The 92,957-nt window shown below is 68.8% G+C and carries 72 protein-coding genes, 1 other RNA gene and 1 pseudogene (1 of these 74 cut by a window edge); 33 read left to right on the forward strand and 41 right to left on the reverse strand.

Features of this window, described 5'->3' with window-relative positions; translation table 11 throughout:
* The 3 genes in view from GGR64_RS14275 to GGR64_RS14285 are tightly spaced (at most 36 nt apart) and all read left to right on the forward strand, a layout consistent with a single transcriptional unit that may run on beyond the window.
* A protein-coding gene (locus tag GGR64_RS14275; protein WP_184646648.1) for a multidrug efflux RND transporter permease subunit crosses the window boundary here: on the forward strand, window positions 1-1,630 show its 3' portion. 1,541 nt of this gene lie to the left of the window's left edge; 1,630 of the gene's 3,171 nt are visible here — the last part of the coding sequence; its start codon lies beyond the left edge, outside the window; its stop codon occupies window positions 1,628-1,630.
* 36 nt (window positions 1,631-1,666) lie between these two features.
* Window positions 1,667-2,401, forward strand: coding sequence for an SDR family oxidoreductase (locus tag GGR64_RS14280; RefSeq protein ID WP_184646650.1), 735 nt, complete (start codon window positions 1,667-1,669; stop codon window positions 2,399-2,401).
* Window positions 2,395-3,855: an efflux transporter outer membrane subunit gene (locus GGR64_RS14285; RefSeq protein ID WP_184646652.1), complete on the forward strand. Its 1,461-nt coding sequence runs from the start codon at window positions 2,395-2,397 to the stop codon at window positions 3,853-3,855. The genes GGR64_RS14280 and GGR64_RS14285 overlap by 7 nt, the downstream gene beginning before the upstream one ends.
* Before the next feature lie 279 nt (window positions 3,856-4,134).
* Here GGR64_RS14285 and GGR64_RS14290 read toward each other — a convergent pair whose 3' ends face one another.
* From GGR64_RS14290 to GGR64_RS14310, 5 genes are all read right to left on the reverse strand, one after another.
* Window positions 4,135-5,127 (reverse strand): GGDEF domain-containing protein, encoded by a 993-nt coding sequence (locus GGR64_RS14290; RefSeq protein WP_160969405.1) that lies wholly within the window; start codon window positions 5,125-5,127, stop codon window positions 4,135-4,137.
* 516 nt (window positions 5,128-5,643) lie between these two features.
* Window positions 5,644-5,817, reverse strand: coding sequence for a hypothetical protein (locus tag GGR64_RS14295; RefSeq protein ID WP_184646654.1), 174 nt, complete (start codon window positions 5,815-5,817; stop codon window positions 5,644-5,646).
* A gap of 544 nt (window positions 5,818-6,361) precedes the next feature.
* The gene (locus GGR64_RS14300) at window positions 6,362-6,745 is read right to left on the reverse strand and encodes a VOC family protein (RefSeq protein WP_184646734.1); all 384 of its coding nucleotides are present in this window, start codon (window positions 6,743-6,745) and stop codon (window positions 6,362-6,364) included.
* Window positions 6,746-7,189: 444 nt separating this feature from the next.
* Complete coding sequence (locus GGR64_RS14305; RefSeq protein ID WP_160969401.1) at window positions 7,190-8,083, reverse strand: SDR family oxidoreductase; 894 nt, start codon at window positions 8,081-8,083, stop codon at window positions 7,190-7,192.
* Window positions 8,080-9,933 (reverse strand): glycoside hydrolase family 15 protein, encoded by a 1,854-nt coding sequence (locus GGR64_RS14310; RefSeq protein WP_184646656.1) that lies wholly within the window; start codon window positions 9,931-9,933, stop codon window positions 8,080-8,082. The genes GGR64_RS14305 and GGR64_RS14310 overlap by 4 nt, the downstream gene beginning before the upstream one ends.
* A 219-nt stretch (window positions 9,934-10,152) precedes the next feature.
* On the opposite strand from GGR64_RS14310, the gene GGR64_RS14315 reads away from it, so the two are divergent.
* From GGR64_RS14315 to GGR64_RS14325, 3 genes are read left to right on the forward strand one after another with little or no spacing between them, the layout of a single operon-like run.
* The gene (locus GGR64_RS14315; RefSeq protein WP_184646658.1) at window positions 10,153-11,511 is read left to right on the forward strand and encodes an alpha/beta fold hydrolase; all 1,359 of its coding nucleotides are present in this window, start codon (window positions 10,153-10,155) and stop codon (window positions 11,509-11,511) included.
* The gene (locus GGR64_RS14320) at window positions 11,508-13,031 is read left to right on the forward strand and encodes a GMC family oxidoreductase (RefSeq protein WP_184646660.1); all 1,524 of its coding nucleotides are present in this window, start codon (window positions 11,508-11,510) and stop codon (window positions 13,029-13,031) included. Before GGR64_RS14315 ends, GGR64_RS14320 begins: the two co-directional genes overlap by 4 nt.
* Before the next feature lie 36 nt (window positions 13,032-13,067).
* Complete coding sequence (locus GGR64_RS14325; RefSeq protein WP_184646662.1) at window positions 13,068-13,871, forward strand: SDR family oxidoreductase; 804 nt, start codon at window positions 13,068-13,070, stop codon at window positions 13,869-13,871.
* Window positions 13,872-14,084: 213 nt separating this feature from the next.
* Here the strand turns inward: GGR64_RS14325 and GGR64_RS20730 are convergent, their stop codons facing one another.
* Both GGR64_RS20730 and ssrA read right to left on the reverse strand, forming a co-directional pair.
* A complete protein-coding gene (locus GGR64_RS20730) occupies window positions 14,085-14,594 on the reverse strand; it encodes an SHOCT domain-containing protein (RefSeq protein ID WP_221236219.1) in 510 nt (169 codons plus the stop codon).
* A gap of 229 nt (window positions 14,595-14,823) precedes the next feature.
* Window positions 14,824-15,175, reverse strand: a transfer-messenger RNA (tmRNA) gene (gene ssrA / locus GGR64_RS14335).
* 561 nt (window positions 15,176-15,736) lie between these two features.
* Here ssrA and GGR64_RS14340 point away from each other — a divergent pair.
* The gene (locus GGR64_RS14340; RefSeq protein ID WP_184646738.1) at window positions 15,737-17,986 is read left to right on the forward strand and encodes a S8 family peptidase; all 2,250 of its coding nucleotides are present in this window, start codon (window positions 15,737-15,739) and stop codon (window positions 17,984-17,986) included.
* A gap of 288 nt (window positions 17,987-18,274) precedes the next feature.
* On the opposite strand, the gene smpB is transcribed toward GGR64_RS14340, so the two are convergent.
* Window positions 18,275-18,778, reverse strand: a complete 504-nt coding sequence (gene smpB / locus GGR64_RS14345; RefSeq protein ID WP_160970445.1) for an SsrA-binding protein SmpB — start codon at window positions 18,776-18,778, stop codon at window positions 18,275-18,277.
* A 59-nt stretch (window positions 18,779-18,837) separates the two neighbouring features.
* Between smpB and GGR64_RS14350 the strand changes: the two genes are divergently transcribed.
* A complete protein-coding gene (locus tag GGR64_RS14350; protein WP_160970447.1) occupies window positions 18,838-19,269 on the forward strand; it encodes an SRPBCC family protein in 432 nt (143 codons plus the stop codon).
* Between the two features lie 5 nt (window positions 19,270-19,274).
* Window positions 19,275-19,529, forward strand: coding sequence for an RnfH family protein (locus GGR64_RS14355; RefSeq protein ID WP_184447716.1), 255 nt, complete (start codon window positions 19,275-19,277; stop codon window positions 19,527-19,529).
* A 27-nt stretch (window positions 19,530-19,556) separates the two neighbouring features.
* Here the strand turns inward: GGR64_RS14355 and bamE are convergent, their stop codons facing one another.
* Window positions 19,557-19,955 (reverse strand): outer membrane protein assembly factor BamE, encoded by a 399-nt coding sequence (gene bamE, locus GGR64_RS14360; RefSeq protein ID WP_160970451.1) that lies wholly within the window; start codon window positions 19,953-19,955, stop codon window positions 19,557-19,559.
* Window positions 19,956-20,058: 103 nt separating this feature from the next.
* Between bamE and fur the strand changes: the two genes are divergently transcribed.
* A complete protein-coding gene (fur, locus tag GGR64_RS14365; protein WP_160970453.1) occupies window positions 20,059-20,481 on the forward strand; it encodes a ferric iron uptake transcriptional regulator in 423 nt (140 codons plus the stop codon).
* 707 nt (window positions 20,482-21,188) lie between these two features.
* Here fur and recN read toward each other — a convergent pair.
* Window positions 21,189-22,850, reverse strand: a complete 1,662-nt coding sequence (gene recN, locus GGR64_RS14370) for a DNA repair protein RecN (protein WP_160970455.1) — start codon at window positions 22,848-22,850, stop codon at window positions 21,189-21,191.
* 111 nt (window positions 22,851-22,961) lie between these two features.
* Here recN and hrcA point away from each other — a divergent pair, with 111 nt between their 5' ends.
* From hrcA to GGR64_RS14400, 6 genes are all read left to right on the forward strand, one after another.
* Window positions 22,962-24,020, forward strand: coding sequence for a heat-inducible transcriptional repressor HrcA (gene hrcA, locus GGR64_RS14375; RefSeq protein ID WP_160970457.1), 1,059 nt, complete (start codon window positions 22,962-22,964; stop codon window positions 24,018-24,020).
* 163 nt (window positions 24,021-24,183) lie between these two features.
* On the forward strand, window positions 24,184-24,705 hold the full coding sequence (gene grpE / locus GGR64_RS14380; RefSeq protein ID WP_184646664.1) for a nucleotide exchange factor GrpE: 522 nt from the start codon (window positions 24,184-24,186) through the stop codon (window positions 24,703-24,705).
* A gap of 144 nt (window positions 24,706-24,849) precedes the next feature.
* On the forward strand, window positions 24,850-26,775 hold the full coding sequence (gene dnaK, locus GGR64_RS14385; RefSeq protein WP_184646666.1) for a molecular chaperone DnaK: 1,926 nt from the start codon (window positions 24,850-24,852) through the stop codon (window positions 26,773-26,775).
* A gap of 160 nt (window positions 26,776-26,935) precedes the next feature.
* Entirely contained in the window at window positions 26,936-28,069 is a 1,134-nt protein-coding gene (gene dnaJ / locus GGR64_RS14390; protein WP_184447719.1) for a molecular chaperone DnaJ, read from the forward strand.
* A gap of 389 nt (window positions 28,070-28,458) precedes the next feature.
* Window positions 28,459-29,379 (forward strand): pyridoxal kinase, encoded by a 921-nt coding sequence (gene pdxY / locus GGR64_RS14395; protein ID WP_184646668.1) that lies wholly within the window; start codon window positions 28,459-28,461, stop codon window positions 29,377-29,379.
* Window positions 29,376-30,488 carry a prephenate dehydrogenase gene (locus tag GGR64_RS14400; protein ID WP_160970465.1) on the forward strand — a complete coding sequence of 371 codons (1,113 nt, stop codon included), beginning with the start codon at window positions 29,376-29,378 and terminating at the stop codon, window positions 30,486-30,488. The genes pdxY and GGR64_RS14400 overlap by 4 nt, the downstream gene beginning before the upstream one ends.
* 335 nt (window positions 30,489-30,823) lie before the next feature.
* Here the strand turns inward: GGR64_RS14400 and GGR64_RS14405 are convergent, their stop codons facing one another.
* From GGR64_RS14405 to GGR64_RS14425, 5 genes are all read right to left on the reverse strand, one after another.
* Window positions 30,824-31,036 carry a hypothetical protein gene (locus GGR64_RS14405; RefSeq protein WP_010344257.1) on the reverse strand — a complete coding sequence of 71 codons (213 nt, stop codon included), beginning with the start codon at window positions 31,034-31,036 and terminating at the stop codon, window positions 30,824-30,826.
* A 118-nt stretch (window positions 31,037-31,154) separates the two neighbouring features.
* A complete protein-coding gene (locus GGR64_RS14410; RefSeq protein WP_184646670.1) occupies window positions 31,155-32,921 on the reverse strand; it encodes an ABC transporter transmembrane domain-containing protein in 1,767 nt (588 codons plus the stop codon).
* Entirely contained in the window at window positions 32,918-33,511 is a 594-nt protein-coding gene (locus tag GGR64_RS14415) for a YigZ family protein (protein ID WP_053069767.1), read from the reverse strand. Before GGR64_RS14415 ends, GGR64_RS14410 begins: the two co-directional genes overlap by 4 nt.
* Before the next feature lie 61 nt (window positions 33,512-33,572).
* Window positions 33,573-34,724, reverse strand: coding sequence for a hypothetical protein (locus tag GGR64_RS14420; protein WP_184646672.1), 1,152 nt, complete (start codon window positions 34,722-34,724; stop codon window positions 33,573-33,575).
* Complete coding sequence (locus GGR64_RS14425) at window positions 34,721-35,275, reverse strand: RNA polymerase sigma factor (RefSeq protein ID WP_048491386.1); 555 nt, start codon at window positions 35,273-35,275, stop codon at window positions 34,721-34,723. The genes GGR64_RS14420 and GGR64_RS14425 overlap by 4 nt, the downstream gene beginning before the upstream one ends.
* Window positions 35,276-35,491: 216 nt before the next feature.
* Between GGR64_RS14425 and GGR64_RS14430 the strand changes: the two genes are divergently transcribed.
* A complete protein-coding gene (locus tag GGR64_RS14430) occupies window positions 35,492-38,377 on the forward strand; it encodes an EAL domain-containing protein (protein WP_160970473.1) in 2,886 nt (961 codons plus the stop codon).
* A gap of 542 nt (window positions 38,378-38,919) precedes the next feature.
* Here the strand turns inward: GGR64_RS14430 and GGR64_RS14435 are convergent.
* The 9 genes from GGR64_RS14435 to GGR64_RS14475 form a co-directional block, all read right to left on the reverse strand.
* Window positions 38,920-39,513 (reverse strand): TIGR00730 family Rossman fold protein, encoded by a 594-nt coding sequence (locus GGR64_RS14435; RefSeq protein WP_184447725.1) that lies wholly within the window; start codon window positions 39,511-39,513, stop codon window positions 38,920-38,922.
* A gap of 217 nt (window positions 39,514-39,730) precedes the next feature.
* The gene (gene lpdA / locus GGR64_RS14440) at window positions 39,731-41,188 is read right to left on the reverse strand and encodes a dihydrolipoyl dehydrogenase (protein WP_184646674.1); all 1,458 of its coding nucleotides are present in this window, start codon (window positions 41,186-41,188) and stop codon (window positions 39,731-39,733) included.
* Window positions 41,189-41,299: 111 nt separating this feature from the next.
* Window positions 41,300-42,514: a dihydrolipoyllysine-residue succinyltransferase gene (sucB, locus tag GGR64_RS14445; RefSeq protein ID WP_184646676.1), complete on the reverse strand. Its 1,215-nt coding sequence runs from the start codon at window positions 42,512-42,514 to the stop codon at window positions 41,300-41,302.
* Window positions 42,515-42,559: 45 nt separating this feature from the next.
* Window positions 42,560-45,385 (reverse strand): 2-oxoglutarate dehydrogenase E1 component, encoded by a 2,826-nt coding sequence (locus tag GGR64_RS14450; protein ID WP_160970481.1) that lies wholly within the window; start codon window positions 45,383-45,385, stop codon window positions 42,560-42,562.
* Window positions 45,386-45,569: 184 nt separating this feature from the next.
* Window positions 45,570-46,469 carry a GNAT family N-acetyltransferase gene (locus GGR64_RS14455; RefSeq protein WP_184646678.1) on the reverse strand — a complete coding sequence of 300 codons (900 nt, stop codon included), beginning with the start codon at window positions 46,467-46,469 and terminating at the stop codon, window positions 45,570-45,572.
* A gap of 7 nt (window positions 46,470-46,476) precedes the next feature.
* On the reverse strand, window positions 46,477-47,718 hold the full coding sequence (locus GGR64_RS14460; protein ID WP_184646680.1) for a cupin domain-containing protein: 1,242 nt from the start codon (window positions 47,716-47,718) through the stop codon (window positions 46,477-46,479).
* A 285-nt stretch (window positions 47,719-48,003) separates the two neighbouring features.
* Window positions 48,004-48,609 (reverse strand): DUF3060 domain-containing protein, encoded by a 606-nt coding sequence (locus GGR64_RS14465; protein ID WP_184646682.1) that lies wholly within the window; start codon window positions 48,607-48,609, stop codon window positions 48,004-48,006.
* A 122-nt stretch (window positions 48,610-48,731) separates the two neighbouring features.
* Window positions 48,732-50,099: an adenylosuccinate lyase gene (purB, locus tag GGR64_RS14470; protein WP_184646684.1), complete on the reverse strand. Its 1,368-nt coding sequence runs from the start codon at window positions 50,097-50,099 to the stop codon at window positions 48,732-48,734.
* 37 nt (window positions 50,100-50,136) lie between these two features.
* The gene (locus GGR64_RS14475) at window positions 50,137-51,456 is read right to left on the reverse strand and encodes a hemolysin family protein (RefSeq protein ID WP_184447732.1); all 1,320 of its coding nucleotides are present in this window, start codon (window positions 51,454-51,456) and stop codon (window positions 50,137-50,139) included.
* Window positions 51,457-51,854: 398 nt separating this feature from the next.
* Between GGR64_RS14475 and GGR64_RS14480 the strand changes: the two genes are divergently transcribed.
* Together GGR64_RS14480 and GGR64_RS14485 are read left to right on the forward strand one after the other, a co-directional pair.
* Complete coding sequence (locus tag GGR64_RS14480; RefSeq protein WP_184646686.1) at window positions 51,855-52,859, forward strand: YiiG family protein; 1,005 nt, start codon at window positions 51,855-51,857, stop codon at window positions 52,857-52,859.
* A gap of 390 nt (window positions 52,860-53,249) precedes the next feature.
* Window positions 53,250-54,683 carry a class II fumarate hydratase gene (locus tag GGR64_RS14485; protein WP_184646688.1) on the forward strand — a complete coding sequence of 478 codons (1,434 nt, stop codon included), beginning with the start codon at window positions 53,250-53,252 and terminating at the stop codon, window positions 54,681-54,683.
* A gap of 261 nt (window positions 54,684-54,944) precedes the next feature.
* On the opposite strand, the gene GGR64_RS14490 is transcribed toward GGR64_RS14485, so the two are convergent.
* Window positions 54,945-55,385: a hypothetical protein gene (locus GGR64_RS14490; protein ID WP_160967945.1), complete on the reverse strand. Its 441-nt coding sequence runs from the start codon at window positions 55,383-55,385 to the stop codon at window positions 54,945-54,947.
* 77 nt (window positions 55,386-55,462) lie between these two features.
* Window positions 55,463-56,830 carry a PLP-dependent aminotransferase family protein gene (locus GGR64_RS14495; RefSeq protein WP_184646690.1) on the reverse strand — a complete coding sequence of 456 codons (1,368 nt, stop codon included), beginning with the start codon at window positions 56,828-56,830 and terminating at the stop codon, window positions 55,463-55,465.
* 161 nt (window positions 56,831-56,991) lie between these two features.
* On the opposite strand from GGR64_RS14495, the gene GGR64_RS14500 reads away from it, so the two are divergent.
* Complete coding sequence (locus GGR64_RS14500; RefSeq protein WP_184646692.1) at window positions 56,992-57,855, forward strand: DMT family transporter; 864 nt, start codon at window positions 56,992-56,994, stop codon at window positions 57,853-57,855.
* Between the two features lie 99 nt (window positions 57,856-57,954).
* On the opposite strand, the gene GGR64_RS14505 is transcribed toward GGR64_RS14500, so the two are convergent.
* The 6 genes from GGR64_RS14505 to GGR64_RS14530 are packed head-to-tail and all read right to left on the reverse strand — an operon-like array spanning window position 57,955 to window position 61,893.
* Window positions 57,955-58,509: a DUF2884 family protein gene (locus GGR64_RS14505; protein WP_160967941.1), complete on the reverse strand. Its 555-nt coding sequence runs from the start codon at window positions 58,507-58,509 to the stop codon at window positions 57,955-57,957.
* A 41-nt stretch (window positions 58,510-58,550) separates the two neighbouring features.
* Window positions 58,551-59,375: a DUF2807 domain-containing protein gene (locus GGR64_RS14510; protein WP_167087758.1), complete on the reverse strand. Its 825-nt coding sequence runs from the start codon at window positions 59,373-59,375 to the stop codon at window positions 58,551-58,553.
* Window positions 59,376-59,418: 43 nt separating this feature from the next.
* The gene (locus GGR64_RS14515) at window positions 59,419-60,411 is read right to left on the reverse strand and encodes an ABC transporter permease (RefSeq protein WP_184646694.1); all 993 of its coding nucleotides are present in this window, start codon (window positions 60,409-60,411) and stop codon (window positions 59,419-59,421) included.
* A complete protein-coding gene (locus tag GGR64_RS14520; RefSeq protein WP_184646696.1) occupies window positions 60,408-61,289 on the reverse strand; it encodes an ABC transporter ATP-binding protein in 882 nt (293 codons plus the stop codon). Before GGR64_RS14520 ends, GGR64_RS14515 begins: the two co-directional genes overlap by 4 nt.
* Entirely contained in the window at window positions 61,286-61,648 is a 363-nt protein-coding gene (locus GGR64_RS14525) for a GntR family transcriptional regulator (RefSeq protein ID WP_160963726.1), read from the reverse strand. The genes GGR64_RS14520 and GGR64_RS14525 overlap by 4 nt, the downstream gene beginning before the upstream one ends.
* Before the next feature lie 2 nt (window positions 61,649-61,650).
* Window positions 61,651-61,893 (reverse strand): hypothetical protein, encoded by a 243-nt coding sequence (locus GGR64_RS14530; RefSeq protein ID WP_160967933.1) that lies wholly within the window; start codon window positions 61,891-61,893, stop codon window positions 61,651-61,653.
* Window positions 61,894-62,021: 128 nt separating this feature from the next.
* On the opposite strand from GGR64_RS14530, the gene GGR64_RS14535 reads away from it, so the two are divergent.
* The 7 genes from GGR64_RS14535 to GGR64_RS14565 all read left to right on the forward strand — a co-directional run bounded on the left by GGR64_RS14535 (window position 62,022) and on the right by GGR64_RS14565 (window position 69,001).
* On the forward strand, window positions 62,022-62,588 hold the full coding sequence (locus GGR64_RS14535) for a glutathione peroxidase (protein WP_048492503.1): 567 nt from the start codon (window positions 62,022-62,024) through the stop codon (window positions 62,586-62,588).
* 100 nt (window positions 62,589-62,688) lie between these two features.
* On the forward strand, window positions 62,689-63,639 hold the full coding sequence (locus GGR64_RS14540) for an FKBP-type peptidyl-prolyl cis-trans isomerase (protein ID WP_184646698.1): 951 nt from the start codon (window positions 62,689-62,691) through the stop codon (window positions 63,637-63,639).
* A 15-nt stretch (window positions 63,640-63,654) separates the two neighbouring features.
* Window positions 63,655-65,001, forward strand: a complete 1,347-nt coding sequence (locus GGR64_RS14545; protein ID WP_184646699.1) for a UDP-glucose/GDP-mannose dehydrogenase family protein — start codon at window positions 63,655-63,657, stop codon at window positions 64,999-65,001.
* Window positions 64,991-65,227: a SlyX family protein gene (locus GGR64_RS14550; RefSeq protein WP_017908102.1), complete on the forward strand. Its 237-nt coding sequence runs from the start codon at window positions 64,991-64,993 to the stop codon at window positions 65,225-65,227. The genes GGR64_RS14545 and GGR64_RS14550 overlap by 11 nt, the downstream gene beginning before the upstream one ends.
* 27 nt (window positions 65,228-65,254) lie before the next feature.
* On the forward strand, window positions 65,255-65,956 hold the full coding sequence (locus GGR64_RS14555) for a DUF2058 family protein (protein ID WP_184646701.1): 702 nt from the start codon (window positions 65,255-65,257) through the stop codon (window positions 65,954-65,956).
* 2 nt (window positions 65,957-65,958) lie between these two features.
* Window positions 65,959-68,103 carry an acyltransferase family protein gene (locus tag GGR64_RS14560; RefSeq protein WP_326520341.1) on the forward strand — a complete coding sequence of 715 codons (2,145 nt, stop codon included), beginning with the start codon at window positions 65,959-65,961 and terminating at the stop codon, window positions 68,101-68,103.
* Window positions 68,104-68,143: 40 nt separating this feature from the next.
* Window positions 68,144-69,001: a transporter gene (locus GGR64_RS14565; protein ID WP_260303026.1), complete on the forward strand. Its 858-nt coding sequence runs from the start codon at window positions 68,144-68,146 to the stop codon at window positions 68,999-69,001.
* Window positions 69,002-69,248: 247 nt separating this feature from the next.
* Here the strand turns inward: GGR64_RS14565 and GGR64_RS14570 are convergent, their stop codons facing one another.
* The 4 genes from GGR64_RS14570 to GGR64_RS14585 form a co-directional block, all read right to left on the reverse strand.
* Complete coding sequence (locus tag GGR64_RS14570) at window positions 69,249-70,160, reverse strand: NAD(P)-dependent oxidoreductase (protein WP_260303027.1); 912 nt, start codon at window positions 70,158-70,160, stop codon at window positions 69,249-69,251.
* A 77-nt stretch (window positions 70,161-70,237) separates the two neighbouring features.
* Window positions 70,238-73,000 carry a methionine synthase gene (gene metH / locus GGR64_RS14575; protein WP_184646703.1) on the reverse strand — a complete coding sequence of 921 codons (2,763 nt, stop codon included), beginning with the start codon at window positions 72,998-73,000 and terminating at the stop codon, window positions 70,238-70,240.
* A 103-nt stretch (window positions 73,001-73,103) separates the two neighbouring features.
* The gene (locus GGR64_RS14580; RefSeq protein WP_184646705.1) at window positions 73,104-74,246 is read right to left on the reverse strand and encodes a homocysteine S-methyltransferase family protein; all 1,143 of its coding nucleotides are present in this window, start codon (window positions 74,244-74,246) and stop codon (window positions 73,104-73,106) included.
* Window positions 74,243-75,232, reverse strand: coding sequence for a metalloregulator ArsR/SmtB family transcription factor (locus tag GGR64_RS14585; RefSeq protein ID WP_160967919.1), 990 nt, complete (start codon window positions 75,230-75,232; stop codon window positions 74,243-74,245). The genes GGR64_RS14580 and GGR64_RS14585 overlap by 4 nt, the downstream gene beginning before the upstream one ends.
* A 126-nt stretch (window positions 75,233-75,358) precedes the next feature.
* Between GGR64_RS14585 and GGR64_RS14590 the strand changes: the two genes are divergently transcribed.
* Window positions 75,359-76,507 carry an acyl-CoA dehydrogenase family protein gene (locus GGR64_RS14590; RefSeq protein ID WP_184447747.1) on the forward strand — a complete coding sequence of 383 codons (1,149 nt, stop codon included), beginning with the start codon at window positions 75,359-75,361 and terminating at the stop codon, window positions 76,505-76,507.
* Between the two features lie 467 nt (window positions 76,508-76,974).
* On the opposite strand, the gene GGR64_RS14595 is transcribed toward GGR64_RS14590, so the two are convergent.
* From GGR64_RS14595 to GGR64_RS14605, 3 genes are read right to left on the reverse strand one after another with little or no spacing between them, the layout of a single operon-like run.
* Window positions 76,975-80,148, reverse strand: a complete 3,174-nt coding sequence (locus GGR64_RS14595) for a multidrug efflux RND transporter permease subunit (RefSeq protein ID WP_184447748.1) — start codon at window positions 80,146-80,148, stop codon at window positions 76,975-76,977.
* Window positions 80,149-80,160: 12 nt separating this feature from the next.
* Window positions 80,161-81,444 (reverse strand): efflux RND transporter periplasmic adaptor subunit, encoded by a 1,284-nt coding sequence (locus GGR64_RS14600; protein WP_160967913.1) that lies wholly within the window; start codon window positions 81,442-81,444, stop codon window positions 80,161-80,163.
* Complete coding sequence (locus tag GGR64_RS14605) at window positions 81,441-82,094, reverse strand: TetR/AcrR family transcriptional regulator (protein ID WP_184646707.1); 654 nt, start codon at window positions 82,092-82,094, stop codon at window positions 81,441-81,443. The genes GGR64_RS14600 and GGR64_RS14605 overlap by 4 nt, the downstream gene beginning before the upstream one ends.
* 241 nt (window positions 82,095-82,335) lie before the next feature.
* Here GGR64_RS14605 and GGR64_RS14610 point away from each other — a divergent pair, with 241 nt between their 5' ends.
* The 5 genes from GGR64_RS14610 to GGR64_RS14630 all read left to right on the forward strand — a co-directional run bounded on the left by GGR64_RS14610 (window position 82,336) and on the right by GGR64_RS14630 (window position 91,824).
* Window positions 82,336-87,453, forward strand: a complete 5,118-nt coding sequence (locus tag GGR64_RS14610) for an NAD-glutamate dehydrogenase domain-containing protein (RefSeq protein ID WP_184646709.1) — start codon at window positions 82,336-82,338, stop codon at window positions 87,451-87,453.
* A gap of 281 nt (window positions 87,454-87,734) precedes the next feature.
* Window positions 87,735-88,505 (forward strand): NAD kinase, encoded by a 771-nt coding sequence (locus tag GGR64_RS14615; RefSeq protein WP_184646711.1) that lies wholly within the window; start codon window positions 87,735-87,737, stop codon window positions 88,503-88,505.
* A 133-nt stretch (window positions 88,506-88,638) separates the two neighbouring features.
* The gene (locus tag GGR64_RS14620) at window positions 88,639-89,604 is read left to right on the forward strand and encodes a 5'-nucleotidase (RefSeq protein ID WP_184646713.1); all 966 of its coding nucleotides are present in this window, start codon (window positions 88,639-88,641) and stop codon (window positions 89,602-89,604) included.
* A complete protein-coding gene (locus GGR64_RS14625; protein WP_184646715.1) occupies window positions 89,601-90,413 on the forward strand; it encodes a fused MFS/spermidine synthase in 813 nt (270 codons plus the stop codon). The genes GGR64_RS14620 and GGR64_RS14625 overlap by 4 nt, the downstream gene beginning before the upstream one ends.
* 478 nt (window positions 90,414-90,891) lie before the next feature.
* Window positions 90,892-91,824: a hypothetical protein gene (locus GGR64_RS14630; RefSeq protein WP_221236221.1), complete on the forward strand. Its 933-nt coding sequence runs from the start codon at window positions 90,892-90,894 to the stop codon at window positions 91,822-91,824.
* Between the two features lie 397 nt (window positions 91,825-92,221).
* On the opposite strand, the gene GGR64_RS14635 is transcribed toward GGR64_RS14630, so the two are convergent.
* Complete coding sequence (locus tag GGR64_RS14635; RefSeq protein WP_184447756.1) at window positions 92,222-92,758, reverse strand: DUF2939 domain-containing protein; 537 nt, start codon at window positions 92,756-92,758, stop codon at window positions 92,222-92,224.
* A 49-nt stretch (window positions 92,759-92,807) separates the two neighbouring features.
* Window positions 92,808-92,957 (reverse strand): annotated as a pseudogene (locus tag GGR64_RS20915) (IS110 family transposase); the annotation flags it as partial.

A 92,957-nucleotide genomic window follows, 5' to 3' on the forward strand; every position in this document is an offset into this window, starting at 1 on the left:
GCTGTTCGGCGGCTGGCTGTTCCGCCCCTTCAACCGTTTCTTCAACCGCAGCTCCGACCGCTACCAGGGCGCGGTGTCGCGCATCCTCGGCCGCCGCGGCGCGGTGTTCGCGGTGTACGTGGCGCTGCTGCTGGTCACCGGGCTGATGTTCAAGGCGGTGCCGGGCGGCTTCATCCCGACCCAGGACAAGATGTACCTGATCGCCGGCGTCAAGCTGCCGGAAGGCGCCTCGATCGAGCGCACCGACGCGATGCTGCGCAAGGTCGCCACCATCGCCATGCAGACCGACGGCGTGGCCCATGCGATCTCGTTCCCCGGCCTCAACGCGCTGCAGTTCACCAACACGCCCAACACCGGCGTGGTGTTCCTGCCGCTGAAGCCGTTCGCCGAGCGCCACCGCAGCGCGCTGGAGATCAATGCCGAGATCAACCAGCGCATCTCGCAGCTGGGCGAGGGCATGTCGTTCGCCTTCATGCCGCCGCCGATCCTCGGCCTGGGCAACGGCAACGGCTACCAGCTGTTCATCGAGGACCGCGCCAACCTCGGCTACGGCGCGCTGCAGAACGCGGTCAGCGCCATGCAGGGCGCGGTGGCGCAGACCCCGGGCATGAGCTTCCCGATCGGCACCTACCAGGCCAACGTGCCGCAGCTCGATGCCGAGGTCGACCGGGTCAAGGCCAAGGCCCAGGGCGTGGCCCTGACCGATCTGTTCGACACCTTGCAGACCTACCTGGGCTCGACCTACGTCAACGACTTCAACCAGTTCGGCCGCACCTGGCAGGTGATCGCCCAGGCCGATGCGCCGTTCCGCGAGAGCGTGGAGGACATCGCCCGGCTGCGCACCCGCAACGCCCAGGGCGAGATGGTGCCGATCGGCTCGATGGTGACGATCAAGCAGACCTACGGCCCGGATCCGGTGCTGCGCTACAACGGCTATCCGGCCGCCGACCTGGCCGGCGAAGCGGATGCGCGATCGCTGTCCTCGGCCGAGGCGATGGCCAAGATCACCCAGATCGCCAAGCAGGTGCTGCCCAACGGCATGGAGATCGAGTGGACCGACCTGAGCTACCAGCAGGCCACCCAGGGCAATGCGGCGCTGGTGGTGTTCCCGCTGGCGGTGCTGCTGGCGTTCCTGGTGCTGGCCGCGCTGTACGAGAGCTGGACGCTGCCGCTGGCGGTGATCCTGATCGTACCGATGACGCTGCTGTCGGCGCTGTTCGGGGTGTGGCTGAGCGGCGGCGACAACAACGTGTTCGTGCAGGTCGGTCTGGTGGTGCTGATGGGCCTGGCGTGCAAGAACGCGATCCTGATCGTCGAGTTCGCCCGCGAACTGGAACTGCAGGGCAAGGGCATCGTCGAGTCGGCGCTGCAGGCCTGCCGCCTGCGCCTGCGTCCGATCGTGATGACCTCCATCGCCTTCATCGCCGGCACGGTGCCGCTGGTGTTCTCGCATGGTGCGGGCGCGGAAGTGCGCTCTGCCACCGGCATCACCGTGTTCGCCGGCATGCTGGGCGTGACCCTGTTCGGTCTGTTCCTCACCCCCGTGTTCTATGTCGCCCTGCGCAAGCTGGCCGGGCGGCCGCTGGTCTCGCATGCGCCGGCCCACGCCGACGCGCCCGCGCACCGCTGATTCCTACCTTTCCTCACCCTACTCAGGAGTTTCGCAATGAACGCAGCACACAAGATCGCCCTGGTCACCGGCGCCACCCGCGGCATCGGCCTGCACACCGTGCGGCAACTGGCCGAGGCCGGCGTGCACACCCTGCTGGCCGGGCGCGATGCCACCCGTGCTAGCGCCGCGGCGCTGGAACTGCAGGGCGAAGGCCTGCCGGTCGAGCCGCTGACCCTGGACGTCACCGACGCCGCCAGCATCGCCGCCGCGGTGGAGACGGTGCGCGCCCGCCATGGGCGGCTGGACATCCTGGTCAACAACGCCGGCATCCTGCGCGACGACCTGCGCCTGAGCGTGTCGCAGCAGCCCCTGGAGACCTGGCGCGAGACCTTCGACACCAACCTGTTCGGCCTGATCGCGGTCACCCAGGCCTTCCTGCCGCTGCTGCGCGAAGCGCCGGCCGCGCGCATCGTCAACGTCTCCAGCCTGCTCGGCTCGCTCGCGCTGCACAGCCAGCCGGGCTCGCCGATCTACGACTTCAAGGTGCCGGCCTACAACGTCTCCAAGAGCGCCGTGAATGCCTGGACCATCCAGTTGGCCTACGAACTGCGCGAGACCCCGATCAAGGTCAACACCATCCACCCCGGCTACGTGAAGACCGACATGAACTCGGGCGAGGGCGAACTGGAAGTGGCCGACGGCGCGCGCAGCAGCGTGATGATGGCGCTGCTCGACGCCGACGGCCCCACTGGCAGCTACACCCATGTCGGACAGGTGCTGCCATGGTGATCCGTCCCGTATTGGGCGCGCTGGCGCTGGCGCTGCTCAGCGCCTGCGCCAGCGTCGGCCCCAATTACCGCGCACCGGCGCAGCCGCCGGTGACGCTGCAGGGCGCGGCGTCGCCGGTGTTCGCGACCGACTCGCCGGTTGCGTCCTGGTGGGCGCAGTTCGACGATCCGGTGCTGGAACAACTGGTGCACGACGGCCTGGTCGCCAACCTGGACCTGCGCATCGCCCTGGCGCGCGTGCACGAGGCGCGCGCGGTCTTCGCCGAGCAGCGCCTGGACCAGGCGCCGCACGTCACCGCCGGCGGCGACTACACCCGTGGCAAGGCGCCGGACGCGGACGCCGGCGGCGCGCGCGTGCTCAGCGAGAGCTACCGGCTCGGCTTCGATGCCGGCTGGGAGCTGGACCTGTTCGGACGCCAGCGCCGTGCCAGCGAAGCGGCACGCGCGAACCTGGAGGCCGAACAGGCCGGCCTGGCCGATGCCCAGGTCACCGTGGCCGCGGAGGTGGCACGCAACTACTTCGCCCTGCGTGGTGCGCAGAAGCGCATCGCACTGGCGCGCACCACGCTGGACAACCTGCGTGACACCCAGCGCCTGACCGAGACCCGTTGGCGGCTGGGCGCGGGCAGCGAACTGGACGTGCAGAGCAGCCGCGCGCGGCTGAAGGCGATCGAGGCCGATATCCCGTTGCTGGAAGTCGACGCCGCGCAGGCGCGGCACCGGCTGGCGGTGCTGCTGGGCAAGCCGCCGGGCACGCTCGACGCACTCCTGGCGCCGCAGCCGACCCCGGCCTATGCGCGGGCCTTGCCGTTGGGCGACACCACGCAGTTGCTGCGCCGGCGTCCCGACGTGCGTATCGCCGAACGCAACCTGGCGGCGGCGACCGCGCGGGTCGGCGTGGCCACCGCCGACCTGTTCCCGCGGATCAGCCTGTCCGGCTTCGTCGGCTTCCTGTCCGGCGACGCCGGCGCCTTGTTGCACGGCCGCAGCAAGGCCTGGTCGTTGACCCCGTCGATCCAGTGGGCGGCGTTCGACTTAGGCAGCGTGCGGGCACGCCTGCGCGCGAGCGAGGCGCAGGCCGACGGCGCCGCCGCCGACTACGAGAAGGCCGTGCTCGGTGCGCTGGAAGACACCGAGAACGCCCTGACCGCCTATGCGCATGAGCAGGCGCGGCTGGCGATCGTGGCCGAACAGACGCAGGCGGCGCAGCGTGCAGCGGCGCTGGCGCAGATCCGTTACCGCGAAGGCTCGGAGGATTTTCTGACCCTGCTCGATGCGCAGCGCACGCAATTGACCGCCGAGGCCACCCTGGCCGACGCCGAAGCGGCGGTGAACATCGGCGTGGTGCGGGTGTACAAGGCGCTCGGCGGCTGGGGCCAGGATGCGGGCACGGACGCGGGCAGCAAGGATGTCGCAACCACGGCCGTGGCGGCATCTGCGGTGCGGGCGCGCTGAGCAGGGCGCCGCAAGCCGCGGTGCGGGCCGACCGCCCGTACCGCCGCGCCCGTCGCCTGGCGGGGCAGCCTTGGTTACCCGCGTTCGCCACCATCAAGCCGCATGCAGGGCTGCGGCGTCAGCCGCGACGGGCGTTGCCGAGGAAACTCGTCGCGGCTGAGCGGCTCCCACAGGATGCTTCTTGCCTTATTCAGAGCCGCCCTGGTGACGGCTGCCGAACCGAAGGCCAGCCCGGCGACGCGGCGGATCGCGTCGCGTCTGCCGGCGGCTGCCGGCCGCTCAGTCCTGCGCCACGTCCTCGGCGATCACGTAGCGGTCGCGTCCGCTGTTCTTGGCCTGGTACAGCGCGGTGTCGGCGCGCGAAAACCAGTCGTGCCACTGCACCTCGTCGCACAGCATCGCCGCGCCCAGCGAGACGGTGATCGTGCCGTTGGGACCGCGCAGCGCCGTGCGCGCGGCATCGTGCAGACGCCTTGCGAAGGCGGACAGCTCGGTCGCGGACTGCAGCCGCGCCACCACCACGAACTCCTCGCCGCCGAACCGGAACACCTCGTCCGGCGCGCGCACCTGCGCGCGCAGCAGCGCGGCCAGCTCCGTCAGCACCCGATCGCCCTCGGCATGGCCATAGAGGTCGTTGACCTCCTTGAAGTGATCGATGTCGAGCACGATCAGCCCATGCCGGCGGGTCGCGCGGCGCGGATCGGCTACCCGTTGCGACAGGCTGCGCTCGAGCATGCGCCGGTTCGGCAGGCCGGTGAGCGAGTCGTGCGACGCCAGTTGCTCCAGTTGCACGCGATCGCCTTCCACCCGCAACGCCAGCATGTAGCCCAGCCCGGTGATCAGCAGCGAGACCGCCAGCAGCGAGAAGAAGTGCTCGGCGCCCAGGGTGCTCGGCGTGACCACCAGCAGCACCGCGATCAGGGTGGCGTTGCAGGCCAAGGCGACATGGCGCGTCACCACGAAGAAGTTGCTCATCATCACCAGATACAGCCACGGCACCGCGGCATGGCGCAGTGCATGGCAGGCCAGGGCGCTGCCGAGCAGCCAGCTCAGCGACAGCAAGGGATCCATGCGGCCGTCGCCGCGGTGTAGCGCCAGCCAGGTCGCCAGCGTGGCCAGGCCGGCCAGCGCCGCGCCGGCCAGTGCGGTCCACGGCGCACCGATCGCCATCTGGTAGATGGCGAACAGCAGCAGCACCCCTGCCGTGGACGGGCCGAGCGCCTTGATGATGCCGAGCCGGAAATGCCGGCGCAGGGTCAAGCCCGCGCTCACGGACAAGAACTCCGGAACGGCACACGGTCATTGCGGGCGGGCTGGCGAGGGCGGGCGACGAACATGGCGACGGCAGGATGGCGAAGAGGCGTTCCGGTGTCATCTGCAATTTCCATGCCTGGAACTCTTTTGTGGTCGATATCCCGAACCTGACTGAGCGCACCGGGATTGCCGGCACGCAGCGCGCCACGACGACGTCGCATTGGCGCAGGGATCGGAGTCGCACCTTTCTCCCCGCGCCACGCGGCGGAGGTTGTCTAGCGGCGAGTCGGGCAGAGCTGATGCGAGGACGCTCGCGCCTGATCCTTCTCCGGGGGGAGAACGTGGGGCCCAGCGCCGGATGAGGGGAGCGCCGGATGAGGGGACGGGTGAAGCAGGGCGTCAGCCAAACAAGCCCAAGCTGTACGGTGGCCGCGTGGGACGGCGCTGCGCGCAGCGCCGACCTGACGGGCTATGTCTGCGCCGCTAACGTCACCGGCGTGATGGGATGAGCAGATGCACCGGCCAGAGGTACGGCTACGCTTCGCTGCCGTCGATGACCTTCAGCCCCTTCTGGCTCAGCGCCAGATCGCCGTCCTCGCCCTGAGCCGCATAGTTCTCGCGCACCGCCCAGCTGGCGTCTGCTTCGCTGACCGGCTTGGTGGCGTGGATGTCCTGCAGGATGCGCAGTTGTTCCTGGGTCAATGGCATGGCGGAGGGCCCGAGTCGTGGAGGGTATTCCCACCGTACAGACAGGCGGTGACGGGTATGTCGGCGCCTGACCGCGATGTCCAGATCGCCCAACGTCCGTGTCACGCGATCATGGCAACGGCGAGATCGACAAGCACCGCCTCATCGCACGGCCACGACGCCGCCGACATCATTTCGCAACGCGTCGAGGACGCCGGCGTAACGGGCGTCCACGCATGATGCGCATACCAGCTGTGCGGCCGGGGCGATGCCTGGGGCTGCTTCAAGGATGCAGGCATCCGCGGCTGGACCACCTTCTTCGCGCACCGGCAGGTATCCGCCTGCCGGTGCGTTTGCTTGTCCGTGTAGTGCTTTGGCAGTGCACGACACGTTGCCGCCCTGCACGCCGCTACGTTGTCATTGCAGATCGGCTGCCCGCTGCGGCGCCGGCCAAGCCCGTTGCCGCTGACCCGTTGTCGCTGACTTTTGCGACAGCACCTCGGAGCCAACCGTCTGCGAGCCGATCTGCGCGGGGTGATCGGCCCGAATTCACTACGCTGCGGATCTAGGTCGCCAGTGGATTGAGGACGGCCTCGATGCGGTGCCCATCCGGGTCGACGACGAACGCGGCGTAGTAGGCGTCCCCATAGTCGGGGCGCAGGCCGGGCGCGCCATTGTCGCAACCGCCGGCCTGCAGTGCGGCGCGGTGGAATGCGTCCACCTGCAACTGCGTTGCCGCCGCGAACGCCAGATGGAAGCCGGGCCCTGGCGCCGTGGCGGCTTCGTGCAGTTTCAGGCAGAACAGATCGTCGGCGCCCTCGGTGATGCCATACCCGATCGCGGTCTGGTCTTCGAACACGCGGAGGTAGCCCAACGGGCGCAGCACGGCATCGTAGAACGCGCCTGCCACGGCAAGATCGCGAACGCCAAACGAAACATGATGGAGCATCCGGCTACCTGCAAGAAGAATGGCGACTGTCGGCACGCCGGCGGGGTGCGATGGCACGCAGCGCACCGGAGAGCAACGGGTTCGCTGCTGGCCGGTCCGCCCGGCGCCGTTCGGCAGGCGGCGGTTGGAATGGACGGCAGCTGTCCAGATGCATGGACGATTTTCCCAAGCGCCTGGACGCCGATTATGAGCTTCGCCCGGCAGTATTGCCGATTGTGTCGCATGCCCCCGGGGAGCGCTCGCTGCGGAGTGCAGGAGCGCAGCAGCATGGAGTGCGTCAAGACGTCTACATGCAGCGTCGTTGCGTGGAGCATTGCAGAGGCACACGCACCGTTGATGTCGCCCGCCCGCGGCGACACAAATGAGACATGAAGTGGTGGCCATGCAAGCAAATGCGCGCCTCGGCGCGCACCTGCCTGGATCGTGCACCTGTCCCGCTACGCGTCAGGCAACGCCGGCGCCACCCGTCGCGCCGAACACTTCGCCGGTCAGGTAGCTGCCTTCCTGGCTGGCAAGCAGCACGTACAGCGGCGCAATTTCCACCGGCTGGCCCGGACGCTTGAAGTGCGTCTTCGAACCGAACTGGGTGACCGCGTCCATCGGTTGACCGCCGGAGGACTGCAGCGCGGTCCAGAACGGGCCCGGGGCCACCACGTTCGCCCTCACGCCCTTGTCGCTCAACTGCGCCGCCAGCGCCTTGGTGTAGGCGACGATGCCGGCCTTGGTGGTCGCGTAGTCGAGCAGGATCGCCGAGGGATCGTAGGCCTGGATGGAGGCGGTGGTGATCACCGCGGCGCCCGGCGGGAGGTGGGGGACCGCGGCGCGGCAGATCCAGTGCATCGCGTAGAGATTGGTCTTCAGCGTCTTGTCGAAATCCTCGTCGCTGACGTCCCCAATCTCTTCCCGATATTGCTGCCGGCCCGCGTTGATCACCAGGATGTCCAGGCCGCCCAGGCCGGCCACGGCTTTCTCGACGAGCTCCGCGCACCATTGCCGATCGGTGATGTCGCCGGGCAGACTGATCGCCTTGCGTCCTTCGGCCTCGATGAGGGCGATTACCTCCTGTGCGTCCGACGCTTCCTCGTCCAGGAAGGAGATCGCCACATCGGCGCCTTCGCGCGCGAACGCGATGGCCGCGGCGCGGCCGATGCCGCTGTCGCCGCCGGTGACCAGGGCGCGGCGGCCGGTCAGCTTGCCCGCGCCGCGATAGCTCGTCTCACCGTGGTCGGGAACCGGGTCCATGTCCGAGGCTTTCCCCGGAACCGGCTGCGGCTGCCGCGGAAACGGCGGCTTGGGATATTGTTCGCGCGGGTCCTGCATCTTCAGTCGATCGTTCATCGTGTCTTCCTCTTCTTGGCGTGTGGACGGAGTTTTACCGGATTGGTTGTCGTGTTCTCGATGGTCGACATCGCCATGATCTGGGCGAGATGGCTCAGTCCTTGCGGGAAATTCCCCAGGAAAGCGCCGCTGTGCGGATCGACCATCTCGCTCAACAGGCCATTGCAGCGATCGAGCGCGGCATTGAGTTGGGCCAGCCGTTTCCTGGCCTTGGCTTTCTGTCCCAGGCGGGCATAGGCTTCGGCGATCCAGTAGGAGCAGGCGACGAAGCAACCTTCTTCCTGCGGCATGCCGGAGTAGCGGTAATGGAACGCGCCGGCCCCCAGCGCGCGGTCGATCGCGTCGAGCGTGGCCAACAAGCGATCCTTGCCGTCGAAACGGAAGCGCGCGGCCAACGCCACCGACGCATCCAGCTTGTCGCTGCCCGGATACATCACGAACGCCTGTTGCGCGTCCGACCAGCAGTGGACTTCGATCCAGGTCTTGATCCTGTCGCGCTCCCGTTCCCAGCGATCGCGACACGTGGTCGGCAGTTGGCCCTGGTCGGCCAATTCCACGGCTCTGGCCAGTGCCTGCCAGCAACTCACCTTGGACATGGTGTAGTGCTGCAACTCGGGCAATTCCCAGATCCCCGAGTCGGCCTTGCGCCAGTGATCGGCGCATTGGTCGGCAAGGCGCGACAGCAGTTCGGCGCTGGACGCGTCCAGGATGTTGCCGCGGCTCACGAAGCAATAGGCGGTCTCGAAAATGTCGCCGTAGATGCCGTGCTGGTGTTGCCCGCCGGCGAGATTGCCTTTCACCACCGGCACCGTGTTGCGGTAGCCGGCGGCCTCCAGTTCGGTGACGTCGGGAACCAAGCCGCCGTCCAGGGTGAACACGACTTTCGGGCCGTGCTGTCGCAGTTGCCGGATCAGCCAGGTGAACGCCGCCTTCGATTCCGCTTCCAGGCCCGCGGCCAGAAACGCCTGGATGGTATAGCCGGCATCGCGAACCCAGGCGTAGCGATAGTCGAAGTTCTTGTCGCCGCCGATCCGTTCCGGCAGCGACGTCGTCGCGGCCGCGGCGATGGCGCCCGAGGGCGAGTACAGCAGCAACTTGAGCGCAAGCGCGCTGCGCACGAAAAAGTCCCGGCCGTCGCGGGGGAACGTCACGTTCTTCGCCCACGCCCGCCATTCCTTGTCGGTCAGATCGATGCGGCTGTCGATTTCCTCGATGGTGGGAGCGACCAGCGGCTCGTCTTCGCCGACGACCAGGGCGATCGTCGCGCGTTGCCCCTTCGCCACGGTGATGTCGCCGCGCGCGCCGTGGTCCGACCACGCGCACCTCAGCCTGTCGTCATGGATCATGACGCCGAGCAGGCGGTCGACATGGAACACCGTGTGCGGGCCGATCACCGCGCAGTAGGGGCTGGCGTTCTGCGCCCGCAAACTGAACTTCAATTCCAGGCGGAAGCGCATTTTCCCGCGCTGGCACTCGATCCGCCGTGCAAGTTCGCACCACGGCAGTCGCCCCGCATGCCCGCTGTTGAGCGACTCGGTCAGCGTGGCCTGTCCGGATGCGGTGGTGAACGTGGTGACCAGGACATTGCTGTCTTGCCGATAGTGTCGCTCGGTGCTGAACGGCTGGTCCGGGGCGAGGACGAAGTAGCCGCCTTCCTCGGCGTCCACCAGCCGGTCGAACAGTGGCGCACTGTCCATGTTGGGGGCGCACCACCAATCGATGGAGCCGTCCGCGCCGGTCAGCGCGACCGAACGTCCTTCTCCAAGCGCGCCGTACTGCTCGATGGGCAACACGCCATCGGTGCGGTCGGCGCTGTCGGTCGCGCGGCGTCGCCGGGCTGTGCTGGGCACGCGCTCAGTCCCTGCGCCGACACGCGCAGTGACAGCGCTGGCGCGTCGTCGATTCCAGGCTGACGTGTCGATGGAACATGGAGAAGGCGCGAAGGGGAGGGCAGCCCGACGGTAGAGGCCTGTGTGCCGACACGCGGTGAAGACGGCATGCGCTTGCTGGCCTGCACGTGGCGTGGACGAGTGCTGGTCCATCGTGCGTGACCGTCATCGAGGTGCGCCATGGGTAAGCCGGTCCTGTACTTCCTGCACGCCCTCGGCTCGAGCGGTCGTGAGTGGTCTTCGGTGATCGAGATTCTGCAAACGCGCTTCGACTGCATCGCATTGGATATTCCCGGCTTCGGCAATGCGCCGGCGTTGCAACGTTCCGATGTGGAGGCGCTGGTCGATTGGTTCGCAGGCGAGGTTGCGCGGGATGCGCCCCACTGCTGGTATGTCGTGGGCCACAGCATGGGCGGGAAGATCGCCACCCTGGCCGCCGCGCGCGCGCGCGACGGCATGGCAGGCCTCGCTGGCCTGGCCGGAGTGGTCCTGGTGGCCGCATCGCCGCCCGCGCCCGAGCCGATGGACGAATCCCGGCGACAGACCATGTTGTCCTGGTTCGACGCCGCTGGTCCCACACGGCAACAGGCCGAGCAGTTCATCGACGACAATTGCGTGGCGCCATTGCCGACACCGCCGCGCGACGGTGCCGTCGACGACGTCCTGCGTAGCACCGCGCGGGCATGGAATGCCTGGCTCACGCATGGCAGTCGCGAGGATTGCGCCGCGCAAGCCGGCTGCATCGCGGTGCCCGCCCTGGTGGTGGCGGGCAGCGAGGATGGCGATCTCGACGAGGCGGCGCAGCGGCGCTGGAACCTGCCGCATTATCGCGACGCCCGCCTCACGGTGGTGGCGCAGGCGGCGCACCTGATTCCCTACGAGCGACCGCAGGCGCTTGCGGCTTTGATCGCCGCGCATGTCGACGGCACCGCGGCACGCCGTCTGCCCGACGACTTCGTGGCGTTGCTCAACGCGGAGCGTGTCGCGCCCCAGATCAGGAAGACGCTGCTGCATCGCCACGCCGGGCCATCCAGCGCGGAAGCAGGGGTGTTGAGCGAGCGGCAGTCGACCACACTGGCCGCGCTGGTCGAGCGCGTCCTCGACGGTGCGGGCGACGCCAAGGACATTGCGCGCCGCATCGACGTCGATCTCGCGAAGGCTGTGGGAGACGGGTGGCGGTTCGCCGACCTTCCGCCCGATCGTCTCGCCTGGCCGTTGGGGCTCGATGTGCTGGACACGCTGGCGGGCGGGTTCGCCGCCTTGCATGCACAGGAGCAGGATCGCTGGCTGCACGCCATCGCCCTGCGCGACGCGGGCGATTGTGCCGATTGCGGATGGAGCGCGGCGCAGCTTGCCTCCTGGTTCGAAGACGTGCGCGCCGAGACGGTGCGGATCTGGACCAGCCTTCCGGTCACCATGGCGGCGTTGGGCTACGACGGCTTCGCCGTGGGCGGATTGGGCGCGGGCAGCCCTGGCTATCAGGAGACGGCCGCCGACCGGCGCGAGGCCTGGCAACTGCGGCCCAAGGCGCAACCATGAGCGGCGCATCGCCTGCCGCGGTGGATGCCGTGGTGGTCGGCAGCGGCGCCGGCGGCGGTCCGCTTGCCGCGCGATTGGCCCAGGCCGGCGTCTCGGTGGTGGTGCTGGAGGCCGGCGCCGCATTTGGTCCGGACGCGCACCGCGCGGACGAGCTGGCGACGGATATCTACTGGATGGAAGAGCGCCTCAGCGGCGGGCGGACGCCGACGGCGTTCGGCCCGAACAATTCCGGTACGGGGCTCGGTGGATCCACGTTGCACTGGGGCGCATTCTGTCCGCGCCCGGACCCGCGCGATCTGCAACTGCGGACGCAGACCGGCCAGGGCGAAGACTGGCCGATCCCGCACCAAGAACTGCAGTCCTACATCGAGCGCGTCGAACGCGTCATCGGCGTGTCCGGGCCGGCCGTCTATCCGTGGGATGGCGCGCGTTGCTATGCCTTTCCGCCCGCCCAGCGCAACGCGCCTGCCGAAGCGATGGAGCGCGGCTGCCGTGCCCTTGGCATCACTGCCGCCGATGCACCGGCGGCGCTGGTCACCCGGACGCACGAGCAGCCGCACTGGGGCACGCGGGTCGCCTGCAACAATTGCGGTGCGTGTCATCAGGGCTGCAGCAACGGCGCCAAGGTCAGCGTGGACACGACCTGGTTGCCGCTGGCGCGGGCGCACGGTGCCGATCTGCGCACCGATTGCCGCGTCATCGGCATCGAGCGCGATGGTCGTGGCGCGGTCACCGGCGTGGTCTACCGACAAGGCGAGCGCGAGCTGCGCCAACGTTGCGCGGCCTTGTTCCTGTGCGCAGGCGGCGTGGAAACCCCGCGCTTGCTGCTGAACCTGGGGCTGGCCAACTCCAGCGGCCAGGTCGGGCGCAATTTCATGGCGCATGTCGCCACCCAGGTCTGGGGCACGTTCGACATGGACATGCGCATGAACCGCGGCTACCCGTCGTCGCTGATGAGCGAGGACATGCTGCGCCCCGCGCACGCCGGGTTTGCCGGGGGTTATCTGATCCAGAGCCTGGGCGTGCAGCCGGTGACGCTCGCCAACACGCTGGCGCGCGGCGCCGGACGCTGGGGCGCCGCGCTGGTGCGGACCATGATGCGCTACAACCGCCTGGCCGGCATCGGCATCAATGGCGAATGCCTGCCGCAGGACGCCAATCGCCTGACGCTCGCCGACGAGCGCGACGCCTTCGGCCTGCGCAAGGCGCGCATCGACTTCAGCTACGGTCCCAACGAACAGGCGCTCGATGCCCACGCCAGGCGCGCGCTGCAGGCGATCTGGGAGGCGGCCGGCGCGCAGGACGTCTTCGCCGCCGCGCGGTCGGCGCACACGCTCGGTACCTGCCGGATGGGCCGCGATCCCGCGCAGGCCGTGGTCGATCCGGATGGCCGTTCGTTCGACATCGGCAATCTCTACGTCTGCGACAACTCCGTGTTCCCCAGTGCGCTGGCGGCCAATCCGGGCTTGACGCAGATGGCGCTCGGCCTGCGCACGGCGGAGCGCTTTCTCGCGCACTAGGCGCTTGCTTCCCCTTTATCCAACGAGGAAATCGACATGGACCTTGGAATCAACCAGCGCATCGCCCTGATCAGCGGCGCCGACTCGGGCATGGGCAAGGAAACCGCGCGGCAGCTATTGCAGGCCGGCGTCCGTGTGGCCATCACCGACCGTGCTGACGGCACGCTCGATGAGGCCCTATCCGAACTGTCGAGCCTGGGCGAAGTGATCGCCGTGGCAGGCGATGTGACGCGTGCGCAGGACGTGGCGAACATCTGGGCGCAGGTCCGGGCGCAGTTTGGCGACCCGGATATCTACGTCAACGCGGCCGGCGTCACCGGCGCGACCGGCGACTTCCTGGACGTGAGCGATGCGGGGTGGCTCGAAACGCTGGACATCAACCTGATGGGCGCGGTGCGGATGTGTCGCGAAGCGATTCCCGCGATGCGCCGAAACGGCTGGGGGCGCATCGTGCTGTTCGCGTCCGAGGACGCCGTGCAGCCCTACGTGGACGAGCTGGCCTATTGCGCTTCGAAAGCCGGGATCCTGAGCCTCGCCAAGGGCCTGTCCAAGGCCTACGGCGGCGACAACGTGCTGGTCAATACGGTGTCGCCCGCGTTCATCCATACCCCGATGACCGACGCGATGATGCACAAGCGCGCGAAGGAGAAGGGGGTGACCTTCGATGAAGCGGTGTCCTCGTTCCTGGACGAGGAACGCCCCGGCATGGTCCTCAAGCGGCGCGGTCGGCCGGAAGAGGTGGCGGCGGCGGTCGCGTTCCTCTGCTCCGAGCGTGCCAGCTTCATCAATGGTGCCGGCATCCGGGTCGATTCGGGGTCTGTGCAGACCATCGCGGGCTGAGTCGGAACTGACATCGGGACGGCGGCGATGCTCCTGTGCGTTGCGCAGGAGCCGATGGTCGACGCTAAAGGTGTTTTCGGCTGCTGCTCCAAATGCTGTCGGTTCCCACGCCAGCAAGCGTGATGGGGTACGGCGCGTTTGGTTCTCTGGCAACGTGACGGTCGTCAGGGCCGTTTACGAAGAACAACTGCGTGAGTGCTGCTTTCGACGCGGCTAGCGCGACAACAGCTTGGCTTTCTGCGCCTGGAACTCGGCATCGGTGAGCAGACCTTTCTTCCGTAGGTCGTCGAGCTTCAGCAGTTCGGTGTATAGATCAAGCTGCGCGCCGAATGCGTGCGGAGCGTCGCCGGTTGCGGCCGGCGATTTCGCGCTCGCATTTATCTCGATTTGCATGTCGGCTCGCGGCTGCAACCCGACGGTCTCATCGGAACCTTGCGGAACTAGACGGAACTGATACTCGACGTACGGCCACTGGCCAGGTCCGCTCGCGTCCACCGCTTCCATTGCCACCGGTACCGCCTGCATGTTCTTGGCGGAGGCGAACGCGTTAGCGGCGAGAAGCGCTTTGCGCTTGGTCGTCGCAGCGCTCGCGAAGATGCCGGCGTGGTTCTTGACCGTCACCATCCACACGCCGGGTGACACCTGCGCAAACTCTGGTTCACCGGCCTGCGCGGTGCCGGCCAGTGCCATCCATAGCATGGACACGAAAAGAATGCGTTTCATGGTTCTTCCTCAGCGAGTGGCCGCGGCACCTGGTAACGCTGCTGGGCCGTTGGCGTCCCCGCTCATCATGGCATGCGACCGCGTGACCGACCGAGCCAAGGTTGGCGAACGCGGCGCTTTGCGCAGGGTCCATCCCGCGTGTCGCCGGCCAGCATCAGGCACAAAAAAAGCCGGAAACCTCGATGCGATCGGGATTCCAGCTTTGTTTGCACGTCCATGGACGTTTGGATGGTGGAGGTGGGCGGAATCGAACCGCCGTCCGAAGGCACTCCATCCCCGGCACTACATGCTTAGCTCATCGTTGGATCTCGCCCCGGAACAGCACGATGTGCGAAGCGCATCCCGGGACCAGCCTGCTTGATTTAGCCAATGGCTGACAGGCAGCCACCACCGGCGATTCCGTGATAATGACCCTACGTCGCGAGCACGGACACAAGCGATTTCGGGGCTAGGCCTTAAGCGGCCAGTGCGTAGTTGTCGTCGTTGGCAACTATAAGTTTGCGGCTGGATTTACGAGGAAAGCTGCCCCCTCGGCATGCGCCAAGCGATTTTGCAACCCCCGTCGAAACCAGTGCACCCCCGGGGACAACGTCAAACGCTGACCTGCACAGTGTAGGGATCGGGGAGGCCAGTCACAAGTCTTGAGACAGGCCACGCTTAAGCTGGCTTCACTCCGGTGCTGCCCCTGCGGCGCCGCGGTTCCCCCAGCATGGAGCAGCGCTATGGCAAGCAGACAGCCGCGTGGCCGCAGCAGCGGGCGCGCGCGGAAAGCACCGGTCACGTCCTCCGCGTCCACGCCCGGCAAGGCGCCGGTCAAGGCATCGGCAAAATCCGCCGCCAAGCCGACAGCAACGCCGCGCAAGACGACAGCGGGCAGCGCCCGTGCTGCCAAGGCGGCGAAGACGCCGGCACCGGCAGCCACATCGACGAAGGCAACTGCATCGGCACGTGCCGATGCACTGCGCAGGTCACACGTCACGACTCCCGGCGCGAGCGGACGCGCCACCGCGACATCCGCCGCCACGGCACCGGCCGGCACCGCACCGCGGCCCAAGGCCACGGGGGAAGGCTCGCTGGCGCAAGGGCGCGCACGTACGGTCGTCTACATCCATGGCATCGGCAACAAGCCGCCGGCCGAGGTGTTGCGCTGCCAGTGGGACCGCGCCCTGTTCGGCCGCGCGATGGGCGAGCGCACGCGCATGGCCTACTGGGTCAATCGCGAACGCTATCCGTCGCCGGAACCGGGCGACTGCCAGGATCAGGACCGCGGCCCGGTGTTGAACCAGGCCGAGCAGCGCGTGCTCAGCGCGCTCGGCGTGGTGCCGCAATTGGCCGATCTGCGCCAGCTCGCCGACACGCTGGCCGCCAGCGACGCCGAGCGCGCAAGGCTGCAGCAACTGCTGGACGAGGTGGAGACGGCCGCGCCTGCACCGGCTGCCGCGGCCGCCGAGGTGCATGCGCAGGGCGTGATCGACGTGGTCAACCGCGCGCTGCTCAAGCTGATCTCCGCGGCGCTGCTGCAGGACGTGCACGACTTCTTCTTCGTGCCGGCGCGGCACACGCAGATGCGCGAGAGCCTGCTGCAGCGTATCCGCGCCGGCGGCGGCCCGTTCGTGGTGATCGCGCACAGCCAGGGCTCGCTGATCGCCTACGACGTGCTGCGCGAGTTGCAGCCGCAGGACTGCGAGGTCTCCCTACTGCTCACGCTCGGCTCGCCACTGGGGCTGCCGGTGGTGCGCAGCATGTTCAAGGAGTGGACCGGTACGCCGAAGCTGCCGTTTCCGCCCTGCGTGGCGCGCTGGGTCAACGTCGCCGAGCGGCGCGACCCGGTGGCGCTGGACGACGATCTCAGCGACGACATCGCCGATGCCGGGGGGCGCTTCCAGAACATCGCCGGGTCGAAGATCAACCCGGATTGGCAGCACAACCCACATTCGGCGGCCGGCTACCTGTCCATCCCCGACGTGCGGGCCGCGGTGCGGCGCGCGGTGGGCGTGGGCTTCGATCAGCCGATCGCGCATCCGGTACTGATCAAGGACCTGTCCGACCAGTTGGAGGCGCGCGCGCCGGATTATCGTCACGAGGTGCTGATCGAACTCGAGAAGCTGTCCGATGCCGGCGATTCGGCGCAGCGCAAGCATGACCTGATCGCCGCGTTGCGTACGCTCGCCCAGGCGTCCACCGGCCTGCACGGCGAGGCGCTGGATGCGCAGATCGAACTGGAGGACACCATGCAGCGCTACGTGTCGGCGCGGCTGACCCGGTTCGAGATCGAAAGCCTGCGCGAGCGCTATCGCGACCTCAACCTCAAGCGCCTGTGGCGCGATGCCGGCAAGCGCGCGCTGATCTACCAGTCGCGCAGCACGATCCAGGTGGACGCGGCGCAGGTGGCCTATCGCGCGCTCGGCGCCGGCATCGGCTGGGCGGTGCTGGACAGCGGCATCGCCGCGGCGCATCCGCACTTCCACAGCACCGGGCAGCCGTCGACCGTGCTTGCCCAGTGGGACTGCACCCAGCGCGGACGCCCGCGCGCGTTGCGTCCGGGCGAAGCCGGCTTCGACACGCTCGACGGCAACGGCCACGGCACGCATGTGGCCGGCATCATCGCCGGGCAGTGCGAGGCGCCGCTGCCGGGCGCGCCGACCTCAGCGCCGCTGCAGTTCGCCGGCATGGCGCCGCTGGCGCGGCTGTACGGGCTGAAGGTGCTGGACGACGACGGCAACGGCCGCGATTCCTGGATCATCAAGGGCGTACAACAGGTGGCCGAACTCAACGAGCGTGCCGGGGAACTGGTGGTGCACGGGGTCAACCTGAGCCTGGGCGGCTACTTCGACGCCGAGAGCTACGGCTGCGGCTTCACCCCGCTGTGCAACGAACTGCGCCGTCTCTGGCGGCAGGGCGTGGTGGTGGTGATCGCGGCCGGCAACGATGGCCTGGCCTGGCTGATGCAGGGCGATGGCGAGGCCTATCCGCTGAACCTGGACCTGAGCATCGGCGACCCGGCCAACCTGGAGGAATCGCTGGCGGTGGGCTCGGTGCACAAGAGCAGCCCGCACAGCTACGGCATTTCGTATTTTTCGTCGCGCGGCCCCACGGCCGATGGCCGCTACAAGCCCGACCTGGTCGCGCCGGGCGAAAAGATCCTGTCGGCGCACCATGGTTATGTGGTCGAGGATCCAGGCACCTGGATGGTGGAAATGAGTGGCACCAGCATGGCCGCGGCGCATGTCTCGGGGCTGATCGCCGCGTTCCTGTCGGTGCGCCGCGAGTTCATCGGCACCCCGGACCGGGTCAAGCAACTGACGCTGGCGCAGTGCCTGGACCTGCAGCGCGATCGCTACATGCAGGGCGCCGGCCTGCCCAGCTTGATGCGGATGCTTGGCGGGACGTGAGTGGGGGGCGGGGATTGGGGATTGGGGATTCGGGAATGGGGATTCGCAACGACGGCTCCCCGGTTGCTTGCCCGTCTGCGGGTGTCGGCTTTAGCCGCCAGACGCTGAGATTGGAGTTAGAAGGTTCGGGATTTGGAATTCGCAACGGCGATTCCCTGTGCAGCGCGGCCTGCCGTGTGGGAGCGGCTTCAGCCGCGGCGCGATGCGGCTGGGGTTGGTGATTCGGGATTGGCGGGCAGGGCGCCCGCCGTTGCGAATCCCCAATCCCCAATCCCCAATCCCGGCCCCTCAGGCATTCTTGTTGTGCCGGCGCATGATCCGCTGCTTGTCGCGAGCCCAGTCGCGGTCCTTGGCCGCGTTGCGCTTGTCGTGGTCCTGCTTGCCCTTGGCCAGCGCGATCTCGAGCTTGATCTTGTTCTTGCTCCAGTACATCGCGGTGGGTACGAGGGTGTAGCCGTCGCGTTCGACGCGGCCGATCAGCTTGTCGATCTCGTTCCGGTGCAGCAGCAGCTTGCGCGTGCGCCGGTCGTCGGCGACCACGTGGGTGGAGGCCTGGATCAACGGGGTGATCTGCGCGCCGAACAGGAACAGCTCGCCCTGGCGCACGAACGCATAACTCTCGCCGATGTTGGCGCGGCCTGCGCGGATCGACTTCACCTCCCAGCCTTGCAGGGCCAGGCCCGCCTCGTAGCGGTCCTCCAGGTGGTACTCGTGGCGCGCGCGCTTGTTCAGGGCGATGGTCTTGTTGGCCGCCGCGCCGTTTGCTTTATCCTTGACGGGTTTCTTGCTCATCTTGCTATTGTCTCCGATTCGGGGCCTCCCGAACGTCTTGGTCCCACTTCCCGTCCCGAATGCCTATCATCCGCCGCAGCGCTCTGGTCGAACACGCCGCAACGCGCATGTTCGATCTGGTCAACGACGTCGCCGCCTATCCGCGCCGGTTCGCCTGGTGCGACGCGGCCCATATTCTCGAGCAGAGCGACCGCTTCCTGGTGGCGCGGCTGGACCTGGGGCTGGGCTCGTTCCGCACCTGGTTCACCACCGAGAACAGCCTTGAGCGCCCGGATCGCATCGATATGCAGCTGCGCGACGGTCCGTTCAAGCGCCTGCAGGGGCAGTGGACCTTCCAGGGCTTCAACGAGCACGCCAGCAAGGTCAGCCTGATGCTCGACTTCGAGCCCGCCTCGCGCCTGCTGGGGCCCGCGCTGGCGCTGGGTTTCCAGAGCCTGGCCGACCGCATGGTCAACGACTTCGTGCGCGTGGCCGACCGGGAACAGGCCTAGCCGCCATGCAGGTCGAGGTGGTGCTGGCCTGGCCGGAGCGCTTCGTGTCGCAGCGGCTGGAGCTGCCGGAGGGCGCGACGGTGGCCGATGCGCTGGCCGCTGCCGCGATGCCCGAGGCGACGCCGGGCATGCCGTGCGCGGTCTATGGCGAAGTCGCCGCACCGACGCGGCTGCTGCAGGACGGCGACCGGGTGGAACTGCTCAGGCCGTTGCTGATCGACCCCAAGGACGCCAGGCGGCGCCGCGCCAAGCCGCGCTGAGCGGCGGGGCGCGACGCGGCCGCCGGGTCATTCGCCGCGGCGCTGCTTCTTCTTGTCCTTGGCCAGGTTGCGGCCGAACTGGCGCACGCTGTTCTTGGCCAGCTCTTCGTCCTGATCCGGGAAGTAGTCGCCTTCCCAGCGGGTGACCATGTCGTTGTCGAAGAACACGACGAAGTTCTTGATCTCGGTATGGCCCACGCGATCGACACGCTCGGTGGAGGTGTAGTCCCAGCGCTGCGCGTGGAACGGATCCGGGATCGAGGGGCTGCCCAGCAGCGCGCTGACCTGCTGCTTGCTTTGTCCGACCTTGAGCTGGTCCACGGCCGACGGCTTGATCAGGTTGCCCTGGTAGATGGGCTGCTTGTAAATGATGCCGCAGCCAGCGGTGGACAGGGCAACAGCGGCGACCAGCAGGAGATTGCGCATCGGGGACAGGGCTGAATGAAATCGCGTCGATGATACACTCCCAGGGACCGCCGCGACCCATTCCCAGGCAGCTGGCGATAAACCAGCTATGAACGGAGACGCCATGGAATCCCACGATCTGCGCAAAGTCGGCCTGAAGGTCACGCATCCGCGGATGCGCATCCTCGAGCTGCTGGAGCAGAAATCGGCGCGGCACCACATGACCGCCGAGGAGATCTATCGGCAGTTGCTGGACCACGGCGACGAGATCGGCCTGGCCACGGTGTACCGGGTGCTGACCCAGTTCGAGGCGGCCGGCTTGGTGCTCAAGCACAATTTCGAGGGCGGCCAGGCAGTGTACGAACTGGACCGTGGTGGCCACCACGACCACATGGTGGACGTGGATACCGGCAAGATCATCGAGTTCGAAAGCGCGGAAATCGAGGAATTGCAGCGCAAGATCGCCGCCGATCACGGCTACGAGCTGGAAGAGCATTCTCTGGTGCTGTACGTGCGCAGCAAGCGGCCGAGCGGCAGGAAGGGGTAAGTGTTGGCGCCGGTGAAGTCGGCCGGTGTTGTCCTTTCCTGTGCTGGCGATGCGCGGGGCTTCGCCGACGTACCCTCACCCCAACCCCTCTCCCGGTGGGAGAGGGGCTAGCGCCTGTTCCCTTCTCCCACCGGGAGACACTGCCCCGAAGGGACGGATGAGGGTCCGGGTGTAGCCGCGTGGATCACGTCGGTGGGTCGCTCCGCGCCGGACCCTCACCCCAACCCCTCTCCCGGCGGGAGAGGGGCTAGCGGCTGTTCCCTTCTCCCACCGGGAGACGCTGCCCCGAAGGGACGGATGAGGGTCCGGGTGTAGCCGCGTGGATCACGTCGGCGGGTCGCTCCGCGCCGAACCCTCACCCCAACCCTTCTCCCGGTGGGAGAGGGGCTAGCGGCTGTTCCCTTCTCCCACCGGGAGAGGTGCCCAGAAGGGGCGGATGAGTGTCCGTGTGTAGTTGCGTGGATCACGTCGGCGGGTCGCTCCGCGCCCGACCCTCACCCCAACCCCTCTCCCGGTGGGAGAGGGGCTTCAGTTTCCTGTGCTTAACTTCCGTCGCGGCTGGTGCGGGCCAGGGCGCCGGCCCTTGCGCATTCGCACAGGCGCCTAACGCCGGAGCTTAGCCAACCTGTGATCGGGCGTCGGCCGCCTGTATCGAGCAGGGCGGTACGCGCAAGGGTCGGCGCACCCTGGACCCCGCGACCGGCCAGTCAGCCCGCGCTGAGCAGCAGCCGCTTGGCGGCCGCGCGGGCTTCCTTGCTGACCTCGACACCGCCCAGCATCCGCGCCAGTTCTTCCTCGCGCTGGCGCGGCGCCAGCAGTTCCACCGAGCTCTGGGTCATGCCTTCGACCGGTGCCTTGCTGACCCGGTAGTGGGCGTGGCCCTGCGCGGCGACCTGCGGCAGGTGGGTCACGCACAGTACCTGGCGCTGCTCGCCGAGCGCGCGCAGCTTCTTGCCGACGATGTCGGCGACGGCGCCGCCGATGCCCGAGTCCACTTCGTCGAAGACCATGGTTGGGACGGCGTCCAGGCCCAGCGCGGCGACCTCGATCGCCAGCGAGATGCGCGACAGTTCGCCGCCGGAGGCGACCTTGCGCAGGGCGCGCGGCGGCTGCCCGGCGTTGGCGGCGACCAGGAACTCGACCCGCTCGGCGCCGGCCGGGTCCGGCCGTTCGGTGTCGTGCGGCTCGAGCTGGATCAGGAAGCGGCCGCCGCCCATGCCCAGTTCACCGATCAGGGCGGTGGTGTCGTGCGACAGCGCCTGTGCGCCGCGGTCGCGGGTGGCGGTCAGGGCGGCCGCGGCGTCGCGCCAGGCCTGGGTGGCCTGGGCGATCTCGGCGTCGAGCACGTCCAGCCGCTCGCCGGCGCCGCGCAGGCTCTCCACTTCGGCGAGCAGGGCGTCGCGGTGTTCGGCCAGCGCGTCCACGCCGATGCGGTGCTTGCGCGCCAGGTCGTGCAGGCGGCCGAGCTTGCGTTCCATCTCATCGAACTGCGCCGGGTCGGCGTCTAGGTCGTCGCGGACCCGGTCGATCAGCGCCAGCGCTTCCTCCAACTGGATGCCGGCGCTGTCGATCAGCGCCTGCACTTCGGCCAGGCGCGGGTCGTACTCGCCGACCTTGCCGAGTTCGTGGCGGGTCTGCTGCAACAGGTCCAGCACGGCCGGCGCCTCGTCGCCGTTGAGCCGCTGCGCCGCGCCCTCGCAGGCGCCGATCAGCGCGGCGGCGTGGGCCTGGCGACGGTGGTTGGCATCCAGGGCGGCGATCGCCGCCGGGTCCAGGTCCTCGCGCTGCAGTTCGGCCAGCTGGTGCTGCAGGAAACCGATGCGGTCGCTGACATCGCCCTGCGCCAGCAAGGTCTCGCGCTCGCTGAGCAGGCCCTGCCAGCGGGCGGCGGCGGCGCGCACCGCGGCGCGTTCGGCGTCGTTGCGGGCGTAGGCGTCGAGCAGGCCGAGCTGGCTGCCGCGCGAGAGCAGGGCCTGGTGTTCGTGCTGGCCGTGGATCTCGACCAGGTGGCCAGCCAGCTCCGCCAGTTGCGACAGGGTCACCGGGCGCCCGTTGATCCAGGCGCGGGAGCCGCCATCGGCGCGGATCACCCGGCGCAGTTGGCAGTGCTCCTCGTCGTCGAGTTCGTTCTCGCGCAGCCAGGCGCGGGCCGGGGCCGGGGCGACGAACTCGGCCGACAACTCGGCGCGGTCGGCGCCGTGGCGGACCACGCCGCTGTCGGCGCGCAGCCCGGACAGGAAGCCGAGCGCGTCCACCATCAGCGACTTGCCGGCGCCGGTTTCGCCGGACACCACGGTCATGCCTGGGCCGAATTCCAGTTCGGTGCCGCGTACGACGGCGAAATCCTTGATCGAGAGATGTCTGAGCATGGGGTCTGCTTCCGGGGCCGCGCAACGCTAGCATGCGCGGGTAGGTGGGCCAATGACTTGCCAAGCCGGCGTGCAGCCATTATCTAAGGGCCAGTCTCACGGGTTGATTCCATGCGCGCTTCCCCGGTCCATTCCAGCCTCGATCCGCGTGCCCGGCAGCTGCTGCGGACGCTGATCTCGCGCTATATCCGTGACGGCGAGCCGGTCGGCTCGCAGACCCTGGCCCGGCACGCCGGCCTGGACGTGAGTCCGGCGACGATCCGCAACATCCTCGCCGACCTGGAGGACGCCGGCCTGCTCAGCTCGCCGCACACCTCGGCCGGGCGCGTGCCCACCGCCACCGGCTACCGGGTGTTCGTCGACAGCCTGGTGCAGATGCGTCCGCCGGCCGAAGGCGAGGTGGCGCGGCTGCGCGCGGAGATGGCCAATGCCGCCGGCACCCAGGCGCTGCTGGGCAGTGCCTCGGAACTGCTGTCGGCGATGACCCACTTCGTCGGCGTGGTCAGCGCGCCCAAGCGCGAGCAGTTCGCCTTCCGGCACATCGACTTCGTGCCGCTGGACGCGCGGCGGGTGCTGGCGATCCTGGTGTTCGCCGACAACGAGGTGCAGAACCGGGTCATCGAGCCGCGCAAGGCCTACGAGCCGGCCGAGCTGGAGCAGGTGGCCAATTATCTGAACCGCCATTTCGCCGGGCGCGCGCTGGCCGACATCCGCGCCAGCCTGCTGCGCGACCTGCGCCATGCGCGCGACGAGATGGAGCAGTTGCTGGCGCACAGCGTCGAGCTGGCCGAGCAGGCGCTGGCGCCGGCCGGCGACGACATGGTGCTGGCCGGGCAGACCAAGCTGATGGGCGTGCAGGACCTGTCGGACCTGGAGCGGCTGCGCGAACTGTTCGAGGTCTTCGCCAGCAAGCGCGAGATCCTGCAACTGCTCGAACGCACCATCCGCGCACCCGGCGTGCGCATCTTCATCGGCGAGGAGACCGGCATGGTGCCGCTGGAGAGCGTGTCGCTGGTGACCGCCCCATACATGGCCGGCGGCCAGGTACTGGGCGTACTCGGCGTGATCGGCCCCAAGCGCATGGACTACGACCGGGTCATCCCCCTGGTCCAGACCGCCGCCGACGTCCTCGGCGCCCGCCTGGACCCGTCCCCGCAAGGCGACCGCTGAGCCAGCGCGCAGGGCACCGCGGCGCCGTCCGCCAGCCGGCGTTTCCGCCGGGCTCGCGCAACCCCCAATCCCGACTCCCCAATCCCGGATTCCCTTGAATCCGCCGGCACCGCCCACATAGGTGGTCCGGTAAGGCGGGACGCACCCCGCCAGGGACCCGGACATGACGCAAGAACACCCCGAATTCGATTCCGAACACCTGACCGAGGCGCAGCAGCCCTCGACCGATCCGCTGCAGGCGGAAGTGGAGACGCTGCGCAGTGAGCTGGCCCTGGTCAAGGCCGACGCCCTGCGCGAGCGGGCCGACCTGGAGAACCAGCGCAAGCGCATCGCCCGCGACGTGGAGCAGGCGCGCAAGTTCGCCAACGAGCGCCTGCTCGGCGATCTGCTGCCGGTGTTCGACAGTCTGGATGCGGGCCTGACCGCCGCCGGCAGCGAGCCCAGCCCGCTGCGCGACGGCCTGGAGCTGACCTACAAGCAGCTGCTCAAGGTCGCCGCCGACAACGGCCTGACCCTGCTCGACCCGACCGGCGAGCCGTTCAACCCGGAGCATCACCAGGCGATCAGCCAGGCCGAGGCCGAGGGCGTCGCCCCGGGCCACGTGATCCAGGTGTTCCAGAAGGGCTACCTGCTCAACGACCGCCTGCTGCGGCCCGCCCTGGTGGTGGTGGCCAAGCACGACTGAGTTCGCGGCCGCCCGCGCCTGAACCCGGTGCGGCGGCAGTGGAACGCTAATTTGCGGCGATGGCTTGAATGACTGGCGGCCATCCCTATATCCGAACCAGATCCCGGCACTGGCCGGCTACACGACCTTTCAGGAGTCATTGCAATGGGCAAGATCATCGGCATCGACCTGGGCACGACCAACTCGTGCGTGGCGATCATGGACGGCGGCAAGGCCCGCGTCATCGAGAATTCCGAGGGTGACCGCACCACGCCTTCGATCGTCGCCTACACCAAGGACGGCGAAGTGTTGGTGGGCGCCTCGGCCAAGCGCCAGGCCGTCACCAACCCCAAGAACACCTTCTATGCAGTCAAGCGCCTGATCGGCCGCAAGTTCACCGACGCCGAGGTGCAGAAGGACATCGGCCTGGTCCCGTACGGCATCGTCCAGCACGACAACGGCGACGCCTGGGTGGCCACCGCCGACGGCCGCAAGCTGGCCTCGCAGGAAATCTCCGCGCAGGTGCTGGAGAAGATGAAGAAGACCGCCGAGGCGTTCCTGGGCGAGACCGTCACCGAGGCGGTCATCACCGTGCCGGCGTACTTCAACGACAGCCAGCGCCAGGCGACCAAGGACGCCGGCCGCATCGCCGGCCTGGACGTCAAGCGCATCATCAACGAGCCGACCGCCGCGGCGCTGGCCTACGGCCTGGACAAGGGCCAGGGCGGCGACCGCAAGATCGCGGTGTACGACCTGGGCGGCGGCACCTTCGACGTGTCGATCATCGAGATCGCCAACGTCGACGGCGAGAAGCAGTTCGAAGTGCTGGCCACCAACGGCGACACCTTCCTGGGCGGCGAAGACTTCGACAAACGCGTCATCGACTACCTGGTGGAAGAGTTCAACAAGGATCAGGGCATCGACCTGCGCAAGGATCCGCTGGCGCTGCAGCGCCTGAAGGACGCCGCCGAGCGCGCCAAGATCGAGCTGTCGTCCTCGCAGCAGACCGAAGTCAACCTGCCGTACGTCACCGCCGACGCGTCGGGCCCGAAGCACCTCAACATCAAGCTGACCCGGGCCAAGCTCGAGGCGCTGGTGGAGGACCTGGTCAAGCGCACCATCGACCCGTGCCGCACCGCGCTGAACGACGCCGGCCTGCGCGCCAGCGACATCACCGAGGTGATCCTGGTCGGTGGGCAGACCCGCATGCCGAAGGTGCAGCAGGCGGTGGCCGAGTTCTTCGGCAAGGAGCCGCGCAAGGACGTCAACCCCGACGAGGCCGTGGCGCTGGGCGCCGCGATCCAGGGCGGCGTGCTGGCCGGCGACGTCAAGGACGTGCTGCTGCTCGACGTGACCCCGCTGAGCCTGGGCATCGAGACCCTGGGCGGCGTGTTCACCAAGATCATCGAGAAGAACACCACCATCCCGACCAAGGCCTCGCAGGTGTTCTCCACCGCCGAGGACAACCAGTCGGCGGTGACCGTGCACGTGCTGCAGGGCGAGCGCGAACAGGCCCGCTACAACAAGTCGCTGGCCAAGTTCGACCTGTCCGGCATCGAGCCGGCGCCGCGCGGCCTGCCGCAGGTGGAGGTGTCCTTCGACATCGACGCCAACGGCATCCTGCACGTGTCGGCCAAGGACAAGAAGACCAACAAGGAACAGAAGGTCGAGATCAAGGCCGGTTCCGGTCTGTCGGACGACGAGATCCAGCGGATGGTCGCCGACGCGGAAGCCAACCGCGAGGAAGACAAGAAGTTCCACGAGCTGGTGCAGGCGCGCAACCAGGCCGACGGCCTGATCCACGCCACCCGCAGCGCGATCACCGAGCACGGCAGCAAGGTCGGCGGCGACCTGATCGGCAAGGTCGAGTCGGCGCTGGCGGACCTGGAAACCGCGATGAAGGGCGACGACAAGGGCCAGATCGAGGCCAAGACCAAGGCGCTGGAAGAGGCCGGTCAGTCGCTGTACGCGGCCGCGGCGGCGGGCGAGCAGCAGCCGGGCGGCAACGCCGGCGGCGCGCATGCGTCCTCGGCCCAGTCCGACGACGTGGTCGACGCCGAGTTCACCGAGGTCAAGGACGACAAGAAGTAAGGCCGGGATCGGGGATTGGGGATTGGGGATGCGCAAGGCGTCGCCTTGCGGTCTCCGCTCCCGTTCCCTGTCCATGCAGTGCTTGCAGAAGCGGAAGAGCCGAGGCTCTCCGCTTTTGCGTTGAACGAATCCCGACTCCCGAATCTCGAATCCCCGCCCCATGAGCAAACGCGACTATTACGAAGTGCTGGGTGTGGCCCGCACCGCCAGCGACGACGAGCTGAAGAAGGCCTATCGCCGTTGCGCGATGAAGTTCCACCCGGACCGCAATCCCGGCGACCACGCCGCCGAGGCCGCGTTCAAGGAATGCAAGGAAGCCTATGAGGTGCTGTCCGATGGCAACCGCCGGCGCATGTACGACGCGCACGGCCACGCCGCGTTCGAGCACGGCATGGGCGGGATGGGCGGCGGCCCTGGCGGCCCGGACATGGGCGACATCTTCGGCGACATCTTCGGCAACATCTTCGGTGGCGCCGGTGGTGGTGGCGGGCGTGCGCCGCGGCGTGGCGCCGACATCGGCTACGTGCTGGAGCTGGACCTGGAAGAAGCGGTGGCCGGCATCGAGCGCCGCATCGAGATTCCGACCCTGAGCGAATGCGAGCACTGCCACGGCAGCGGCTCGGAGGACGGCAAGGTCGAGACCTGCGTGACCTGCCACGGGCGCGGCCAGGTCCGTATCCAGCGCGGCATCTTCGCCATGCAGCAGACCTGCCCGCATTGTGCCGGCCGCGGCCAGACCGTGCAGAACCCGTGCGGCGTGTGCCATGGCGCCGGGCGCGTGGAAGAGACCAAGGTGCTGTCGGTGAAGATCCCCGCCGGCGTCGACAATGGCGACCGCATCCGCCTGTCGGGCGAGGGCGAAGCGGGTCCGGCCGGCACTCCGCCAGGCGATCTGTACGTGGAAGTGCGGGTGCGTGAGCATCCGATCTTCCAGCGCGACGGCGACGACCTGCACTGCGAGGTGCCGATCCGCATCTCGCAGGCGGCCCTGGGCGACACCGTGCGCGTGGCCACCCTCGGCGGCGAGGCGGAGATCCGCATTCCGGCCGAGACCCAGACCGGCAAGCTGTTCCGCCTGCGCGGCAAGGGCGTGCGTTCGGTGCGCAGCCGCAGCGAAGGCGACCTGTACTGCCGGGTGGTGGTGGAGACGCCGGTCAACCTCACTGCCGACCAGCGCAAGCTGCTGGAGCAGTTCGAGGCCACCTTCACCGGCGAGGACGCGCGCAAGCATTCGCCCAAGTCGGCGACCTTCATCGATGGGGTGAAGGGGTTCTGGGATCGGATGACGTCGTAAGGCTGGGATTCGGGATTGGTGATTCGGGATTCGGGATGGCCAGCCTGCGGCTATTGAAAGCCGGGGTCTTGGATGTTCCCGGTGTTGTTCCGCGTCGCAGTGTTTTTTTGTGGAAGGGGCTTCAGCCCCGATGCGTTATCGCCAAAGCGTCGCGGCTGAAGCCGCTCCTACGCTGGAATGTTCTGCTCGCTGAGCAGAGCGGAAATGGAAACTTTAGATTCCGGATGCGTGGGCTTTTTCCCGCATCCTGGCCCCCGTTGTAGAAGCGGCTTCAGCCGCGACGCTTTCTCGTCGGAGCGTCGCAGCTGAGGCCGTTGTTGCTGAAAGCCTCGCAACGCCACGGATGCGCGCGCCGCTGGGCGTCATTGCGCCGGCGCTACACTACGGCGATGAACACTCCCGCCGACAGTTCCGCCGCCAGTCATCTCATCCATGGTCGCCGCCAGCGACCCGACGGGCCGGTGCCGGTCGACGTCATTTCCGTGCAGTCGCAACTCGTCTACGGCCACGCCGGCAACAGCGCGGCAGTGCCGCCGTTGCGCGCGCTGGGCCTGCGCGTGGCGGAGATTCCGACCACGCTGCTGAGCAATGCGCCGTTCTACGCGACCTTGCGCGGCAAGGTGCTGCCGTCGGACTGGTTCGCCGACCTGCTGCTCGGCGCCAGCGAACGCGGCCTGCCGCAACGCGCGCGCATGCTGGTGTCCGGCTACTTCGGCAGCGTCGGCAATGGCGCCGCCTTCGCCGACTGGCTCGACGCCACGCTGCCGCAGTGCCCGACGCTGCGCTACTGCCTGGACCCGGTGATCGGCGATACGCATACCGGTCCCTACGTGGAACCGGGACTGGAAGCGATCTTCGCCGAGCGCCTGTTGCCGCATGCGTGGCTGGTGACGCCGAATGCATTCGAACTCGGCCGCCTGACCGGCATGCCGGCGCTGGCCCAGGACGAGGCGATCGCCGCGGCGCGGGTGTTGCTGGCGCGTGGCCCGCAGTGGGTGCTCGCCCACAGCGTCGGCGGCGATGCCGGGCAGTTGGTGACGCTGGCGGTGAGCCGCGAGTCGGTCTATCGCTGGTGCTCGCCGCTGCTGCCGGTGGACGTGGCCGGCACCGGCGATGTGCTGATGGCGCTGCTGGTGGCGTTCCTGCTGCGCGGCGACAGCTTCGAGGCGGCGATCGGCCGCGCCATCGCCGGTGTGCATGCGGCGCTGGAGGCGACCCTGGCCGCGGATGTGGAAGAACTGGACGTGCTGGCAGCGGCGCCGGCCGCGTTGGCGACGCCGCTGCGCTTCGTCGCCGAGCGCCTGGCGTGAGCCTGCGCCCGGTCGTCGGCATCGTCGGCAGTGCCGGCGCCTATGGCCGCTGGCTGAGCCGCTTCTTCCGCGAGCGCATGCAGTTGGAGGTGATCGGCCACGATCCGGCCGATCCGCAGTCGCTGGCACCGGAGGCGCTGCTGCAACAGGCGCAGGTACTGATCTTCTCCGCCCCGATCCGGCACACGCCGGCGCTGATCGGCGAGTACGTGCAGCGCGCCGGCGGCCGCGAACGCGGCCAGCTGTGGCTGGACGTCACCTCGGTCAAGGCCGCGCCGGTGGCGGCGATGCTGGCCTCGCAGGCGGAAGTGGCCGGGCTGCATCCCATGACGGCGCCGCCGAAGTCGCCCACGCTCAAGGGCCGCGTGCTGGTGGTCTGCGAGGCGCGGGTGGCGCAGTGGCAGCCCTGGCTGCAGCGCATGTGCACGGCGCTGGAAGGCGAGTGCGTGCGCACCACGCCCGAGCACCACGACCGGGTGATGGCGCTGGTGCAGGCGATGGTCCATGCCACGCACCTGGCCCAGGCCGGCGTGCTGCGCGAGCATGCGCCAGCGTTGGGGCCGTTGCAGGCCTTGCTGCCATACCGCTCGGCCTCGTTCGAACTGGACACCGCGATCATCGCGCGCATCCTGGCGCTGAATCCGGCCATCTACGAAGACATCCAGTTCGGCAATCCGCATGTCGGCAGCGTGCTCGATGGACTGATCGCGCAGCTGTCGCGGCTGCGCGACCAGGTCGGCCGCGGCGACGATGCGGCACGTGCGCAGTTCCGCGCGGAGTTCCTCGACGCCAACCGCCAGGCGCTGGGTGAGGCGGCGATCGCCCAGGGCAACTACAGCTACGAGCGGGTGGGATACCTGCTGGCCGATCTGACCGAGCAGATGACGCTCAGCGTGTATCTGCCCGAGGACCGCGCCGGCTCGCTGCGCGCGCTGTTGCACGTGTTCGAACGCCATGGCGTCAACCTGGCCTCGATCCATTCTTCGCGCACGCAGGCGGGCGAACTGCATTTCCGGCTCGGCTTCGATCCGGGCAGCGACGCTGCGGCAGTACGTGCCGCTGCGGCGGAAATCGATGCCAGCGGGATTGGGCGGGTGCTGGTGGGTTGAGTTGCGCGGTGATTGTCGATTGCGCGATTTCTCGGGTTCATGGTCGCGGCTGAAGCCGCTCCTACAAGGACCCAACGACCTCTACGCTGCCGTAGGAGCGGCTTCAGCCGCGACCGTGCAGCCTGAACCACGTGGGATCACCCGACGGACGACCCCACCCCGAAATCCATCCACAGCGCATGTGGATGGTCACGGCGCAAACATGTGGATAACTGTCGGCGCGCCTTGCGTAGCGGGCCTGTCAAGTCACCTGGCGAAAAAATGACCAGCGCATCGCCAGCGCCCCGAACGCCAGAGGCGATGACGGGGCGCGACCACAGCGCGAGGCCGTAACGCTAGACTGCAGTCAAGGTCAGTTCGCCGCCGGTGGTGACGAACTGCTGGCCGCGGCGGATCAGCTTGCGGCCATCGGCCAATTCGTAGCGCAGTCCGCTGTCGGCGTGCGGGTCGTGCTGCGCCTGCTGCTGGCGCGGCGCATCGTCCTGGAACTCAGTGATCAGATAGGCCTCGCCGTCGGGACCGAGGGCAGGCAATTGGCGAAAGGACATCGGGAGCCTCCTGTCGAACGCTGCATCGAATGCGGGACGCTGCAGCGGTGGCCGCGACACGCGCGGACCGCAGCAGACGCGGCTCGACCGTAGTCCCGCCGCCGTTAGCGCGGCGTGCTCAGTCGATGAACTGCAGGCGAGCGAGTTCCGCGTATAGCCCGTCCTGCGCCAGCAGCTCGGCGTGGGTGCCCTGGGCGACGATGCGGCCGTGATCCATCACTACGATGCGGTCGGCCTTGAGCACGGTGGCCAGGCGGTGCGCGATCACCAGGGTGGTGCGTCCGGCCATCAGCCGCTCCAGCGCATGCTGCACGGCATTTTCGCTCTGCGCGTCCAGGGCGCTGGTGGCTTCGTCCAGCAGCAGGATCGGCGCGTCCTTGAGCAGGGCGCGGGCGATGGCGATGCGCTGCTGCTGGCCGCCGGACAGGCGTGCGCCGCGCTCGCCCAGTTCGCTGGCGTAGCCGTCGGGCAACTGTCGCAGGAACGCATCGGCTTCGGCCGCACGCGCCGCAGCCTCGACCTCGGCCTCGCTGGCCTCGAGCCGGCCGTAGCGGATGTTGTCGGCGGCACTGGCGGCGAACAGGGTCGGGTGCTGCGGCACCAGCCCGATCGCCTCGCGCAGCTGCAATGGATCCAATGTGCGCAGGTCGCGGCCGTCCACCTGCACGCTGCCCGATTGCGGATCGTGGAAGCGCATCAGCAGTGCCAGCACCGTGCTCTTGCCGGCGCCGGAGGGGCCGACCAGCGCCACGCTCTCGCCGGGCCGCACGTGCAGATCGAAGCCGTCCAGCGCCGGGTGGTCTGGGCGCTGCGGATAGCGGAAGCTGACGTTGTCGAAGCGCACCTCGCCGCGCAGCGGCTGCGGCAGCGCAAGCGGCTGCGCCGGCGCGACGATTTCGGGGCGTTCCTGAAACAGTTCGGCGATGCGGCCCATGCCGCCGGCCGCGCGCTGCAGGTCGTTCCAGACTTCGGCCAGCGAGGCGACCGAGCCGCCGCCGAACATGGCGTACAGCACGAACTGGCCGAGCGCGCCGGCGCTGAGTTCGCCGGCGGCCACTTCGTGCGCGCCCGACCACAGCACCAGCACGATGGCGCCGAAGATCAGCACGATCGCGGCGGCGGTGATCAGTGCCTGCGCGCCGACCCGGCGTCGCGCCACCGCCACGGTCTGCGCCAGCGCCTCGCCGAAGCGGCCGCGTTCGTACCTTTCGCGCGCATACGCCTGCACCGTGCGCACCGCGCCCAGGGTCTCGGCGGCCAGGGTGTTGGCGTCGGCGACGCGGTCCTGGCTGGCGCGCGAGATCTTCTGCAGCCGCCGCGCGCCGAGCACGATCGGCAGGACCGCCAGCGGGATGCCGAGCAGGGTATAGGCGGCCAGATGCGGGCTGGTGACGCACAGCATCACCACGCTGCCGATCGCCGTGACCGTGCTGCGCAACGCCACCGACATGGTGCTGCCGATCACCCCGCGCAGCAGTTCGCTGTCGGCGGACAGGCGCGAGACCAGTTCGCCGCTGCGGTTGCGGTCGTGGAAGCCGGCATGCAGGCCGATCAGATGCGTGTACAGGCGTTCGCGCAGATCGGCGACCACCTTCTCGCCGAGCAGCGACACGAAGTAGAAGCGCGTGGCGGTGGCCACCGCCAGCACCAGCGCGACCGCGAACAGCAGGGCGAAGGATTGATTGATGCGGCTGCTGTCGCTGAAGCCGTGGTCGATCATCTGTCGCACCGCCACCGGCAGGCTCAGCGTGGCGCTGGAGGAGATCGCCAGCGCCACCAGCCAGGCGACGAGCAGGCCGCGCCGACGACGCACGAACGGCCACAGGGTGCGCAGGCTGCCGAGTCTGCGCAGCGACTTGGCCTGGTCGGCCGACGGGGTGTTCATGCGGGGGCGGGTTCCGAACAGCGGACACGATTGCGAGTGGCGTCGCGCAGGCGGGTTTTCAAGGCGTCCACGCGATCGCTGGGCAGGCGCAGGCGCAGTTCGGCGCCGCCGGCATCGAAGCGTTCATCGAGTTTCTCCGCGGCGCAGGCGCTGAGCGCGGCATGCACCGCGCCCAGGTCGTCGAAGCCGCAGTGCAGGGTGAGCAGGCTCAAGGCCAGCAGCGGTTGTCGCGGCGCCAGCCGCAGGCATTCTGCGGCGCTGCCGCCGTAGGCGCGGACCAGGCCGCCGGCACCGAGCTTGATGCCGCCGTACCAGCGTGTGACCACCACCACCACACGGTCGAAGCCCTGGCCGTCGATCGCCGCCAGGATCGGGCGGCCGGCGGTACCGGCGGGCTCGCCGTCGTCGCTGGAGCGGTACTCGTCGCCATGGCGGTAGGCCCAGCAATTGTGGGTGGCGTCGGCCACCGTCACCTGTTGCAGGAACGCCAGGGCCGCACCGGCGTCGGCGATCGGTGCGGCGTGGGCCAGGAAGCGACTGTGCTTGATCTCCACGCTGTGGCTGACGGGGTGCGGGAGCGTATCGGGCATCGGCGGCATTGTAGACGAGACGCGACGCCGGCCTGCTGCGCAGGCGCCGGCACCACGCCGCTCAGTCCTGCAACAGCCTGCGCAGGTCGGCGGGCACCGCGCGGTGCGGGTGTGTGCGCTGGAAGCGCAGCAGGCTGGCACGGGCGGCGTCCAGTTCGCCGCTGTCGCGGCGCTCGCGGATCCGCTGCAGCCAGCGGCGTGGCGACAGCTGCGCGTCTGCCTCCACTGCCACCTCCACTGCGGCTGCGGCGGGCAGGGGCTGCGGCAACGCGGCAGCGGGCGCAGCAGGCGACGTCGATGGGCGCAGCGAGAGGGCATCTGACGATTCGGCCGCACTGGCCTGCGTGCGCGCGGAGTTCGCCAGCTTGGCCTGGCGGGCGTTGTCGCTGGGTGCGCTGCGGGTCAAGCTGTCCTGCGCCGTTGTCGCGCGCGCCGGTGCGCGCAAGGTCTTCGCGGCAGGGACGGCTTGCTGTTCGGTAGCCGGTTCCGGAGACGACTCGCTGCTGTCGGCCGCGATGGCCGGCGGCGGTGGGGCCGGGGTCGGCGGTGCCGCGGGCGTCACCACGGCCGCTGGTGCGGGAGGCGTCATGCTCTGCGCGGGCGTCGGCTTGTGCGCCTGCGGTGCACGCTCCGGTAGTGGTGCGGCAGGTGCCTCCGTGGCCATACGCGCCGAGGCCGCAGGGGCGGGAACTGCTGTCTCGGAGGCCGCCGCCGCGTCGGTGGCCTGCGCCTGCTGCTCTGAGGAAGGTGCCGGCGATGCGACGGGCGCAGGCCTGGCGTCGGTGGTGGGAGCGGCTGCCGGCGCAGGCGCAGGCACCGCTGCCGGTGCGGGGGCCGGCACGGAGGGCGCCGGCGGGCGCCCGCGCCAGGCGATGCCCGCCACCAGCACCAGCGAGGCGGCCAGGCCGAGCCAGGTCGGCCAGCGCGAGCGCGCTGCGGCGCGCGGCGCGGGGGGCGGCGCTGTGGGGAGAGAGGTCGTTGCCGACGCTGGTGCCGGTATCGGCGTGGGCGTCGCCGCGGCGGTCTGCGCCCGAGCCCTTTCCGCAGCGCTGCTGGGATATTCCGCGATCTCGTTGGCACCCGGCGCGACCGCCGCGCGCGCGGCGGCCAGGATCGCCGCATCCAGCGCCGGCGGCGGCAGCGCCTGCCGGCCCAGGCGCAAGTGTTCGGCGAGCGCGCGCTCTTCCGGGGTCAGCGGTTCGTCGGCGCTCATCCGCCCAACCTCGCGCGCAGTTTGTCCATCGCATAACGCAGCCGCGACTTGACCGTCTCGCGGCCGACACCGGTGATCTGCCCGATCTCGTCCAGGCTCAATTCCTGCTCCAGGCGCAGCAGCAGCACGTCGCGTTGCTCCTCGGGAAGCGCATCCAGGGCCAGTTGCAGTTGGCGCCGTTGTTCGAAGGCCGACAATTGCCGCTCCGGGGTGTCGGGGTCCTGCACGCGGGCCGTGCGCAGGTCGGCGTCGGCCGGTGCCGGCGGACGATGCCTGGCCGCGCGCCAATGGTCGCCGAGCCGATTGTGGGCGATGCGCAGCAGCCAGGTGGTGAACGCGGCCTGCGGCTGCCAGTCCAGGCGTGCGGCGATCACCCGCTGCCACACGTCCTGGAACAGTTCTTCGGCCAGCGCACGGTCGCGCAGCTGCCGCAGCAGGTATTGGTACAGGCGGCCGCGGTGACGCAGGTACAAGGTCTCGAACGCACGCGCGTCGCCGGCCGCGTAGGCCAGCATCAGGGCTTCGTCGCTCGCTTCGACCGGGGCGTCCACGGCGGCAAGCCTAAGCGTTCCCCGGGCCGGCGCATAGTCGGGAGGCGGGAGTCGCGACGCGGGCGGCGATGGCGGAAGTTCGGGCAACATCTGTAGACAAACGCCCATCTCGCCACTTCGGGGTCGAGCGGGCGTCGATCGGCGCATGCAACGGGTATGCTGATGTGAAGGGCGAGCGTGGAGCAGTTCCGGGGGGCCCTGCAGGAGTTGTCGTCGATGCTGTTCAATTCGTCCACCACCGTCCGTGAAGACCCCTCTGGCGGCCATGCTCCCGCCCGCACGGCGCAGGCCTTGTGCGGCCTGTTGCCGCCGGGCAGCGCCGTGGCGATCGGCTGCGGCGACGGCGTGGTCGGCCGCCTGCACGGGGCAAGCGCGGATGCGCCGGGGTGGTTGCAGGCGCTGGTCGCGGAGGCGCTGGCCGATACCGCGCCGCTGCCGTCGACGGTGCCGGCCGTGCTGCACGTGCATCGCACCGCCGAGGGCGCCTGCGTGGCCATCGGCGCGGAACTGGCGCACCCCCTGGATGAGGCCCAACGCGCGGCCTGGTGCGATGCCGCGGTCGCCTTCGGCCTGAATCTGCTCGACACCGAGCGCATGCGCGCGCGCATCGAGGGCCTGGAAAAATCCAAGCAGCTGCAGCAGGCGCTGTACGAGATCGCCGACCTGGCCGGCGCCGATCTGGAGATGAGCCAGATGCTGCAGCGCGTGCACGCCGTGCTGGAATCGCTGATGTATGCGGAGAACTGCTACATCGTCGAGTACGACGAAGACCAGCAGAGCATGCGCTTCCTGTACTTCTCCGACCGCCACGACGACTTCGTCGCCGATCCGGAGCAGACCTACTTCCTGCGCGACATGCCGTACAGCCTCACTTTCGCCCTGCTGCGCCACGGCCGCGCGGTGCGCGGTCCGTCGGAACAGGTGCGCGAACGCCTGCAGTTGGGCGACAACATCGGCCACGGTCCGGAGAGCCGCGACTGGCTCGGCGTGCCGATGCTGCGCGAAGGCCGCGTGTGCGGCGCCATCGTGGTGCAGAACTACGACTACGCGTTGCGCTACACCGATGCCGACCGCGCGTTGCTGGCCTATGTGGCGCAGCACGTGCAGACCGCAATGGACCGGCGCCACGCGCAGGTGCAGTTGGAGCGGCGGGTGGACCTGCGCACACAGGAACTGCAGCGGGCCAACTGCGATCTGCAGGACGAGATCCAGGAGCGCAAGCGCGCCGAGATGTTGCAGTTGGCGCTGTTCCGCATCGCCGAGCTGGCGATCCGGTCGGAGAGCCTGCAGCAGTTCTACACCGAGGTGCATGCCATCATCGGTGGGCTGATCGACGCACGCAATCTGTACATCGCCCTGCTGTCCGACGACGACACCATGCTGGAGTTCGTGTATTCGGTGGACGAGTTCACCCCGTACCGGCCGCAACGGCGCCGCGGCCGCGGCCTGACCGAATACGTTATGCGGGTGCGGCGCCCGCAACTGCTCGAACTGTCCGACATCGATGCCTTGCTGGCGCAGGGCGAGGTGCAGGAATACGGCCAGCGTCCCTACAGCTGGCTGGGCGCGCCGCTGTTCGACGAGGGCGAGGTGATCGGCGCGATCGTGGTGCAGAGCTACGTCGCCAAGGTGCGCTTCACCGAGCACGACCAGCGCCTGCTGACCTTCGTCGCGCACAACGTCGGCAGCGGCCTGGCGCGGCAGCGCGCGCAGGAGCGGTTGCGGCTGGCGCATGCGGAGCTGGAGCAGCGCGTGGACGAGCGCACCCGCGAACTGGCCGAGGTCAACGAGCAGTTGCTGGCGCAGATCGCCGAACGCTGGCGCGCCGAGCAGCGCCTGACCCATCAGGCGCTGCACGATGCGCTGACCGGCTTGCCGAACCGCTCGCATCTGCTGGACCGGCTCAGCGAGGCGATCTCGCGTGCCCGCGGCGGCGGCAGGACCTTTGCCGTGCTGTTCCTGGACCTGGACCGGTTCAAGCTGGTCAACGACAGCATCGGCCACGCTGCCGGCGACGAGATGCTGGTGCAGGTGGCCAAGCGCATCGTGTCCACGATCCGCGGCCAGGACGTGGTGGCGCGCCTGGGCGGCGACGAGTTCGCGGTGCTGACGCCCTGCGAGCACGGCCTGGATGGTGCGCGCGAGCTGGCGCGACGCCTGCTGCACGTGCTCGGCCAACCGATGTGGGTGGCCGGCCGCGAACTGTTTCCGTCCGGCAGCCTGGGCATCGCCGCCTGGCATCCGCGCTACCACAACGGCGAGGAGATGCTGCGCGATGCGGACGCGGCCATGTACCGGGCCAAAGCGCAGAGCCAGGACCGCTGCGTGGTGTTCGACGAGGCCATGCGCGAGGCGGCGCTGCGCAGCCTCGACCTGGAGGCGGACCTGCGTCGTGCGATCAACAACCGCGACTTCGAGCCGTTCTACCAGCCGATCGTGCGCCTGCACGATGGCGAGGTGATCGGCCACGAAGCCCTGTTGCGCTGGCGTCACGAGAGCCGCGGGCTGCTGGTGCCGAGCCAGTTCATCGACCTGGGCGAGGAGAGTGGCCTGATCGAGCAGGTCGACTGGCTGCTGTACGCGCAGGTGATCCGGCGCCTGGCGCAGAGCGAGGGCGGCTACGTTTCGGTCAACGTCTCGCCGCGGCACTTCCGCTCGCCGGATTTCACCGAGCGGCTGTTCGGGCTGATCGACACCGCCGGCGCCGATCCGCGTCGCCTGCGCGTGGAAATCACCGAGGTGGCGCTGCTCGACGACGCGCCGCGCACCCTGACCATCCTGCAGGCCTTGCGCGAGCGCGGCGTGCTGGCGCAGCTGGACGACTTCGGTACCGGCTTCTCGGCGCTGTCGTACCTGCACCGCTTCCCGATCTCGGTGCTGAAGATCGACCAGAGCTTCGTCGCCGGCCTGCAGGACGAGGGGAGCACCGGCAGCCACGCACTGGTGCGCGGCATTCTCGCCCTGGCCAGCACGCTGGGCATCGAGACGGTGGGCGAGGGCATCGAGACCGAACAACAACTGGCGACCCTGCGCGAACTGGGCTGCGATTATGGGCAGGGCTATCTGCTCGGGCGCCCGGCCGCCGCGCCGCAACAGCTCTGAGGCGATCGCATGCGGAGCGCGTCGCCATGCGCGTGGTGCTCGCTGTCGGCACGCGCGCATTGGCCGCAGCTCGCTGTATTGCGGCGCGTTTGTTCGATTCGCGCCTCCGTCATCCCGGACGCTGGAGTGAACGACGGTTTCGCCATCGCCGCTTGTCGCGTAGGAGCGGCTTCAGCCGCGACGGGCGTTCCCGGTAAAGCCCGGTCGCGGCTAAGCCGCTCCTACAGGGCGCTTCCTGTCGTCATGTGAGGTGCCCTAAGCGCGACACCGAGGGCCCTGCGCTCGCCGCCGACACGCTGCCTTGGGTTTCAATGCAACGCGTTGCGGTGCTTTTCGTCGAGCCGCGCCGCGCCACGGGAGTAGTGAGGCGCCGGAATCTATAACGCGTCGCCACGCGCCAGTCGCTAACCGCTGATCCGATGCTCTCAACGCAGCCCGTTGCGGCGCTTCTCGTCGAGCCGCGCCGCGCAACGGGAGTAGTGAGACGCCGAAATTCGTAACGCGTCGCCACGCGCCAATCGCTTACCGCCGATCGGTTGCTCTTAGCGCAGCGCGTTGCGGCGCTTTTCGTCAATCCATTTCGACGCCTGCGCCGGCGTGTACTCCCGCATCCAGCCCAGCATCGTCTCGATGTCGCTGCCGTACCACAGGTCGGCGCGCTGGTCCGGGTGCAGGAAGCGTTCCTCCACCATGCGATCGATCATGCCGATCAGCGGGGCGTAGAAGCCTTCCACGTCGAGGAAGGCACAGGGCTTGTTGCCGATGCCGAGCTGGCGCCAGGTCAGCATCTCGAAGATTTCTTCCATGGTGCCGAAGCCGCCGGGCAGCGCGACGAAGGCATCGGACAGGTCGAACATGCGCGACTTGCGTTCGTGCATCGAGCCGACGATCTCCAGCTCGGTGAGGCCGCGGTGCGCCACTTCCCAGTCGGCCAGTTGCTTGGGAATCACGCCGGTGACCTCGCCGCCGGCGGCGAGCACCGCATTGGCCACGGTGCCCATCAGGCCGACATTGCCGCCGCCATAGACCAGGCGCAGCCCCTGCTCGGCGATGCGTGTGCCCAGCGCGGTGGCGCGTTCGACGTAGGCGGGCTTGTTGCCGGCATTGGAGCCGCAGTAGACGCAGATGCTTTTCATGGGATTGGAGAGTCGGGATTGGGGATTCGTAAAAGCGGTGGGTTTGTCGGGGCGCTGATGCTGCCGGAGCGGGCGCGGGTCATCGCTTGATCGCTTCACGCGTGCGGCGATCCGCAAAGCACAACGCCGGGCATGTGCCCGGCGTTGTGCGGCTGCCGGGCGGGGCAGGAGAGGGGCGCTGTTGCGAATCCCCACTCCCAAATCCCCAATCCCAGCCTCAATTGGCCTTGTGGATCGCCCGCTTGCTCACCGCCATGGCCGCGTCGTGAATCGCTTCGGACAGGGTGGGGTGGGCGTGGCAGATGCGCGCCAGGTCGTCGGCCGAGCCGTTGAACTCCATGGTCAGCACGCCTTCGTGGACCAGTTCGGAGACGCCGACGCCGACCAGGTGCATGCCCAGGACGCGGTCGGTCTCGGCGTGGGCGATGACCTTGACGAAGCCCGCCGGCTCGCCCATCGCCACCGCACGGCCGATCGCCGCGAACGGGAAGCTGCCGGCCTTGTACGGCACGCCCTCGGCCTTGAGCTGCTGCTCGGTCTTGCCGACCCAGGCGATTTCCGGCTCGGTGTAGATGACCCACGGAATGGTGTCGAAGTTGACGTGGCCGGGCAGGCCGGCGATCAGTTCGGCGACCGCGATGCCTTCCTCGAAGCCCTTATGCGCCAGCATCGGCCCGCGCACGCAGTCGCCGATCGCCCACACGCCGTCGACGCCGGTGTGGCAGTGCGCATCGACCTCGATCTGGCCACGCTCGTTGACCTTGACGCCGGTGCCGTCGGCCAGCAGCCCCTTGGTGGCGGCGCGGCGGCCGACGGCCACCAGCAGCTTGTCCACGGTCAGGGTCTTCTCGCCTTCGCCATCGGCGTAGGTGACGACCACTTCCTGCTTCTTGCCCTTGCCGGTGATCTCGGTCTTGGAGACCTTGGCGCCGAGCTTGATGTCCAGGCCCTGCTTCTTGAATTCCTTCAGCGCGGTCTTGGCCACTTCGGCATCGGCCAGGGCCAGGAAGTCCGGCAGCGCTTCGAGGATGGTGACCTCGGCGCCCAGGCGCTTCCACACGCTGCCCAGTTCCAGGCCGATCACGCCAGCGCCGATCACTGCCAGGCGCTTGGGCACCTCGGTGAAGTCCAGCGCGCCGACGTTGTCGACGATGGTCTCGCCGTCGAACTTGGCGAACGGCAGTTCGATCGAATCCGAACCGGCGGCCAGGATCACGTTGGTGCCCTTCAGCTCGACTTCGCTACCGTCGTGCTGCTTGACCTTGACCACGTTGCCCGGCTGCCCCGCGTTTGCTTGGAGCTCGCCGAAGCCGTAGTACGGGGTGATCTTGTTCGCCTTGAACAGCATCGCGATGCCGCCGGTGAACTGCTTGACGATCTTGTCCTTGCGGCCGACCATCGCCGCGACGTCGATCTTGGCATCCTTGAAGCTGATGCCGTGCTCGCCGAACAGGTGGCCCATGTTCCAGAACTGGCGCGAGGAATCCAGCAGCGCCTTGGACGGGATGCAGCCCACGCGCAGGCAGGTACCGCCCAGCGCCGGCTTGCCGTCCTTGCCCAGCGCCGCGTCGATGCACGCGGTCTTCAGGCCCAGCTGCGCGGCGCGGATGGCCGCGTGATAGCCGGCAGGACCGGCACCGATGACGACGACGTCGAATTGTTCTTGTTCGCTCATTCTTCGCTCACGAGATTAGGAATTGGGGATTGGGGATTCGCAAGAGCGGGCACCGGGGAACGGGAGCGCTTGCGCCAATCCCGAATCCCCAATCCCCAATCCCGGCTTTCATCACAGACCGAACAGCATCCGGCCCGGGTTTTCCAGCTGGTTCTTGATGTCGACCAGGAACTGCACCGAGTCCTTGCCGTCGATGATGCGGTGGTCGTAGGACAGCGCCAGGTACATCATCGGCGCGATCACGACCTGGCCGTTCTCGGCGATCGGACGCTCCTTGATCGCGTGCATGCCCAGGATCGCACTCTGCGGCGGGTTGATGATCGGGGTCGACAGCAGCGAGCCGAAGGTGCCGCCGTTGGTCACGGTGAAGGTGCCGCCCTGAAGTTCTTCCAGGCTCAGCTTGCCGTCGCGCGCCTTCTTGGCATAGTCGGCGATGCCCTGTTCGATGTCGGCGAAGGACTGCCGCTCGACGTTGCGCAGCACCGGCGTGACCAGGCCCTTGTCGGTGGACACGGCGATGGAGATGTCGCTGTAGCCGTGATAGATAATGTCGTCGCCGTCGATCGAGGCGTTGACCAGCGGGAAGCGCTGCAGCGCGTTGGCCGCGGCCTTGACGAAGAAGCTCATGAAGCCGAGCTTGATGCCGTGGGCCTTCTGGAACTCGTCCTGCAGTTCCTTGCGCGCGGCCGAGACCTTGGCGAGGTTGACCTCGTTGAAGGTGGTCAGCATCGCGGTCGAGTTCTTCGACTGCATCAGGCGTTCGGCGATGCGCTTGCGCACGCGGGTCATCGGCACGCGCTCTTCCGGACGTGCGCCGCTGGCCTTGCCGGCACCGCCGTTCTTGGCGTAGTTGAGGATGTCTTCCTTGGTCACCGCGCCGCGGCGGCCGGTGCCTTCGACCTGCGACGGATCCACGCCCTCGGTGATGGCGCTGAAACGCGCGCCCGGCGGCAGGCTGGAGACGTCGCCAGCGGCCTTCGGCGCGTCGGCCTTGGCGGCCTTCGGCGCTTCCGCGGCCGCCGCCTTGGGCGCCTCGGCCTTCGGCGCCTCGGCGACCTTGGCTTCGGCCGGAGCCGCAGCGGCGGTGGCGCCTTCCTCGATGATCGCCAGCAACTGCGAGCTGGTCACGGTGGCGCCGGCTTCGAACTTGATCTCCTTCAGCACGCCATCGACGGGCGAGGGCACTTCCAGCACGACCTTGTCGGTCTCCAGATCCACCAGGTTCTCGTCGCGCTTGACCGCGTCGCCGGCCTTCTTGTGCCAGCTGGCGATGGTGGCGTCGGATACGGATTCGGGCAGTACCGGAACTTTGACTTCGGTGGCCATTGCAGGGGGCGTCCTAGTGGTGTCTTTTTTGAATGTGAAAGGAGGTTATTCAGCGACTTGGTCGTTGAACGGATTCAATAGCGCATCGGCGACCAGCTTCAGCTGCTCTTCCACGTGCTCGGCGAAATGGCCGGCGGCGGGAGACGGCGAACGGGCGCGGCCGGCGTAGTGCAGGCTCTGTCCGTCGGCCAGGCAGGCCTGCAGGTGGTGCTTGATCTGGTACCAGGCGCCCTGGTTCTGCGGCTCTTCCTGGCACCAGACCAGGTCGGTGGCATTGCCGTAGCGCTTCAGTTCGGCCGACAGCAGCTCGCGCGGGAACGGGTACAGCTGCTCCACGCGCAGGATGGCGACGTCGTCCTGGCCGCGCTTGGTCTGGTCCTCGAGCAGGTCGTAGTAGACCTTGCCCGAGCAGGCGACCACGCGCTTGACCTTCTTCGGGTCGGCCTTGGCGTCCGGGATCAGGTGCTGGAACTCGCCGTCGGCCAGTTCTTCCAGGGTCGACACCGCCAGCTTGTGGCGCAGCAGCGACTTGGGCGTCATCACCACCAGCGGCTTGCGCGTGGACATGCGCATCTGCCGGCGGATCATGTGGAACGCCTGCGCCGGGGTGGTCGGCACGCAGACCAGCATGTTCTCCAGCGCGCACAGCTGCAGGAAGCGCTCCAGACGCGCGGAGCTGTGCTCCGGGCCCTGGCCTTCGTAGCCGTGCGGCAGGAACAGGGCCAGACCGGTGATGCGGCCCCACTTGGCTTCGCCGGCGGCGATGAACTGGTCGATCACCACCTGCGCGCCGTTGGCGAAGTCGCCGAACTGCGCTTCCCAGATGCACAGCGCATTGGGATCGGTGGTGGAGTAGCCGTACTCGAAGCCCATCACCGCTTCCTCGCTGAGCAGCGAGTCGATCACGGTGGCGTCTTCCGGGTTCTCCACCAGCTGGCGCAGCGGCAGGTAGTAGCTGTCGGTCTTCTGGTCGTGCAGGATCGCGTGGCGGTGGAAGAACGTGCCGCGGCCCGCGTCCTGGCCGACCAGGCGCAGCTTGTGGCCTTCGCCGAGCAGGGTGGCGTAGGCCAGGTTCTCGGCGAAGCCCCAGTCGCCCGGCAGTTCGCCGGCGGCCATCTTCACCCGGTCTTCGTAGATCTTGGCCACGCGCGGGTGCAGCTCGACGCCGCCCGGGATGGTGGTGATGAGCTTGGCCAGCTGGTCCAGGGTCTTGCGCTTGACCGTGGTGTCGACCTTGTCCGTCAGCTTGCCCGACAGGTACTTGGACCAATCGATGGCGAATTCGTCCGGCTTGCGGGTCGCCAGCTCGGTGGTGTATTCGCCCGAGTCGAGCTTGTTGCGGTAGCTGTCGACCAGCGCCTGGGCCTCGCCGGCCTGCAGCACGCCCTCGCTTTCCAGCTGGGCGGCGTACAGCTCGCGGGTGGTCTTGTGCTTGCGGATGGTCTGGTACATCACCGGCTGGGTGGCCGCCGGCTCGTCGGCCTCGTTGTGGCCCCAGCGGCGGTAGCAGACCAGGTCGATGACCACGTCCTTGTTGAACTGCTGGCGGAAGTCGTAGGCCAGGTTGGCCACGAACGCCACCGCGTCCGGATCGTCGCCGTTCACATGGAACACCGGCGCGCCGATCATCTTCGCCACGTCCGTGCAGTACAGCGTGGAGCGGGCGTCGTCGCGGGCGCTGGTGGTGAAGCCGATCTGGTTGTTGACCACGATGTGCACGGTGCCGCCGACCGCGAAGCCGCGCGCCTGCGACATCTGGAACAGCTCCATGACCACGCCCTGGCCGGCGAACGCGGCATCGCCATGGATGATCACCGGCAGCACCGACTTGCGCGCGGCGTCGCCGTAGCGCTCCTGGCGCGAACGCACGCTGCCGACCACGACCGGATCGACGATTTCAAGGTGCGAGGGGTTGAACGCCAGCGCCAGGTGCACCGACTTGCCGTCGGCCACCGCCACGTCGGCGGAGAAGCCCATGTGGTACTTCACGTCGCCGGTGTGGGCGCGGTCGTCGTGGGCGTGCTCGAACTTGCCTTCGAACTCGTCGAACAGCTTGCGCGGGTTCTTGCCCAGGGTGTTGACCAGCACGTTGAGGCGGCCGCGGTGGGCCATGCCGACCACGATGTCCTTGACCGCGTCGTTGCCGGCGCGCTGCACCAGCACGTCCATCATCGGGATCAGCGAGTCGCCGCCTTCCAGCGAGAAGCGCTTCTGGCCGACGTACTTGGTGTGCAGGTAGCGCTCCAGGCCCTCGGCGGCGGTAATCCGCTCCAGGGTGCGGCGGCGGCTGGCGGCGTCGCCGGCGATGTTGCCGCCCGCGTTCTCCAGGCGCTGGTAGATCCACTGGCGCTGTTCGAACTCGGAGATGTGCATGAACTCGCTGCCGATCGACCCGGTGTAGGTCGCCTTCAGCCGCGACAGCAGATCGCGCAGTTTCATCCGCGGCTGGCCGCCGAGGCCGCCGGTGCTGAACTCGCTGCCCAGATCGCTTTCCGACAGGCTGTGGAACGGCAGGCCCAGGTCCGGCGGGTTCACCGGCGGGGTCAGGCCCAGCGGATCCAGGCGCGCGCCGAGGTGGCCGCGCGAACGGTAGGCGGTGATCAGGCGGCCGACATGGCGCTCGCGCTCGTCGCCGCTCGGGCCGGTGCCGCTGTTGGCGGCCTGGCGCGCGGCGCTGGCGATGTGGGCGATGACCGCAGAGTGGGGGACGTCACCAGCATCGCGGCCCTGGAAGCCGTCGAAGTAGGTTTTCCACTTGGGATCGATGCTGTCGGGAGAGACCAGATACTGTTCGTACAGGTCTTCGATATAGGCGGCATTGCCGCCGGCGAGTTGCGATGACTGCGCAAACTGCTTGAGTAGATTGTCCACGATGGTGGGGTCGGGTCGCTTTGTTGGAGTGGCTTGCGGTAGGAACCGGCGGACGCGTGGGCCGCGCGGGCGTAATCAAGCGCAAAAATTATACCCCCATGAACCAGCCGGGGTGTGCATTCGGCGTGGTCAAGGCCGATCCCGGTTCATCCGCGGCGCGCATGGCGGCGCCGGTCCGGCCGCCTCACCAACCCAGGGCGCGCAGTTCGCTGCAGGGGCGTGCGCGCTCCCATATCCGTTCGAAAGAGGTGCGCAACTGCCGCGCGCGGCCACCGCCGAGCAGGTCGGTCTCGCCGTCGTAACGGTGACCGAGACCACGGAAGTAGTAGCCGCCGCCCTCGTTCGCCAGAGAGGCGGTGGCGTCGCTGCGGTCCACCGGATCGCTGACCTCGCGGAACTGGAACACGCTGGGCAAGCGCTGTGCCAGGGCCAGCAGGGGCGCGCCGGCGCGCTGCGGCGCGGCCGCGTCGTGCAGCAGTATCCACACTTGCTTGGCGTGCGCGGCGACCGCGAAGCGCCGCACCTGCTCCAGCACCCGCGCATCGTCGAACAGACCCGGATCCAGCGCGCGGCTATGGATCAGCACCTGGCGGCGGGCCTGCGCCAGCACCGCGATGCTGGCGGCGATCGCCATCGCCGCGTCCTCCACCGCCACGGCGCCGTCGAAGCGCCGGCGCAGCGGCACGGCCTCCGCGGTGGCGGCCATGCCGCCCGGCGGCGGCAGGAAGCCGTGGCGGGCACAGAACGCCAGGGCGGCAGCGGGCGCATGCAACTCCAGTTGCGGCCAGCGCCGGCGTTGCGCTTCCTCGATCAGGCTGCGCAGCAGCGCGCTGCCGACGCCGCGCCCGCGCCAGTCCGGCCGCACGGTCAGGGCGGCGATCCGCCGATCCGCGCCGAGCCGGGCCGCGCCCACCGCCTGGCCGTCGTCGCTGCGCGCGACCAGGTGGTCGCCCAGCGTGTCCAGCGCCGACGCCGCGGCGTCGGCCGGGTCCGCGGCGGTGCCGGCCGCGGCACGCAGCGCGCGCAGTTCGGCGCCGTCGTGGACGGGATCCAGCGCAGCGATGCGGAAACCGGGGCCGGGCATGGTCGGATCAGGCCGGGTCGGCGTCCGCGTCGGTCGCGTCCTCGTCCTCCAGCGGCTGGTAGAAGCCGCCTTCGATCAGCTCCAGCAGGGCCTGCTTGCCGGCCGCCGACAGCGCCGCGTAGTCCGTGCCGTCGATGTGCTCGGCCGCGGCCAGGCGCTTGGCGTCCTTGACCGGCAGCGCGAACTCCTGGCCGCTGCAGAACAGCATGGCGCCGCGGCTGGTCCGCCGCCAGGCCGGCCGCGCCCAGGGATGCCGCTGCAGGACCAGGCCCTGTTCCAGCGCGGCGGCGATCTCCTCCGCGGGGGGCAGGCCGGTCGGCGGCAGGATCTCGCCGGCGGCGCGGTAGGTGGTGATGAAGCGGCCGAACCAGGCACCCAGCTTGTCCGGGTCGTTCATGCGCAGCGCGTTCAGCGCCTCGACCACGCGGCCCATCGCCGCCGCATCGATCTCGTAGGGGTCGGCCGGCGCCTGCAGGTCTTCGTCGTGGTAGCGCAGCGCCTCGTCGGCGCCGTCGATCAGGGTGTCCAGGTAATCGGCGATCAGCTCGGCCGAGGACGGCGCGCGCATGCCCACCGAGAAGGTCAGGCAGGCGTCCTCGGCGACGCCGTGGTGCGGCACCAGCGGCGGCAGGTACAGCATGTCGCCCGGCCCCAGCACCCAGTCGTGGGTCGGGTCGAACTGGCGCAGCAGCTTCAGCTCCACGTCGTCGCGGAAGTCGGTCGGCGGCGCCGGCCGGCCCAGCGCGACGCTGGCGTCGATCTGCCAGCGGCGATGGCCGTGGGCCTGCAGCAGGAACACGTCGTAGTGGTCCACGTGCGCGCCGACCGAGCCGCCGCGCGCGGCGAAGCTGACCATCACGTCGTCCACCCGCCAGCGCGGCAGGAAGCGGAACTGCTCGAGCAGGGCGCGGATGTCCGGGTCCCACTTGTCCACGTCCTGCACCAGCAGGGTCCAGTCGTGGTCGGGCATGCCGGGAAACTCCTGCTCCTGGAACGGGCCGCTGCGCACGCGCCAGCGATCGTTGGCGCGGTCGTGCTCGATCAGCCGCGACAGCGCCGCCTCCTCACAGGCCAGGCCGGCCAGGTCGCCCGGCTCGATCGGCGAGACGAAGCCGGGGAAGGCATTGCGGATCAGCAGCGGGCGCTTGTGCCAGTAGTCGCGCAGGAAGGTCGCGGCGGGCATGCCCAGCGGTTGCCCGGGGCGGGCGTGGAGTTCGAAGGCGGGAGCGGCGGTCTTGCGGGCAGCCATGGGCGATGGGTCCTTGCAACGCGGAAGGTAAAGGGCGGCGCGCAGCGGCGCCGGCCGACCCTGCCATTGTCCGCCGGTTTGGCGCGTGGGGCCATCGCGCTGGCCTTCGTGTACGCCGCTGCGCACGGATAAGGGACCGTTGGCCGCCCTGGCCGTGTGCCGCGACCGCGCGTCGCAGGTGACCACGTGCGCGCGGCCCATGGGCGGCGCTAGGTGCAACGGGGCTTGGGAGTCGCGGCGGCGCCCCGTTGGGCACAGGCAGCGGGTAGCGCAGCGCCGGGCGCGCTACTGGCTGAGGATGCGGTTGTCGCGGCCGCCGTCGTCGACCTGAGCAGTGCCGCTGCGCTGGACGATGGCGTTGTCGTTGCCCTGCAGGGCGATGGTGTCGATCTCGCTGGCCTGCAGCTGGTTCTGGTCGCCGGACACTTCGAGGGTGGCGATGCGCGCCATCTGCAGCCGGCCATGGCGGCCGAACAGCGCGACCTGCCCGGCGTCGCCGCGCATCGCCACCTGGGCGTTGTCGCCGAGGACGCGCAGGGTGTCGGCCCGCTCGATCTGCAGATTGCCGTTACGGCCGAACAGGCTGACCGTGGCGCAGTGGCCGTGCAGCACCAGGGTGGCGTCGCGGCCGACGATGTTCAGGTCGCGTCCGTCGCAATCGATTTCGCCGCTGGCCGAGGCGGCCATGCGGATCGGCGCCTCGGCGTCGCGCTCGTCGCCGTCGGCGATGTCGCCGGCCGACGGTGCCGCCGCGATCGGCGGCGGCGCGGCCTGCATGACCACGGTGCGCGTGGCGGCGGTGTGCGCGCCATCTCCGGCCGGCGGGCGCGGCGCCTGGGCGCAGCCGACCAGGGCCAGCAGCGGCAGCACAAACAACGGGTTGCGTTTCATCGTGGGGCTCTGCTGTGAGCCACCAGCATGCCGCTGGCCGATTAACCCAGGATGGACGGGCCGCGGCTAGGGCGTGTCACCAACCCGAAGGGGCGCGATTGCGCGGGGATTGGTGACACGCCCTAGATGCCGCGCGCCAGCCGCTCGGCCAGGCCGACGTAGCCGCCCGGGGTCAGGTCGCGCAGGCGCTGCTTGGCGTCCTCGGGCAGCTCCAGGGTCTCGACGAAGGCGCGCATCGAGGCGGCGGTGATGCCCTGGCCGCGGGTCAGCGCCTTGAGCTGCTCGTAGGGGTTGGGCAGGCCGTGGCGGCGCATCACCGTCTGCACGGCTTCGGCCAGCACTTCCCAGGCGGCATCCAGGTCGGCATCCAGGCGCTCCGGGTTCACGGTCAGCTTGCCCAGGCCCTTGGCCAGCGAGTCCAGTGCCACCTGGGTGTGGCCGAAGGCGGTGCCGAGCGCGCGCAGCACGGTGGAGTCGGTGAGGTCGCGCTGCCAGCGGCTGATCGGCAGCTTGGCCGAGAAGTGCTCGAACAGGGCGTTGGCGATGCCGAAGTTGCCTTCGGCGTTCTCGAAGTCGATCGGGTTGACCTTGTGCGGCATGGTCGAGGAGCCGACTTCGCCTTCCTTGAGCTTCTGCTTGAAGTAGCCCAGCGAGATGTAGCCCCAGATGTCGCGCGCCAGGTCGATCAGCACGGTGTTGGCGCGGCGGGCGGCGTCGCCCAGTTCGGCGACGTTGTCGTGCGGCTCGATCTGGGTGGTGTAGGGGTTGAACACCAGGCCCAGGCTTTCCACGAAGCGCTGGGCGAAGCCCGGCCAGTCGACGTCGGGGTAACTGGCGACGTGGGCGTTGTAGTTGCCCACTGCGCCGTTGATCTTGCCGGTGAGTTCGACTGCGGCGATCTGCCGACGTTGGCGCTCGAGGCGCGCGACGACGTTGGCGATCTCCTTGCCCAGGGTGGTGGGCGAGGCGGTCTGGCCGTGGGTGCGCGACAGCATCGGCTGCGCGGCCTGCGCATGCGCGAGCGCGCGGAGCGTGGCGATCACTGCGTCCAGGGTCGGCAGCAGCACCTCGCGCCGGGCCTGCTCCAGCATCAGTCCGTAGCTGAGGTTGTTGATGTCCTCGCTGGTGCAGGCGAAATGCACGAACTCCAGGGCCGGGCCGAGTTCGGCGTCGTCCTTGAGCTGCTCCTTGATGAAGTACTCCACCGCCTTGACGTCGTGGTTGGTGGTGCGCTCGATCTGCTTGACCCGCGCCGCGTGTTCCACGCCGAAGCCGTCGGCCAGCGCGCGCAGGCGCTGCGCCGCCGCCGGCGAGAACGCGGCCAGCTCGCCGATGCCCGACTCGGCACCCAGCGCCAGCAGCCATTCGATCTCCACCTTCACCCGCGCCTTGATCAGGCCGTATTCGGAGAAGATCGGCCGCAGGGCGTCGACCTTGCCGGCATAGCGGCCATCGAGCGGGGACAGGGCGAGCAGGGCGGAATCGGACATGGCGAGGGCGTGGGGTGGTGTCGGCGGGGGCGCCATTCTACGTCGGCGCGGCCTCGGCCGGCGCCAGGCGCACGGTCACTGCCTGGATGCGATGCCCGGCCATGCGCTTGACCGTGAACAGGTGCCCGTCGATCTGCAGTTGCTCGCCTTCCTCGGGCAGGCGCTGCAACTGGTGCACGATCAGTCCGCCCACCGAGTTGAGGTGCTCCGGCGCGCGCAGGTCGCGGCCGAGCAGGCGCTCGAGGCGGAAGATCGAGGTCGAGCCGGCGACCAGCACGCTGCCGTCGGCGCCGCGGGTCGGTGCGTCCTTGACCACGTGCGGGTGTTCGTCCTCGATGTCGCCGACCACCACTTCCAGCAGGTCTTCCAGGGTGAAGTAGCCGAGGATGCGGCCGTGCTCGTCCACGCACAGCGCCATGTGCGTGGCGCCGGTACGGAAGCGCTCCAGTACCAGCGGCACCGGCGTCTCCAGCGCGATCAGGTTGGCCGGGCGCAGCAGCGGGCGCAGGTCGTCGCTGCGGCGGCCGCCGGCGATCTCCACCAGCAGGTCCTTCATGTGCAGGATGCCGAGCACCTGCTCGCCGTCGCGGTCGAACCACGGGTAGCGGCTGTAGCGGCTCTCGGCGAACTCGGCCATCACCGCGTCCAGCGCCATGCCCTCGCGGAACCCGCGCAGATGGTCGCGCGCGCGCATCAGATCGCCGGCCACCAGTTCCGGCAGTTCCAGCGCGTGGCTCATCAGGGTCAGTTCGTGATCGGGCGCGCCGCCGGCGGGTTGCTGGCGGCCGACGATCAGCTTCAGTTCCTCGCGCGAGTAGCGGTGCGAGGCATGCTCGACCTCGCCCCAGCCCATCGCCTTCAACAGCGTGTTGGCACTGGTGTTGAGCAGCCAGATCGCCGGATACATCGCCCAGTAGAACAGGTACAGCGGCGCGGCGGTCCACAGCGACATGCGCTCCGGGCGGCGGATCGCCATCGACTTGGGGGCCAGTTCGCCGAGCACGATGTGCAGGAACGAGATGACGCTGAAGGCGATGATGAAGGCGCTCAGGCGTGCCGCCTCCTCGCTGAGCCCCAGCAGGTCGAACAGCGGCTGCAGCAGGTGCGCGAAGGCCGGTTCGCCGACCCAGCCCAGGCCCAGCGAGGACAGGGTGATGCCGAGCTGGCAGGCCGACAGGTAGGCGTCGAGGTGGCCGTGCACATTGAGCAGCAGGCGGCCGCGCCAGCCGTGGTGCTCGGCCAGCCCCACGGCCTGGGTGTGGCGCAGCTTGACCAGGGCGAACTCGGCGGCGACAAAGAAACCGTTGAGCAGCACCAGCAGCATCGCCAGCGCCAGCAGCAGGAGATTGCCGATCATGTGCGTTCCCCGGCGCGCGCCGCTGGCGCGTCATGGCGCCGGGCGGAAGGGGTGGAAACGGCGGGGTGCGTGGCCCGGCGCAGCGTGCGCCGGCATCTACAGTCTGAATCGTCGCCCATGGCGGCGTGCGCGTTCCATCGGTGATACGTCGCCGCAGTCTAGCCGATGCGTTGCGTCGTTGCCGCCGGCGCGCGCCGTCTCGCGTATTCCGTCACATGCCAGCGCTGCAACATGCGCCGTGGATCAGCGCGCGGAGTCGCTGTTGCGAATCCCCAATCCCGAATCGCCGGCCTTTCAGCAGCCGAATGGCTGATCATCCCGGCCTCCAACCATCACGCCACCACAATCTTTTCGTTTGCTAAACTTTCTGTAACCGTTTTCAACATCAACATTCCCCCATGAAATCTTCTTTGCGTCTGGCGGCGCTGGCCGCCGCTGTGTCCGTTTTCCTGACCGCCTGCGGCGGCAAGCCCTCGGCCACGCCGACTGCGTCCGATGCCGGTGCCGATGCCAGCCACGCATCCTCCGACGCTGGCGCCAGCGACGCGGACCAGGCGCTGACCAGCAAGCTCAACGCCTACATCGAATGCTTCAACAAGGTCGATGGCCGCATCCACGAAGGTGCGCAGCAGTACATACGCTGGATGGCCGACCCCAAGGTCGGCCCCACCGGCAAGGAAACCAGCGTGTACGGGCCCGCCCCGATCGACGAATACGCGATGAAGCTGTGCGATGCGCCGATGACCCAGGCGATCGCGGCCAAGCCGTCCTTGCCGGCCCTGGATGCGGCGGCGAAGCGCTATCTGGCCGCCTTGAAGACGTTGCAGCCGCTGGCCAACCAGGCCCGCGACTACTACGACCGCGAGGACTACCAGGACGACCAGTTCGCCAAGGGCAAGCAGATGCATGCGCCGCTGATGGCCGCGCTGTCCGAATTCCACGAGGCCAGCGAGGCCTTCAGCCACGAACTGGAGGCGCAGAACGACGCCGCCCAGCGCGAGCAGTTGAAGGCGATGGAAAAGGCCGAGGGCCGCACCCGCGACTTCTATCGGCTGTCGATGATGCTCGAGGCCAAGGACATCGTCAGCCTGATGCAGGACGACGATTTCGACACCGCCAAGGCCACGGCGTTGGTGGCGGGCTTCAACAGCCTGTCCGACGAGGCGCATGCCAAGGTCGCCAACCAGGAGCCGGGCAAGTCCGACTGGAGCGGTTTCGAGACCGCCGCGGAGAACTTCCGCAAGGAATCCAAGGCGCGCATCAAGCGGGTGGCGGAAAAGATCCCGTACAGCGCATTCGAGCAGCGCTCGCTGGACAACCCGATCGTCGCGCCGGAAGGCTCGCCGGCACGCTTGATGAAGAGCTACAACGACCTGGTGTTCCAGAGCAACCGCCAGCGCTGAGCGCGCGGGCCGGCGGCGCAAGGCCGCCGGTCCCGCCGGTGCCGTCGCCAGGGCGGCCCCGGCATGCCGGAGTCCCGTCCTTCGCCGACGGTGCGCACGGTTCGCGCCGTCCGCATCACGATAGCGCGCTCGCGGAATGTGCCATCATGCGTCGCGCCGTTGCCAGGCTTCGCAAAGTCGATCCTGGACCGCATACGCCTGCCGGTCATGGCGGGCTGCCGCGCTTCTCGCGCCTCCAGACATTCCTAACATCCGCCGGCGCACACTGGCTGACGCCGGGCGCTGCGCCACGGATAATGCGCGCGCCAGCCGCAATCCCGCCAGCCTGCCTCCCCGGACGTCCGATGACGGCGCCGATGGATTCCTTTTTGCAGATGCGGAGATTGCGCAATGAGTGACAAATTCAGGGTCGAACACGACAGCATGGGCGAACTGCAGGTGCCCGCCGATGCCTTGTGGGGGGCGCAGACCCAGCGTGCGGTACAGAACTTTCCGGTGTCCGGGCAGCCGATGCCGCGCGGCTTCATCCGCGCGCTGGGCCTGATCAAGGCCGCCGCGGCCGGCGTCAACGCCGACCTGGACTTGTTGCCAAAGGCCGTCGCCAAGGCGATCCAGGCCGCGGCGCTGGAGGTGGCCGACGGCCGCCACGACGCGCACTTCCCGATCGACATCTACCAGACCGGATCGGGCACTTCGTCGAACATGAACGCCAACGAGGTCATTGCCACGCTGGCCAACCGCGCCGCCAAGGGCGAGGGCAAGCACGGCAGCAAGGCACTGCCGACGGTGCATCCCAACGACCACGTCAACCTCGGCCAGAGTTCCAACGACGTGGTACCGACCGCGATCCGCGTCGCCGCGCTGCTGGCCGCGCGCGAGCACCTGCTGCCGTCGCTCAAGCACCTGCGCAAGACGATCGACAAGCGCGCCAAGCAGCTGCAGGGCGTGGTCAAGACCGGGCGCACCCACCTGATGGACGCGATGCCGCTGACCTTCGGCCAGGAGTTCGGCGCCTGGTCGGCGCAACTGGTGTCGGCGCAGGCGCGCATCGACGACAGCCTCAAGCGCCTGCGCCGGCTGCCGCTGGGCGGCACCGCGATCGGCACCGGCATCAACGCCGATCCGCGCTTCGGCGGCAAGGTCGCCAAGGCGTTGTCGGCGCTGACCGACTTCACCTTCGAGAGCGCCGAGAACAAATTCGAGGGCCTGGCCGCGCAGGACGACGCGGTGGAACTGTCCGGGCAACTCAATGCGCTGGCGGTGGCGCTGATCAAGATCGCCAACGACCTGCGCTGGATGAACGCCGGGCCGCTGGCCGGCCTCGGCGAGATCGAACTGCCGGCGTTGCAGCCGGGCAGTTCGATCATGCCGGGCAAGGTCAATCCGGTGATTCCCGAGGCCACGGTGATGGCCTGCGCGCAGGTCATCGGCCACCACACCGCGATCACCGTGGCCGGGCAGACCGGCAATTTCCAGTTGAACGTGACCCTGCCGCTGATCGCGGCCAACCTGCTGGAGTCGATCCAGTTGCTGGGCAACGTATCGGTGCTGCTGGCCGATTCGGCGATCGCCGGGCTCAAGGTGCGCGAAGAGCGCGTGCGCGAGGCGCTGGACCGCAACCCGATCCTGGTCACCGCGCTGAATCCGATCATCGGCTACGAGAAGGCCGCGGCGATCGCCAAGCGCGCCTACAAGGAGAACCGGCCGGTGTTGGAGGTGGCCAAGGAGGACAGCGGCCTCGGCGAGGACGAACTGCGCCGGCTGCTGGACCCCGCCGCATTGACCGAGGGCGGCATCCACGCCGGCGCGGGCGGCGGCGGCTGAGGCGCGCTGGCGCTGCAAGCAGCAAGGCCTGGCATGGCGTTATGGCGTGCCAGGCGCAGTGGACGCTCGCACGGTGAAAGCAGTCGGGACTGAAGTCCCTCCCACATCGCGCCCGGACACCGCTCCGCAAACCCTCGTAGGAGCGGCTTCAGCCGCGACGGGCTTTACCGAGAACGTCCATCGCGGCTAAAGCCGCTCCTACAGGGACGCCTCCAATTCTTCGAGGCTCCCTCGTGCCGGGATTGCCGGCGCCGGCAGCCCTCAGCGGCGCTCGGCCTGCAGGTTGCCGAAGCTGTCGCGGTACGGCTGCAGCGACGGAATGTCGCGCAGCACCGCCGCCTGCGCGGCGGTGATCTCCGGGGTCGGCGCGAAGCCGACCGAGCGCATGTTCGGATCCGGCGCCGCGGTCTCCAGGGTGCGCTGGCGCTGCATCTGCAGGTGCATGAACAACTGCTGCAGTTCGGTGCGCTGTGCGGGGGGCAGCGGCAGCTCGATGTCGTCGATGCGCAGGCTGCCGTCGGGCCCGATGGTGGCATTGGCGGCCGGGGCGCGGCGCAACATCACGTTCATGCTGTCCACCGCCACCCGCGGCTTGCTGCGCTCGGCGCGCGAGGAAGTGGTCTCGCCGCCGCGTCCGCCGCAGGCGGCGAGCAGCAGGCACAACGACAGCAGCGAGAACCAGGCGAACAGCGTCTTCTTCATGGAGGCGGTGCAGTGGGGGAGTGCGGGCATTCTAGAACGTGCGGCGGCTTCGGTCGTGGAGGCGTGCCGGACGCGCGCTAGCGGCTCGGGTTCGGAGCGGACTGCATGGCGCGCGCGAGCACGCCGAACATCCGTTCGTCGGTGGATTGCGCGACGTTGAAGCGGAGAAAATCGCCCGCGCTCAGCGACTGGCTGAAGGCATTGCCCGGCGCCAGTACCACGCCCTCCTGCAGGCAGGCGCGCGCGATCGCCGAGGCCTCCATGCCCGCGGGCAGCCTGCACCAAAGGAACAGGCCGGCCTGCGGGATCAGCCAGGGCCGGATGCCGAGGCCCTGCAGCCGCGCCACGGTCCTGGCCATCTGCTCCGCCAGGCGCCGCCGCAAGCTCTCCAGATGCCGGCGGTAGCCGCTGTCGGTCAGGGCGATCAGCACGGCGTCGGCCGCCAGCCGGCCGCCCCCGAAGCTCGTAGCGATCTTCAGGTCGGCGAGGCTTTCGATCCAGTCGCCACGCGCGGCGATGTAGCCGCAGCGCAGCGATGCCGAGACCGTCTTGGAAAAGCTGCCGACCTGGATCACCCGCGCCAGGCCGTCGAAGGCCGCCAGCCGTGGGGCTGGGCTGGTCTCGAAGTCGGCGAAGATGTCGTCCTCGACGATCACCAGGTCCGAGCCCTCGGCCAGCAGCAGCAGCCGGTGCGCCGTCGCCGCGGACAGGGTCGCGCCGGTGGGGTTGTGGATCCCCGAATTGGTGATGTACAGACGCGGTGCGTGCGCTTTCAGCGCCGCTTCGAAGTGCGCCACGTCCGGTCCGTGCGGCGTATAGGGCACGCCCACGACCTGCACGCGATGCGCCTTGAGCAAGGCATGGAAATTGAAGTAGCAGGGGTCGTCGACCAGCACCGTGTCGCCGGGCGAGAGCAGGAAGCGACCGATCAGGTCGATCGCATGCGTCCCCGATTCGGCGAGCAGGATCTGTTCGGGCGGCGCCTGCACGCCGTTGCCCGCCAACCGTCGCGACAGGAACTGGCGCAAGCCGGGGTGGCCCAGGGGCGTGGCGTACTCGGTCAGTTCCAGCGTGTCGGCGCGCGCCAGCGTGCGCAGCGCGCGGCGCATGCCCGCGCCGTACAGCCACGTCGGCGGCAGCCAGCCGCAGCCGGGCTTGAGCACGCGCGCATCCGCTTCCAGCGACTGCCGCGACACCCATAGCGGATCGATCTGCCGGTCGAGCTTCGGGCCGAGTTGCGCCAACGCCAGCGGGGCCGCCGGCCCGGCCACATAGAAGCCCGACCCCGGTCGCGCCACGATCGCGCCTTCGGCCGCCAGCCGCTCGTAGGCTTCCACCACCGTCGACACCGACACGCGCAGCGCGCGCGCCTGCGTGCGTACGGAGGGCAGGCGCGCTCCCGGCAGGCTGGTGCGGTTGGCGATGCGGGCGCGGATATCGGTCATCACCGCATCGATGCGCGTGCCGGGTGCTACGGGTCTGTCCACTGTCGTCGGCTGTACTGGGTCTTGAGGCATAACAGTACTGCGAAACCGTATTGGATCGTACCTGGCCGGATCGGTCCCGCGTGGCGTCTACTGCGCCGGCGATGCCGAAGGAGACGCGCATGGAAAAAACCACCGGTGGCTGGATCAATGGATGTATCGGCGTGATGATTTTTGCGGGGTCGTTGCCCGCGACCCGCGTCGCGGTCGCCGATTTCTCCCCCGTGTTCCTGACCTGCGCCCGCGCCAGCATTGCCGCCGCGCTCGGGCTGGCGCTCCTGCTCGGGTTTCGGCAACCGCGTCCGCGCCGCGCCGAGCTGCCCGCCTTGGCGATGACGGCGCTGGGGGTCGTGGTCGGGTTTCCGCTGCTGACCGCGCTGGCGCTGCAGCATGTCACTTCGGCGCATTCCATCGTGTTCGTGGGCCTGCTGCCGTTGTGCACGGCCGTCTTCGCCGTGTTGCGGGCCGGCGAACGCCCGCGTCCGCCGTTCTGGGTGTTCTCGCTGGCCGGTGCCTGCAGCGTCGTCGGCTATGCGGCGATCGGCGGGATCGACGCCTCGCTGCAGGGCGACCTGCTGATGCTGGCCGCGGTGGTGCTGTGTGGGCTGGGCTACGCGGAGGGCGCGCGCCTGTCGCGCACCCTGGGCGGATGGCAGGTCATCTGTTGGGCGCTGGTGCTGTCGCTGCCGCTGATGGTGTCCCTGGCCTTGCTGACGCAGCCCGCGTCGTTCGGCGCTGTGCACATGCCGGCATGGCTCGGCCTGGGCTATGTCTCGTTGTTCAGCATGTTGATCGGCTTCGTGTTCTGGTACCGCGGCCTGGCGCAAGGCGGCATCGCGGCGGTCGGGCAACTGCAGTTGTTCCAGCCCTTCATCGGCTTGGGCCTGGCCGCGCTGTTGCTCCACGAAACGGTGAGCTGGACGATGCTGGCGGTGACCCTGGTCGCCATGGTCTGCGTGGCGGGCGCGAAACGATACGCCCGCTGAGACCGCGACCCGCCCGGCAGGCGTGGGGCGACTGCCGGGCGGAGCGCGGACACAGCGGGCGGTCATGGACGATCGTCGCGGCAGCGTGGCTGCCGCCGGTTACGCGGCCGAGTGCCTGCAGTCGTTGACGTCGCTGTCGTCGAGGGTGGAGTAGGGACGGAACGCCGGCACCTTCTGCATCAGCGCATCCTGCGCGGCGCGCAGCGCGGCGACCTGATCGCAGATCTTCAGCGCCGCCTGCTTGATCTTGTCGGCCTGCGCTTCGACATGCTCGCCGATGTGCTCGGTGTTGCCGCTGAGCACGCCACTGATGGCATCGCCGGCCGCTTTCACGCCGAGCGCGGCGCCGGCCTTGCCGACTTCCACGCCCTGCTTGCCCACCGCTTCGATCTGGCCGCGGTAGGCCAGCAACAGGCGCTGCTGCTCGGCATCCAGGGCCACCGGCTTGCCGTCGATCAACAACTTGCCGTCGCGGGTGATGGTGGCCGGCGGCTGGCCATCGGCCTTCAGGGTGAGGTCGCCGTTGAGGAAGGTCAGGCTTTGCGCGCCGCCGTGATCGACCACGACGCGGTCGTTCGACGAGCGCTCGCAGGCGCTGAGCGAGAGCAGAACGGCCAGGGCGACGCCGGCCAGGGGCAGGGAACGGTACTGCATGGGCGTGTCCTCGTGCGGAAGAGAGAAAGCGGAGTGGAGGATCAGCGCGGCTTGGGCAGGTTGACACTGCCGCGCACGCCACGGTGGGTGACGTCGCCGCTGCCGACCTTCTGCACGCTCAGGTTGCCGCCGACGTTGCCCACGTCCAGGTCGCCGGAGCCCACGGTCTGCACCGCGACGCTGCCTCCGACATCGCGCAGTTGCACGTCGCCGGAACCGAGGCTGTCGACCTGCACGCTGCCGCGCACACCGTGCACGGTCAGGTCGCCGGAGCCGACCGTGCCGACCTTGACGTCGCCGCCGACCTGGTCGGCCTTGACGTCGCCCGAGCCCAGCGTCGGCAGCGCCACGCTGCCGACATTGCGCAGTTCGATGTCGCCGGAGCCGACCGTGGCGCTGACCGCGCCGCGGATGCCCTGCGCATGCAGGTCGCCGGACCCGATCTTGGCGTCGAGCGAGGCCACGCCGCTGATCTCGGCATCGCCCGAGCCCAGTTGCAGTTGCACCGGCAGGTTGGCCGGAATGCTGCCGGCCACGTTGAGGTAGGCGTAACGGTTGCCGACGCTGATGCCGTGGATCTTGCCCTCATGCTTCAGCGTCACCACCAGGGTGTCGCCGTCGTGGCGCTGGCGCAGGGTCAGCTCCTTGAGCATGTCCGCGTCGGAAGCGCAGGCGCGGCCGCGCAAGGTGGAGTCGCCGGCGCTGGCGCCGCTGAGCTTGAGGTCGTTCTGCTGCACGTCCAGCAGGACCGTCTTGACGCCGGCCAGGTCCAGCTTCAGTTCGCGCGGTTCGGAATACTTGCAGTCGTCGGCCATGGCGACGGCCGGCAGCGACAGCAGCGCACACAGGATGAGGGTCTTGCGCATCGGAACACTCCTTGCGGAAAAGGGTAGGGAGACGGCAGTGCGATCAGGCTTCGTCGCGCCAGCGGCGCACGTAGATCGCGGCGACGATGAAGGCCACGCCGACGGCGGCGCCGATCCACATGTCGGGGTCGCGGAACAGCACCCAGCTGTCGCCGAGATGGATCGCATTGACCAGATCCTGCGGACCGCTGATGTGGGTCTCGGCCACCTGCTCGTTCAGCACCGGACCCCAGCTGCCCGGCAGCACGCTGAGCAGGCCGCGGTAGACCACGGTGTACCAGATCAGGTTGTGGTTGACGTTCAGCATCGGCAGGATGCCCATCATGCTGGCGGTCACGCAGCCCAGGATCGGGATCAGCACTGCCCACAGGAACGGCTTGCTGCGCGCCCAGGCCGAGCACAGCATCAGCCAGCCGATCGCCGGCAGCGACCACATCACCTGCACCGGCAGTGCGGCCAGGACCATGCCGATGATGCGCAGCGGGTGCGATTCGGTGAAGACCGCGGTGCTCTGGGGAATGCCGTTGACCGACAGGGTCAGGGCGGAGACCACCCACAGCGCCAGGCCGATCAGCAGGCCAATGCCGATCGCCAGCAGCGGCGCCAGCAGCAGCGCCCAGGCGGCCTTGGACAGCACGGTGCCGGTATCCGACAGCGGCAGCGACTTCCAGAACAGCACGCTGCGGTCGCGGCGGTCGTCGTACAGCGCGCCCAGCGCGTAAAAGAACACCACGAAGCCGACCACGATGCAGGCCAGGATCACGCCGGCGAGCATGGTGCCGTCGCCGACCGCGCCGATGATCTGGTGCGCGTTCTGGGCCTGGCCGTCCCACTGCACGTCGTTCAGCCGCGAGCCGCCGCCGTGGTTGCGGCCGGCGATGCTGCCGATGATCGACAGCACCGTGTACAGCGCGGCGACGATGCCGCCGGTGATGACCGGGGCCCACAGGAAACCGCCGCGGTGTTCCCAGAACTCGCGCTTGAGCAGCCACGTGAAGGTGGATACGGGAGAGATCGATTTGGCGGGAGCGTTCATGCGTAGGTGCCCTTCATGATGGCGACGAACAGGTCGGCCAGGCCGGGGGTGCGGGTTTCGCCGAGCGCGGCCAGCTGCGCCTGCGGCACGCCGTCGTACAGGAACACCGACTTGCCGAACGGCAGGCCGCGTTCGTCGATCGGCTGCAGCGTGCGCGCCGCCTCGATGCGCTCGGCCGGCACCAGCAGTTCGGTGTAGCGGGTGGCCATGTGCTCCATGTCGGCGCTGAGCACGATGCGGCCGTCGCGGATGAACAGCACGTCGGTGAGGATGTGCTCGATCTCCTCCACCTGGTGGGTGGTGATGATGATGGTCTTCTGCTCGTCGAAGTAGTCTTCCAGCAAGCGCTGGTAGAACTCCTTGCGGTACAGGATGTCCAGGCCAAGGGTCGGCTCGTCCAGCACCAGCAGGCGCGCGTCGATCGCCATCACCAGGGCCAGGTGCAGCTGCACGATCATGCCCTTGGACATCTCGCGCACCCGCAGCTTGGGCGAGAGCTTGGTGTTGGCCAGGAAGCGCTCGCACTTGGCGCGGTCGAAGCGCGGATGCACGCCGGCGACGAAGTCGATCGCCTCGCTCACCCGCATCCAGCGCGGCAGCACCGCCACGTCGGCGATGAAGCACACCTCGTTCATCAGCGCATCGCGCTGCTTGCGCGGGTCCATGCCCAGCACGCGCAGTTCGCCGTCCACCGCGGTCAGGCCCAGCACCGCCTTCAGTGCGGTGGTCTTGCCGGCGCCGTTGGGGCCGATCAGGCCGACGATGCGGCCGGGCGCGATGGTGAAGGACGCGTCGGCCAGCGCCGGCTTGTGGTTGTAGGTCTTGCGCAACCCCTGCGCATAGACGACGGATTCGGATGCGGCGACAGCGGCAGTCATGGTGTTTTCCCCGGTGGCAACAAGTCTTGCAGTGTCAGGCCCAGGCGCTGGATGCGTTCCAGCACCAGAGGCCACTCTTCGTTGAGGAAGCGATCGCGCTCGCTGCCGCGCAGCTTCTGCGCTGCTTCCTCGGTCATGAACATGCCCAGCCCGCGACGCTTCTCGACCAGGGCCTCGTCGGCCAGTTCCTGGTAGGCGCGCGAGACGGTGATCGGGTTGAGCTGGTATTCGGCGGCCACCTGGCGCACCGAGGGCAGGGCGTCGCCGGGCTTGAGGATGCCGTCGAGCATCATCGCGATGACCCGCTCCTTCAGTTGACGATAGATCGGAGCGCCGTCGCTCCATTGGATGTCGCTCATGGTCAGCTCCGTGGGCGCAGGGTGCGCGCGAAGGAGAAATAAGGCACGGACAGCGAGGCCCGCAGTCGCCGCACCGCCGGGACGGTAGAGGGTGCGGCGCCGGCGGCGCTGTCGTCGTGCGGCGTGCTGGCGCCATAATCCAGCGGCCGTCCCTGGTGGCGTTGGGCGCCGATCCAGCTCGCGCAGAGCAGGGTGCCGACGATGACCAGGGCCGGGAGACTGCGCTGGAGGTGTTTGAGATTCATCGTGGGACCTGCTCTGGGTGAGTGGTGTTGTATTTAACTATAACACCGTTACACAGCATGTCAACACGCTGCAGACCCAACTTCCGACCTGGTCGTGCGCGACTTCTTTTTCTTCCCAACGGTGCCTCATGAAACTTTCCAAGCGTCTGTTTTTCCTTGCGATCCTGGCCGCTGCCGGCACCGTCGGCAGTGCCTGGGCGGGCTCGCTGCTGGACCGGGACTACCGTCCGCTGGCCGGCAAGGACAAGGTGAACCTGAACAAGACCTACGGCGGCAAGGTGCTGCTGGTGGTCAACACCGCCAGCAAGTGCGGCTATACCCCGCAGTACGACGGCCTGGAGAAGCTGCAGCAGCAGTACGCGGCGCAGGGCTTCAGCGTGCTCGGCTTCCCGTCCAACGACTTCAAGGGCCAGGAGCCCGGATCGGAGAAGCAGATCCAGGAATTCTGCACGCTCACCTACGGGGTCAAGTTCCCGATGTTCGAGAAGGTGCATGTGATCGGCGACGATGCGACGCCGCTGTACAAGCAATTGACCCAGGCCACCGGCGTGGCGCCGGGCTGGAATTTCCACAAGTATCTGATCGCGCGGGACGGGCGCGTGGTCGCGCAATTTCCGAGCAAGGTCACGCCGGACGATCCGGCCTTGCGCAGTGCCATCGAACGCGAACTGAAAGCGCAGCCGGCGTCGCACTGAAAGCGGGTCAACATCTCGGCCGCACATGCGACAATGCCGGCCTCTGTCTGCGCCATCGCGGCGCGTCCAGTTCACAGTTCACTTCCAGGGAAAGTAGCGAATGAAGATGGGAATGCGCGGCGCCGTGGCGTCGCTGGTGGTGGGGATGATGCTGGCCGCCGGCCAAGCGTCCGCGCAGGCGCCGGCTGCCGGCAACGCGGCGACGACGCTGGGCAGCGAGAAGCAGAAGGTCAGCTACGCGATCGGCATGGATGTGGCGCGTTCGTTCGAGCCCATCGCCCAGGACATCGACGTGAACGCACTGCAGCGCGCGATCGAGAACGCCTTCAAGGCTGGCAAGCCGCTGCTGTCCGACGAGCAGACCCAGGCCACCGATACCGCGCTGCGCACGCAGTTGGCCGCGCGTAACGGTCAGCCGGTGCCGGGCATGGCGCCGGGCGCGCAGCCGCCGCCGGTGTCCAAGGAAAACGTCGGCCTGATGCTGGGCGACCGTGCGGTCGGCCCGTCGCTGGCGCGGATCCAGAACGACATCGACCTGCCGACGCTGATGGGCGCGGTGCGCACCGTGTTCGCCAAGGGCCAGACCGCGATGACCCAGGAGCAGGCGATGGCCACGCTGCAGGCGTTCGGCGCGTCCAAGCAGGCCGCCGTGGCGACCAAGAACAAGCAGGAGGGCAACGCCTTCCTGGCGCAGAACAAGAATCAGAAGGGCGTGATCACCACGCCGTCTGGCCTGCAGTACATGGTGCTGCGCGAAGGCAGCGGCGCGCGGCCCACGCCCACCAGCAAGGTGCGGGTGAACTACGAAGGCAAGCTGCTCGACGGCACCGTCTTCGACAGCTCCTACAAGAACGGCCAACCGGCCGAGTTCGCGCTGAACCAGGTCGTGCCGGGCTGGAGCGAGGGCGTGGCGCTGATGCCGGTGGGCTCCAAGTACCGCTTCTGGATTCCGTCCAACCTGGGCTACGGCCCGCAGGGAACGCCGGGCGGCCCGATCGGCCCGGATGCGATGCTGACCTTCGACGTGGAACTTTTGAACATCCTTCAATAACCGAAAGGAGATTACATGCGCGTAGCGATATTCGGCACCGGCTATGTCGGGCTCGTCACCGGAACCTGTCTGGCCGAAGTCGGCCACCATGTGGTGTGCGTAGACATCGACCAGGCCAAGGTGGATGGGCTCAACAAGGGCGTGGTCCCGATTTACGAGCCTGGCCTCTCGCCGATGGTCAAGGCCAATCACGCCGCACGGAGGCTGTTCTTCACCACCGACGCGGCCAGCGCCATCGCGCATGGGGATATCGTGTTCATCGCCGTCGGCACGCCGCCGGACGAGGACGGTAGCGCAGATCTGCAGTACGTCCTGGCGGTGGCCCGCACCATCGGCCAGCACATCCAGGGGCCGACCACCGTGGTCAACAAGTCGACGGTGCCGGTCGGTACCGCCGACAAGGTGCGCGCGGCGATCGCCGCTGAGCTGGAAGCGCGCGGCGAGGCCATCGAGTTCGACGTGGTCTCCAACCCGGAGTTCCTGAAGGAAGGCGATGCGGTCGCCGACTGCATGCGGCCGGACCGCATCGTCATCGGCAGCAGCAAGCCCGGCTCGGCCGCGCGCCTGCGTCGCCTGTACGCGCCGTTCAACCGCAACCACGACCGCATCGTGGAAATGGACGTGCGTTCGGCCGAACTGACCAAGTACGCGGCCAACGCGATGCTGGCGACCAAGATCAGTTTCATGAACGAGATCGCCAACATCGCCGAGCGTGTCGGTGCCGACGTGGAGAAGGTGCGCCAGGGCATCGGCTCGGATCCGCGCATCGGCTGGCACTTCATCTACCCGGGTGCCGGCTACGGTGGCTCGTGCTTCCCCAAGGACGTGCAGGCGCTGGCGCGCACCGCGCAGCAGTACGGCCACGCGCCGAGGCTGCTGGATGCGGTGGAAGCGGTCAACGAGGCGCAGAAGGGCCACCTGTACGAACTGATCCAGCGCCACTACGGCGCGGCGCAGCCGCTCAAGGGCAAGACCTTCGCGGTGTGGGGCCTGGCGTTCAAGCCCAACACCGACGACATGCGTGCGGCCTCCAGCCGCCGCCTGCTGGCGCAACTGTGGGAAGCGGGCGCGACGGTCCGTGCCTACGATCCAGAGGCAACCGACGAAGCCAAGCGCATCTTCGGCGAGCGCGCCGACCTGCACTTCTGCAGCGATGCCTTCGAAGCGCTGGAAGGCGCCGATGCGCTGGCGGTGGTCACCGAGTGGAAGCAGTTCCGCAGCCCGGACTTCACCCGCATGAAGGAGCTGATCGGCGATGCGGTGGTGTTCGACGGCCGCAATCTCTACGATCCGCAGGAAATCGAGAGCTTCGGCCTGGCGTATTACGGCATCGGCCGGGGACGTTCGATCCATGCAGCATGATTTTTCCACCCAGGATCGGTTGCTGGAGAACCGCCTGATCGAGCTGGAAACGCGCCTCTCCTTCCAGGAGCAGGCGCTGTCGGAAATGAGCGATGCCCTGGCCGAAGCGCGTATCGAAAGCCAGCGCAACGCCGAGTTGCTGCGTCACCTGCTCGAAGATCTGGGCAAGGTGCGCAGCACGCTCTACGCCGATCCGGCCGACGAACCGCCGCCGCCGCATTACTGATCCCCCGAACCGATCGATTCCGACCCGATGAGCGATACCCTCCGCGACCAGTTGCTGGGCCTGGGCTTCAAGCCCGCGCCGAAACCCGAACGCAAAGCCCCGCCTGCCGCGCCGCGGCCGCAGGGACGGTCGGGCCAGCGCCCGGCACCGGCCGGGGCGCGCGGCGAGCGCGCGCCCGGCGGCGCGCCCAACGCCGGCAAGCCCGGCGGCGGGCGTGGCCGTCCGCACGGGAACGGCCCTGGTCACGGCCAGGGCAAGCCGCAGGGCGCGGGTGGCCAGCAGGGGCGGCCGCCGCGCAGCCGCGAGGACATCGACTTGGCCAAGGCCTACGCGATCCGCGCCCAGCGCGAGAAGGACGAGCGCATCGAGGCCGAGCGGCAGAAGCAGGAAGAAGCGCGGCTGCGCCGCGAGGCGCGGGCCAAGCTCGACGAACTGCTCAAGGGCCAGGCGCTGAACCACGCCGAGGCCGACATCGCCCGCCATTTCCCCTATGGCGGCAAGATCAAGCGCATCTACGTCACCCCCGACCAGCTCAAGGCGCTCAACGCCGGCGAGCTGGGCGTGCTGCAGCAGAACGGCCGCTACCTGCTGGTGACCGCGGCGCTGCTGGACCAGGCCGAAGCGATCTTCCCGGCGGCGGTGGCGCTGCGGGTCGATCCCAACGCGACCGCAGAAGAAGACCCCTACGCCGATCCCAAGTACCAGATCCCAGACGATCTGGTCTGGTAAGCGTGGCGCTGCCAGGGATGGGCACGCTGGCCGCCGGGCGCGGCCACACGCCGCCGCACGGGCAGACCGGTGGCGGCTACCTGCCGTACGTGGACGGGCTGCGCGCGATCGCGGTGCTGGCGGTGATCGCCTACCACCTCGATCCGGCGTGGCTGCCGGGCGGGTTCACCGGCGTGGACATGTTCTTCGTGATCTCCGGCTTCGTGGTCAGCGCGTCGCTGCAGCGCCTGCCGGCGGCCGGACAGTTGGGTGTGTTCGCGCAGTTCTACGCGCGGCGCATGCGCCGCATCGCGCCGGCGCTGGTGGCGTGCCTGCTGCTCACCGGCCTGGCCAGCGGCCTGTTCATTCCCGAGTCCTGGCTCAGCGAGACCAGCGCCAAGACCGGACGCATGGCCTTCGTCGGCCTCAGCAACTGGGTGCTGGCCGCGACCGGCAACGATTATTTCTCGCCCAAGGCCGAATTCAATCCGTACACGCATACCTGGTCTCTGGGCGTGGAGGAGCAGTTCTATCTGCTGTTCCCGCTGCTGTTCCTGGCCTGGAACCGCGGCGGCCGCGGCCGGATAGCGTCGACGCTACTGGTGGCGTTGGCCTCGGCCGCGTCGCTGGCGTTCGCCTGGCGGCATAGCCGCGACGCCAGCGATGCGGCGGCCGCGTTCTATCTGACCACCGCGCGGTTCTGGCAACTCGGCAGTGGCGTGCTGCTGTACCAGGTATTGGCGCTGCGCGGACGCTTCGAGGCCGGCACGCAGGCGCCGCCACCGGGCGCGTGGAGCTGGCGTTCGCCGCTGTTGGCGGTGGCGCTGGCGGCGATCGCGGTCGGCCTGTGGCGCGCGCGTCCCGGCCACTCGCCATGGCCGGACGGGCTGTGGCCGGTGCTGGGCACGCTTGGCCTGCTGGCGCTGCTGCATGGCGGCCCGGCCGGCTGGACCCACCGCGCGCTGGCACACCGCGTGCCGGTGGCGATCGGCCGCGTGTCGTACTCGCTGTACCTGTGGCATTGGCCGGTGTTCGTGCTGTTCCGCTGGACCGTCGGCCTGGACTCGGTGTCGACCAAGGCTGCGGCGCTGCTGCTGGTGGCGGTGCTGGCGCTGGCCTCGTACCGCTGGGTGGAGCTGCCCTGGCGGCACAGCCGCATCGGCCGCGCACGCACGCCGGCGCGGACCATCGTCGCCGGGTTGGCGCTGGTGCTGCTCGCCGCCGGCACCCATGCGCTGCTGCAGAACGCCCAGCGCTATTACGGGCTGAGCACGGTCAGCCGGCATCCGCTGGACTGGTACGCCTATGCCAAGGGCCTGCGCCGGGAATTCCCGCAATGCACGCTGCAGACCCGCCAGGTGCCGGTGCAGGTGGGCAGCGCCAAGCTGTTCGAGCGCGGCGCGTGCACGCTGCACAATCGCGATGGCGGCCAGTTGTTCGTCGCCGGCGATTCGCATGCGCTGGCCTACAACGAACTGCTGCGGCGTTTCGCGCTGCAGAGCGGGGTGCCGGTGCGCCTGTACGGCGTCGGCGGTTGCCCGATCGTCGGATTGCAGGCCTGGCAGGCCGGCAATCCCGGCTGCCAGGCCTACGAGCGCAGCACCCTGGCCGACGTCGCCGCGCACGCGCGCGACGGCGATGTGCTGTTCCTGCCCGCCCTGCGCGTGCTGCGCCTGGCCGACCAGGACCGCCTGTTCGATGAGACGGCGGTGATGGCCGAGCAGGAGGGCGCCGCGGCGCAGGCGGCACGAAGCGCTGGCGAAGCGTCCGCGGTGGCGCTGCTGCAGCCGCTGGCGCAGCGCGGCGTGCGCATCGTCTTCGAAGCGCCCAAGCCGGTGCTGCGCGCGCCGCCGTATCGCTGTTCGGACTGGTTCAACCGCGGCAATCCGATCTGCGCGCATGGCATCCCGATCCCGCGCGCGACCATGCAGCGCTACCGCGCGCCGGTGCTGCAGAGCCTGCAGCGCATCGCCGCGCAGCTGCCGCACGCCTCGGTGTGGGATCCGCTGCCGCTGCTGTGCGATGCGCAGCAATGCACCGGATTCCGCGATGGGCGCCCGCTGTTCTTCGATGCCGATCACCTCAGCGGCTATGGCAACCGGGTGCTGCTGCCGGGCTTCACCGCGCACTTCACTGCGATCCAGGCAAACTCGCCGCCGGCGCCTTGAGGCGCACCCCTCCGCCTTCCGCATCGCAAGGAGTTCGCGCATGCCTGTTCTGCGTTTCGTCGCGCCGCGTCCATCGCCGGCGGTGCCGTCGCCTGTCGCCATCCACCGTTGCCGCCGGCCGCAGCTGCGCCGCCGCGGCGATGCGCTGCTGCGCGGGGCGCTGCTGCTGGCCGCCACTGCCGGCAGCGCCGGCGTGGCCTGCGCCGAGGATGCGCCGGCGTTCGATCGGCCCGGCATCGGTTTCGCCTCGACCACGCTGCAGCGTGGCCAGGTGGCCTGGGAGCAGGCGTTCTTCGACGGCAGCTACGACCGCGACGGCGATGTGCGCAGCACCGAATACGTCGCCAACAGCCGGCTGCGGATCGGCCTGAGCGCGCGCACCGAGCTGCAGTTGGCGATCGACAGCCAGGTCTGGCAACGCGTGCGCGGCGGCGGCCAGGACCGGCGCGGGCACAGCGGCGGTGACGCCAGCATCGGCCTGAAGCAGGCGCTGCCCAGCGCCCGCGACGGCTTCAGCTGGTCGCTGCTCGGCAGCGCCAGCCTGCCGGTCGGGCGCGCACCGTACGGCGATGCCGGACATCGCTACGACCTGGGCGTGAGCGCTGGCTGGGACCTGCCGGAGGGGCGCAGCCTGGCGCTGTACGGCAACGTCAGCGACAGCGAGGACGGCTCCGGCTGGAGCGTCTCGCCGAGCTATACCTTCTATGCAGGCGACACGCTGAGCGCCTACGTCGAGGCCGGCATCGGCGGCGGCGAGGACGAGATGCGCGCGCTCGGCAGCGGCGTTACCTGGCTGTTCGCCAAGCGCGTACAACTGGATGTGTCGGTGCTGCGCGGTCTGTCGTCGCAGACCCCGGACTGGCAGGGCGGCCTCGGCATTTCCGTGTTGCTGCGCTGAGCCCGAAGCCCCTCTCCCGTCGGGAGAGGGGTTGGGGTGAGGGTCGGCGGAAAGCGTCTTGTGGTGTTTGGGTTGACGTGGCTGTGCCCGTACTCTCATCCGCCCCTTCGGGGCACCTTCTCCCGAGGGGAGAAGGGAACAGCGGCAGTACGTGTGCCCCTCTCCCCTTGGGAGTGGGGTGAGGGTCGGCGCGAAGCGGCTCGTGGAGCCGGAGTGCGCGAGATTCTTGCCGCTACCGCCCGCATGCTTACTCGCGCGCTGCCTCGCCATCGCCGGGCGGCAGGACCTCCGGGACGTGCTGGTCGTACTGCGCCAGCACCTCCTCGAAACCGTAGCGCGGTCGCCAATCCAGCGCCTGCATCGCGTGCTGTGCCGAGTAGACGCGGTCGATCCGTTTCGGCAATGCCCAGCCACGTTGCGCGAACGCCGCCACCAGGGCAGGGGTGCGTCGTCGCAGGACGGTCGCTGCCGCGCTATGCAGGTCGGCGCAATCCTCGCGCAGGAACGGCGTGTCCCCGGAAATCACGAACATCGCGGCCGCCGGCCCGGCATGCCGCAATGCCGCGGCATGGGCCTCGGCGACGTCGCGCGCGTCGATGCCACGATGCAGGCGGAACGCGGCCATCACGTTGACCGGCTCCGGGAAGCAGCGCGACATGCGCAGGATGCGCACGCTCGGCCCGCCTTGGTCGGCCGCTTCGCGCAGCACCGCCTCGGCCTCCAGCTTGGTGTGGTGGTAGATGGTCTGCGGCTGCGGTGTCAGCGTTTCGTCGACCCAGCCGGCGCTGCCATCGGGCGTGGCGGCGCTGCCGTACAACGCGGTGGTGCTGGTGAACACGATGCGGCGCACGCCGGCCGCCGCCGCGGCATCCAGGACGCGGCGCGTACCGTCGACATTGACCTGGCGAAAGCGCGCCGCCGGTACATGCGCGACGTGCGGGGCATGCAGCGCGGCGGTGTGGATCACCGCGTCGGCGCCCTGCATTGCGCGCGCCAGCAGCGCGGCGTCGTCGAGGTCGCCGACCCAGTCGGCGGTGGAGCAGGGCGTGCGGTCGAAGCCACTGACGCGGTGCTCGCGCGCGAGCCGGATGTGGATCGCGCGGCCGACCCGGCCGGCGCTGCCGGTGACCAGGATCTTCAGCGGGGATGAGGTGGGCATCGGCATGGGCGGTGGGCGGGAAGGGCGTGCGTGATGGCGAAGCAGGCGATGCGGGGCGCACCTGCGACGGCCCGGGCTTACTCCGGATCGTAGTCCAGGTTCGAGGCCAGCCAACGCTCGGCCTGCTGCAGCGAGACGCCCTTGCGCTTTGCGTAGTCGGCGAGCTGGTCCTTGCCGAGCCGGCCGACCACGAAGTATTGGCTCTGCGGGTGGCTGAAGTAGTAGCCGGACACCGCGGCGGTCGGCAGCATCGCGAAGCTCTCGGTCAGCGACATGCTGGCGTTGCGCCCGGCGTCGAGCAGCGCGAACAGGGTCTGCTTCTCGCTGTGGTCGGGGCAAGCCGGATAGCCGGGCGCGGGGCGGATGCCGCGGTAGCGCTCGGCGATCAGCGCCTCGTTGTCCAGCGCCTCGTCGCCGACGTAGCCCCAGAATTCGGTGCGCACGCGCTGGTGCAGGCGCTCGGCCAGCGCCTCGGCCAGGCGATCGGCCAGGGCCTTGAGCAGGATCGCGTTGTAGTCGTCGTGCGCCGCCTCGAAGCGCGCCACGTGCGGCTCGATGCCGATGCCGGCGGTGACCGCGAACGCACCGATCCAGTCCTGCTTGCCGCTGTCGCGCGGGGCGATGAAGTCGGCCAGGCAGAAGTCCGGGCGCTCGGCGGGTTTGTCGACCTGTTGGCGCAAGAAGTGCAGGGAATGGGGAATGGAGAATCGGGAATGGCCGAGCGGAGCAGTCGCGTCCGACGATTCCCCATTCTCGTCTCCCGATTCCCGGTCCGTCAGGACCACAACGTCATCGCCCACCGACTGCGCCGGCCATAGCCCGAACACGGCCTTGGCGGTCAGCCATTTCTCTTCGACGATCCGCTGCAGCATCGCCCGCGCGTCCTGGTACAGCTCGCTGGCCTGCTGGCCGACGATCTCGTCGGTGAGGATCGCCGGGAACTTGCCGGCCAGTTCCCAGGCCTGGAAGAACGGGGTCCAGTCGATGAGCGGGACCAGGTCGTCCAACGGGTAGTCGTCGAACACATGCAGGCCGGGCTGGCGTGGGGCCGGCGGGGTGTAGGCGTCCCAGCCGCCATCGAAGCGCTGCCCGCGCGCATGCGCGAGCGAGACCAGGCGCTTGGCGTCGCCGCGGTTCTTGTGGCGCTGGCGGATTTCGGCGTAGTCGGCGTCGTTGGCGGCGACGAAGGCCGCGCGCAGTTCGCGCGAGATCAGCGACTGTGCCACGCCGACCGCGCGCGAGGCGTCCTTGACCCAGACCGTCGGCGCCGCATAGTGCGGGTCGATCTTCAGCGCGGTGTGCGCGCGCGAGGTGGTGGCGCCGCCGATCAGCAGCGGCATCGAAAAGCCCTGGCGCTGCATCTCGCGCGCGACGTGGGTCATCTCTTCCAGCGACGGGGTGATCAGCCCGGACAGGCCGATGATGTCGGCGTTCTCGGCGCGGGCGCGGTCGAGGATGGTCTGGGTCGGCACCATCACCCCCAGGTCGATCACGTCGAAGTTGTTGCAGGCCAGGACCACGCCGACGATGTTCTTGCCGATGTCGTGCACGTCGCCCTTGACCGTGGCCATGATGATCTTGCCGTTGGACTTGCCGGTGTCGCCGCTGCGCAGCTTCTCCGCCTCGATGTACGGCAGCAGGTAGGCCACCGCCTTCTTCATCACCCGCGCCGATTTCACCACCTGCGGCAGGAACATCTTGCCGGCGCCGAACAGGTCGCCGACCACGTTCATGCCGTCCATCAGCGGGCCTTCGATCACGTCCAGCGGTCGTGTGGACTGTTGCCGAGCTTCTTCCGTATCGAGCTCGACGAACTCGTCGATGCCATGCACCAGGGCATGGCTCAATCGCTCGCGCACCGTCTTCTCACGCCACGCCAGCTTCTCGCGATTCCCGATTCCCGATTCCCGATTCCCGGCTTTCTTGTAGCGCTCGGCGATCTCCAGCAGGCGTTCGGTGGCATCGCGGCGGCGGTTGAGGATCACGTCCTCCACGCGCTCGCGCAGCTCCGGGTCCAGCTCGTCGTAGATCGGCATGCCGCCGGCATTGACGATGCCCATGTCCATGCCGGCGGCGATGGCGTGGTACAGGAACACCGAATGGATCGCCTGGCGCACGGTCTCGTTGCCGCGGAACGAGAACGACACGTTGGACACGCCGCCGGAGACGTGGCAGTGCGGCAGGGTGCGCTTGATCTCGCGGGTCGCCTCGATGAAGTCGACCGCGTAGTTGTCGTGTTCCTCGATGCCGGTGGCCACGGCGAAGATGTTCGGATCGAAGATGATGTCTTCCGGCGGGAACCCGACCTGCTCTGTGAGGATGCGGTAGGCGCGGGTGCAGATCTCCACCTTGCGTGCGCAGGTGTCGGCCTGTCCGACCTCGTCGAAGGCCATCACCACCGCCGCGGCGCCGTAGCGCAGCACCTTGCGCGCGTGTTCGACGAACGGCGCCTCGCCTTCCTTGAGCGAGATCGAGTTGACCACGCTCTTGCCCTGCAGGCACTTCAGCCCGGCCTCGATCACGCTCCACTTGGAGGAGTCGACCATCACCGGGATGCGCGCGATATCCGGCTCGGACATGATCAGGTTGAGAAAGCGCACCATCGCCTTCTCCGAGTCGATCAGGCCCTCGTCCATGTTGACGTCGAGGATCTGCGCGCCGTTGGCGACCTGCTGGCGTGCCACTTCCACCGCTTCCTCGTAGCGCTCTTCCTTGATCAGCTTACGGAACTGCGCGCTGCCGGTGACGTTGGTGCGTTCGCCGACGTTGACGAACAGCAGGTCCGGGGTCAGCAGCAACGGCTCCAGGCCGGACAGGCGGGTGTAGCGGGCGGAGGACATGGTCAGCGTTCCGGAAACGGGGAGGTGCAGGCGCGCACGCAGGCGGCACCGTGCCCGCGCAGGAGTGCGCGGGCGGGGACGGCGGGCATGCGCGCGGCGGACATCAGGCGGCCTGCGCCGTGGTCGCCAGCGGCACGCGCGGCGGCAGTCCGCGCACCGCCTCGGCGATGGCGCGGATGTGCGCCGGGGTGGTGCCGCAGCAGCCGCCGACCAGGTTCAGCAGCCCGGACTCGGCGAACTCGCGCAGCGTCGCCGCCATTTCCTCGGGCGTCTCGTCGTATTCGCCGAAGGCGTTGGGCAGGCCGGCGTTGGGATGCGCGCTGACGTAGCCGTCGGCGATCCGCGCCAGGGTCTCCACGTGCGGGCGCAGGTCCTTGGCGCCGAGCGCGCAGTTCAGCCCCACCGACAGCGGCCGCCCGTGCGCGACCGAGGCATAGAACGCTTCGGCGGTCTGCCCGGACAGGGTGCGGCCGGAGGCATCGGTGATGGTGCCGGAGATCATCACCGGCAGGCGCCCGCCGCGCGCGTCGAACACCTCTTCGATCGCATACAGCGCAGCCTTGGCGTTGAGCGTGTCGAAGATGGTCTCGACCATCAGCGTATCGGCGCCGCCGTCGATCAGGCCGTCGATCGCGTCGCGGTAGGTGGCGCGCAATTCGTCGAAGCTGGTGTTGCGGAAGCCGGGATCGTTGACGTCCGGGCTGATCGAGGCGGTGCGGCTGGTCGGGCCGAGCACGCCGATCACGAACCGCGGCTTGTCCGGCGTCAGTTGCTCGACCGCGTCGCAGCAGGCGCGCGCGACCTGCGCGCCGGCCTTGTTGAGTTCGTAGACCAGGTGTTCCAGGTGATAATCGGCCTGGCTGATCGCGGTGGCGTTGAAGGTGTTGGTCTCCAGCAGGTCGGCGCCGGCGTCGAGATAGGCGCGGTGGATCTCGGCGATCACCTCCGGGCGGGTCAGCAGCAACAGATCATTGTTGCCCTTCAGGTCGTGGCCCTGCGGCGCGTGGTCGCAACCGGGGCCGTGCACGTGCCCGGCCTGCGCGTCGTAGCCCTCGGCAAAGCGCTCGCCGCGGTAGTCGGCCTCCTGCAGCCCATGACGCTGGATCATCGTGCCCATCGCCCCATCGATGATCAGGATGCGTTCGGACAAGGCCTGCAGCAGTTTCTGCGTGCGCTCCGGGTTTAGCCAGGGCAGGCCCGGGATTGGGGATTGGCGATTGGGGATTGGTGGAAAAGCGCCGGTCATGCTTCAGCTCCTGCTTTGGCTTTTGCCTTATCCAATCCCGAATCCCCACTCCCCAATCCCGGCTTCCCAGCAATCAACGAAATCACCTCGAAGTGCGGCGGACGCTTCTCGCGGGTCACGGTTTCCAGGCTGGAGACCTCGAGCCCGGCCTTGCCGACGAACTTGCGCAGTTCCTTGGCGGCGAAGCCGAGGTTGACGTGGCCGTAGGCCTGCACCGCGGCCTTGTGTTCGTGGCGCGCCAGGCTGCACAGCAGCAGGCGGCCGCCCGGACGCAGCACCCGCGCCGATTCGCACACCGCCTGCGCCGGCTTGGTGGCGTAGGTCAGCGCGTGCATCATCACCACCAGGTCGAAGCTGGCATCGGCGAAGGGCAGGGCGTGCATGTCGCCCTCGCGCACTTCCACATTGCCGAGCCGGCGCAGGCGCTCGCTGGCCGCGGCCACCACTCGCGCGCTGGTGTCGATGCAGACGTAGCGGCGCGCGTGCGGCGCCACCAGTTCGGCCAGCACGCCGTCGCCGGAGGCGATGTCGAGCACGTCGCCGGTCTCCAGCAACGGCAGGGCGGTGCGCGCCAGCGCTTCCCAGGTGCGGCCGGGGGAATAGTGGCGTTCCATGTCGCCGGCCACCGAGTCGGCCCAGTTCTGGTCGGCGGCGCGGTTGGCCAGCACCGCCGCCACGCGCTCGGCGTCCTGGCGCAGCAGCGGATCGTCGCTGCCGGTGCTCAGCGCCAGCCACAGCGCGCGCTGGGCCGGGTCCAGCAGGGTCTCGTCGAAGCGATAATAGGCCGACACGCCGGCGCGGCGGTCGCGCACCAGTCCGGCCTCCTTGAGCTTGGCCAGGTGGGTCGAGACCCGCGGCTGTGCCAGGCGGGTGATGGCCGACAGCTCGGCCACGGTCAGCTCCTCCTGCTCCAGCAGCGCCAGCAGGCGCACGCGGGTGGCGTCGGCGAAGACCTTCAGCCGGGACGACCAGTCCTCCAGATCCATAAATATCTTCCTATCGCGATATAGAGATATTTTGGTCCGCGCGGCGGTTGCGGTCAAGTTGCACACGCCGGCGTATGGTCTGCACGGCTACAATGGCCGGACCAATATGCCCGGGAGGGGTTCGACGTGGATTTCAGCTTTACCGAAGAGCAATTGATGATCCAGGACGTGGCGCGGCGCATCGCCCAGGAGCGAATCGCTCCCAGTGCCGAGCACCACGACCGTACCGGCGAATTCCCGTTGGAGAACATCCGCCTGCTGGGCGAGAACGGGCTGATGGGCATCGAGGTGCCGGACGAGTACGGCGGCGCGGGCATGGACCCGATCGCCTACGTGCTGGCCATGGTCGAGATCGCCGCCGGCGATGCGGCGCATTCGACCATCATGTCGGTCAACAACTCGCTGTTCTGCGCAGGCATCCTCAAGAACGGCAACGAGGAACAGAAGCAGAAGTACGTGCGTGCCATCGCCGAGGGCCGCGAGATCGGCGCCTTTGCGCTAACCGAGCCGCAGTCCGGTTCCGACGCCACCGCGATGCGGTGCCGTGCGGTGCGCCAGGACGACGGCAGCTTCGTCATCAACGGCAAGAAGAGCTGGATCACCTCCGGCCCGGTCGCCAAGTACATCGTGCTGTTCGCGATGAGCGAGCCGGACAAGGGCGCGCGGGGCATCACCGCCTTCGTCGTCGACACCGACAAGCCCGGCTTCCACCGCGGCAAGACCGAGCCCAAGCTGGGCATCCGCGCCTCGGCCACTTGCGAGATCGAGTTCCAGGACTACGTGGCCAGCGCCGACGAGGTACTGGGTACGCCGGGCGAAGGCTTCAAGATCGCGATGAGCGTGCTCGACGCCGGCCGCATCGGCATCGCCTCGCAGGCGATCGGTCTGGCCCGCGCCGCCTACGAGGCCACCCTGGAGTACGTGAAGGAGCGCAAGGCGTTCGGTTCGCCGATCGGCGCGTTCCAGATGACCCAGGCCAAGATCGCCGACATGAAGTGCAAGCTGGACGCGGCGCTGCTGCTGACCTTGCGCGCGGCCTGGCTGAAGGGGCAGGGCCAGCGCTTCACCACCGAGGCCTCGGTGGCCAAGCTCACCGCCTCCGAGGCGGCGATGTGGATCACCCACCAGGCGGTGCAGATCCACGGCGGCATGGGCTACTCCAAGGAGATGCCGCTGGAGCGCTACTTCCGCGATGCGAAGATCACCGAGATCTACGAGGGCACCAGTGAGATCCAGCGCTTGGTGATCGCCCGCAACGAGACCGGGCTGCGGTGAGGCCGGGATTTGGGAGTCGGGATTGGGGATTCGCCCGGTCCTGAGTCGGCTGGTGAGTTAAGGAGAAGCGGCCGCAGGGCCGCTTTTTCTTTGGGTGGGAAAAGAAATGAGCGGGTTCTGCTGCAGCGCGTCGGGACTGAAATCCCTAAGGTCGGGATTGGGGAGTCGGGACTTGGGATTGGCCGGTTCCCGGATCGGTTGAGGGTTCAGGAGATGCGGCCGCTTGGTTGCCTTTGTGTGGAAAAGGAATGAGTGGCGTCTGGCTGCAAGGCGTCGGGACTGAAGTCCCTCCCACAAGGAACCCTCAACGTTGCGTCGGGTTCTGGGCCGCGCTTCCCGACCAGGTTCCCAGACAACAAAAAAGCGGCCTTGCGGCCGCTTTTCGTTTGTTTCTACAGGGAAGGATCAAGACGGGGAGCGGGACCCGACTGACGAATCCCAACTCCCGAATCCCCAATCCCAGCGCTTCAGCGATCCGGCTGATGCCGCGCCAGACCCTGCTCCTGCATCTGCGTGAACTCCTTCGACGGCTCGTCCAGCTTGTCGCCGAGCATGCGCCGCACCATCACGAAGAACAGCGGGATGAACAGCACGCCCAGCACGGTGGCGAACAGCATGCCGCCGATCACGCCGGTACCGATGGCGTGGCGGGCGTTGGCGCCTGCGCCGGTGGAGATCGCCATCGGCAGCACGCCGAGGATGAACGCGAACGAGGTCATCAGGATCGGGCGGAAGCGCAGGTGCGCCGCCTCGGCCGCGGCCTCGCGCAGGGTCTTGCCCATCGCCCGCTGCTCCACCGCGAACTCGACGATCAGGATCGCGTTCTTGGCGGCCAGGCCGATCACCGTGATCAGGCCGATCTTGAAGTAGATGTCGTTGGGCAGGCCGCGCAGCAGCGAGAACGCCACCGCGCCGAGCACGCCGATCGGCACCACCAGCAGCACCGACACCGGGATCGACCAGCTTTCGTACAGCGCCGCCAGGCACAGGAACACCACCACGATCGACAGCACCAGCAGCAGCGTGGCGGTGTTGCCGGCGATGATTTCCTGGTACGACATGCCGCTCCAGTCGAAGCCGAAGCCCGGCGGCAGGTCGTTGTTGACGATGTCCTCCATCGCGCTCATCGCCTGGCCGGAACTGCCGCCCGGCGCCGGGTTGCCGACGATGTTGATCGCCGAGTAGCCGTTGTAGCGGCTCAGCGACGGCGAGCTGTAGATCCAGTCCGAGCTCACCACCGTGCTCAACGGGATCATCTGCGGCAGGCCGCTGCTGTCGGTGGCGGTGTTGCTGGGCACGTAGAAGTTGCGCAGCGACTCCGGACCGGTGCGGAACGGCGCATCCGCCTGCATGTTGACGCGCTTGATGCGGCCCTCGTAGAAGAAGTCGTTGACGTACACCGGCGCCAGCATCAGCTGGATCGACTGGTAGATGTCGCTGACCGACAGGCCCATCGACTGCGCCTGCACGCGGTCCACCTTCAACTGCAGCTGCGGCGCGTTCTCCAGGCCGTTCGGGCGCACCCCGGCCAGGGTGTCCTGGCGCTGCGCGGCCTTGCCGAGCACGATGTTGCGCGCCTGCAGCAGGGCTTCCTCGCCCTGGCCGCTGCGGTCCTGCAGCCACATGTCGAAGCCGCCGAACTGGCCCAGGCCGTTCACCGTGGGCAGGTTGACCACGAAGATCTGCGCGTCCTTGATGCCGTAGAACATCCCGTTCAACTGCTGGATCAGGTCGCCGGCGGCGATGTCGCGCTCGTCCCAGGGCTTGAGCCGGATGAAGCCCATGCCCACGTTCTCGCCGCGGCCCAGGAAGCTGAAGCCGGCCACCTGCAGCATGCCTTCGACCGCCTTCTGCTGCTGCAGCACGCCGCGCATCTGCGCGAACACCTCGTTGGTGCGGGTCTTGGTCGCGCCCGGCGGCAACTGCACGATCGCCAGCGCGAAGCCCTGGTCCTCTTCCGGCAGGAAGCTGCCGGGCATGCGCGTGTACAGGAACCCGCACAGCACCAGCAGCAGGGCGAACACCGCCATCCAGCGCGGCGCGCGGCGGATGGTGTTGCCGACCGCGCCGACGTAGCGGTGCGAGAGCTTGTCGTAGTACTTGTTGAAGGTGCGGTAGACCCAGTTCGGGTTGTCGTTGTGGGTGGGCTTGAGAAACGCCGCGCACAGCGCCGGGGTGAAGCTCAGCGCCAGGAACGCCGAGAACGCCATCGACATGGCGATGGTGATCGCGAACTGCTTGTAGATCGCGCCGGCGGCGCCGGGCTGCATCGACGAAGGGATGAACACCGCCGCCAGCACCACGGTGATCGCCACCACCGCGCCGGTGATCTGGGTCATGGCCTTGTGCGTGGCCGCCTTCGGCGCCAGGTGCTCCTCGGACATGATGCGTTCGACGTTCTCGATCACCACGATCGCGTCGTCGACCACGATGCCGATCGCCAGCACCATCGCGAACAGGGTCAGCTGGTTGATGGTGAAGCCGATCGCCCACATGCCCAGGAAGGTGCCCAGCAACGCCACCGGGATGACCAGGGTGGGGATGATGGTGGCGCGGAAGTTCTGCAGGAACACCAGCATCACCAGGAACACCAGCACGATCGCCTCGGCCAGGGTCTTGACCACTTCCTCGATCGAGATCTTGACGAAGGTGGTGCTCTCGTACGGCGTGAACCAGGTGACGCCCTGCGGGAAGCTGGGCTGCAGCTCGTCCATCTTGGCCTTGACCGCCGCGGACACGTTCAGCGCATTGGCGCCCGGCAGCAGCTGGATCGCGAAGGCGCCTGTCGGCTTGCCGTTGTACTGGGTGTCGAAGCCGAAGTTGGTCGGGCCGAACGCGACCCGGGCCACGTCCTTCAGCCGCACCACGGTGCCGTTGCCGTCGGCGCGCAGGATGATGTTCTCGAACTGCTCGGGCGAGGTGAAGCGGCCCTCGGCGCTGACCGTGGCGGTGAACGACTGGCCCTGCGGCGCCGGATCCGAGCCCAGCGAACCGGCAGCGAACTGCACGTTCTGGGCGCGGATCGCGGTGTACACGTCGTTGGCGGACATGTGGTAACCCTGCAGCTTCTCAGGGTTGAGCCAGATGTCCATGGCGTACTCGGCACCGAACTGCTGGGTGCTGCCGACGCCGGGCACGCGCGAGATCTGCTCCAGCACGCGCGAACCGACGATGTCGTTGAGCGCGTCGCGGTCGATCGACGGGTTGTCCGAGCGCAGCGCGATCACGCTGAGGAAGCCGGCGTTGGCCTTGGCCACCACCACGCCCTGCGCGGTCACTTCCGATGGCAGGCGCGGCGTGGCCAGCGACACCTTGTTCTGCACCTGCACCTGGGCGATGTCCGCGTCGGTGCCGGTCTCGAAGGTCAGGGTGATGGTGGCGGTGCCGCTGGAGGACGACGACGAGCTGAAGTACAGCAGGTGGTCGATGCCGGTCAGCTGCTGCTCGATCACCTGGGTGACCGAGCGTTCGGTGGTGCTGGCGCTGGCGCCGGGATAGGTGGCGGTGACGGTGACCTGGGGCGGGGCGATCGAGGGATACGACTCGACGCCGAGATTGAGGATGGCGATCACGCCGCTGAGCGAGATCAGGATCGCCACCACCCAGGCGAAGACCGGGTGTTCGATGAAGAACTTAGGCATGGGGGGAGTCCGTTACTGCTTCGGCTGGTCGGAATGCGAGGCGGCGTCCGGCGTGTCGCCGTGCGCTGCGCCCTGCGCCGGGGCGGCGCCCTTGGCCGGCGCCGCGGCGCCTTGCGCGCCCTGGCCGGGAGCCGCGCCGGCACCCGGGCCCTGGCCCTGGGCGGCGGCGTTCGGATCCCACGGCTTGGCCACGGCCGGTGCGCCTTCCTTGACCTTGGGCAGGCCGCTGACCACGACCTGGTCGCCGCTCTGCAGGCCGCCGCTGACGATCCACTTGTCGCCCTGCTGGCCGACCGTGGTCAGATCCTTGCGTACCACCTTGCTGTCCTTGCCGACGACCATGGCATAGGCGCCCTTGGCATCGCGCAGCACCGCGGCCTGCGGGATCAGGTACACGTCCTTGCGCTGGCCCAGGTTGGCCGAGAAGCTGACGAAGGCGCCGGGCAGCAGCACCCGGTCCGGATTCGGCAGCAGCGCGCGCAGCGTCACCGAGCCGGTGCTCGGGTCGACCGCGGCGCCGGAGAAGTCCAGGGTGCCGGCATGCGCGTAGCTGCTGCCGTCGCCGAGCTTGATCTGCACGGTCGACTTGTCCTCGGCGTTGAGGGCGACGTTGCCCTGGGTCTGCGCCTGGCGCAGCTGCGCCAGTTCGTCGGAACTCATCGAGAAGTTGACGTACAGCGGGTCCAGCTGGTCGATCGTGGTCAGCAGGGTGCTGTCGCCCTGGCCGACCAGCGCGCCCTCGGTGACCTGCTGCTTGCCGGCGCGGCCGGCGATCGGCGCGGTGACGGTGGCATAGCCGAGGTTGATGCGCGCGGTTTCGACCGCCGCACGGGCCTGCTGCACCGACGCGGCGGAACTGCGCTCGGTGGCCTCGGCGTTGTCCAGGTCGGACTTGGACACGTAGGCCTGCGGCGCCAGGCTGCGCGCGCGGGCGGCGGCGGCCTTGGCGTTGGCGTAGGTGGCTTCGGCGGCGGCCAGCTGGCCCTGCGCCGAGGCCAGGGTCGCACGCAGCGGCGCCGGATCGATCTGGAACAGCGGCTGGCCTTCCTTGACGTCGGTGCCTTCGGTGTACAGACGCTTTTCCAGCACGCCGGGCACGCGGGCGCGCACATCGGCGCTGCGGAATGCGGACAGGCGGCCGACCAGCTCGCGCTCAAGCGGCACGGTCTGCGGCTGCGCCTGCAGCACGCCCACTTCCGGCGGCGGCATGGCCTGCTGCTGATCCTGTTTCTTGCAGGACGCCAACACCACCACGACGGCGCAGGCCAGGGCGAGAGAACGCAACGGGGAGGTCATCGGGTGGTACTCCGGTCTGGTTTTGTAGAAGGAAGGGAAGGGGCGGCGGCGAACGCGCGCAAAAAGCCGTCCACGGCGAACTCGGCCCAGGCGCGCTGCGCGGCGGCGTCGCCGCGATGCGCGCTATGGAAGCGCTGACGCTCGAAATCCATGCCGACGATCATGCTCAACAGCAGCTCGGCCATGAAGTGCGGATCGTCATGCCGGAGCTGGCCGCGGGCGATGGCACCGCGCAGGCGCTCGCTCAGGCGCTGCATCAGCGCGCCGGCGCTGTCGCGGAACATGGCGCGGGCTTCTTCGGGGAAATGCCGCGACTCGGCGGCGATCAGCTGACAACTCTGCAGCACGCGCGGTTCCGACAACTGTTCCAGGTATTCGCAGGCGAAGCGCAGCAGGCCGCCGCGCAGGTCGTCCTGTACCGGCTCCAGGTGCGCGGTGGCCAGGTCCAGGTGGTCCTGCAGCGCCCGCTGCAGCAAGGCCTGCTTGCTGCGGTAGCGGCTGTACAGGGTCTGCTTGGAGCAGCCGGCGCGTGCCGCCACCGCGTCCATGCTCAGGCCCATGCCTTCCTCGGCCAGCAATTCGCGCACGGCGACGTACACGCGCTGGTCGCGCGCCTGGCGCTGTGCGGCGGAGGCGAGGGGGGTGCTCATTGATTGTGGACTATACCGTCCAGTTTAGAATTAGAACAGCCTTGACACAGGGGCGTTCTTGCTGACAACAGCGCGGCCGACAAAGCATGGTGACCGCCGCGTGACGAAGATGTTGTAGACACTTTGCCCGATCTGGCGCGTGGTCTCTGGCGCACCGTCGGTTTGCGATGCAGCAAGGTAGTTGAACAAGGCACCGGTACAATTCCGGCTTTCCCATCGAGCATCGTTGCTGCTCTCCGTCATGAAACCCAAACACGCCGCTTCCCGTTCCACCTCTTCGGCCGCTGCCAGCACCTCCGCGACCGCGTCCGCCGCCAAGTCGGCCAAGGCACCTGCGAAGTCGCCTGCCAAGGCCAAGACCCCGGCCAAGCCGGCTGTCCCGCGCAAGGCCGCGCCGCCGGCCAAGCCGGCCGTGACCGTTCCGGCCACCGCCAAGGTGATCGACGCCGCGCCGGTCGCCAGCGGTTTCAGCTTGGCGCCGGTGTTCGCGGCGCTGCGCAAGCGCTACCCGGCCGCACGCCAGGAGCAGGCGCAGACCTTCGCCGAGGAGTTCTACAAGCGCATGGAGGAGGACGAGTTCCCCCACCACAGCGCGCAGGAGTGGGCGGCACTGGCCGCGTCGATGCTGGAATTCGCGCGCAAGCGCAAGCCGGGCACGGTCAACGTGCGGGTGTTCAACCCGAATCTGAAGGACGACGGCTGGGAGTCGTCGCACACCGTGCTGCAGATCGTCAACGACGACATGCCGTTCCTGGTCGATTCGGTGAGCATGGCGCTGGCGGAACTGGGCATCGGCGTGCACGTGCTGGGCCACCCGGTGCTGCGCATGCAGCGCGACAAGGGCGGCACGCTGGAGAGCGTGGGCGAGGGCAAGGCGGAATCGCTGATGGCGCTGGAGATCGACCGCCAGCCGCCGGAGGACATGGCCCAGGTGGAAGCGGCGATCCGGCGCATCCTCGGCGAGGTGCGCAACATCGTGCGCGACTGGGGCAGCATGCGCGAGAAGATGCTGGCGTTGGCCGACGACCTGACCACGCGGCGCCTGCCGGTGGACGACAAGGGCCGGCGCGAGGCGCAGGAGTTCCTGCGCTGGGCCGCGGCCGACCACTTCACCTTCTTCGGCTACCGCGAGTACCGCGTGGAGAAGCAGGGCGGCGAAGACGTGCTGGCGCCGCTGGAAGACAGCGGCCTGGGCCTGCTGCGCGGGCAGGACAAGTCGCCGGCGCGGCCGGTGCGCACGCTGGCCGCACACGGCCTCAGCGAGTCCGGTACCAAGGAAGCGCTGATCCTGACCAAGACCAATGCGCGCTCGCGGGTGCACCGCAGCGGCTACATGGACTACATCGGCGTGCTGGAGTTCGACGCCAAGGGCCGCATCATCGCCGAGCAGCGCTTCCTCGGCCTGTTCACCTCCAGCGCCTACAACCGCCGCCCGTGGGAGATCCCGCTGGTGCGCGAGCGCTTCGACTCGGTCATGCGCAAGTCCGAGCTGACCCCGAGCAGCCACAGCGGCAAGGCGTTGCGCCACATCCTGGAGACGCTGCCGCGCGAGGAGCTGTTCCAGTCCAACGAGGAAGAGCTGTACCGCACGGCGATGGGCATCCTCGGCCTGCAGGAGCGGGTGCGCAGCCGCCTGTTCCTGCGCCGCGACAAGTACGGCCGCTTCATTTCCGCGCTGGTGTACATCCCGCGCGAGCGCTTCAACACCGACGTGCGCCTGCGCATCGAGGCGCTGCTGAAGGACGCGCTGCACGGCGAATACATCGATTCCAGCGTGGTGCTGGGCGAATCGCCGCTGGCGCAACTGCACCTGATCGTGCGGCCGAAGCCGGGCGAGGCGCTGGAGTTCGACACCAGCGAGCTGGAGTCGCGTCTGGCGCACCTGCTGCGCAACTGGCACGACGACCTGCGCGAAGCGCTGGTGGCCAGCTGCGGCGAGCGCGACGGCCTGCGCCTGGCCGCCGGCTACGGCCGCGCGCTGCCGGCCGGCTACATCGAGGAGTCGACCGCGCAGATCGCCGCGCGCGACGTGGAGCGCCTGGCCGCGTTGCGTGGTCCGGAAGACCTGCATCTGAGCCTGCAGGCGTTGCGCCGCGACGGCGCCGACAGCCTGCGCCTGAAGCTGTACCGCCAGCACGACGACCTGCCGCTGTCCGACGTGCTGCCGATGATGGAGAACCTGGGCCTGCGGGTGATCTCCGAGCGTCCGTACCGGCTGGTGGTCGACGGCACCGCGCTGTCGATCCAGGATTTCGAGGTCGAGCCGCTGGCCGGCAGCATCGACGTGGAAGCCGCCGACGCGCCGCTGTGCGAGGCGTTCGTGCGGATCTGGCGCGGCGATGCCGAGAACGACGGCTTCAACCGCCTGATCGTCGGCGCCAGCCTGAGCTGGCGCCAGGTCGCGGTGCTGCGCGGCTACTGCAAGTATCTGCTGCAGACCGGCGTGCCGTTCTCGCAGGCCTACGTGGAAGAGACCTGCAACCGCTATCCGCTGCTGGCCCGGCTGCTGGTGGAACTGTTCGAGGCGCGCTTCGATCCGGCCACCGGCAACGAGAGCAAGGCGCAGATCGCCGAGGGCCAGGCCGCGCTGTCCGCGCAGCTGCGCCTGCTGGCCAACGGCGACGATGCCGCGCTGAAGGCGCTGCAGCCGGTGATCGACGCGCGCAGCGGCAGCCGCGCCGCGCAGCTGGAGGCGGTCTCGGCCGCGCTGCTGAAGCTGTTCGACCAGGTGGCGAGCCTGGACGAGGACCGCATCCTGCGCAGCTTCAAGGGCGTGATCGAGGCGACCCTGCGCACCAGCCACTACCAGCGCGCCGCCGACGGCGGGCTGGGCCACTGCATCAGCTTCAAGCTGGATTCGGCCAAGGTGCCGGACCTGCCCAAGCCGCGTCCGTACCGCGAAATCTTCGTGTACGGCCCGCGCGTGGAAGGCGTGCACCTGCGCTTCGGCGCGGTGGCGCGCGGCGGCCTGCGCTGGTCCGACCGGCGCGAGGACTTCCGCACCGAGGTGCTGGGCCTGGTCAAGGCGCAGATGGTCAAGAACACGGTGATCGTGCCGGTCGGCGCCAAGGGCGGCTTCTTCTGCAAGCGCCCGCCGGTCGGTGGTGACCGCGATGCGGTGCTGGCCGAAGGCATCGCCTGCTACAAGCTGTTCATCCAGGGCCTGCTGGACATCACCGACAACATCGTCGGCGGCAAGATCGTGCCGCCGCCGCAGGTGGTGCGCCACGACCAGGACGATCCGTACCTGGTGGTCGCCGCCGACAAGGGCACGGCCACCTTCTCCGACATCGCCAATGGTCTGGCGCTGGACCACGGCTTCTGGCTGGGCGATGCGTTCGCCTCCGGCGGCTCGGTCGGCTACGACCACAAGGGCATGGGCATCACCGCGCGCGGCGCCTGGGAGTCGGTCAAGCGCCATTTCCGCGCGCTGGGCCGCGATTGCCAGAGCGAGGACTTCACCTGCGTGGGTATCGGCGACATGTCCGGCGACGTGTTCGGCAACGGCATGCTGCTGTCGCGCCACATCCGCCTGCTGGCCGCGTTCGACCACCGCCACATCTTCCTCGACCCGAACCCGGACGCGGCGACGTCCTTCGCCGAGCGCGAGCGCCTGTTCAAGCTGCCGCGCTCCAGCTGGGCCGACTACGACGCCAAGCTGATCAGCGCCGGCGGCGGCATCTACCCGCGCACGCTCAAGTCGATCGAGATCAGCGCGCCGGTGCGCGAGGCGCTGGGCCTGGAGCCGGGCGTCAAGCAGCTCTCGCCGAACGACCTGATGAACGCCATCCTCAAGGCGCCGGTGGACCTGTTCTGGAACGGTGGCATCGGCACCTACGTCAAGGCGGCCAGCGAGACCCATGGCGACGTCGGCGACCGCGCCAACAACGGCCTGCGCGTCAACGGTGGCGAACTGCGTTGCAAGGTCGTGGGCGAGGGCGGCAACCTCGGCCTGACCCAGCTCGGCCGCATCGAGGCCGCGCAGGTCGGCGTGCTGCTCAACACCGACTTCATCGACAACTCGGCCGGCGTGGATACGTCCGACCACGAGGTCAACATCAAGATCCTGCTCAACGACGTGGTGCAGGCCAAGAAGCTGACCCTGGACGCGCGCAACAAGCTGCTGGCGTCGATGACCGACGAAGTCGCCGAACTGGTGCTGTGGGACAACATCCGCCAGAACCAGGCGCTGAGCCTGATGGAGCGGATGAGCGTCACCCGCCTGGGTTCCAAGCAGCACTTCATCCGCACCCTGGAAGCGCAGGGCCTGCTCGACCGGCAGATCGAATACCTGCCCTCGGACGCGGAGATCTCCGCGCGCAAGGCGCGTGGCCAGGGCCTGACCCGGCCGGAACTGGCGGTGCTGCTGTCCTATTCCAAGCTGGTGGCGTTCCAGCAACTGCTCGAATCGGACATTCCCGAGGACCCGTACCTGTCCAAGGAACTGCAGCGCTACTTCCCGCAGCCGCTGCAGAAGAAGTACGCCGACGCGATGGAGCTGCACCGCCTCAAGCGCGAGATCATCGCCACCGCGGTGACCAACACCACCATCAACCGCATGGGCGCCACCTTCCTGATGCGCATGCAGGAAGACACCGGCCGCAGCATCGCCGAGGTCGCCAAGGCCTACACCATCAGCCGCGAGACGCTGGATGCGCGCGCGCTGTGGACGCAGATCGATGCGCTGGACGGCAAGGTGCCCGAGTCGGTGCAGATCGACGCGCTGGAGGTGATCTGGACGCTGCAGCGCGCCTTCGTGCGCTGGCTGCTGTTCCGTCCGGGCCCGATGCCGGGCATCACCGCGGCGGTGGAGCGCTATTACGAGCCGTTCAACGACATCCGCGTCGCCTCCGGCGTGCTGCCCGATTCGCAGCGTCCGCGCTACGAAGCGCTGGTGCAGGAGTGGCAGGACAAGGGCCTGCCGCCGGCGCTCGCCCAGCAACTGTCGGAACTGCGCTTCCTGGAGCCGGCGTTCGACATCATCGAGATGGCGCGCACCCGCAAGCTCAAGCCGGTGGAGGTGTCGAAGGTGCACTTCCGCCTGGGCGAGGCGCTGCAGCTGCCATGGCTGTTCGAGCAGATCGACGCGCTGGAGGTCAACGGCCGCTGGCATGCGGTGGCCCGCGGCGTGCTGCGCGACGAGTTGGCCAAGCACCACGGTGTGCTGGCCGGCCAGGCGCTGAGCCTGCCGGGTGGCACCGCCGAGGCCAAGGTGCAGCATTGGCTGCAGCGCGACGACAGCAGCCTGCGCTTCACCCTGAGCATGCTGCAGGAACTGGCCGCGCAGAAGACGCTGGACTACCCGACGGTGTCGGTGGCGGTACAGCGGCTCGGCCAGCTGGCGGCGCACGGCGTGTAGCCCCGTGGTCAGGCCCGCTGCGCGGGCCTGACCCAACCGCTTGCGCCGCAAACGGTTGGCGCCGCACGGCGGCCTTGCCTATCCCCCGCGGCTTCGCCGCGCCCCCCTTAACAGAAGGGGGGCTCTCCTCCATTGCCGAGATTGGGAAGTCGGGATTGGGGATTCGCCAAGCGGATCCCCATCTCTCGACGCGACAGCCCGCTTCTGCGAATCCCCAATCCCGATTCCCGAATCCCGGCTTTCATGACCGGGCAGGTATGATCGGCGCCATGAATGCGCCCATGCCGTCCTCGCCCCGCATCTGCTTCCTCGCCAGCGTCACGCCGGAATCCCAGCGTGCGCGCGAACAACTGGTCACGCGCTACGGCGATTGCGAGCCCGCCGACGCCGATGTGCTGTGCGCGCTCGGCGGCGACGGCTTCATGCTGCAGACCCTGCATCGCCACGGCAGCCTGGGCAAGCCGGTGTTCGGCATGAAGCTGGGCACGGTCGGCTTCCTGATGAACCAGTTTCGCGACGACGATCTGGTCGCGCGTTTGGCCCTGGCCGAGCCGGCCAAGCTACGGCCGCTGGAAATGCTGGCGCAGACCGAATCCGGCGCCACCACCGGCTCGCTGGCCTACAACGAGGTCTCGTTGCTGCGGCAGACCCGCCAGGCCGCGCACGTGAGCATCGATCTCAATGGCCAGACCCGGGTCGATGAACTGATCTGCGACGGCGTGCTGGTGTCCACCCCGGCCGGCAGTACCGCCTACAACTCTTCCGCGCACGGACCGATCCTGCCGTTGGGCTCGCACACCCTGGCGCTGACCCCGATCGCGCCGTACCGGCCGCGGCGCTGGCGCGGCGCGATCCTCAAGGCCGACATCGAGGTGCGCTTCCGCGTATTGGACCCGTACAAGCGCCCGGTCAGCGTCACCGCCGACTCTCACGAGACCCGCGACGTGGTCGAAGTCACCATCCGCGAATCCCGCGACCGCCTGGTCACTTTGCTGTTCGACCCGGAACACAATCTGGAGGAGCGGATCCTGAGCGAGCAATTCATGGTGTAGGGGCGGGGATTCGGGAGTCGGGATTGGGGATTCGCAACAGCGCATCCGCTTTGCTTCCGGTCTCCAGTCCACGTTCCGACTCCTTTGCCCGCTTTTGCCAATCCCCAATCCCCACTGCCGAATCCCTGCTCTCATGTCTGACAACTCCCCCCGTCTGCTCACCGTCGCGGTCACCTCGCGCGCCCTGTTCGATCTGGAAGAGGGCCATGCCCTGTTCGAGCGGGACGGCGTGGAGGCGTACAGCGCGTACCAGCGCGAGCGCGAGGACGATGTGCTGGCGCCCGGGGTCGCGTTCCCGGTGGTGCGCAAGCTGCTGGCGCTGAACCAGGGCACGCCGCCGGAGACGCCGCCGGTGGAGGTGATCCTGCTGTCGCGCAATTCCGCCGACACTGGGCTGCGCATCTTCAATTCCATCCAGCACTACGGCCTGGGCATCGTCCGCGCCACCTTCACCTCCGGCGAGGCGACCTGGCCCTACGTCAAGCCGTTCGGTACCGACCTGTTCCTCTCGGCCAACCCGGAGTCGGTGCGCCGCGCGCTCAGCCACGGCATCGCCGCGGCGACCATCCTGCCCAAGCCGCCCGGCGAGCACGCCCAGGAGGCGGCCGCGGCGGCCGGCGCGATCGATGCCGATCGTCTGTCCACGCAGCTGCGCATCGCCTTCGACGGCGATGCGGTGATCTTCGGCGACGAGGGCGAGCGTTTCTCGCGCGAGCAGGGCGTGGAGGCGTTCGGCCGCTACGAGCGCGAGAACGCGCGCCAGCCGCTGACCGGCGGCCCGTTCCGCAATTTCCTGTCGGCGCTGCACGCGCTGCAGTCGGCGTTCCCGGCCGGCGAGGCCTCGCCGATCCGCACCGCGCTGGTCACCGCGCGCTCGGCGCCCGCGCACGAGCGGGTGATCCGCACCCTGCGCGAATGGGGGGTGCGCCTGGACGAGGCGCTGTTCCTCGGCGGCCGTCACAAGGGGCCGTTCCTGCAGGCCTTCGGCGCGGACATCTTCTTCGACGATTCGCAGCACAACATCGACAGCGCGGCGCGCGAGCGCGTCGCCGCCGGGCATGTGCCGCACGGGGTCGCCAACGACATCGCCAAGTCGTGAGCGCGGCGCCCGGCGGCGGCCGCTGGGCTGCGCTGCGCCGCCTGCTGCGGCCAGCCGTGGACGCGCGCGCCGACCTGCGTCCCGGGCGACCCTACGTGCGCCATGGCTGGCGCTATACCAGCCTGCAGTTCAAGGGCGAGGTGACGCAGAGCCGCATGTACACCTGGTGGCCGGACGTGCTGCAGGTGGGCTACACCCGCAGCATGCTGGCCGCGCTGCTGTTGCGTCCGGACCCGCAGCGGATCGGCATCGTCGGGCTCGGCGGCGGCTCGCAGGCCAAGTTCTGCTACCGGCACTTGCCGCAGGCGCGGATCGAGGCGATCGAGGCCGATGCCGACGTGCTGGCCTTGCGCGCCGCCTTCCGCATTCCGGACGACGACGCGCGCTTCGAGGCCGTGCACGGCGACGGCGCGCGGCTGCTGCCGCAGCGGCGCGATCGCTACGACCTGCTGCTGCTCGACGCCTACGATGCCGACGGCATCCCGGCGGCGCTGCTCAGCCGCGGCTTCTACGAGGACTGCCATGCGGCGCTGGCGCCGGGCGGGGTGCTGGCGGTGAACCTGTACGACACCGACACCCGCCGCCACCTGGGGCATCTGCGCGCGCTATTCGGCGGCCGCGTGCTGCGCCTGGACGAGCCGGGCATGGACAACCACGTGGTGTTCGCCTGGACCGCCGCGCTGCCGGCGCTGGAGGCGCACGCGGCGCTGGCGCGCCTGCCGTGGTCGGCGCGCTGGCAATTGCGCACGCCGTTTCATCGCTTGCAGCAAGCGATGGCGGGCAGGACTGGGGCCGGCGCTCAGCGCTAGGCAGGATCTGGCTTCGTAGGGGCACTGTGTCCTTCGCGTTGCGACGTGCAGGCGCGATGCTCTGCGCGCCTGCACCATCGGTCTTTTCGGCCGCCACCGGCTGCTCACCCGAAGCGCGGACTGGCGCGTGCCGGTACGGGTCGGGGCGCGCACTGGCACGATGCGCACGGCGGTGCGCAGTCGCTGCAGCGTGATGCTGGTTGCGGGGTGCGCGAGGTGAGCATCTGCGATGTGGCGCGCGCGAGGACATCCTTGCCTGGCGCCTGCAGCGCCCGGTCCGCGGCACCTGTCTGGGCGCTGCCCGCCATCGCTGGCAAACACGTCCCGCTCAGCTGCGATTTGCGAAAATCCTGCCGTCTTTGATGGAAGAGTTCTCGCATCGATGCGTCCGCGACAAGGTTCAGCTGCGTCCCTGCCTGCGCACACAAGCGCACATCCCCAGGCTGCCACGATTCTGTGGCGGACCACGGTTCCCGGCGTGGCCGCCCATCGACTCTGGGTGGATGACCAGGCCGGGCATGTGCTGGTCGCGGATGGATGGGGCGTCAGCTTCGGTGCGCTGCGGGTTCGCGCGCTGGCCATGGCGACGGGGGCCGAAGTGGCATCGGTCGCCCTCGGCAACCAGGCGCGGGCGTTCGCCAGAGACGGCGAGGGCAGCGTGCTGGTGGCCACCGATACCAAGCTGTTCCGGCTCGATGCCGGCACGCTGCGCGTAGTGGAGAAATGGACCTCGCGCATTCCGCGTTACACCGATCGCCTGCTGCCGCTGGGCGGCCACGTGCATGCGGCCAATGCGCGCTCCGCACAACTCAGCGCCATCGCGCTGCCGGATGGCAGCGTACGGCGCAGGGCGCTGGCGGACGAATTGCAGCTGCACGCGACGCCCGACGCGAAGCTCCTGGCGGTGGCGGCCGAGGGCAGCCTCTGGCTGGCGGAGCCGGGCCTGCCGCAGCCGCCCAAGCGCAACGCGCAGACGCCGCCGACCTGCCAATCGGCGATGGATGGACAGGGCCGTCTCTGGCTCTCGCTCGGACCCGGCCGGATCGTCGAGGGCAATCGGGTGTTCTGGGCAGCGCCGACCGCGACCGCCGGCTTCATGGACCCGCCATACACATCGGTGACGGAGATCGACCTCGGCATGGACTTCTGGAACATCGCGGTCACCCGGGATGGCAGCATGCTCTCGGTGGCCGCAACGACGGCGACAACCGACGAGTCGCCGCGCCATGTGCAGACCAGCGTTGCCTCCTTTCGTACCGACGATGGCGGCCGGCACCGGTGGGTGCAGGCGCCGCCGGAGTTCGAGATCGTATCGATGTGCCCTGACGCGGGATGCGCGTTCGCCACCCGCAACCTGTGGCGCAGTGCCGGCGATCCGGAACTGTCCGAGTTGATCTGCCTGCAGCTGTAGCGCTTCCGCGCGCGCCGAGTCGTGTGGGCGGGGACCTCAGCGAGCCTCTTGCAAACGCGCTTGTCGGTGGCTCAGCGGACCACCTCGTCGCGCTTGTAGGAGCGGTTTCAGCCGCGACGGGCGTTACTGATGCCCTGCGTCGCCGCTGATTCATGAGAAGTGATGCTGCGGCTGATGGTCCAACGCTGCGTCGCGTCACGTTAAGTGAGCGGATCGAGATCGCTAGAGTGCCTAGTGTGGGAGGGACTTCAGTCCCGACTGCATGCTGCCCGATGAAACATTGGCGCTTCGCCCGTCGCGACTGAAGTCGCTCCTACAAGAGCAACGCGCATGCGTGGCGGCTCGACGTGGCCTCAAGTCTCCGGCCGCGCCCATTTGCCGCCAACCGCCGCATCGCCTACAACGGCAGCAGGATATTGCTGAGTTTCCACTGCAGGCCGTCGCGCGTGAATACGAAGGGTACCGCGGTGCCGTCGGCGGTGTGCACGGTGGCAACGAAGCGCGTGGTCGATTCGAAGCGGTGCTCGGCCTGGCGCAGCGGTTGCGGCGGGCGTGGCGCGGCGTAGGTGTCGCCGCCGACGGTGTCGCCGCTGGCGCGTTTCCACAATGCATCGCCCTGCATCAGCGCACCGATGCCGGCCGGGGTGACCATCGCGTCCACGCTCATCCCGCCGAGGCCACCGGCCAGCGACAGCAGTGCGCCGCCGAACAGGCTGGACTGCAGGTCCGGCCCGGCGCGACGCACCAACGCATCGTCCACCTGCGCCTTGAGGTTGACCCGCAGGGTGGGGAAGTCGACGTAGCGCTCCAACGCCGCGGCATCGCGCTCGCGCAGCGCATGGTCGATACCGCGGATGGCCAGGTACGGCCCGGCGGCGACATAGCCGCCGAGGGCGAGCAGGGCGAGGAACAGCAAGGCCAGCCATTTCTTCATCGCATGTCTCCTTGCGCGTGTGGGCGTTCTGTAGATACCGTCTTACCCCCTAGCAGGCAAGGCCCCTTTTCGGGTCGAACGCGGTGCCCGATTTGAGAACGCCGTAGGCGAGGTGCAGGAGCTTGCGCATGGCGGCGCACACGATCTGCTTGCCGGCTTTGCCGCGTTCGTTTAGCCGCTGTTTCAGCGCCCGGATGAC

The organism is Xanthomonas sp. 3307, assembly GCF_014199735.1.
GTDB classification, from domain to species: Bacteria; Pseudomonadota; Gammaproteobacteria; order Xanthomonadales; family Xanthomonadaceae; genus Xanthomonas_A; species Xanthomonas_A rydalmerensis.

Coding starts and splice junctions, on each gene's coding strand:
- GGR64_RS14280 (WP_184646650.1), top strand. CDS start 1,667: ATGAACGCAGCACACAAGATCGCCCTGGTCACCGGCGCCACCCGCGGC.
- GGR64_RS14285 (WP_184646652.1), top strand. CDS start 2,395: ATGGTGATCCGTCCCGTATTGGGCGCGCTGGCGCTGGCGCTGCTCAGC.
- GGR64_RS14295 (WP_184646654.1), bottom strand. CDS start 5,817: ATGCCATTGACCCAGGAACAACTGCGCATCCTGCAGGACATCCACGCC.
- GGR64_RS14300 (WP_184646734.1), bottom strand. CDS start 6,745: ATGCTCCATCATGTTTCGTTTGGCGTTCGCGATCTTGCCGTGGCAGGC.
- GGR64_RS14305 (WP_160969401.1), bottom strand. CDS start 8,083: ATGAACGATCGACTGAAGATGCAGGACCCGCGCGAACAATATCCCAAG.
- GGR64_RS14315 (WP_184646658.1), top strand. CDS start 10,153: ATGGGTAAGCCGGTCCTGTACTTCCTGCACGCCCTCGGCTCGAGCGGT.
- GGR64_RS14320 (WP_184646660.1), top strand. CDS start 11,508: ATGAGCGGCGCATCGCCTGCCGCGGTGGATGCCGTGGTGGTCGGCAGC.
- GGR64_RS14325 (WP_184646662.1), top strand. CDS start 13,068: ATGGACCTTGGAATCAACCAGCGCATCGCCCTGATCAGCGGCGCCGAC.
- GGR64_RS20730 (WP_221236219.1), bottom strand. CDS start 14,594: ATGAAACGCATTCTTTTCGTGTCCATGCTATGGATGGCACTGGCCGGC.
- smpB (WP_160970445.1), bottom strand. CDS start 18,778: ATGAGCAAGAAACCCGTCAAGGATAAAGCAAACGGCGCGGCGGCCAAC.
- GGR64_RS14350 (WP_160970447.1), top strand. CDS start 18,838: ATGCCTATCATCCGCCGCAGCGCTCTGGTCGAACACGCCGCAACGCGC.
- GGR64_RS14355 (WP_184447716.1), top strand. CDS start 19,275: ATGCAGGTCGAGGTGGTGCTGGCCTGGCCGGAGCGCTTCGTGTCGCAG.
- bamE (WP_160970451.1), bottom strand. CDS start 19,955: ATGCGCAATCTCCTGCTGGTCGCCGCTGTTGCCCTGTCCACCGCTGGC.
- fur (WP_160970453.1), top strand. CDS start 20,059: ATGGAATCCCACGATCTGCGCAAAGTCGGCCTGAAGGTCACGCATCCG.
- recN (WP_160970455.1), bottom strand. CDS start 22,850: ATGCTCAGACATCTCTCGATCAAGGATTTCGCCGTCGTACGCGGCACC.
- hrcA (WP_160970457.1), top strand. CDS start 22,962: ATGCGCGCTTCCCCGGTCCATTCCAGCCTCGATCCGCGTGCCCGGCAG.
- grpE (WP_184646664.1), top strand. CDS start 24,184: ATGACGCAAGAACACCCCGAATTCGATTCCGAACACCTGACCGAGGCG.
- dnaK (WP_184646666.1), top strand. CDS start 24,850: ATGGGCAAGATCATCGGCATCGACCTGGGCACGACCAACTCGTGCGTG.
- dnaJ (WP_184447719.1), top strand. CDS start 26,936: ATGAGCAAACGCGACTATTACGAAGTGCTGGGTGTGGCCCGCACCGCC.
- pdxY (WP_184646668.1), top strand. CDS start 28,459: ATGAACACTCCCGCCGACAGTTCCGCCGCCAGTCATCTCATCCATGGT.
- GGR64_RS14405 (WP_010344257.1), bottom strand. CDS start 31,036: ATGTCCTTTCGCCAATTGCCTGCCCTCGGTCCCGACGGCGAGGCCTAT.
- GGR64_RS14410 (WP_184646670.1), bottom strand. CDS start 32,921: ATGAACACCCCGTCGGCCGACCAGGCCAAGTCGCTGCGCAGACTCGGC.
- GGR64_RS14415 (WP_053069767.1), bottom strand. CDS start 33,511: ATGCCCGATACGCTCCCGCACCCCGTCAGCCACAGCGTGGAGATCAAG.
- GGR64_RS14420 (WP_184646672.1), bottom strand. CDS start 34,724: ATGAGCGCCGACGAACCGCTGACCCCGGAAGAGCGCGCGCTCGCCGAA.
- GGR64_RS14430 (WP_160970473.1), top strand. CDS start 35,492: ATGCTGTTCAATTCGTCCACCACCGTCCGTGAAGACCCCTCTGGCGGC.
- GGR64_RS14435 (WP_184447725.1), bottom strand. CDS start 39,513: ATGAAAAGCATCTGCGTCTACTGCGGCTCCAATGCCGGCAACAAGCCC.
- lpdA (WP_184646674.1), bottom strand. CDS start 41,188: ATGAGCGAACAAGAACAATTCGACGTCGTCGTCATCGGTGCCGGTCCT.
- sucB (WP_184646676.1), bottom strand. CDS start 42,514: ATGGCCACCGAAGTCAAAGTTCCGGTACTGCCCGAATCCGTATCCGAC.
- GGR64_RS14455 (WP_184646678.1), bottom strand. CDS start 46,469: ATGCCCGGCCCCGGTTTCCGCATCGCTGCGCTGGATCCCGTCCACGAC.
- GGR64_RS14460 (WP_184646680.1), bottom strand. CDS start 47,718: ATGGCTGCCCGCAAGACCGCCGCTCCCGCCTTCGAACTCCACGCCCGC.
- GGR64_RS14465 (WP_184646682.1), bottom strand. CDS start 48,609: ATGAAACGCAACCCGTTGTTTGTGCTGCCGCTGCTGGCCCTGGTCGGC.
- purB (WP_184646684.1), bottom strand. CDS start 50,099: ATGTCCGATTCCGCCCTGCTCGCCCTGTCCCCGCTCGATGGCCGCTAT.
- GGR64_RS14475 (WP_184447732.1), bottom strand. CDS start 51,456: ATGATCGGCAATCTCCTGCTGCTGGCGCTGGCGATGCTGCTGGTGCTG.
- GGR64_RS14480 (WP_184646686.1), top strand. CDS start 51,855: ATGAAATCTTCTTTGCGTCTGGCGGCGCTGGCCGCCGCTGTGTCCGTT.
- GGR64_RS14485 (WP_184646688.1), top strand. CDS start 53,250: ATGAGTGACAAATTCAGGGTCGAACACGACAGCATGGGCGAACTGCAG.
- GGR64_RS14490 (WP_160967945.1), bottom strand. CDS start 55,385: ATGAAGAAGACGCTGTTCGCCTGGTTCTCGCTGCTGTCGTTGTGCCTG.
- GGR64_RS14495 (WP_184646690.1), bottom strand. CDS start 56,830: ATGACCGATATCCGCGCCCGCATCGCCAACCGCACCAGCCTGCCGGGA.
- GGR64_RS14500 (WP_184646692.1), top strand. CDS start 56,992: ATGGAAAAAACCACCGGTGGCTGGATCAATGGATGTATCGGCGTGATG.
- GGR64_RS14505 (WP_160967941.1), bottom strand. CDS start 58,509: ATGCAGTACCGTTCCCTGCCCCTGGCCGGCGTCGCCCTGGCCGTTCTG.
- GGR64_RS14510 (WP_167087758.1), bottom strand. CDS start 59,375: ATGCGCAAGACCCTCATCCTGTGTGCGCTGCTGTCGCTGCCGGCCGTC.
- GGR64_RS14515 (WP_184646694.1), bottom strand. CDS start 60,411: ATGAACGCTCCCGCCAAATCGATCTCTCCCGTATCCACCTTCACGTGG.
- GGR64_RS14520 (WP_184646696.1), bottom strand. CDS start 61,289: ATGACTGCCGCTGTCGCCGCATCCGAATCCGTCGTCTATGCGCAGGGG.
- GGR64_RS14525 (WP_160963726.1), bottom strand. CDS start 61,648: ATGAGCGACATCCAATGGAGCGACGGCGCTCCGATCTATCGTCAACTG.
- GGR64_RS14530 (WP_160967933.1), bottom strand. CDS start 61,893: ATGAATCTCAAACACCTCCAGCGCAGTCTCCCGGCCCTGGTCATCGTC.
- GGR64_RS14535 (WP_048492503.1), top strand. CDS start 62,022: ATGAAACTTTCCAAGCGTCTGTTTTTCCTTGCGATCCTGGCCGCTGCC.
- GGR64_RS14540 (WP_184646698.1), top strand. CDS start 62,689: ATGAAGATGGGAATGCGCGGCGCCGTGGCGTCGCTGGTGGTGGGGATG.
- GGR64_RS14545 (WP_184646699.1), top strand. CDS start 63,655: ATGCGCGTAGCGATATTCGGCACCGGCTATGTCGGGCTCGTCACCGGA.
- GGR64_RS14550 (WP_017908102.1), top strand. CDS start 64,991: ATGCAGCATGATTTTTCCACCCAGGATCGGTTGCTGGAGAACCGCCTG.
- GGR64_RS14555 (WP_184646701.1), top strand. CDS start 65,255: ATGAGCGATACCCTCCGCGACCAGTTGCTGGGCCTGGGCTTCAAGCCC.
- GGR64_RS14565 (WP_260303026.1), top strand. CDS start 68,144: ATGCCTGTTCTGCGTTTCGTCGCGCCGCGTCCATCGCCGGCGGTGCCG.
- GGR64_RS14570 (WP_260303027.1), bottom strand. CDS start 70,160: ATGCCCACCTCATCCCCGCTGAAGATCCTGGTCACCGGCAGCGCCGGC.
- metH (WP_184646703.1), bottom strand. CDS start 73,000: ATGTCCTCCGCCCGCTACACCCGCCTGTCCGGCCTGGAGCCGTTGCTG.
- GGR64_RS14580 (WP_184646705.1), bottom strand. CDS start 74,246: ATGACCGGCGCTTTTCCACCAATCCCCAATCGCCAATCCCCAATCCCG.
- GGR64_RS14585 (WP_160967919.1), bottom strand. CDS start 75,232: ATGGATCTGGAGGACTGGTCGTCCCGGCTGAAGGTCTTCGCCGACGCC.
- GGR64_RS14595 (WP_184447748.1), bottom strand. CDS start 80,148: ATGCCTAAGTTCTTCATCGAACACCCGGTCTTCGCCTGGGTGGTGGCG.
- GGR64_RS14600 (WP_160967913.1), bottom strand. CDS start 81,444: ATGACCTCCCCGTTGCGTTCTCTCGCCCTGGCCTGCGCCGTCGTGGTG.
- GGR64_RS14605 (WP_184646707.1), bottom strand. CDS start 82,094: ATGAGCACCCCCCTCGCCTCCGCCGCACAGCGCCAGGCGCGCGACCAG.
- GGR64_RS14610 (WP_184646709.1), top strand. CDS start 82,336: ATGAAACCCAAACACGCCGCTTCCCGTTCCACCTCTTCGGCCGCTGCC.
- GGR64_RS14615 (WP_184646711.1), top strand. CDS start 87,735: ATGCCGTCCTCGCCCCGCATCTGCTTCCTCGCCAGCGTCACGCCGGAA.
- GGR64_RS14620 (WP_184646713.1), top strand. CDS start 88,639: ATGTCTGACAACTCCCCCCGTCTGCTCACCGTCGCGGTCACCTCGCGC.
- GGR64_RS14635 (WP_184447756.1), bottom strand. CDS start 92,758: ATGAAGAAATGGCTGGCCTTGCTGTTCCTCGCCCTGCTCGCCCTCGGC.